The organism is Dietzia sp. NPDC055343, assembly GCF_053645265.1.
This window is the reverse complement of the sequence record NZ_JBSHMJ010000004.1, coordinates 100,169-181,591: the sequence shown is the minus strand read 5'-3', so window position 1 is coordinate 181,591 and position 81,423 is coordinate 100,169. Positions and strand designations below refer to the sequence as shown.

General features: G+C 69.4%; 66 protein-coding genes, 6 tRNA genes and 1 pseudogene (1 of these 73 running past the window's edge). 27 read left to right on the top strand and 46 right to left on the bottom strand.

The genetic code is table 11. The annotated features are described in order from the left end of the window. A partial coding sequence (locus ACWIE7_RS03630; protein ID WP_454068603.1) for a LuxR C-terminal-related transcriptional regulator occupies positions 1 to 2,819 on the top strand: 2,819 nt, incomplete at its 5' end. Continuing rightward, positions 2,816 to 4,083 (top strand): annotated as a pseudogene (locus tag ACWIE7_RS03625) (benzoate/H(+) symporter BenE family transporter). The gene ACWIE7_RS03630 and the pseudogene ACWIE7_RS03625, both read left to right, overlap by 4 nt. A 130-nt stretch (positions 4,084 to 4,213) precedes the next feature. Here ACWIE7_RS03625 and clpX read toward each other — a convergent pair. The 5 genes from clpX to ACWIE7_RS03600 form a co-directional block, all read right to left on the bottom strand. Continuing rightward, on the bottom strand, positions 4,214 to 5,482 hold the full coding sequence (clpX, locus tag ACWIE7_RS03620) for an ATP-dependent Clp protease ATP-binding subunit ClpX (protein ID WP_454068602.1): 1,269 nt from the start codon (positions 5,480 to 5,482) through the stop codon (positions 4,214 to 4,216). A gap of 146 nt (positions 5,483 to 5,628) precedes the next feature. After that, a complete protein-coding gene (locus ACWIE7_RS03615; RefSeq protein WP_452099351.1) occupies positions 5,629 to 6,252 on the bottom strand; it encodes an ATP-dependent Clp protease proteolytic subunit in 624 nt (207 codons plus the stop codon). A 68-nt stretch (positions 6,253 to 6,320) separates the two neighbouring features. Then, positions 6,321 to 6,968, bottom strand: coding sequence for an ATP-dependent Clp protease proteolytic subunit (locus tag ACWIE7_RS03610; RefSeq protein ID WP_454068601.1), 648 nt, complete (start codon positions 6,966 to 6,968; stop codon positions 6,321 to 6,323). A 261-nt stretch (positions 6,969 to 7,229) separates the two neighbouring features. Next, a complete protein-coding gene (tig, locus tag ACWIE7_RS03605) occupies positions 7,230 to 8,633 on the bottom strand; it encodes a trigger factor (protein WP_454068600.1) in 1,404 nt (467 codons plus the stop codon). A 49-nt stretch (positions 8,634 to 8,682) separates the two neighbouring features. After that, positions 8,683 to 8,759: transfer RNA gene (locus ACWIE7_RS03600), tRNA-Pro, on the bottom strand. A 200-nt stretch (positions 8,760 to 8,959) separates the two neighbouring features. On the opposite strand from ACWIE7_RS03600, the gene ACWIE7_RS03595 reads away from it, so the two are divergent. After that, positions 8,960 to 9,033: transfer RNA gene (locus ACWIE7_RS03595), tRNA-Gly, on the top strand. Positions 9,034 to 9,077: 44 nt separating this feature from the next. Here ACWIE7_RS03595 and ACWIE7_RS03590 read toward each other — a convergent pair. The 3 genes from ACWIE7_RS03590 to ACWIE7_RS03580 all read right to left on the bottom strand — a co-directional run bounded on the left by ACWIE7_RS03590 (position 9,078) and on the right by ACWIE7_RS03580 (position 11,205). Continuing rightward, complete coding sequence (locus tag ACWIE7_RS03590; protein WP_452099349.1) at positions 9,078 to 9,929, bottom strand: Fpg/Nei family DNA glycosylase; 852 nt, start codon at positions 9,927 to 9,929, stop codon at positions 9,078 to 9,080. Positions 9,930 to 9,963: 34 nt separating this feature from the next. Next, a complete protein-coding gene (locus ACWIE7_RS03585) occupies positions 9,964 to 10,446 on the bottom strand; it encodes a ribose-5-phosphate isomerase (protein WP_452099348.1) in 483 nt (160 codons plus the stop codon). A 132-nt stretch (positions 10,447 to 10,578) separates the two neighbouring features. Beyond that, positions 10,579 to 11,205 carry a mycothiol-dependent nitroreductase Rv2466c family protein gene (locus ACWIE7_RS03580; RefSeq protein WP_452099347.1) on the bottom strand — a complete coding sequence of 209 codons (627 nt, stop codon included), beginning with the start codon at positions 11,203 to 11,205 and terminating at the stop codon, positions 10,579 to 10,581. 110 nt (positions 11,206 to 11,315) lie between these two features. Between ACWIE7_RS03580 and pepN the strand changes: the two genes are divergently transcribed. Next, positions 11,316 to 13,913, top strand: coding sequence for an aminopeptidase N (gene pepN / locus ACWIE7_RS03575; protein WP_454068599.1), 2,598 nt, complete (start codon positions 11,316 to 11,318; stop codon positions 13,911 to 13,913). Positions 13,914 to 13,945: 32 nt separating this feature from the next. Here the strand turns inward: pepN and ACWIE7_RS03570 are convergent, their stop codons facing one another. After that, a complete protein-coding gene (locus ACWIE7_RS03570; RefSeq protein WP_452099345.1) occupies positions 13,946 to 14,584 on the bottom strand; it encodes an HNH endonuclease in 639 nt (212 codons plus the stop codon). A gap of 205 nt (positions 14,585 to 14,789) precedes the next feature. Here ACWIE7_RS03570 and ACWIE7_RS03565 point away from each other — a divergent pair, with 205 nt between their 5' ends. From ACWIE7_RS03565 to ACWIE7_RS03555, 3 genes are read left to right on the top strand one after another with little or no spacing between them, the layout of a single operon-like run. Further along, complete coding sequence (locus tag ACWIE7_RS03565) at positions 14,790 to 15,185, top strand: globin (RefSeq protein ID WP_344989529.1); 396 nt, start codon at positions 14,790 to 14,792, stop codon at positions 15,183 to 15,185. A gap of 35 nt (positions 15,186 to 15,220) precedes the next feature. After that, the gene (locus ACWIE7_RS03560) at positions 15,221 to 16,771 is read left to right on the top strand and encodes a glycoside hydrolase family 13 protein (RefSeq protein ID WP_454068598.1); all 1,551 of its coding nucleotides are present in this window, start codon (positions 15,221 to 15,223) and stop codon (positions 16,769 to 16,771) included. A 20-nt stretch (positions 16,772 to 16,791) separates the two neighbouring features. After that, positions 16,792 to 17,535 carry an SDR family NAD(P)-dependent oxidoreductase gene (locus ACWIE7_RS03555; RefSeq protein WP_452099343.1) on the top strand — a complete coding sequence of 248 codons (744 nt, stop codon included), beginning with the start codon at positions 16,792 to 16,794 and terminating at the stop codon, positions 17,533 to 17,535. A 6-nt stretch (positions 17,536 to 17,541) separates the two neighbouring features. Here the strand turns inward: ACWIE7_RS03555 and ACWIE7_RS03550 are convergent, their stop codons facing one another. The 8 genes from ACWIE7_RS03550 to ACWIE7_RS03515 all read right to left on the bottom strand — a co-directional run bounded on the left by ACWIE7_RS03550 (position 17,542) and on the right by ACWIE7_RS03515 (position 25,415). Beyond that, on the bottom strand, positions 17,542 to 18,606 hold the full coding sequence (locus ACWIE7_RS03550; protein WP_454058206.1) for a site-specific DNA-methyltransferase: 1,065 nt from the start codon (positions 18,604 to 18,606) through the stop codon (positions 17,542 to 17,544). A 158-nt stretch (positions 18,607 to 18,764) separates the two neighbouring features. Beyond that, positions 18,765 to 19,448: a hypothetical protein gene (locus ACWIE7_RS03545; RefSeq protein ID WP_454058207.1), complete on the bottom strand. Its 684-nt coding sequence runs from the start codon at positions 19,446 to 19,448 to the stop codon at positions 18,765 to 18,767. Then, on the bottom strand, positions 19,445 to 19,930 hold the full coding sequence (locus ACWIE7_RS03540; protein ID WP_452099340.1) for an acyl-CoA thioesterase: 486 nt from the start codon (positions 19,928 to 19,930) through the stop codon (positions 19,445 to 19,447). The genes ACWIE7_RS03545 and ACWIE7_RS03540 overlap by 4 nt, the downstream gene beginning before the upstream one ends. Next, positions 19,927 to 20,388 carry an acyl-CoA thioesterase gene (locus ACWIE7_RS03535; protein ID WP_452099339.1) on the bottom strand — a complete coding sequence of 154 codons (462 nt, stop codon included), beginning with the start codon at positions 20,386 to 20,388 and terminating at the stop codon, positions 19,927 to 19,929. The genes ACWIE7_RS03540 and ACWIE7_RS03535 overlap by 4 nt, the downstream gene beginning before the upstream one ends. A gap of 9 nt (positions 20,389 to 20,397) precedes the next feature. Continuing rightward, positions 20,398 to 20,865, bottom strand: coding sequence for an acyl-CoA thioesterase (locus ACWIE7_RS03530; RefSeq protein ID WP_454058208.1), 468 nt, complete (start codon positions 20,863 to 20,865; stop codon positions 20,398 to 20,400). 5 nt (positions 20,866 to 20,870) lie between these two features. Next, the gene (gene ettA, locus ACWIE7_RS03525; protein ID WP_452099337.1) at positions 20,871 to 22,544 is read right to left on the bottom strand and encodes an energy-dependent translational throttle protein EttA; all 1,674 of its coding nucleotides are present in this window, start codon (positions 22,542 to 22,544) and stop codon (positions 20,871 to 20,873) included. 102 nt (positions 22,545 to 22,646) lie between these two features. Continuing rightward, complete coding sequence (locus tag ACWIE7_RS03520; protein ID WP_452099335.1) at positions 22,647 to 23,216, bottom strand: single-stranded DNA-binding protein; 570 nt, start codon at positions 23,214 to 23,216, stop codon at positions 22,647 to 22,649. Positions 23,217 to 23,384: 168 nt separating this feature from the next. Beyond that, positions 23,385 to 25,415 carry a cytochrome c oxidase assembly protein gene (locus tag ACWIE7_RS03515; RefSeq protein ID WP_454068597.1) on the bottom strand — a complete coding sequence of 677 codons (2,031 nt, stop codon included), beginning with the start codon at positions 25,413 to 25,415 and terminating at the stop codon, positions 23,385 to 23,387. Between the two features lie 108 nt (positions 25,416 to 25,523). Between ACWIE7_RS03515 and ACWIE7_RS03510 the strand changes: the two genes are divergently transcribed. Further along, positions 25,524 to 25,596, top strand: a tRNA-Arg gene (locus ACWIE7_RS03510). Positions 25,597 to 25,695: 99 nt separating this feature from the next. Here the strand turns inward: ACWIE7_RS03510 and ACWIE7_RS03505 are convergent. Beyond that, entirely contained in the window at positions 25,696 to 26,685 is a 990-nt protein-coding gene (locus ACWIE7_RS03505) for a TIGR03557 family F420-dependent LLM class oxidoreductase (RefSeq protein WP_454058211.1), read from the bottom strand. A 138-nt stretch (positions 26,686 to 26,823) separates the two neighbouring features. Here ACWIE7_RS03505 and ACWIE7_RS03500 point away from each other — a divergent pair, with 138 nt between their 5' ends. Beyond that, positions 26,824 to 27,528: an HAD family hydrolase gene (locus ACWIE7_RS03500; RefSeq protein WP_454068596.1), complete on the top strand. Its 705-nt coding sequence runs from the start codon at positions 26,824 to 26,826 to the stop codon at positions 27,526 to 27,528. A gap of 46 nt (positions 27,529 to 27,574) precedes the next feature. On the opposite strand, the gene ACWIE7_RS03495 is transcribed toward ACWIE7_RS03500, so the two are convergent. Then, positions 27,575 to 28,885 carry an MFS transporter gene (locus tag ACWIE7_RS03495; protein WP_454068607.1) on the bottom strand — a complete coding sequence of 437 codons (1,311 nt, stop codon included), beginning with the start codon at positions 28,883 to 28,885 and terminating at the stop codon, positions 27,575 to 27,577. A 198-nt stretch (positions 28,886 to 29,083) separates the two neighbouring features. Here ACWIE7_RS03495 and cmrA point away from each other — a divergent pair, with 198 nt between their 5' ends. The 3 genes from cmrA (at position 29,084) to ACWIE7_RS03480 (ending at position 30,894) form a co-directional block, all read left to right on the top strand. Then, positions 29,084 to 29,902 (top strand): mycolate reductase, encoded by an 819-nt coding sequence (gene cmrA / locus ACWIE7_RS03490; protein WP_452099315.1) that lies wholly within the window; start codon positions 29,084 to 29,086, stop codon positions 29,900 to 29,902. Positions 29,903 to 30,074: 172 nt separating this feature from the next. Next, on the top strand, positions 30,075 to 30,743 hold the full coding sequence (gene orn / locus ACWIE7_RS03485; protein ID WP_452099314.1) for an oligoribonuclease: 669 nt from the start codon (positions 30,075 to 30,077) through the stop codon (positions 30,741 to 30,743). A gap of 75 nt (positions 30,744 to 30,818) precedes the next feature. After that, positions 30,819 to 30,894, top strand: a tRNA-His gene (locus ACWIE7_RS03480). Between the two features lie 170 nt (positions 30,895 to 31,064). Here the strand turns inward: ACWIE7_RS03480 and ACWIE7_RS03475 are convergent. The 4 genes from ACWIE7_RS03475 to ACWIE7_RS03460 all read right to left on the bottom strand — a co-directional run bounded on the left by ACWIE7_RS03475 (position 31,065) and on the right by ACWIE7_RS03460 (position 38,396). Further along, complete coding sequence (locus ACWIE7_RS03475) at positions 31,065 to 33,257, bottom strand: YhgE/Pip domain-containing protein (RefSeq protein ID WP_454068595.1); 2,193 nt, start codon at positions 33,255 to 33,257, stop codon at positions 31,065 to 31,067. Beyond that, positions 33,254 to 35,830: a YhgE/Pip family protein gene (locus tag ACWIE7_RS03470; protein ID WP_454068594.1), complete on the bottom strand. Its 2,577-nt coding sequence runs from the start codon at positions 35,828 to 35,830 to the stop codon at positions 33,254 to 33,256. The genes ACWIE7_RS03475 and ACWIE7_RS03470 overlap by 4 nt, the downstream gene beginning before the upstream one ends. Before the next feature lie 280 nt (positions 35,831 to 36,110). Then, on the bottom strand, positions 36,111 to 37,112 hold the full coding sequence (locus ACWIE7_RS03465; protein ID WP_454068593.1) for a DUF2804 domain-containing protein: 1,002 nt from the start codon (positions 37,110 to 37,112) through the stop codon (positions 36,111 to 36,113). A gap of 45 nt (positions 37,113 to 37,157) precedes the next feature. After that, entirely contained in the window at positions 37,158 to 38,396 is a 1,239-nt protein-coding gene (locus ACWIE7_RS03460; protein ID WP_452099310.1) for a L,D-transpeptidase, read from the bottom strand. Between the two features lie 213 nt (positions 38,397 to 38,609). Here ACWIE7_RS03460 and ACWIE7_RS03455 point away from each other — a divergent pair. The 3 genes from ACWIE7_RS03455 to ACWIE7_RS03445 all read left to right on the top strand — a co-directional run bounded on the left by ACWIE7_RS03455 (position 38,610) and on the right by ACWIE7_RS03445 (position 40,784). After that, positions 38,610 to 38,682, top strand: a tRNA-Lys gene (locus ACWIE7_RS03455). Between the two features lie 177 nt (positions 38,683 to 38,859). Further along, positions 38,860 to 39,837 (top strand): FUSC family membrane protein, encoded by a 978-nt coding sequence (locus tag ACWIE7_RS03450; protein ID WP_454068592.1) that lies wholly within the window; start codon positions 38,860 to 38,862, stop codon positions 39,835 to 39,837. A gap of 2 nt (positions 39,838 to 39,839) precedes the next feature. After that, positions 39,840 to 40,784, top strand: coding sequence for an FUSC family protein (locus ACWIE7_RS03445; RefSeq protein WP_454068591.1), 945 nt, complete (start codon positions 39,840 to 39,842; stop codon positions 40,782 to 40,784). A 7-nt stretch (positions 40,785 to 40,791) separates the two neighbouring features. Here the strand turns inward: ACWIE7_RS03445 and ACWIE7_RS03440 are convergent, their stop codons facing one another. Next, positions 40,792 to 41,064 (bottom strand): DUF3618 domain-containing protein, encoded by a 273-nt coding sequence (locus ACWIE7_RS03440; RefSeq protein WP_452099308.1) that lies wholly within the window; start codon positions 41,062 to 41,064, stop codon positions 40,792 to 40,794. A 150-nt stretch (positions 41,065 to 41,214) separates the two neighbouring features. Here ACWIE7_RS03440 and ACWIE7_RS03435 point away from each other — a divergent pair, with 150 nt between their 5' ends. Together ACWIE7_RS03435 and ACWIE7_RS03430 are read left to right on the top strand one after the other, a co-directional pair. Then, positions 41,215 to 41,721, top strand: coding sequence for a peroxiredoxin (locus ACWIE7_RS03435; RefSeq protein WP_452099307.1), 507 nt, complete (start codon positions 41,215 to 41,217; stop codon positions 41,719 to 41,721). Between the two features lie 8 nt (positions 41,722 to 41,729). Next, positions 41,730 to 42,458 carry a TetR/AcrR family transcriptional regulator gene (locus ACWIE7_RS03430; protein ID WP_452099306.1) on the top strand — a complete coding sequence of 243 codons (729 nt, stop codon included), beginning with the start codon at positions 41,730 to 41,732 and terminating at the stop codon, positions 42,456 to 42,458. Between the two features lie 99 nt (positions 42,459 to 42,557). Here ACWIE7_RS03430 and ACWIE7_RS03425 read toward each other — a convergent pair whose 3' ends face one another. The 4 genes from ACWIE7_RS03425 to ACWIE7_RS03410 form a co-directional block, all read right to left on the bottom strand. Next, positions 42,558 to 42,788 carry a hypothetical protein gene (locus tag ACWIE7_RS03425; RefSeq protein WP_454068590.1) on the bottom strand — a complete coding sequence of 77 codons (231 nt, stop codon included), beginning with the start codon at positions 42,786 to 42,788 and terminating at the stop codon, positions 42,558 to 42,560. A 283-nt stretch (positions 42,789 to 43,071) separates the two neighbouring features. Next, complete coding sequence (gene acpS / locus ACWIE7_RS03420) at positions 43,072 to 43,536, bottom strand: holo-ACP synthase AcpS (RefSeq protein ID WP_454068589.1); 465 nt, start codon at positions 43,534 to 43,536, stop codon at positions 43,072 to 43,074. A 56-nt stretch (positions 43,537 to 43,592) separates the two neighbouring features. Then, positions 43,593 to 53,051 carry a fatty acid synthase subunit beta domain-containing protein gene (locus ACWIE7_RS03415; RefSeq protein WP_454068588.1) on the bottom strand — a complete coding sequence of 3,153 codons (9,459 nt, stop codon included), beginning with the start codon at positions 53,049 to 53,051 and terminating at the stop codon, positions 43,593 to 43,595. Positions 53,052 to 53,367: 316 nt separating this feature from the next. Next, a complete protein-coding gene (locus ACWIE7_RS03410) occupies positions 53,368 to 53,901 on the bottom strand; it encodes a hypothetical protein (RefSeq protein ID WP_452099302.1) in 534 nt (177 codons plus the stop codon). Positions 53,902 to 54,038: 137 nt separating this feature from the next. On the opposite strand from ACWIE7_RS03410, the gene ACWIE7_RS03405 reads away from it, so the two are divergent. The 3 genes from ACWIE7_RS03405 to ACWIE7_RS03395 all read left to right on the top strand — a co-directional run bounded on the left by ACWIE7_RS03405 (position 54,039) and on the right by ACWIE7_RS03395 (position 57,105). After that, a complete protein-coding gene (locus ACWIE7_RS03405) occupies positions 54,039 to 55,706 on the top strand; it encodes a sodium-dependent transporter (protein ID WP_454068587.1) in 1,668 nt (555 codons plus the stop codon). A 3-nt stretch (positions 55,707 to 55,709) separates the two neighbouring features. Continuing rightward, the gene (locus tag ACWIE7_RS03400) at positions 55,710 to 55,847 is read left to right on the top strand and encodes a methionine/alanine import family NSS transporter small subunit (protein ID WP_452099300.1); all 138 of its coding nucleotides are present in this window, start codon (positions 55,710 to 55,712) and stop codon (positions 55,845 to 55,847) included. 226 nt (positions 55,848 to 56,073) lie between these two features. Further along, positions 56,074 to 57,105 (top strand): esterase/lipase family protein, encoded by a 1,032-nt coding sequence (locus ACWIE7_RS03395; RefSeq protein WP_454068586.1) that lies wholly within the window; start codon positions 56,074 to 56,076, stop codon positions 57,103 to 57,105. Positions 57,106 to 57,121: 16 nt separating this feature from the next. Here ACWIE7_RS03395 and ACWIE7_RS03390 read toward each other — a convergent pair. Beyond that, positions 57,122 to 57,206: transfer RNA gene (locus ACWIE7_RS03390), tRNA-Leu, on the bottom strand. A 59-nt stretch (positions 57,207 to 57,265) separates the two neighbouring features. On the opposite strand from ACWIE7_RS03390, the gene ACWIE7_RS03385 reads away from it, so the two are divergent. The 3 genes from ACWIE7_RS03385 to ACWIE7_RS03375 all read left to right on the top strand — a co-directional run bounded on the left by ACWIE7_RS03385 (position 57,266) and on the right by ACWIE7_RS03375 (position 59,484). After that, positions 57,266 to 57,847 (top strand): hypothetical protein, encoded by a 582-nt coding sequence (locus tag ACWIE7_RS03385; RefSeq protein ID WP_454068585.1) that lies wholly within the window; start codon positions 57,266 to 57,268, stop codon positions 57,845 to 57,847. Next, a complete protein-coding gene (locus tag ACWIE7_RS03380) occupies positions 57,844 to 58,218 on the top strand; it encodes a DUF3817 domain-containing protein (protein ID WP_454068584.1) in 375 nt (124 codons plus the stop codon). Before ACWIE7_RS03385 ends, ACWIE7_RS03380 begins: the two co-directional genes overlap by 4 nt. A gap of 414 nt (positions 58,219 to 58,632) precedes the next feature. Next, positions 58,633 to 59,484, top strand: a complete 852-nt coding sequence (locus ACWIE7_RS03375; RefSeq protein WP_454068583.1) for an endonuclease domain-containing protein — start codon at positions 58,633 to 58,635, stop codon at positions 59,482 to 59,484. A gap of 201 nt (positions 59,485 to 59,685) precedes the next feature. Here the strand turns inward: ACWIE7_RS03375 and ACWIE7_RS03370 are convergent, their stop codons facing one another. The 7 genes from ACWIE7_RS03370 to clpS form a co-directional block, all read right to left on the bottom strand. Further along, entirely contained in the window at positions 59,686 to 60,336 is a 651-nt protein-coding gene (locus ACWIE7_RS03370) for a non-canonical purine NTP pyrophosphatase (RefSeq protein WP_454058223.1), read from the bottom strand. Positions 60,337 to 60,339: 3 nt separating this feature from the next. Next, positions 60,340 to 61,125, bottom strand: coding sequence for a ribonuclease PH (rph, locus tag ACWIE7_RS03365; RefSeq protein WP_452099295.1), 786 nt, complete (start codon positions 61,123 to 61,125; stop codon positions 60,340 to 60,342). A gap of 60 nt (positions 61,126 to 61,185) precedes the next feature. Continuing rightward, positions 61,186 to 61,965: an MBL fold metallo-hydrolase gene (locus tag ACWIE7_RS03360; RefSeq protein WP_454068582.1), complete on the bottom strand. Its 780-nt coding sequence runs from the start codon at positions 61,963 to 61,965 to the stop codon at positions 61,186 to 61,188. Between the two features lie 74 nt (positions 61,966 to 62,039). After that, entirely contained in the window at positions 62,040 to 62,882 is an 843-nt protein-coding gene (murI, locus tag ACWIE7_RS03355; RefSeq protein ID WP_454058225.1) for a glutamate racemase, read from the bottom strand. Between the two features lie 23 nt (positions 62,883 to 62,905). Continuing rightward, positions 62,906 to 63,571, bottom strand: coding sequence for a rhomboid family intramembrane serine protease (locus tag ACWIE7_RS03350; RefSeq protein WP_454058226.1), 666 nt, complete (start codon positions 63,569 to 63,571; stop codon positions 62,906 to 62,908). Between the two features lie 10 nt (positions 63,572 to 63,581). Then, complete coding sequence (locus ACWIE7_RS03345; RefSeq protein WP_452099291.1) at positions 63,582 to 64,211, bottom strand: DUF2017 domain-containing protein; 630 nt, start codon at positions 64,209 to 64,211, stop codon at positions 63,582 to 63,584. A gap of 4 nt (positions 64,212 to 64,215) precedes the next feature. Further along, positions 64,216 to 64,560: an ATP-dependent Clp protease adapter ClpS gene (clpS, locus tag ACWIE7_RS03340; RefSeq protein WP_452099290.1), complete on the bottom strand. Its 345-nt coding sequence runs from the start codon at positions 64,558 to 64,560 to the stop codon at positions 64,216 to 64,218. A gap of 53 nt (positions 64,561 to 64,613) precedes the next feature. Here clpS and ACWIE7_RS03335 point away from each other — a divergent pair, with 53 nt between their 5' ends. Both ACWIE7_RS03335 and ACWIE7_RS03330 read left to right on the top strand, forming a co-directional pair. Continuing rightward, on the top strand, positions 64,614 to 65,969 hold the full coding sequence (locus ACWIE7_RS03335; RefSeq protein ID WP_452099288.1) for a nicotinate phosphoribosyltransferase: 1,356 nt from the start codon (positions 64,614 to 64,616) through the stop codon (positions 65,967 to 65,969). A 100-nt stretch (positions 65,970 to 66,069) separates the two neighbouring features. After that, positions 66,070 to 68,178, top strand: a complete 2,109-nt coding sequence (locus ACWIE7_RS03330) for an ATP-dependent DNA helicase (protein ID WP_452099287.1) — start codon at positions 66,070 to 66,072, stop codon at positions 68,176 to 68,178. Between the two features lie 50 nt (positions 68,179 to 68,228). Here the strand turns inward: ACWIE7_RS03330 and ACWIE7_RS03325 are convergent, their stop codons facing one another. From ACWIE7_RS03325 to ACWIE7_RS03305, 5 genes are read right to left on the bottom strand one after another with little or no spacing between them, the layout of a single operon-like run. Then, a complete protein-coding gene (locus ACWIE7_RS03325) occupies positions 68,229 to 69,005 on the bottom strand; it encodes an ABC transporter ATP-binding protein (RefSeq protein ID WP_454068581.1) in 777 nt (258 codons plus the stop codon). A 2-nt stretch (positions 69,006 to 69,007) separates the two neighbouring features. Next, the gene (locus tag ACWIE7_RS03320) at positions 69,008 to 70,039 is read right to left on the bottom strand and encodes a FecCD family ABC transporter permease (protein WP_454068580.1); all 1,032 of its coding nucleotides are present in this window, start codon (positions 70,037 to 70,039) and stop codon (positions 69,008 to 69,010) included. Then, positions 70,036 to 71,175: a FecCD family ABC transporter permease gene (locus tag ACWIE7_RS03315; protein ID WP_454068579.1), complete on the bottom strand. Its 1,140-nt coding sequence runs from the start codon at positions 71,173 to 71,175 to the stop codon at positions 70,036 to 70,038. Before ACWIE7_RS03315 ends, ACWIE7_RS03320 begins: the two co-directional genes overlap by 4 nt. Beyond that, positions 71,172 to 72,869 carry a siderophore-interacting protein gene (locus ACWIE7_RS03310; protein WP_454068578.1) on the bottom strand — a complete coding sequence of 566 codons (1,698 nt, stop codon included), beginning with the start codon at positions 72,867 to 72,869 and terminating at the stop codon, positions 71,172 to 71,174. The genes ACWIE7_RS03315 and ACWIE7_RS03310 overlap by 4 nt, the downstream gene beginning before the upstream one ends. Next, entirely contained in the window at positions 72,866 to 73,879 is a 1,014-nt protein-coding gene (locus tag ACWIE7_RS03305; protein ID WP_454068577.1) for an ABC transporter substrate-binding protein, read from the bottom strand. The genes ACWIE7_RS03310 and ACWIE7_RS03305 overlap by 4 nt, the downstream gene beginning before the upstream one ends. Before the next feature lie 156 nt (positions 73,880 to 74,035). Between ACWIE7_RS03305 and ACWIE7_RS03300 the strand changes: the two genes are divergently transcribed. Then, complete coding sequence (locus ACWIE7_RS03300; protein WP_452099281.1) at positions 74,036 to 74,869, top strand: helix-turn-helix domain-containing protein; 834 nt, start codon at positions 74,036 to 74,038, stop codon at positions 74,867 to 74,869. On the opposite strand, the gene ACWIE7_RS03295 is transcribed toward ACWIE7_RS03300, so the two are convergent. From ACWIE7_RS03295 to ctaD, 3 genes are all read right to left on the bottom strand, one after another. After that, on the bottom strand, positions 74,812 to 75,633 hold the full coding sequence (locus tag ACWIE7_RS03295) for an aminoacyl-tRNA hydrolase (protein WP_454068576.1): 822 nt from the start codon (positions 75,631 to 75,633) through the stop codon (positions 74,812 to 74,814). The two genes, ACWIE7_RS03300 and ACWIE7_RS03295, sit on opposite strands and share 58 nt — an antisense overlap. Beyond that, positions 75,630 to 76,859 carry a phosphoserine phosphatase SerB gene (serB, locus tag ACWIE7_RS03290; RefSeq protein ID WP_452099279.1) on the bottom strand — a complete coding sequence of 410 codons (1,230 nt, stop codon included), beginning with the start codon at positions 76,857 to 76,859 and terminating at the stop codon, positions 75,630 to 75,632. Before serB ends, ACWIE7_RS03295 begins: the two co-directional genes overlap by 4 nt. Positions 76,860 to 77,024: 165 nt before the next feature. Continuing rightward, positions 77,025 to 78,785, bottom strand: a complete 1,761-nt coding sequence (ctaD, locus tag ACWIE7_RS03285; protein ID WP_454068575.1) for an aa3-type cytochrome oxidase subunit I — start codon at positions 78,783 to 78,785, stop codon at positions 77,025 to 77,027. Between the two features lie 253 nt (positions 78,786 to 79,038). On the opposite strand from ctaD, the gene ACWIE7_RS03280 reads away from it, so the two are divergent. Next, entirely contained in the window at positions 79,039 to 80,166 is a 1,128-nt protein-coding gene (locus ACWIE7_RS03280) for an ABC transporter substrate-binding protein (RefSeq protein WP_454068574.1), read from the top strand. Between the two features lie 20 nt (positions 80,167 to 80,186). On the opposite strand, the gene ACWIE7_RS03275 is transcribed toward ACWIE7_RS03280, so the two are convergent. Beyond that, positions 80,187 to 80,723, bottom strand: a complete 537-nt coding sequence (locus tag ACWIE7_RS03275) for a hypothetical protein (protein ID WP_454068573.1) — start codon at positions 80,721 to 80,723, stop codon at positions 80,187 to 80,189. 228 nt (positions 80,724 to 80,951) lie between these two features. Next, a protein-coding gene (gene nrdF / locus ACWIE7_RS03270; protein ID WP_230930312.1) for a class 1b ribonucleoside-diphosphate reductase subunit beta crosses the window boundary here: on the bottom strand, positions 80,952 to 81,423 show its 3' portion. The gene runs 545 nt beyond the window's last position; the window shows 472 of its 1,017 coding nt (coding positions 546-1,017); its start codon lies off the right edge, out of view; the stop codon is at positions 80,952 to 80,954.

The window sequence follows — 81,423 nt, the reverse complement described above, 5'->3', positions numbered from 1 at the left end:
GCGCCGTGGACCGTCTCCGGGCGATCCACGGCGCGGTGGCGCGCTCGACCTCCTCGATCGTCGTGGTGTCCGCCACCGACGGCGGCGGCAAGAGTCATCTCGTCGACTCCGTGCTCGTCCAGCTGACCGGCATCACCGCGGTGCTGGTCCGGGCTCTGCCGTGGGAGAAAGACGCGCGATGGGTGGTGGCGGCCCGCGTCCTGGACCGGCTGCCACGGCCGGAGGCCGATCTGCCGCGTCGGCCCGAGCCCGGCTTCGATCCCCCTGCCACCGAGCAGCCGGAGTCCGACTCGCCCGGTGACGCACCCGGGGGCGCGCCTGGCGGATTCGCCGTCCTTGTCGACGCCCTGGCGCGCGCTCTCACCGCCGCCGGTCCCGGCACGGTCATCGTGATCGACGATGCCGAGTACTGCGATCCCGACTCCCTGCGGGTGCTCGCCTCGGCACTGGAGGCGGCCGGCCCGACCCCGGTGCTGCTCGTCGTCACCCTCGGAAGCCCCGCCCGCGGCCCGTCCGCGACGCTGTGCGCACAGCTCGCCCGGGAGACGGTGCGCCTGGGCCCACTCGATCAGTCCGAGATCCGCGAACTGGTGGCCACCCGGACAGGCCGGGAACCCTCCGCCGCCGCGGCCCGTCAACTGCTCGAGTTCACCGGTGGCGAGGCGGGAGCGGTGGCGACGGTGGTCGACGAGGCCCCCGACTCGTGGTGGGGGTCCCCGTTCTCCGTGCCTCCCCTACCCGCCTCCGTCGAGCGGGAGACCGTCGCGCTGCTCGCCGATATGGACCCCGACCAGCGCGCTGTACTGGAGGCCGCCGCGGTGCTCGCGCCGCCGGTCACGCTCACCTCCCTGGCCGCCCTCATCACCGCGCGGACGGGGAGCACCCCGAACGAGGCCGTGGTCTCGTCCGCGCTCGACGCCGCCCACGAGGCCGGCCTGATGCGGATGGACCTGTCCCCAGGTGCCGCCGGGATCCTCTTCCGCTCGCCCCTCCTGCGCACGTCGGTGCTGCGCAGCCTCGCGCCGAGCCTCCTGCTGGAACTACACACACTGGCAGCCGGCGTGGCCGAACAGCTCCACGACACAGACGCGGCGCTGGACCACCGCGCGTCGGCGTCGACCGGGCCGGACCCGGACCTGTCCGAGAACCTGCGCATCCGCGCGCTCGAGCACGCCCGCGCCGGCCACTGGAGCGACGCGGGCCGGGCTTTCCTCACCGCTGCGGCGCTCAATCCAGATGCCGATGCCGCACGCGAGCTGCACGTCGACGGAATCGACGCGCTCATCAACTCCGGGCGGATCAGCGAGGCCCGCGCCCTGTCCCACGCACTCGAGCGGGTACGCAAGAACGCTCGGCGCGACGCCGTCCTGGGGTCGCTCGCTCTGCATCTCGGCCACGCCCGTGAGGCAGAGGCCCAGCTGGGCCGCGCCCTCACCGCCGGTGCGGACAAGGACCCGCACGCACCGGCAGAGCCGTCCGTCGCGCTCGCACTCGCGCAGAAGTACGTCGTCCACTCACTGTGCGAATGGCGTCCCGACCGGATCCGGCACTGGGCGGCGGTGGTCATCTCCAGCCCCGCCCGGGACCGCCCCGAGATCGAGGAGGCCCGCGCCGTCGAACTGCTGGGCAGTGCGATCGACGGCGGGACCTATACCGGCCCCGCGATCGATGACCGGCTGGCCGGGCTCGCCCCGGCCGTGGCCCAGCGCTTCGAGATGGCGACAGGCTGGATCGCCCTGGCCCGCGACGATCTCGAGACCGCCCGCCGGCACCTCGGCTCGGCCGTCCCGACCGCCGATGTCTCCGGCTCGGCCCGCATTTCGCTTTTCGCCCAAGCATGGCTCGCCCGGACGCTCACGATCCGCGGGGAGTGGGACGACGCCCTGCGGGTGGTCGATACCGCCGCCCGACGAGTCGATGATCTGGAACTGGATCTGCTCGCCCCTGTCATCCACTGGTCCGGCGCCGTCATCCGCTCGATGCGCGGCGACCACCTCGGGGCCGCCGCCCACCTGCGCAGCCTAACCACCAGCAGCGACGCCTACCCCATGCAGATCATCCCGTCTGCGATGGCCCGCATGCAGGTGGCCGCCGCGAGCGGCGACTACACGTCCGTCCGGCTGGCCGCCGAGCCGATCGTCTCGCTGTCCCATGCGATGGACATCGATCAGCCCGGGTTCTGGCCCTGGCACGACCTGTACGCCCACGCCCTCGTGCTGGGCGGCAGGCTGGACGAGGCCGAGGGGCTCATCGGCCCCTCGGAATCCCGGGCCGAGGCCCAGGGGCACCGCTCCACCCTCGCCCGTCTCGGCGCCGTCCGCGCCCGCATCGCCGCGGTACGTGGGGACGTCGACGAGTGCAATCGGATCTTCCGGCGCAGCCTCGAGCACCTCGACGGCCTGGCGATGCCCTACTACTCGGCGCGCATGCACTTCGGCTATGGGCAGACCCTGCGCCGGGCGGGACGACGTCGTGAGGCGCACCTGGCGCTGGGTACCGCCCGCGACATCTACGAGCAGCTCGGCGCCCGCGCATACGTGGAGCGGTGCGACCGCGAACGCCGCGCCGGTGGCGTGGACGTCACCCGCACCGGCGGGAACAGCACGCTGACCCCTCAGGAGCGGGCCGTGGCAACGCTAGTGGCGGACGGCCGCACCAACGCCCAGGCCGCCGAGGAACTGTTCCTGTCCGTCAAGACCGTGCAGTACCACCTGACCCGCATCTACTCGAAGCTCGGCATCAGCGGCCGGACCGAACTCGCGGTCTACGTCTCGCGCAACGCCGAGCCCTTCAGACCCGACCCCCCGGGAGACCAATGAGTAACCGCCCCGACGTCCGCACGCCCGGAACCCCCACCGGTGTGTCCACCGGGGAGAACGACCCGGACGCCCCGCCCGGCCGGCCCTCGCCCCGTCAGGTCCTCACCGATCTCGGCCCCCGCGAGTTCGCCAACGCCCTCATCGCGCTCATCTTCTCCGCGACCGGCCCCGTGGCGGTCATCCTCACCGCAGGCGCCCAGGGCGGACTCTCCCCCGCGCAGCTGTCGTCGTGGATCTTCGGCGTGTTCTTCGCCAACGGACTGCTCACGATCCTCATGAGCTGGGTCTACCGCACCCCGCTCGCGTTCTTCTGGACCATCCCCGGCACCGTGATCGTCGGAAACTCCCTCGGACACCTGGGCTGGTCCGAGGTCCTCGGCGCATACGTGGTGACGGGTCTGCTGATCGTGGCGGTCGGCCTGTCAGGGCTCGCCCGACGGCTCATGGACTGGATCCCCATGCCGATCATCATGGCGATGGTCGCCGGTGTCTTCCTCCAGTTCGGGCTCGGACTGGTCGACGCCGTGTGGACCTCCCTGACCGTGGCCCTGCCGATGGCGATGGCCTTCGTCGTCGTCGGCGCAGTACCTCGGCTCGCCCGGGTCTTCCCCCCGATCCTCGCGGCGATGGTCGCCGGGATCATCGCCGTGGTCCTGACCGGCGGCCTGTCCCGCGGGGTACTCGACGGAGGCCTCGTGGCAGCCCCCGTGTTCCAGGCACCCGAGTTCACCCTCCGCGCGATCACCGAACTGGTGGTCCCGCTCGCCATCACCGTGCTGGTGGTGCAGAACGGCCAGGGCATCGCCGTCCTGCGCGGCCGCGGCCATCACCCGCCGGTGTCCGCGTGTGCCACCGCCTCCGGCGTGTGGTCGCTTCTGGTCGCCTCCATCGGCGCCGTCTCCACATGCCTGACCGGCCCGACCAACGCGTTGCTCGTGTCCTCCGGCGAGCGCGAGCGCCACTACGCGGCCGCGATCGCGAACGGCGCGCTGGCGCTGGTCGTGGGCATCCTCTCGCCGGCGTTCGTCGGGCTCATCCTGGGCACCCCCGCCGCGTTCATCGCGGCCCTCGGCGGGCTGGCGGTGCTCGCCCCACTCCAGGGGGCGTTCATCACCGCGTTCCGGACCAAGCGCGCGCTCGGCCCCTCGTCTGCTTCCAGGTGACCGTCGCCGACGTCTCTCTGATGGGCATCTCGGCGCCGTTCTGGGGCATCGTCCTGGGCATTCTCGTGACCGCACTGCTCGAACGCCGTTCGATGTCCTGACGGCCTGCCGCGGGACGGGCTGTTCGGGGATGCCGGCCGTCTACGCTCCCCGGGGGACAATCCGGAAATGACCCAGGCCGCCCCGCGATGCGGGACGGCCTGGGGTCGCTGGTGTGTGACGCGCGGCTGACTACGCGGACCTCTCGCGCGGCTCCTCGTCGGAGACCGGCACGATGGTGGGCAGGACGTTGTCTCGGACCGTCTCGCCACTGACCACGACGCGGGCCACATCGTCGCGACCGGGGATGTCGTACATCACCGGGAGGAGGACCTCCTCCATGATCGCGCGCAGGCCGCGGGCACCGGTGCCGCGCAGGATCGCCTGATCGGCCACGGCCTCGAGTGCGTCCTGGGTGAACTCGAGCTCGACGCCGTCCATCTCGAACAGCCGGGCGTACTGCTTGACCAGCGCGTTCTTGGGCTCGGCGAGGATGTTGACGAGCGCCTCGCGGTCCAGGCTCGTGACGGTGGCGACCACCGGCAACCGGCCGATGAACTCCGGGATGAGCCCGAACTTGACCAGGTCCTCCGGCATGACCTCGGAGAAGTTGGCCGTGGTGTCGAGTTCGTTCTTGCTCGCGACCTCGGCTCCGAAACCCAGGCCCTTGCGGCCCACACGGTCGCCGACGATCTTCTCCAGCCCCTGGAACGCTCCGGCCACGATGAACAACACGTTGGACGTGTCGATCTGGATGAACTCCTGGTGCGGGTGCTTGCGACCGCCCTGCGGCGGCACAGAGGCCTGCGTGCCCTCGAGGATCTTCAGCAGCGCCTGCTGGACGCCTTCACCGGACACATCACGGGTGATCGACGGGTTCTCGGCCTTGCGGGCGATCTTGTCGACCTCGTCGATGTAGATGATGCCCATCTCGGCGCGCTTGGTGTCGTAGTCCGCGGCCTGGATGAGCTTGAGGAGGATGTTCTCGACATCCTCGCCCACGTAGCCGGCCTCCGTCAGCGCGGTGGCGTCGGCGATCGCGAACGGAACGTTGAGCATCTTGGCCAGCGTCTGCGCGAGGTACGTCTTGCCACAGCCCGTGGGGCCAAGCATCAGGATGTTGGACTTGGCCAACTCGACGCTGTCCCCACGGCCGATGGTCGCCCCCACGCGGATGCGCTTGTAATGGTTGTAGACGGCCACGGCCAGGTTCCGCTTGGCGGCATCCTGCCCCACCACGTACTCGTCGAGGAACGAATGGATCTCCGCCGGCTTGGGCAGCTCCTCCAGGCCGGACTCCTGCGCGTCCTCGACCTCGGATTCGATGATCTCGTTGCACAGCTCGATGCACTCGTCGCAGATGTAGACCCCGGGACCGGCGATCAGCTTCTTGACCTGCTTCTGACTCTTCCCACAGAAGGAGCACTTCAACAGGTCGCCGCTCTCACCCACACGTGCCATGAGTTCTACGTCCTCGCAATCCAGGGGCGCCGATGCACGCCCCCAAGTCGACGGTACGCGCAGCGGATCGAAAAGCCGACCCCTGCGCGGTCAGTTCATTGCACCCGACGGCGCGCCGCTACCCGTAGCGGCGCGCCGTCACCGCCTCAGTTGGTCGCCGACAGCTTGCGGTAGTCGAAGACGGTGTCGATGATCCCGTACTCCTTGGCCTCCTCGGCGGTGAGGATCTTGTCGCGATCGGTGTCCTTGCGGACCTGATCGGCATCACGTCCGGTGTGGCGGGCCAGCGTGGTCTCCATGAGACGACGCATGCGCTCGATCTCGGCGGCCTGGATCTCGAGGTCCGAGACCTGGCCCTGCATGCCGCCGGTGGCGGGCTGGTGGATCAGGATGCGCGCGTTCGGCAGGGCGGCGCGCTTGCCCGGCGTACCGGCGGCGAGCAGGACAGCGGCGGCGGAGGCCGCCTGGCCCAGGCAGACCGTCACGACGTCCGGCCGGACGTACTGCATCGTGTCGTAGATCGCCATCAGCGAGGTGAACGAGCCACCCGGCGAGTTGATGTACATCGTGATGTCACGGTCCGGGTCCTGGCCCTCCAGGACCAGCAGCTGGGCCATGATGTCGTTCGCCGAGGCGTCGTCGACCTGGGTGCCCAGGAAGATGATGCGCTCCTCGAAGAGCTTGTTGTACGGGTTGGACTCCTTGACGCCGTAGCTGGAGTGCTCGACGAAGGACGGAAGGATGTACCGGGAGGACGGCATTGAGGTCATCTGGGACTCCGTGGTCGTGGTCTGGAATGGGCGGACGGCGGGAACGGACCCGCGGGGAGCGGGATCGATCACGACGGGGAGGTTCCGCCGGACTGCGACGCACGCGCGATGACGTGGTCGACGAAGCCGTACTCCTTGGCCTCCCGCGCGGTGAACCACCGGTCGCGATCGGAGTCCTCGGTGACCTGCTCGAAGGTCTGGCCCGTGTGCTGCGCGATGAGCTCGGCCATCTCCCGCTTGGTGGCGGCGAACTGCTCGGCCTGGATCGCGATGTCGGCCGCGGAGCCACCGACACCGGCGGAGGGCTGGTGCATCATGATCTTGGCGTGCGGCAGGGCGTAGCGCTTGCCCTTGGCCCCGGCGGCCAGCAGGAACTGGCCCATCGAGGCGGCGAGGCCCATGCCGTACGTGGCGACGTCACACTCGACGAACTGCATCGTGTCGTAGATCGCCATGCCGGCCGTGACCGAGCCTCCCGGCGAGTTGATGTACATCGCGATGTCACGGGTGGGATCCTCGGCGGCCAGCAGGAGGATCTGCGCGCACAGCCGGTTGGCGATGTCGTCATCCACCTGGGAGCCGAGGAAGATGATCCGCTCCTGCAGGAGGCGCTCGTACACCGAGTCGCCGAGGGTGAGCCCGTGCGAACCCGGGGAGTTGAGGGCGGGCTGTGTCGGAGTCGAACCGGGCGTAACCGCTGAACCGTTCTGTGCCACGGGGAACCTACCTTCGCTCATCGTCTTCGCCGCTACCGCGGCGCCCGGCCGGCCGGTGGCCGGGAAACCGTTACGTCAAACACTAACCAACTACACCGACGGAACCGTCCCGCCGGGGCGGGTGTTCGCTCTCAGCGTCGACCCGACCCGGCTGCCCTCCCCCGGGGACCCGACCAAATAGCCGACGGCCGACCACCGTCTCGCGGTGGCCGGCCGTCGGCACGGGACGGGCCCCGATCACTCGGGCCCGTCCGGCGGATGTCAGTCCTCGGAGGCCTGCTCGTCAGAGGCCTGCTCGTCGGTGGACTCGGCGGCAGCCTCGGTCGACTCGGCCTCGGCGTCCTCGCCGGTGCCGAAGAACTCGCTGGTGTCGACGGCGTTGCCCTCGGTGTCCTTGACCGTGACCTTCTCGATCACATCGGCCAGGGCCTTGGAACGACGCACGTCGGCGAACAGCGAGCCGAGCTGGCCGGCCTGCTGGATCTGCTGGACGAACTGGTTCGGGTCCATGCCGTAGCGCTGCGCCTGGAACAGGATGTGCTGGGTGAGCTCCTCCTGCGAGACCTCGGTCGAGGCCTCCTCGGCCACCGCGTCCAGCAGGAGCTGGCTGCGGATCGCGCGGGCGGCACCCTCACGGGTCTCGGACTCGAAGGTCTCGCGGTCGGTGCCCTCGGCGGCCAGGGCCTGGTCGAGGATCGCGGTGTCGCCACCGAACTGGTCGACCAGCTGGTGCATCTGGGCGTGGGCCTCGGCGTCGACGACGGCCTCGGGGGTCGGGACCTCGGTGGCCTCGATCAGGGCGTCGAGCACCTTGTCGCGGATCTCCCCGGCCAGGCCGGCCTTTGCCTGCTGGGCGACCTTCTCCACCAGGTCGGCGCGCAGCTCCTCGAGGGTGTCGAACTCGCTCGCCATCTGGGCGAACTCGTCGTCGGCCTCGGGCAGCTCGCGCTCCTTGACGGACTGCACGGTGACGGTGATGAGCGCCTCCTTGCCGGCGAACTCACCGGCGACGAGCGAGGAGGGGAACTCCTTGGACTCGCCGGCCTTGAGGCCCTTCGCGGCGTCGTCGAGTCCCTCGACGAGCGTGCCGGAACCGAGCTCGTAGGACAGCCCCTCGGTGGAGGCCTCCTCGACGGCCTCGCCGTCGACGGTTGCGGCCAGGTCGACCGACAGGAAGTCACCCTCCTCGGCGCCACGCTCGACACCCTTGAGGGTGCCGAACCGGGCGCGCAGGTTGTCCAGCTCGGTGTCGACCGCGCTGTCGTCGGCCACGGGCGCCTCGACGGTGACCTCGAGCTCCTCGTACTTCGGCAGGGTGATCTCCGGGCGGACGTCGACCTCGGCCGTGAACTCCACGACGTCGTTGTCCTCCAGCTTGGTGACCTCGATCTCCGGCTGCGCCAGGACCTTGAGGTCGTGCTCCTCGATGGCCGCCGAGTAGCGGGCGGGGATCATGTCGTTGATGACCTGCTCGAGGACGGCCGGGCGGCCGATCCGCGACTCCAGGAGCTTGGCCGGGGCCTTGCCCTTACGGAAACCGGGGATGTTGACCTGACCTGCGAGCGCCTTGTACGCCTTGTCGAAGTCCGGCTCGAGCTCCGCGAACGGCACCTCGACGGTGACCTTGACCCGGGTCGGGTTCAGCTGCTCGACAGTGCTCTTCACGGTGATGTTCTCCTAGAAAGTCTTCGGGGATTCGTACGTCGTTCTCCGCTGGTCGGGATGACAGGATTCGAACCTGCGACCCTCCGCTCCCAAAGCGGATGCGCTACCAAGCTGCGCCACATCCCGGTGAGTCGCGCGGCCGGCCACCCCACGTCGCGCGCGGGAAACCTGCCGGGCCGTTAAACCAACTCTCCCAGTGTACGACAGGCCCGACGTGGCGCCGATTCCGAGTTCGCGGCCCGGGAGTTGGGGGCTTCGCGACCGTCCGGTAGTGTTGGCGGAGCACGCGCGGGACCGGGGATGAAACACCAGGTCACGCCGCCGATGCGGGTGTAGCTTAATGGTAAAGCCTCTGCCTTCCAAGCAGAATACGCGGGTTCGATTCCCGTCACCCGCTCCACACGATGCCCCGCCCGGTCGATCGCCGACCGCGCGGGGCATCCGTCATCTGGACGCGCTCCCCCGCCCCGCCTGACAGGTGGGACACCAGAACAGCGTGCGGGCCTCCATCGTCTGCAGCGCGATCTCTGTCCCGCAGACCCGGCACTCCCAGCCGTCGCGCTGATAGACGTAGTTCCGCGGCCGGTCGGTTCCGCGCCGCGGCAGGTCCCCGTGGTCGTGTTCGTCACGGATCGTGTGGATCGCGCCGGTGTCGACGCCCACCGCCATGAGGGCCACGAGGTCGTCCCACATCGCACGGAACTCGGCCTCGCGCATCGCGGTGCCCGGCCGGAACGGGTCGATGCCCGCACGGAACAGCACTTCAGCGCGGTAGACGTTGCCGACACCGGCCAGGACTTTCTGGTCCATCAGCAGCGCGCCGATCGGGCGGGAGCTGCGGCGGATCCGCGCCCACGCCCGCTCCGGGTCGGCGTCGGGGTCGAGCGGGTCGGGGCCCAGCCGGTCGCGGACGTCGGCGACGCCGTCGTCGTCGACCACCTCACACCTCGTGGGGCCCCGCAGGTCCACGACGTGGGCCGGGCCGCCCCTAGCTGCCTCCCCCGACCCACCGACGCGCATCCGCACCTGCCCGACAGGCGCGGGCGGCTCGGCCCCGTCCTCGACGAGGTGGGTGTCGAAGAAGCCGTAGAGGCCCAGGTGGATGTGTACCGCCAGGCCACCCTCGTAGTGGTGGAAGAGGTGCTTGCCCGTCGCCGTGGCGTGGTCGAAGTACCGTCCGTCGACGACGACATGGTCGACGAACCGCCCTTGTGGGCTGGACACACGGACGGGCCCGCCTGCGAAGTACCGGGTGTGCAGGCGGGCCAGTCGGTGGAGGGTATGCCCCTCGGGCACGGTGTATCGGGTTCCGGTTCTCTGTCTCCGTGCCTCAGGCTCCGGGCGCGGACGGGACCTCGGGAGCGACCCCGGTGCGCTCGTACTCGGCGAGGATATCGATGCGGCGCTGGTGGCGCTCGACCCCGGACCACTCCTGGTCGAGGAACGCATCGACGATCGCGAGCGCCTCCTCGCGGGAGTGCATGCGGCCACCGAGGCCGATCAGCTGCGCGTTGTTGTGCTCGCGGGCCAGTCGAGCGGTCTCGACGCTCCAGGCCAGAGCGCAGCGGGCGCCGGGCACCTTGTTCGCGGCGATCTGCTCACCGTTGCCGGAGCCGCCCAGCACGATGCCGAGACTGCCGGGGTCGGCGACGACCTTGGCGGCGGCGTCGATGCAGAAGGCCGGGTAATCATCCTCGGCGTCGTAGATGTGGGCGCCACAGTCGATCACCTCGTGCCCGGAGGCGTTCAGATGCTCGGCGATGGCGTTCTTGGTCTCGAAGCCGGCGTGGTCCGCTCCCAGGTAGATGCGCATGCGGAAGATTCTGCCACGTGCTGCCGTGCCGGGAACGCGCGGTGGAGGCGACGCCCGGTGCACTCAGGGTCGGAGGCCGATAGCCAGTGTCCCCGGCGAGCAGGTCCTCCCCCGAGATCACGCCGGACCCGCTCAGTCGAACCGCGGGTCCTCGGTGCGGCTGCGCTTGAGCTCGAAGAAGTACGGGAAGTCGGCGAGCAGCGCGGCGCCATCGAAGACCCGGCCGGCCTCCTCGCCACGCGGGATGCGCGTGAGCACCGGGCCGAAGAAGGCCGTTCCGTCGACGTGCAGGACCGGGGTACCGACCTCGTCGCCGACCGGGTCCATTCCCCTGTGGTGCGAGGCGCGCAGCTCGTCGTCGTACTCGTCGGTCCCCGCCGCGACGGCGAGGTCGGCGTCCAGGCCGGCCGCCTCGAGCGCCTCGGCGATCACGGCCGGGTCCCCGATCCCCCGGCCCTGGTCGTGGATGCGGGTGCCGAGCTCGGTGTAGAGCGTTCCGAGAACCCCCTGGCCGTGGCGCTTCGCGGCGGCGATCGCCACCCGCACCGGGCCCCAGCCGAGCTTCATCTTCTCCAGGTAGTCCTCGGGCAGGTCGCGTCCATCGTTGAGGACGGACAGGCTCATCACGTTCCAGGTCAGCGTGATGTCGCGGACCTTCTCCACCTCGAGGATCCACCGACTGGTCACCCAGGCGAAGGGGCACAGCGGGTCGAACCAGAAGTCGACGGAGACGGGCGCGGACTGCGTGCTGGTGGTCATGACCCCATCTTCCCCGTCCACCCCGGTCGCCGCCACCACCGGTTTCGTTCGGGGGCGAGTGGTAGACCTGATGCCGTAGCCGTCTTCCGAAGGAACCGAGGATCCCCACCATGCGCTCGCTCAACCTCACCCGCGCCGACGCCGCCGCCCGCTCGGAGCTGCTCTCCGTCGAGTCGTACGAGGTGGAGGTCGACCTGACCGACGGGCACGGCGGCCCGGGATCGGACCGGTTCCGTTCGCGCACCGTGGTGCGGTTCTCCTGCAACCGACCGGGTGCCGAGACGTTCATCGACCTGCGCTCCGCGGTGATCCGGTCGGCGGTACTGAACGGCCGGGAACTGTTCCCGGCCGGGGAGGGGAACAACTACGACGACGAGGTGGGCCTCACGCTCCCGGACCTGCAGGCCTCGAACGAACTCGTCGTCGATGCGGATCTGAAGTACACGACCACCGGTGAGGGTCTGCACCGGATGGTCGACCCGGCCGACGGCGAGGTCTACCTCTACTCGCAGTTCGAGACGGCGGATGCCAAGCGGGTCTTCTCCTGCTTCGACCAGCCGGACCTCAAGGCCCGCTACACGCTGACGGTCACCGCGCCCGAGAACTGGGTCGTCGTGACCAACACCGCGGCCGAGCAGTCGCCGGCCGACGGCGGCGGCGTCGTGCACCACTTCGCGCCCACCGACGTCATGTCGACCTATCTGGTGGCGCTCATCGCGGGCCCGTACCACGTGGTGGAGGACTCCTACCGCGACGAGCACGGAACCATCCCTCTACGGCTGCTGTGCCGGGCGTCGCTGGCCGAACACCTCGACTCCGAGCGACTGTTCGCGGAGACCAAGGAGGGCTTCGGCTTCTATCACCGCGAGTTCGGACTGCCGTACGCGTTCGGCAAGTACGACCAGATCTTCGTGCCCGAGTTCAACGCCGGCGCCATGGAGAACTCCGGCGCGGTGACGTTCCTCGAGGACTACGTGTTCCGGTCCCGGGTCACCGGCTACCGCTACGAACGCCGCAACGAGACACTGCTGCACGAGATGGCCCACATGTGGTTCGGCAATCTCGTGACCATGCGCTGGTGGGACGACCTGTGGCTCAACGAGTCGTTCGCCACCTTCGCCTCGGTGCTCGCCCAGGTCGACGCCACGCAGTACACGGACGCCTGGACCACCTTCGCCAACGTCGAGAAGTCGTGGGCGTACCGCCAGGACCAGCTGCCGTCCACCCACCCGGTGGCCGCCGACATGACGGACCTGGAGACGGTCGAGGCCAACTTCGACGGCATCACCTACGCCAAGGGCGCCTCGGTACTCAAGCAACTGGTGGCGTACGTGGGTCGCGAGCCGTTCCTCACCGGCCTCCGCACGTACTTCACCGAACACGCCTTCGGTAACGCCCAGTTCGACGACCTCCTGTCGGCGCTCGAGAAGTCCTCCGGTCGCGACCTCTCCGGCTGGGCCGACCAGTGGCTGCGCACGACCGGCATCAACCCGATCTCGGTGGAGGTCGCCCACTCCGGCAGCGCCATCACCGAGCTCGCCGTGCTCCAGAGCCCGGCCGCCCCCGGCGCCGGGGAGCTGCGCACACACCGGCTGGGCGTCGGCCTCTACAGCCGTAATGACTCCGGCGAGTTGGTTCGTACCGCCCGCGCCGAGCTGGATATCCACGACGAGCGCACGGTCGTGGGCGACCTCGCCGGCCAGCCCGTCCCCGACCTGATCCTGCCCAACGACGACGACCTCACGTACTGCTCCGTCCGCCTCGACGATCGCTCGGTGGCCACCGTCCTCGACTCGCTGGAGGACATCTCCGATTCCCTGGCCCGCACGCTGTGCTGGTCGGCGCTGTGGGAGATGACCCGGGAGGCACGACTGCCGGCGCGCAGGTTCGTCGAGGTGGTCTCTCGTGCCGCGCCGCGCGAACCTCACATCGGCGTGGTGCAGCGGGTGCTCACGCAGGCGCAGACCGCACTGGCCCGCTACGCCGACCCCGACTGGGCCGCGGCCACCGGCTGGAAGACCTTCTCCCGCGCGATGCTCGAGGCCGCCCGGGCCGCCGAGCCGGGGTCAGACCATCAGCTCGCGTTCCTCACCGCACTGTGCGCCTGTCCCATCGGGGCCGACCAGTGCCGGGCTCTGGAGACACTCCTCGACGCCGGTGCCGACGAGGCGGGACTGCCCGGTCTCGTCGTGGACACGGACCTGCGGTGGACCGCGCTCACCGCGCTGGTGGCCGCGGGAGCAGAGGACTCCGAGCGGATCGATGCCGAACTCGCGGCCGATGACACCGCAGGTGGCGCCCGACGGGCCGCCACGGCGCGCGCCGCCCGGCCCACCGTCGGGGCCAAGGAGGAGGCCGAGCAGCTGCTGCTGGCGACCGGCGCCGACGCCCCGAGTAATGCGATCGTGCGCGCGACGCTGCTCGGCATCGACCTGCCCGGGCACGAACACCTGCTGTCCGGGCTGTGCGAGCGCTATCTCGAGGACGTGACCACACTGTGGGCCGCACGCCCGGGCGATCTCGCGCAGACCGTCGCCGAGGGGATCTTCCCGTCGTGGGCCGTGGACACCCAGACCGTCGCACGGTTCGAGTCGGTGATCGCCGATGCGACGAAGCCGGCCGCGTTACGCCGCATCATCGCCGAGCAGTCCGCCGACATGACCCGGGCCCTGGCAGCGCGCACGGTCGACACCGCCGAGTCCGACTGACCCGGCCCCGGGGCCGTCGGACGCCGCGGGGATCAGGCGGCGTCGAGGTAGAGGTAGTCCTCCCAGTGGGGGCCGATCTCCCGCAACTGGGACACCAGCCGCCAGGTACGACCGCGAGGTGCGACCAGCGGCGCCCGCAGTTCCCAGCCGAGTTCCGAGAGCAGTTTGTCGGCCTTGCGGTGGTTGCACGGCGCACACGAGGCCACGCAGTTCTCCCAGCCGTGTGCCCCGCCCCGACTACGCGGGATCACATGGTCGATCGTGGTGGCGCGGGCGTTGCAGTACCCGCAGCGGTGTGAGTCCCGGTGCATGAGCGCCGCGCGCGTCATGGGGATCTGCGCGTGGTACGGGATCCGGACGTACTCGCGAAGCCGGATCACCGAGGGCACCTTCACCGACGTCTCCACGGATCGGACCACGACCTCGGTCGGGTGGTCATGGACCACATCGGCCTTGCCGCCGATCAGCATCACGACCGCGCGACGGGCCGGCAGCGCGGTGAGCGCCTCGTAGCTCGCGTTCAGCAGGAGGACACGAGGGGCCGCCGCGAGCGTGACCGGCCGGGCGCGCGCGGAGGGTTCGGAGCGGGCATCGGGCACGGGTTCGAGCCGGCCGGGGCGTCGTGACACCCGTTGTCGGTACTCCGAGTTCTCGCGCACTGCAGTGCCCATGTGTGGTCTCCGCTCGTCTCTTCGAGCCCAGTGCACCATGGTCGACCGGGCCCGCGATGAACCTCGCCTGCAACGATGATGCACCTTCGGTGAACTCTTCGTACGACTAATGCGTCGGAGATCCGGAGGAGCCCGCCCCCGGACGCCCCACACCCGTGACGGACGTCCGGCCCCCGTTCCGCTCCCGATCTGGACAATGGAGCCCATGAGCAGCAGCACGTTCTATGACGAGGTCGGCGGCGCGGAGACCTTCCGCAAGTTGGTCCACGAGTTCTACCGGGGCGTGGGAGAAGATCCGGAGTTCCGGGCGATGTACCCGGAGGAGGATCTCGGACCCGCCGAGGACCGACTTCGAATGTTCCTCGAGCAGTACTGGGGCGGGCCCACCACCTACTCCGAGCAGCGCGGGCACCCGCGGCTACGGATGCGGCACCACCCCTACGTGATCGACCGGACCGCGCACGACACCTGGCTGAAGCACATGATGGCCGCGGTCGACACCATCGACAGCGAGACACTGGATGACGAGCACCGCGCGGCGCTGGTCGACTACCTCACGCGGGCCGCCGCAATGCTGGTCAACAGCCCCGACATCGCATGAATCCCGGGCCCCACGCGCCGCGTCCGTGGGAGGAGATGGTTCTCTACCAGATCTACCCACGGTCATTCGCCGACTCGGATGGCGACGGTGTCGGTGACCTGCAGGGCGTCATCGACCGCATCGGCCACCTCGAGTCCCTGGGCGTGGACGGCGTGTGGTTCTCGCCGATCATGCGCTCCCCCGGCGTCGACCACGGCTACGACGTCTCCGATCCCCGTGACGTCGACCCGTTGTTCGGCGACGTCGACACGCTGGGCCGCCTCGTCGATGCCCTGCACTCCAGGCGGATGGTCCTCATCATGGACCTGGTGCCGAACCACACCAGCTCCGAGCACCCCTGGTTCATCGAGGCGCTCGCCGCCGGACCGGGTAGCCCCGAGCGATCCCGCTACATCTTCCGCGACGGCCGAGGAGAGGACGGCACGCAACCGCCCAACAACTGGCCGTCAGTCTTCGGGGGGCCGGCCTGGACCCGCGTGACCGATCAGGATGGCACGCCCGGGCAGTGGTACCTTCACCTGTTCGCCCCGCAGCAGCCGGATCTGGACTGGTCGAACCCGGAGGTCGCCGACGACCTCGAGCGCACTCTGCGGTTCTGGCTGGATCTGGGGGTGGACGGGTTCCGGATCGATGTGGCCCACGGACTCGCCAAACCGGCGGAACTCGCGGACCTGCCCGACGATCTGGAGATCGCCCAGCTCGTCGTCGACGCCCGTGACGCCCGCTGGGACCGCCCCGGCGTCCACGACGTGCACCGCCACATCCGTCGCGTCCTCGACGAGTACCCCGGCACCGCCGCGTTCGGCGAGGTGTGGGTCGGCCCAGTCGAGAGGTTCGCCCGCTACCTCCGGTCCGACGAACTGCACTTCGCCTTCCACTTCGCCCTCACCGACGCGCCGTTCGAGGCCGATGCCATCCGCACGGCTATCGACTCCGGCCTCGAGGCCGCGCGTGCTTCCGGGGCGGCCCCGACGTGGGCACTGTCCAACCACGATGTCGTGCGCGAGGTGACCCGCTACGGCAACGGCGACGTGGGGCTCTCCCGGGCCCGCGCGATGCTGTTGGTCACGCTGGCACTGCCCGGCATCGCGTTCGTCTACAACGGTGCCGAACTCGGGTTGCCCAGCGACTTCTCGATCCCGCACGACCGCCTCACCGACCCGACCTGGGAACGCACCGGCCACGCCGAGCTGGGACGCGATCACTGCCGCGTGCCGCTGCCCTGGGCCGGGCTGCGTCCGCCCTACGGTTTCTCCGCCGCCGACGAGACGTGGCTGCCGATGCCCGAGACCTGGGCGGGTCTCACCGTCGCGGCCCAGGACTCCGACCCCGACTCGACGCTGGCGCTGTACCGGAAGGCCATCCGGATCCGCCACTCCTGGCCCGCCCCGACCACACCCGATGTGCACTGGACCAGGAAACTTGACGGGTGTCTGGAATTCCGGCGCGAAGACGGCCCGGTCGTGTGCATGATCAACACATCCCGTCGATCGGTGCCACTTCCGACCGGCGATGTGGTCCTGTCCTCGGGACCGCTCGACGGGGACCACCTGCCACCGGACACCGCCGTGTGGCTCCGGAACTGAGACGAAGAAGGAATCGAGAGATGCGACTTTCGGGCAAGACCGCCATCGTGACCGGCGGGGCCGGCGGGATCGGCCGCGGCATCACCCGCGCGTTCGTCAAGGAGGGCGCCTCCGTCCTCGCCGTGGACATCAACGACGAAGCCGGCGCGGCGCTCGTCGACGAGCTCGGCGAGAAGGTCCGCTTCCTGAGTGTCGACATCTCGGTCGAGGCGAACGCCGAGAAGATCGTCGCCGCCGCGGTCGAGGAGTTCGGCGGGGTCGACATCCTGGTCAACAACGCGCACGCCTCTCAGCAGGCCCCGCTGTTGGAGACGACCCAGGACATGCTCGACCTGTCGTTCAACACCGGTTTCTACCCCACGTTCTGGTTGATGAAGGCCGCGCACGCCCAGCTGGCGGAGCGCGGTGGGTCGGTGATCAACTTCGCTTCCGGCGCCGGGATCAACGGCCATCCCACCCAGGGCTCGTACGCGGCGGCCAAGGAGGCGATCCGTGCCATCAGCCGCGTGGCGGCGAACGAGTGGGCCCGGGACGGGATCAACGTCAACGTGATCTCGCCGCTGGCGCTCACCGAAGGCGTGGAGAGCTACATCGAGGCCAACCCGGGAATCGAGAAGAAGCTCCTCGCCGGCACCCCCATGCGCCGGTTCGGTGACCCGGAGGGCGACATCGGCCGGGTGGCCGTTTTCCTCGCATCCGAGGATGCCTCCTACATGACGGGGCAGACCCTGATGGTGGACGGTGGCAGCGTCATGCTCCGCTGAGCCCGGTCATGATCCTTGGAGGCCGAGCCTCGGCAGGACGACGTCGCGGACCGTGTCCGGATTACGTTCGACCACGATCCAGCGCCTGCCGAGGTCCCGGGCGGCGACCGCGGTCGTGCCCGACCCGGCGAACAGGTCCACCACCAGATCATCGGGCCTGGTCGACAGTTCGATGATGCGTCGCATCAGCGCCTCGGGCTTGGGGGTGCGGAAGCCGTCGACGCCGGCCGCGCGCAACTCGGCGCGGGCGGTGTCCGTCGAACCCACCTCCTGGGACAGCCAGATGGTCTTGAGCTTCTTGATCCGACCCACCTCGTGCCGGTCCCGCTGATAGATGTCGATGCGTGTGCCCGAGCGGCCTCGCACCGTCCGGCACACCAGCTCGTCCACGCGCTCGACGGCGCGATCCCGGGACCAACGCCACACCGCCGGCGTGAGGTCGCCGAACACCGGCAGGATCTCGACCTTTCCGGGCCCGGGATCCACCGCGACGGCACCGGTCTCCGGATCCCCGTAGAGCGGGTACGTCATGGTGGGGGTCGTCAGCGGGTTGAAGCGCTTGTTGGTGTTTCGTAGCGGCAGAAGCCGGAAGTTCACCCCGTCGGAGTCCACGTGCGGAAAGTCCGCCGGGTTGACCGCGGCGGCGATCCCCCCGTCCAGTACCACCTTCTCCGGGTTCCGCGCGTACACCATCAGGCGGTCGTGGGAACCGGCGAAGAATCGATCGAGTTGGCGGCCCTTCGGGTTGCTCTCCACCGTGAGGTCGGCGATGAACGCCTCGACGCCGAACACCTCATCGAGCAGGCATCTCACCCGATGCGCCTCCGCGTCGTCGAGGTGCACCCAGATGGTCCCGGTCTCGGCGAGGAGTTCTCGCGCCACGACGAGGCGTTCTTCGATGTAGGCGAGCCACTCGTGCCGGGGCATGTTGTCGTCATAACCGTTGAAGCTGCCGCCGCGGTTATAGGGCGGGTCGAGATACGCCAGCTGGGTGGTGCCCACCGGCCCCAGCCCGAGCTCCTGTAGGTCACCGGCGGCCTCGGCGAGCCGAGCACCGTCGCCTACGAGCACGGCCCCCCGAGCCGGTGCAGCGGATCGTTCGGCAGAACGGCCCGTCGGGCCGCCTACCTGCGCCGGGAGGGCAGCACAGAGGCGCGGGGCGGGCCCGTGTGCGCCCGGTGGCGACGGCTCGCCCCGGCCCGGCCAGGCGACCGAGAACCCCTGCGGAGTCATCTCAGTGGTTCGAGAGTGAGTGAGTCGGTGCGGCGGTACACCGTGCCGTAGCGCGCGTCGATGCGCAGCCACGCCCCACGCTCGCTGACCCTGACCGGCTCGCCCTCCGGGGCGCGGCCACCCCGCTCGGGGACGAAGCCACACATGACCAGGGAGAACACGGTTCGCATATCGATGCCCAGAGGACTACTGCCGTCCGAGCGAACCGTGAGCGCCTCCTGGTCGAGCAGTGACGGCGGCAGCCCGGCGGGTCCGGCGTTCTCCTGCGCCACGGTGCGGCCGGATTCGGTGAGGTCCAGCAGCACCTGGGCGGGGACGTCCTCGACCAACTGGAACCCGTCCGTCGGAGGCAGCAGCCCCTGCCACGCGGACAGCAGCGGCAAACCGGGGTCGACCCGGCCTTCGCTGTCCCCACGGGGCAGGAGATCCAGCTCGGTGAGAAGGTGGTCCGCGCCGCACACCACGTCACCACCGGGGCAGTCCCCGGCGAGTACACGCACGACCAGCGGCCCGAACGGGGTGCGCGCCCACACCCGCATCCGTCCGTCACCGGCCGTGGTGAGCCGGACGACCGCCGCCTCGTCCAGCCTGAGCACCCGGCGCAGCAGGGTACGCAGGTCGTCGCGGTCGGCGGGCGCGGGAACACGGATCATGCCGTCTCGCGGACCGGCCTCCGTCACGAGGGGTCCTTGTGATGGAACCGCAGTAGGTGTTCGCGCTCGGCCGGGGTGAACCGCCGGGGCCGCTGGGTCTGCAGGTCGAACGCGGCGATCCTCGCCGTGCAGTCCACCGACGGGGGCTCGGAGTCGGGTGTGTGACGTCCGCGCACCTCATGGCGTGCCACGAACAGCGCTCCCCCGACCTTCTCGCACCACATGCGCACGCGGATCGGGCCATCGGCGTGCTTGATCTGCCCGCGGTACTTCACCGCGAGATCGGTCATCACCGCTCCCGCGGCGAGAGTCGACGTGGGGGTGCCCTCCTCGAAGAGCCACGGAATGCGCGCTTCTTCGATGAGCGTGATCATCCGTGCGTGGTTGACATGGTGATAAAGATCCTGGTCCGACCACCGGACGGGCATCGCTGCGGTGTAGACCATGCGGCCGGGCTCGCCCGAGACGCCCAGCGGTCCGCCGGTGTCGAAGACGAGCTGTTCGCTCATCCGGCCGACTCCTTCTCGGTGATCGCGGCCCGCTGCCGGGCCGCTTCGAGCACGTTGCGCACCGTGGCCGGGATCTCGACGGACGACGACGAGGCGACGTCGTAGGCGACCATCACCACGTGCAACGTGCAGCACACGTCGCCCGCGGCATCCAGGATCGTCTGCCGGATCTGGTACGAGGAGGTCCCGACGTGCACGACCTCGATCTCCACGTCAACCGTGGCGGAGTCCCGGAGCACCGGGCGAAGATGGTCGATCTCGGTCCGGCGCACCACCTGGGCGAGGTTGCCCAGGCCGAACGGGCTGAAGCGGCTGCGCGAGAACAGGATCCGCGCCTCCTGCGCGTACTCGATGTACTTGACGTTGTTGACGTGACCGAACTGGTCGAAGTCAGCCCACCGCACCTGCAGGGTGCAGCGGAAGACTCCGTTGTCGGTCGCCTCGTCGCCGGTACTCATACCCGCCCCCTAGCCTGCCCCGAGGAGCGCACGACGCTCCTCGGGGGTGATCTCCATTGTCGTGACCTCGTCAGCGGCCGCGACCACGAGAACCGTGTCGACGATCGCGCACGGCTCGGGCCCCGTGTCCTCCGAGCCGATAGCGGTCCGCATGGTGAACGAGGTCCGTCCCACCCGCAGGACCTGGACGTCCACCCACACCTCCGGGACGCCCATCCCGATGACGCGCCGGAAGTCGATCTCCATCCACCGGGCCAACGCGATCGGCACGCGCGAGCCGGGGACGTCGAATTTCTCGCGGAACCACATGAGCCTGGCGTCCTGCGAGAACTCCTGGAAACGCACGTTGTTCACGTGCATCCCCACAAAATCCGAGATACGCAACGGGATCCGGACCCGGTGCACAGGACCCGACGTCCCGTCCGGGGCGTCGGCCGTGTTCGTTCCGTCCGCGTCGGCCGCGATGGGGGCACTCATCGCGCTCAGTCCCGTGTGAGCTTGCGGTGGGTGACGCGGCTCGGGCGTGCGGCGTCCGCGCCGAGACGCTCGACCTTGTTCTTCTCGTAACCCTCGAAGTTGCCCTCGAACCAGTACCACTGGCCCTCTTCGACGTTGCCCTCCCACGCGAGGATGTGGGTACAGGTGCGGTCCAGGAACCATCGGTCGTGCGAGATCACGACGGCGCAGCCGGGGAAGTCCTCGAGCGCGTTCTCGAGGCTGCCGAGCGTCTCGGTGTCCAGGTCGTTAGTCGGCTCGTCCAGGAGGATCAGGTTGCCGCCGACCTTGAGGGTCAGCGCCAGGTTGAGGCGGTTCCGCTCACCACCGGACAGGACGCCGGACTTCTTCTGCTGGTCCGGGCCCTTGAATCCGAAGGCGCTCACGTACGCGCGCGACGGCATCTCGTTCTGGCCGACCTCGATGAAGTCGTTGCCCTCGGAGACGACCTCCCACACCGACTTCTCCGGGTCGATGTTGGCGCGGTTCTGGTCGACGTAGCTGAGCTTGACCGTGTCGCCGATGCGCACGGTGCCGGCGTCCGGCTCCTCGAGGCCCACGATGGTCTTGAACAGCGTGGTCTTACCGACGCCGTTCGGGCCGATGACGCCGACGATGCCGTTGCGCGGCAACGTGAAGGTCAGGTCCTTGATCAGGACGCGGTCGTCGAAGCCCTTCTTCAGGTCGTTGACCTCGACCACGACGTTGCCCAGGCGCGGCGGCGTGGGGATCTGGATCTCCTCGAAGTCCAGCTTCCTGTGCTTCTCCGCCTCCGCGGCCATCTCCTCGTACTTGGCCAGACGGGCCTTGGACTTGGTCTGCCGGGCCTTGGCGCCGGAGCGAACCCACTCGAGCTCGGCCTTGAGGCGCTTCTGCAGCTTTTGGTCCTTCTTGCCCTGGACCTCCAGACGCTCGGCCTTCTTCTCCAGGTAGGTGGAGTAGTTGCCCTCGTAGGGGTGCAGCTTGCCGCGGTCGACCTCACAGATCCACTGCGCGACGTGGTCGAGGAAGTAGCGGTCGTGTGTGACGGCCATGACGGCGCCCGGGTAGGCGGCCAGGTGCTGCTCCAGCCAGAGCACGGACTCGGCGTCCAGGTGGTTGGTGGGCTCGTCGAGCAGCAGCAGGTCGGGCTTGCTCAGCAGCAACTTGCACAGCGCCACGCGGCGCATCTCGCCACCGGAGAGGTTGGTGACCGGCGAGTCCCCGGGCGGGCAGCGAAGGGCGTCCATGGCCTGCTCGATCTGCGAGTCGACCTCCCAGGCGTCGACGGCGTCCAGGTACTCCTGGAGCTGGCCCATCTCCTCCATGAGCTCGTCGGTGTAGTTGGTCGCCATCTCCTCGGCGACCTCGTTGTACCGGCGCAGCTTGACCATCGTCTCGCCGAGCCCGTCCTCGACGTTCTCCTTGACGGTCTTGGACTCGTCGAGAACCGGCTCCTGCATGAGGATGCCGACGGTGGCCTCCGGGTCGAGGAACGCCTCGCCGTTGGACGGCTGGTCGAGCCCCGCCATGATCTTGAGGATGGAGGACTTACCGGCGCCGTTCGGCCCCACGACGCCGATCTTCGCACCGGGATAGAAGGCCATCGTGACGTCGTCGAGGATCACCTTGTCCCCGTGCGCCTTGCGGACCTTCTTCATGGTGTAAATAAACTCGGCCATTCTACCCTCTCACCTGCGAAAACAGTTCTCATCGCCGCGGGTGGGCCGCGGGCACGACCCCCATATTACGTGGCTGCCCGCGGCCCGGCTCGCACAGCGGAGTCAGGCGGGTGTGGCCGCTGCCAGCTCGTCCATCTCGGACCGCTCCTCCGAGAGGTCCGGGGCGGCAGCGTCCAGCCCGCGCAGACCCAGCGCGTCCGTGTCTCCGGACGACTCTCCGTCCGCGTCGTCGCCCGACACCGATCCTAGCGACATCGCATCCGCCCCGGTTTCGCCATCCTCCTGAGGACCGCCGGGCCCGGGCTCGACCGGACCGAACCGGAATCGTCGGGCCGAGACGTCCATGCGCGACATGTCCGGCCCGATCGCGCTGACCCGCATCTCCAGGTCCCGCTGCACACGCCCCTCGCGCTCGTACTCGTTGGTCAGCAGCCGCCCGTGGACGAGCACCGCGTCCCCCTTGAACAGCCGCCCCGCGGTGCGTTGCGCGAGCTTGCCCCAGCAGTTCGCGGAGAAGTACAGCGTGCCGCCGGTCTTCCACTCCCCCGAGCTACGGTCCTGGTAGCGGGTGTTGCTGGCGACGCGGAATGTGAACACCTCGTCGTCGCCCACGCGCCGGGTGACGGGATCGGTGATGATGGTGCCGCGGACGGTCGTCTGGGTCTCGTTCATGGGGACTCTCCTGTGTCGTCGGGACCGACCGGGCGCCGGCCACCTGACCGCAACAGTGCACGACGTCGTCGTCGTCACCCCTTGCCCTCACCGCTCGTGGTGACGTCCCTGTGGACAGGGACGACGGGTGTGGAAGAACGGACCCCGACGACGACGAGGTGCGCGTCCTCAGTGCCGGCGGTCCGCCTTGGCCATCTGCGCGAGCATCTCGTTATAGGCCTTGAGCTCGGCGTCATCGTCGCGCTCGGCCTGTCGCTCCGAGCGCCGCGCCTCGCGCATATCGCTCTGGTACCACTGCCAGGCGAGCGCGATCATGACGATGAACAGGGGTATCTCCCCCATCGCCCAGGCCACGCCGCCGCCGACCCGTTGACTCTGCAGAAGGTCGGGAATCCAGGGCAGCCCGATGCCGGAGTACCAGCCCTCTCCCAGGACCGTCGGGTAGTTCATGAGCAGGATGCCGAAGAAGGCGTGGAACGGCAGCGAGGACAGCAGGACCATCATCATGTACATCGACGTGAACTGCCGCGGCGCCGCGTCGACCCCGATGATCACCCAGTAGAACAGGTAGCCACTGATCAGGAAGTGCACGTTCATGAACATGTGGCCCAGATGCTCGGAGGCCAGCGTCTCGTAGAACCCGCCGAAGTAGATGAGGTAGAAGCCGGCCACGAACTGGATCGACGCCACGATCGGGTGGGTGAGGAAGCGCGAGATGGGGTTGTTGATGAACTCGACGATCCACTCGCGCGGACCCGGCGGATTGCCGCGACCGGCTGCCGGGAGCGCACGAAGCGCCAGGGTCAGCGGACCACCGAGGGCGAGCAGGACCGGCACCAACATCGAGATGAGCATGTGGCCCACCATGTGGCTGGCGAAGTCGGCCATCATGAACATCCCCAGGCCGGAGCTGGTGGTGATGAACAACGTCACGCAGCCCGCCACCCAGAAGAACGTCCGGCCCGCGGGCCACGAGTCCCCGCGCCGACGCAGGTGGATCACGCCCCACAGGTACAGGCCGAGTAGCACCACGGACACCAGGCCAAGGACGAGGTCGAAGCGCCAGAGGCCGAAGACCGTCTCGAACGAGAACGGTCCCGGAAGCTCGAAGCCGAGCAGCGCCTCCTGGCGGGTGGGCACGTACAACGGCGCGGGCGGTGGGGTGCGACCCAACGACACCGACAGGCCGATGGTCCCCGCCATCACGGCGGATTCGACCAGGACGATCCGCAGCAGCGTGCCGCGGTCGACCGGCGCATTGGCGTTCGTCGACTCGATCTTGGCGATGATGCGGCGCCGGATCGCGAGCCCGAACAGGGCCAACAGGCACAACAACAGCGCCTTGGCCACCACCAACAGGCCGTAGGTGGAGGAGAACAGGTCGGCCGGGTGCAGGCGGACCATCGCGTTGATCACACCGGTGAACGCCAGGGCGGCGATCGCCACGGTCGCGACCACCGAGTACCGGCGCAGGGCCAACGCCACCCGGGTGCCGCCGCGCATGGTGTGGATGATCACCGCGACGAGACCGCCGACGTAGAACGTGGCGCTGAACAGGTGGATGATCAGCGAGTTGGTGGCGATGTCGTGGGCCGTGCTGCCGGAGGCGTGGCCCGTGGCCGCCACGGGCAGCAGAGACAGCACCGTGACGGCCAGCCAGATCGTCGACCAGCGCCAACTCAACGTGAGTCGCTGGCCGATGGCGGCGACCACGGCGATCACCGCGGCCCAGCGCCACGAGGACGCGACGTCGATCTGATTGATCGCCACCAGCCACTGGTCCGGCGGCAGGGACTGGACGAAGGTCCGACCAGAGACATCGGACAGGGTCAGCGGGATGAGAAGCGCCGCCGCGACCGCCCAGGCGATGTTCGCCCACGACGAGATGTGCTGCATGCGGTAGCCGTCGACGTCGAGCGTCTTGTCCTTCTGCGGCGGAGTGAAGAACGCCGCGAACAACGCGGTGCCCACCGCGACGGACGCGAGCAGCTCACCGATCGCGCGGATCGCCGGCAGCCCGGCGGTGGTCAGCACCCCCGGGTCGGGCACGCCGATCATCTCCAGCGCCACATCGGTGGACATGGCCGACAGCGGAATGACCACCGCCGCGGCGACGGCCGCGAGGAGCAGCACCAGCAGAACCGCACCGCGGGCTCCCAGCCGTCCGAGAATGGCGGGAGCGGACTTCGACGACGTCATGACCTCCATCGTAAGAAGCCCGATGCCTCGACGGCGATTCGCTCCTTCTCGGCGGTCCCCCTGCATCGGCTACCATTCTTCCGGCGACGCCTCCTGCAGGCGCCGCATGCCTCCGTAGCTCAGTGGATAGAGCATCCGGTTTCTACCCGGCTGGTCAGGGGTTCGAATCCTCTCGGGGGCGCGACTGCCGTCGCCATCGCTGTCGCCATCGCGAAGAGCGTTCAGCGCACATCGGTCGAGTGAGGAGTGCGCGGAACCCTCTTGTCGACGGAGCCTGCGGTCAGACCGACGCCTCCCGCAACCGCGCGAGCAGCGGGTCCGCCGCCTCGGCCAGGAACCGGTCCAGCGTCGAGTCACCGATCTGGATCAGCGCGATATCGGTGTACCCCGCCTCCCAGTACGGCCGCACCTTCTCCACGATCGCATCGAGATCCGGCCCGCAGGCCAGCTGGTCCGCAACGTCCTCGGGCCGCACGAACTTCGTCGCCGCGGCGAACCCGGCAGTCGTGGGCAGATCGGCGTTGGCCGCCCACCCGCCAGCGAACCACCGGAATTGGTCGTGCGCTCGCTCGACCGCCGCCTTCTCGGAGTCCGGATCCCAACTGATCGGGATCTGGGCAATCGCCCGTGCGCCGTCCCCGATCTTCGGCCGCTCCTCCATCGCGTTCCATCCCTCGATGTACGCGGCCTCGGGTTCGGTGGCGATGAGGTGATCGGCCAGCGGCGCCAACCGTTCGAGCGCCTTCTCCCCGCCCGCGGCTACCCCGATCGGCACACGCTTCTCGGGCAGGTCCCACAGGCGGGCCGAATCGACGCGGTAGTGCTCGCCCGAGTAGGTGACGAGACCGCCGTCGAACAGTTCGCGGATGATCTCCAACGCCTCGACGGTCATCTCGTGCCGCTCATCCAGCGCAGGCCACCCCTGACCCACCACATGTTCGTTGAGGTTCTCGCCGGAGCCGATCCCGAGCATGAACCGTCCGTCGGCGAGGATCTGCACGGTCGCGGCCTTCTGCGCCACCACGGCCGGGTGGTACCGCAGAATCGGGCACGTCACGTAGGTGCACAGGTCCACGCGCTCGGTCACGTGCGCGACTGCCCCGAGCACGCTCCAGACGTACGGAGCGTGTCCTTGCGAGGACAGCCACGGGAAGTAGTGGTCGGACGCCACCTCGAAATCGAATCCCGCCTGTTCGGCGGCCGCGGCATAGCGCACGAGCTCCTTTGGGCCGGACTGTTCGGTCATGAGGGTGTAGCCGAAACGTGTCATGTCCCGAGCGTGCGCGCGCCGCCGGTCCCCTGCCACCGGTCGGCACTGATCCAGCTCGGATGCCGCTCGCGGCAACGTCGCCGCCGAACCAGTCCTCCACCGGTTGCCAGCGGCCCCGCACGGAGGCACGGTCGTGACATGTCAGAGTCAGCGCCCACCGGGTCCCGGGGCGCGGGTCGCCGCGCTCTCCTCCTTGATGTCGACGGCACCCTGGTCGACTCCACGTACGTGCACGTGTCTACGTGGCACCGTGCCCTCGACGAGGCGGGCGCAACGGTCCCCCACGTCGAGGTTCATCGTCGGATCGGCAAGGACGGTGGAACCCTGGTCGCGGAGCTGCTCAAGGCGGCGGGGGTCGACGACGACGAGGAACGCGACCGCATAGCGAGCCGGGCCAAGGATCTGCACAGCCGGTATTACGCCGAGGCCGCTGAATCGTTGCGCCTGCTTCCGGGGGCCCGCGATCTCGTGCGCGCGGCCAGTGAGCGCGGATGGATCACTGTGCTCGCCACATCCGCTCCGCCGTCGGAGTTCCGCGAGGCACGCGCACTGCTGGACGTGGACGAGTTCGTGGACGCCGTGACCACGGGCGAGGACGTGGACCAGGCCAAACCGGATCCGACCATCGTGGCGATCGCATTGGAGCGCTCGGGTGTCGACGCCTCAGATGCTGTCATGGTCGGCGACGCCACCTGGGACGCGATCGCCGCCACCAAGCTCGGCATCCGCTCGATCGCGGTGCGCACCGGCGGGATCGGCGACGACGAACTCCGCGCCGCTGGCTTCTCCGACATCGTCGACGACGCCGCCGCTGTCTTCGCCCGCCTCGACGACCTCGACTGACATTCGCTGGCCCTGGCAGCGGCAGGCCAGACGAGGCGGCGCACTGTCAGGCCGACGGCGTCGAGGGGTCCTCGGCCCAGTGCTCCGAGGTCTCGACACTGGTCGGGGTACGTACCGGTAGCAGCAGGAGCAACCCCACCAGCAGCACGAGCGCGATCCCGGCGATACCCGCCCGGTCGGCGCTGAACGCCCAGGTGAACAGCCCGAACAGGGCCGGCGCGAGGAACGAGACCGCGCGCCCGGTGGTGGCGTAGAGCCCGAACATCTGACCGTCACTTTCGGGCGGGACCAGGCGCGCGAGGAACGAGCGCGACGCCGACTGCGCCGGCCCCACGAACAGACACATGAGCAGACCGAAGATCCAGAACATGGCGGTGCCGTCGACGAACGACAGCACGGTCATGGTCACCAGCATCGCCACCAGCGAGCCGACGATCACGGCCTTGGGCCCGACCCGGTCGTCGAGGTAACCGGCCGCCACCGCCCCGAGCGCCGCCACCACGTTCGCCGCCACTCCGAAGATCAGCACGTCTCCAGGCGCCAGCCCGTACACGGTCACCGCGAGGATCGCACCGAAGGTGAACACCCCCGCGAGCCCGTCCCGGAAGATCGCGCTGGCGATGAGGAACTTCACCGTCCGCGGATCGCGCGCCCACAGCGCCTTCAGATCGGCCCAGAGGATGCGATACGACTCGAGGAAGCCGGAGTTGGCGTCGTTGTCGTCGTCGTTCCTCTCCTTCGGCCGGTTCTCGGGCACAGTCAACAGCACCGGCAGCGCGAACACCGCGAACCACACGGCGGCGACCAGGCACACCATCCGCACGTTGAGGCCGCCGTCGACCGGGATACCGAGCAGGCCACGCTCGTCGCCCTCGCCGGAGATGAAACCGAGGAACGCGGCGAGCAGGAGGAAGATGCCGCCGAAGTAGCCCATCGCCCAGCCGAAGCCGGACACCCGACCGACAGTTGTCGGCGTGGACACCTGCCGCAGCATGGCGAAGTATGAGACCTCGGCGAACTCGAAGGTGATGGATCCGACCGCCAGGAGCACCAGTCCCAACCAGAACCACGGATGGGGCGAGCCCGAGTCGACGAGGAACATCAGCGCGGTAAGCGCGATCGTCAGGTACGTCCACAGGGCCAACGACCGGCGCCGACGCCCGCCGCGGTCGGCACGCTGCCCCATCACCGGCGCGGTGAGCGCGATGACCAGGCCCGCCATTGCGATCGCGATCGACAGCCACGTCGCGGCCGAGAACGGCTCCGCCAGGTCCTTTCCGACCGAATCGGTGAGGTAGACCGAGAACACGAAGGTGACGATCACCGCGTTGAACGCGGCCGAACCCCAGTCCCACATCGCCCAGGCGAAGACCTGACCGCGGGTCGCTGCGTGGGGGCGAGTCGACGACGACGAGGCAGCGGCGGAGTGCGCGTTCACCGGCGACGAACCTGCGGGCTTCGATTGATTCACAGGGGCCACGCTATCCGGCGGGACGGGGCTTTGGCGGTACGCTCGGGCACTGCCCCGCACATTCCTGAGAACCGAGGACGCACCATGTCGCTGCCCCTGCCCACCGCGTCGAACCGTGCCGTCGTGACCGGCGCCTCCTCCGGCATCGGCATGGCACTGGCCACCGAACTCGCCCGCCGCGGGCATTCGCTCATCGTGGTGGCGCGGCGCGGCGAGGTGCTCGAGGAGCTCAAGACCCGGCTCGAGACCGAGTTCACCGTGTCCGTCGAGGTGCGCTCCTGCGATCTCGCGGACCCCGCCGCGCGGCAGCCGCTGCTCGACGAGCTGGCCGGGCGCGAGATCTCGATCCTGTGCAACAACGCCGGCATCGCCACCTTCGGGCCCATCGCCTCACTCGACCCGCAGTACGAGAAGCACCAGGTTCAGGTCAACGCCGTGGCCTGCCACGACCTCGTGCTGGCGGTGCTGCCGGGGATGGTCGCGCGGCATTCCGGCGCCATCCTCAACGTCGGCTCGGCCGCGGGTAACATGCCCGTCCCCAACAACGCCACCTACGCGGCCAGCAAGGCGTTCCTCAACACCTTCTCCGAATCGCTGCGCGGCGAACTCAAGGGCTCCGGCGTCAACGTCACGCTGCTGGCGCCCGGCCCGGTGCGCACCGAGGAGATCGCCGAGGAGGACAAGACCTTCGTCGACCGCCTGGTTCCCGACCGTCTCTGGGTGGACACCGCCTACACGGCCCGGGTGTCGCTCGACGCCCTCGCGCGCAACAAGATGCGTGTCGTGCCGGGGCCGCTCGGGCAGGTCATGTCCGTGGCCGGCAACTACACCCCGCGCGGGATCATGGCGCCCGTCGTGGGTCGCTTCTACGCCAAGCTCGGCGAGGGCCAGGCCGAGGCCTGATCGGCCCTGGGGGCCCGATTCACCTGCCGGCCGACGATCGGCCTGTCCGATTGCGATTGACCTGCGGGGGCGCGCGGGCCGGTCGTCCTCGGACAGGCGAGCTGAGCGGAGACGCGGTCGTCGAGCTGTTGCACGACGAGGGACGTCCGTGGTCGGCGGATATAGTCGAATAATGCCAGAATCGACCTCTTCCCAGCCGTCAAGTCCGTCGTCCGCGTCCACGCCCCACCAGGAGTCCAAGAACGACCGGATCGTCTGGATCGACTGTGAGATGACCGGCCTGGACACCGGCTCCGACGCGCTGGTGGAGATCGCTGCGCTGGTCACCGATTCCGAGCTCAACATCCTGGGCGAGGGCGTGGACATCGTCATCCACGCCCCTGATACCAAGCTCGACGCGATGCTGCCCGTGGTCCGCGATATGCACGCCTCCTCCGGCCTGACCGAGGAGATCCGCGAATCCACCGTGACGCTGGCCGAGGCCGAGAAGGCGGTGCTGGACTACGTGCGCCAGTGGGTGCCCGTGGGCGGCTCCGCTCCCCTGGCCGGCAACTCGATCGCTACCGACCGCGGGTTCATCGCCCGGGACATGCCGGAGCTCAACAGCTACCTCCACTACCGGATGATCGACGTCAGCTCCATCAAGGAACTGTGCAAGCGCTGGTACCCGCGCATCTACTTCGGCCAGCCCGAGAAGGGCATGTCGCACCGCGCGCTGGCGGACATCAAGGAATCGATCCGTGAGTTGCAGTACTACCGCTCGACTGCGTTCGTGTCCCAGCCCGGCCCCACCACCGACGAGGTCAAGCAGGCGGCGGCCGGGCTGTCCCCGGTCGGCTGACGGCCCACCAGCCGATTTCCCGACTCGACCCCCCTCAGGGTAAGGTCGATGACGCTGTCCGCGAGGACGGCGATGGTGGCTGTAGTTCAGCTGGTAGAGCACCAGATTGTGATTCTGGATGTCGCGGGTTCGAGCCCCGTCAGCCACCCCACCCGGGTCAGGTGGGAACTTCAGGCCAAGGGTCCGCCCTTGGAGGAAGTTCCCACCTGACCCTTCTTTTTTTCCGCCGACACCCGAGTGCGGGCGCCGGCCTGAAATACGAGATCAGCCGCCCCGAATGAGGCGGCTGATCTCGTCAGTTGATACCAGTGCGGAATTCGATCACACGCTCATGAGCTTGGTGCCCTCCAGTGAGGAGTTCAGGTCGTCGTTGAACTTCCTCACCGCCAGGCGCAACACGAGTCCGATGAACAGGAACGGCACAGTGAACAGGAGCAACCAGCCGAGAGCCTTCCAATAATCGGCCTCGTAGATCCCGCCGATGGCCGCGCGAACCGCGTTCGTCGCATGCGACACCGGGACGAACGGACTGATGCCCTGGAACCACTGCGGCAGGACCGACAACGGATACGCTCCACCGCCAGCGGAGATCTGCACGACCAGAAGAAGGACGCCGATCGCCTTGCCCGCCTCACCGAACGTCAACACGAGCGTGTAGGTGATCAGCGAGAAGACGAACGACATCACCCAACCGGCCAGTATCAGCAGGAACGGATGGGCCGGTCGCACCCCGACGAAGCCGATGAGGCCCACGAACAGGATGGTGCTCTGCAGGAACGCGAGCCCACCGAAGATCGCGTAATGCCCGAAGTACTCCTGCCACGGCTTCAGCGGCCTCGCGAGCGACGGTAGCGCGTCACGATCGATCTCAGTGCGGATGAGCACCGCGAGCAGCAGCGCCCCCACCCAGAGTCCGAGCACCGTGTACAACGGCGCCATCTGCGAGCCGAAGTTATCGACCTTGAACACCGGGATCGTCTCGAGGCTCACCGGGGAGGCCAGCTCCGCGGCGAAGGCAGCCGGATTCGAACCGATGATCTTCTGAACCTCGCTCAGATCGCCGGTACTAGCGGCATCGCCGAGGGCGGTCTCGAGCTCGGCGAAGGTCTCCGCGGAGCCGCGGAGGTCGCTCGCTAGCAGACGCACCGCGGTCTCACCGTCCGCCAGTCCGGCACTCAACGAACCCGAGCCGTCGGCCAACGACTGTTCTGCCGCGCGCAGGTCCTGACCGATCCCGGCGAAATTATCCTGCACCGACGCCAGGTCTGCCGCCAGGCTCTCGAGCTTCGGGCGCAGGCTATTCGTGTACTGGTCACGTGCACCGAGGATCGCTGCCTGGGCCGCGTCCACGTCCTGCAGGATCGCATCTCGCGTCGCCCCGCGGTCGACCGTGCCCTGGACAGCGGGCGACGCAGCCGCGTCGAGTCGCTGCTTGAGGGCTTCCTGGCGCGCGATCACTCCATCGACCTGGTCCGCCAATAGGTTCACCGCGTCCCTGGTCACCGGGTCGAGGCCCGACGTCGCTGCCTGGTCGCGCAACTGACCGCGGAGCTGCGTGTACGCCGCGACCTGTTGATCCACCATTCCTGAGGCCTGCGAGAGACCGGCCCCGGACGGCGCAGTAGCGGCGTTGCCGAAGATCCGATTGATCTCGGCGCGGAGGGTCTCGTAGCTCTCGGCATTCATCGCGAACACCGTGGACAGTCGCTCCGACGCCTGCCTGAGCACGTCTTCTGCCGAACCCACGGCTCCCGCACCCTGGCCGATCGCACCGGCGGTGTCGCGCAGGGCGTCGGATGAGGACGAGGCGAGCGAGCCCGCACTCGACAGGAGTGCCTCACCGGACGAGAGCAATCCCGCGAAGACCTCTGCGGTGTCCGCTCCCGAGTTCATTTGCACCGAGATCCGACCGACCGCCGACTCGAGACTTGTGATGGTCTCCTGCGCATCGGAGTCCTCGAGATGAGTGGCCAGGGACGACACCAGCGCAAGTCCGACCTCGTCGAGGGTCTGCGTGAAGCTGGTGTTGATCTGGGTCGAGACGTCCGAGGCTGCCTCACCTGTGATCAGCGAGTTGAGTGCGTTCTTCTTCTCGTTCACGTAGAGGTCGATCTCCACCGGCGTGGCTCTCGGCGAGAGGAAGGTCATCATCTTCTGGCTGAAGTCCTTCGGCAGCACGATCGCTGCGTAGTACTCCTCTGACTTGGTGCCCTCGATGGCGTCGTCCTCGGAGACGAACTGCCAGTCGATGTCGCTGTTGGCCCGGAGCTGCGACACCACCTGCTCGCCGACGTTCATCCGCATCGGGAACAGACTGCTCTCGAACCCCTCATCCGCACTGGCCACCGCGACCTTGAGGTTGTCCACATTGTCGAACGGCTTCCAGCTGGAGAGCACGTTGAACCACGCGAAAAAGGAGGGGATCAGGATGACGCCGACCAGCACCACCGCGGAGACGACGTTACGAGTGGCCTGCCTGTAGTCATGACGGATCAGAGTAACGATGTTGCTCACGCGTTCTGCCCCTGCTTCTCGATCTGATCGAGCCGGGCACCCGGCCGGATCGCCAGTTCCTCCTGCGCCAACGCCCGCTTCAGCGCGTCGTCGGGAAGGTTGCTGACCTCTGTGCCGTAGAGGACGCTCTGATTGATGTACTCGACCGCCACGATCGTGGCCATCACCAGCAGGCAGAGCAGGCCCCACAGACCGAGGACGGTGGCCTTCGCGTCCGGGAAGCTGGCCCCGATCACGAAGAGCGCCACGGTTCCGATCACTCCGACGACCAGTGCGCCGCGCTGCACGACCTTGTGATTCATATCCAACCAGCGTCGGCGTCGGGCGTTTTCCGCCCGGAACCGCTCCCGGTCGGTCAGGGCACGCACCAGCTGTGTGAGGCGGCGCCGCGAACCCAGAATCTGCACATCCTCGCTGAGGAACAGGCCGGTGTCGGCCAACTTGCTGTTGAAGAGGCGGGCGAAGTTACCGAGACGTCGACGTAGGAAGATGCCGAGTGCGAATGCCAGCGCGGCGAAGAGAGCGAGAACCGCCATATACCGGAGATAGTTCAGGCCGTAGAAACCGCCGATGGTCTCGCGCATCGCGTCGATGCCGTAGGTGAAGGGAAAGAACGGGAACAACGACCGGAAGAAGTCCGGCATCATCTGGATCGGGTAGATACCGGAGGCTCCGGGAATCTGCATGATCACCAGCAACACGGCGATGCCCTTGCCGATATAGCCGAACGACACCGACAGGGCGTAGATGATCGACATGTAGGCGAGGCCGATGAAGACACACGTCGCCACGTAGACCACCGGGTTGACCGTCTGGACACCGATCACCACGTTGCCGATGCTTACCAGCAGCGCCTGGATGACGTTCATCACCGCGAACAGCAACCATCGGCCGACGTACGCCTGTCTCACCGTCAACCCGTCGACGTCCTCGGTGTCGACCTCCAACCTGAACAACACCATCAGCACGAACCCGGCGATCCACAACGACAGGTTGGTGAACAGCGGCGCCATGGACGAGCCGTACGCCGGGACCGGGAACAGATCGTTCTCGTGAACCGTCACCGGCCCCGTCATGAACGCCGCGATCGAATCGGGATCGAGTGAGGTCAGCGTGCTCAACTGATCCCAGATCTCCGCAGCGGTGATCGCGCTCAGGTCGGTCTGCAGGGTGACCAGGTCCGACTGCACGTCCTCGAGATTGCCGTCCAGCGAGGACAGGGCCGTCCCGGTCTCACCGAGTAGCGATTCGAGTTCGGTCAGCATGCCCACGGCCTCGCCCACGAGCACCCGCTGCGAATCGAGGGCCGTGGAGAAGGCGCCGACACTGGCGGACAGCGACGCCATGGACTGGTTGAGGCCCGGGAAAGTGCCGGCCATCATGCTCTGCAAGGCGGCGGACGACCTCTCGACCGCATTCATCGCCTCCGACGCCGCAGCCGTCTGGTCGGACACCGTCGACGCGGTGGACTGCGCGGCTCCGAGCGTGCCCAGGAGCTCCCGGTCGCGGACCGTCTGTGCCTCGAGCTCGCCGATCGCCTGCTCCATCTGGGCCTTGAGGGGCACCCCGGCGGGGACTGCCGCCGCGAGCGGCCGCAGCGCACCGAGCAGCGCCTGGTTGGCGTCGATCACGGCCTGCACATCACGCTGCGCCGTGGCGAGCGCCGACCGGGCGGCCTCCGCACCACCGGAGACCTGCCCGACGCTCTCACGCAGACGAGAGGTGGCACCGGTGATATTCGTCGCGCCGGAGACATAGGCGTCTGTCAACGTCCCGGAGAAGTCGACCAGGTCCTGCTGCACCTCGTGGACGAGGTCCTGCGCCTCGGTGGCCGCATCTGTCACATCACCGATCGTGGCGTCGACCCGCTCGAGGGCCCTCCTGGCATCGGCGACGGCCTCAGTACCTGGTCCGATCGCACCGTCCAGCTCGGTCATACTCATACGAGCCGCCTGGACCGTGGCGAGAGCCTGGTCCAGCGCCGTCAGCGTCTCGCTGCGGGAATCGATCAGCCAATCCCCCGCATCGACCCCCGCCTGCTCGGCCTTCTGCGCGAGGGTCTTCGCGACCGTGCCGATGAAGTTCGAGTTGATCTGGGTATCCAGTGTCGACGCGCCGACCTCGGTCAGCTTGGGGGCGATCGCGTTCGCCTTCTCGTTGGTGTAGTACTCGAGCTCCGGTCGCACGAAGCCCCCGGTCGTGATGGTCAGCAGGTCACGGCTGAACTCCGGCGGCATGACGATAGCGGCATAACTCGACCCGGACCGGACCGCCTCCATCGCCTCGTCGTGATCCATGAACTGCCACCCGAGCTGGTCGTTCGTCTTGAGTTGATCGACCACCTGCTCGCCGACGTTCACCTCACCGGTGAGGTCCGTACTCGCCCCCTCGTCCTGATTGACGATGGCGACCTTGATGTGATCAGCATTTCCATAGGGATCCCAGAACGCCACGATGTTGACCCAGGCGTACAGGGAAGGCAACACGAGCAGCCCGATGATGATGGCCCACGACTTCGGTGCCCGGCGGATCCTCCTGAGGTCACGACCCAGCACCGTGAAGGCGTTGCGCATACACATTCTCCCGCTTTGCTCGAGGGGGCATCCACGCGGATCGCACCGTGGATAGACGGCCAGGCGACATGCCGATCCCCGGGGACCGGAAGGCGATCCGCACGGTCCTCGCCTCACCCACAGGGATGAAACCTTGCTTAGCCTACTCGGTCGTTACGAAACCGTTTCCGCAACGGTGCGTCAACCCCCTGAAATCTCCGCGGCGGGACGTGGCGGGGCACGGTGCGACGGCAACGGGATGCCGTGGGCGACACGTCGACTACACGTGCAGGACAAGCGGTTACCACCTGTTGCTAGACTCCTCCGCCCAGCCCACGAGCCCGTTCAGCGAAACGGTAGCTCCATCGTCCAGCACCGCGCTGCCGTTCCAGGTGCCGAAGGCCTGCCGCGTCTTCACCGCCAGGACGCCCAGCTCGGTGATGTCGCGGCGGAGATGGAACGGCGTCAGCGAAGCGTCCAGGCGCTCGCCCCGCACCCGCCAACGCGACGTAGGCGAATCCGCCTCGTACGTCCATTCGAGATCGTCACCGAGCTTGTGCATCCGGCCGTCCACGAGGATCCCGTTCTCGGTCGACCCGGTACCGTCTGTCCATTTCCCGCCGACCTGGATCGCGCGGACCGAGTCGCCCACCACGCCGCTGCCCGCACCCCAATTCCACACATTCGAGTACGGCCAGCGACCACGCCCCCGGTCGAGGACCGCCCAACCCTCCCCCAGATAGTGGTGTCGGCCGTCGATCGTCACGCTGCCGCCGACCGGGTTGGCCAGATCCTTGAGCGTGTACTGGAAGCGCTTCTCGCCCCAGGGCACCACCACACCGAGGCTGTCGTGGGGTGGTCGACGGACCGCCAGATCCACCTGCAGCCCCTTCGCCCGCACGCGGATCGTGGTGGCGGTGTCGGCGGCGTTGTCGTCGTCGACGATCGTGATCGCCACTCGCGTCGACCCGAGACCCGCCGCGAAGTGGATGGTGCCGTCGCCCGGCTGGTCGCCGAAGGCCGGGGCCCCGAACGGCTGGATTCCACTGCGGACCGTCTCCACGCCTGTGCTGCGGTCCAGGACGTACACGGCGCAGTTCGCGAGGTAGTCCAACCCGGCGACGGTAAGTCCCACGACGAAGCGGTCGGTGACGATGCCCCAGTACTCCCACCGTTTGGTGCGGCCCCACCCGGAGATAGCGGTGCGGAACACCGGAGAACGGGACCAGCCCACGGCCGCCGGGTTGAGACGGCGGCCGTGGGCCAGGTCTGTGATGCTGGTGATCTCGCGCTCGACGGTCATGCGAGCACTCTCGCACGCCGGCTGACATCCGTCAGCTGGAGCGCGTCAGGCGACACCCTGGTCTGCGTTGCCGGCCTTCCAGGTCTCCCACGGGACGTTCCAGTCGCCCAGGCCATCCCAACCGGGGAGCGTGCCACCGACGGTCCCGGACACCTCGAAGATGTCACCACGCTTGGCGTTGTCGTAGAACCACTTCGCATCGGCGGTGGTGACATTGAGGCAGCCGTGACTGGTGTTCTGGGATCCCTGCGCCCACACCGACCACGGCGCGGCATGGATGAAGATGCCGCTGTAGGACATCCGCGTCGCGTACTGCACCGGGGTGCGGTAACCATCCGCCGAATCGACGGACACGCCATAGGTCGAGGAGTCCATGATCATCGACGCGTGCTTCTCGCCGATCACGTACGTGCCGTTGGGGGTCGGCGTCCCGGCCTTACCCATCGAGGTGGGCATGGTCTTGATGACCTCGCCGTTACGCTCGATCACGATCTGCTTGGTCGAATCGTCGACCTTGGAGATCACGGCGTCCCCGATCTCGAAGGTCGCCTGGTTGTTCTGCTGGCCGTACATGCCGCCGCCGAGGTCCTCGCCGTAGATGTCGACATCCACCTCGACCTCGGTGCCGGGCGCCCAGTAGTTCTGCGGACGCCACCGCACTTCCTGATTGGACACCCAGTAGAACGCGCCCTCCACCTCGGGGGTGGTGGTGATGTGGATGTTGTCCTGCGCGGCCTGCCGGTCGCTGATCGGCTCGTCGAACATCACCGCGACCGGCTGACCGATCCCCACGACCGAGCCCTCGCCCACCGTGAGGTACGCCGCGGTCATGATGTTCGGCGTCAGCGTGCTGAACGTGACGTTGTTCCGGGTGACTAGACCTTCCTCGTCCAACGCGGTGGACTCGACCGTGTACTGCCGGCCGTACCCCAGGTCCTCCGTGGACCGCCATTCGGTCAGCTCGGCGTTGAACTCACCCTGGACCTGGACGCCCTCCGGATTGCGAACGACGACCGAATCCAGCCGACCGTTCTCCGCCGTCAGGACGAGTGGCTCGGCCGGATTGGCGTCGCGCGCGCCGTCCGCGACCGAGAGGTCGATCACCGCAGCCGGCCCCGCGGGGGCCTCGGCGGCCTGCTCTCCACCTGAACCCGACCCACCGTCCCCGATGGTGCAGCCGGTGAGCACGAGCGCCCCGGTGAACACAGCGGCCAGCGCGAGACGAGCCCGGGACCGGTTTCCGGTCGATCGTCGCCCCGTCCGATCCGATGTGCGCAGGTTCACTGATGGCCCCTTCCGAATATCGCCTCCCCCCAACCGCGGCCACGGTCGAGCGGATGTCCTCCGCCATTATGCCTGGGAGAATGCTTGTATTCCATATCGAAACGGTAAAGGGTGGCCTGTCAACTACCTGGGGGACCCTCGCACTGACCAGGCGATTTCGTGATTCGACGGACGCCCTGTTACTGTTTCTCTCGCACCAGGCAAGCAAGGCAAGCGCCATTAGCTCAATTGGCAGAGCAGCTGACTCTTAATCAGCGGGTTCGGGGTTCGAGTCCCTGATGGCGCACAATCAAGACCCCCGGTCTGCAGCAATGCGGGCCGGGGGTCTTCTCGTTCGGTCGGGACAGCACGTCCGGGCTGTCCCCTCCGCGACAGCTGGCAGAGGCAATCATCGGTGTCGGCGATCCGGCCCCCTCTCCGGCCTGCCCTCATAAGGTGGAGCAAACGTACAGAAGGGCCCGTCGTGACCGCTCCCACCATCCCCGCGAATCGCGCTCCTGCGGACTGGATCCGCGCCGTCCTCCGAGTCGCGCCAGCGCAGTTCCCGGTCGGCCACAGTCTCCGTGCCGGACTGGCCGTGGGGTTGCCGTTCGTGGTGGGTGCGTTACTCGGCCAGACGCTCAACGGCATGTGGGTGGGACTGGCCACGCTTCTCCTCGCGGCGGGCGAGCGCGAGGGCAGCTACCGTCTCAACTTCTCGATCATCGCTGTCTCCACACCCATTGCGGCCTGCGGTTATCTCTTGGGGTTCGCGCAGAACCTCCCCCTACCCGCACTCGTCCTGATCGCCGCTGTCGTCGCCTGCGCCGCCGGGGCGATCGCCGGCCTCGGGCCCGCGTTCTCGGTTGCCGGCATGCAGTTTCTCCTCGTCGCCGCCATCGCCCTCGGTGTCCCCCACGTGGACTGGTGGGCAGCGATGTGGCTGTACTTCGTCGGAGGTGTCTTCTACGCGCTACTGCTGGCGATCGAGATGCTCGTCAACCCGCGTCGTCCGCAGCGGATCGTCCTGGTCTCGCTACTCGGCGCGCTCTCCGACCTCGCGGCCGCTCGCGCGGCAGACCTGGTCGACGGCGGCGACCGCACCGTCGCGGCGCGCCGACAGGCGACGTCGGCGTATCAGAACGCGGTCGGCCGGGCCTCGGAGCTCGCCGCCCGGCCGTCGTGGTCTACGCGGGTGTGGGTGATGGACGGTGAGGTACTGTCCGCCGCCGACCGCGTCCAGGCCTTCCTGGTGGCAGCGTCCGATATGGCAGCGGTAGAGGCTGCCCGAGCCCGGCTCTCCGCCCTGGCCTCCGAAGTGGCGGCCACGGCGCGTTCACACCGACGACGCCTCCCGCCGACGGCGGTTCGACGGTGGACCTACTCGGCGGGCACATCGATGAGCTGGACAGACTGCTGCATTCCGGTGGGTCGGCGAAGATCCCCCACGAGCCACTGCTGACGATGACGCTCAGTCACGAGGTGATGATGGCCGCGTGCCGACTGTCGCTGTGTTACGCGATCGCGGTGGCCGCCAAGATGTACTTCCCGTTCAGCCACTGGTTCTGGGTTCCGCTGACCGTCTGCCTGGTGATGAAACCCGACTTCGGTTCGGTGTTCTCCCGAGCCGTGCTGCGCGTCCTGGGGACGGCCGTCGGAGCGGCCTTCGCGACCGTGGTGCTCCTCGTGGTGCCCAAGGGGTGGGCGATCGGACTCGTGATCGGGCTGCTGTCGGCGTGCGTTCCGTATCTCATGATGCGGTCCTACGCCCTACAGGCCGTCGCGATAGCCCCGGCGGTCATCCTGCTGGTCGACGTCATCCAGCCCGGGGACGCCTCGGCCAACTTCAGTATCCAGCGTATCGGCGCCACCATCGTGGGTGGCGCGATAGTCCTGGTCTTCGGCTACCTCATCTGGCCACACAGCCGACGGGTCTGGATCTCCGAGACCTTCGCCACGGCTATGAACCGGATCGCCGACCATCTCCAGCTGGCGGCGAGCCCGATCCCGGACAGCCCTGCCGATGCGGCACGACGACACGACGATCTGGTGGGGGCACGTCGGGCCGCCTACAGCGCCTTGTCCGACCTGCAGTTCCGGCTCCGGCGGGCACTTGCCGAGCCGGGAGTGGGTGGCCGTACCGCGGCGGCCTGGATTCCAGCGGTCTCAGCCGCCGATCGACTCGCCGACCTCGTGACCGCCTATGCCGGTCAACGCCGTGAGGGCGCGATCCCCGCCGATCCGATCTCGGGCACCGAGATGGCCTGGGAGATCTCCGAGGCCGGCGGTGCCCCCGACCGGCCCCCGGCGGAGATCAACTCCTCCGAGACCGATGGTCCCCTCACGGGAATCTCCGGGGAATTGGCCCACCTGACATCACTTGTGGAGCCGGTGGAAGCCGATCGTTGAGGCCAGGTCAGCCCCGGCGGGCCGCCAGATACGCCTCGATACGCTGACGCTCCTTGCGCTTGTTGGCCATGGAGAAGGCGATCCCGCCGACAACCAGCGCTGCGACGCCCCCGATGGCCGCGAGCACGCGCGGGTCCTTGAGGACTGCGGTGGCGCGATCCTTGCCTTCGGCTGCGAGATTCTTGGGGTTTACCCGGTCGGCGAGCTCGTCCAAGGTCGTGGCGAGATCGTCCCGGGCCTTGGCGATATCGCCCTCGATGCTGTCGTAACTCCTGGACACGAGACCTCCGTCGATCGCACGACCGCGGGCCACCCCGCGGGTTTCTGACCCCGCCCACGCTACTGCACCCGCGAAGGATCCGCGCCGATGCGCCGACGCATCGGATAGGTTGGTGGGGTCCGAAGTCCAGACTCGACACCAGGAGCACCGGTGAGTACACCACGGCTCGAGGTGGGCCAGACGGCCCCCGCTTTCACCCTCCCGGACGCCGACGGGACGCCCATCGCGCTCGCCGATCTGATCGCGGAGCACGGCAAGGTACTGGTGTACGTGTACCCGGCGGCGATGACGCCCGGATGCACCACGGAAACCGTGGACTTCGAGAACGCCCTCCAACAGCTCAAGGACGCCGGCATCGGCGTCGTGGGCATCTCTCCCGACATGCCGGAGAAGCTGGCGCGCTTCCGCGACAAGCACGGGATCACCTTCCCGCTGCTGTCGGACCCGGACAAGACGGTGCTCACCGAATGGGGCGCGTTCGGTGAGAAGAAGAACTACGGCAAGGTCGTGATGGGCGTGATCCGCTCGACATTCGTCGTCGATGCGGACGGCACACTGTCGATGGCCCGGTACAACGTCCGCGCCAAGGGCCATGTCGCCATGGTCGCCAAGCTGCTGGGCGTGGAGCTACCCGAGTCCGCGTCCGCCGGGGGCTGAGACCGCGGATGACATTCGAGCCGACCGAGGACTCTCTGAGCTCGACTATAGGTTCAGAGGACGAGTCCGCCCAGAGCGAACCCAACATCCTGGTTCCCCGCCGCCGCCCCATCCAGGAGCGGAGCAGGCGGAAGTTCCAGGCGCTGCTGGCCTCTGCCCGCGAGGTCCTCGTCGAAGTGGGTTTCGACTCGTTCACCTGTGAGGAGGTCGCCTCTCGCGCCGGTGTCCCGATCGGCACGCTCTACCAGTTCTTCGCCAACAAATACGTGCTGGTGTGCGAGCTGGACCGTCAGGATGCGCACGGGGTGATCGAGGAGATCGAGCGGTTCGCGCAGAAGATCCCCGCCCTGGACTGGCCCGAGCTGCTCAATGATTTCCTGGATCACCTGGCCGACATGTGGCTGCGTGACCCGTCCCGCCGCGCCGTGTGGCTGGCGACTCAGGCCACCCCGGCGACCCGGGCCACCGCTGCGGTCAACGAGCGCGAGATCGCCCGCATGATCGCCAGCGTCCTGGCCCCGCTCATGCCGGCGACCGACCGGGAGCGCCGCGCATTCATGGCCGAGGTCCTGGTCCACGCCTCCTATTCGATGCTCAACTTCTCCGTCAGCGCCGGCCACGGCACCAGCGCGGGCGCGGAGGACGGCGAGACCCTCCATGACGCCACGGTCAGGGAGCTCAAGCGGATGCTCACTGCCTACCTGTGGCTGGCGGAGAAAGAGGCACAGTCCGGCTGAGCAAGCCCGGTCGGATCGCCACACTCACGCAGCGGCCGCGGTCAGCACATCCCGAATCCGCTGGATCAACGTCCACGGCCGCTCGAGATCAGTCCACCGTCAATGGACGAGCCGGTATCCGAGAGCCATCAGACGGGCGTCACGATCCTTCTCGACATCGAGCCTGCAACGCGCCTCCGCGGCATCGGCGCCGTCGAGATACTTGACGAGCCCATCGCATTCACCGATGACGTCGAACTCCCGCCACAGGAAGTCGACCCGGCCGATGAAGCGGCCCTCCCCGTCGACGATGTCGACCTGGGTCTCGGGTTCCGGAAGTCCGTGGATCATGGCGGCGGACCGATGGCTGATGGACGAACTACGCGCGGCCCGGCCGCACCAGAAACCGATCTGCCCTTCAGTCAGACGACCTTCAGCTAGATCGGCCCCGCTCCTCGTTACGCCCTCCAATTCGAGGTGCCGATTCCGATCCGCCCTCCAAACCGAGGGGCACGAGGCGATCCACCCCTCCGATTGGCTCGCACCACCGATCAGCACGTCACTTTGCGTCGCACTCCCGGGGGGCCGGGGCCCAGGGCCATCGGAAGCGCCGATCGATCGCACGCGTGCACTGTTACCGCGCGGCGGGAGCCTCGAGCACGACGAACGCCACGGCCGTATCGCCGTCGTGGCTGAGCGAGACGTTCCAGCGCGCGTCCTCCCCCACCGTCGCGGCGACCTGACGGGCCACCTCCCCGCTGAGCCGGACGGCGGGCCGGCCCCACGCGTCACAGACCGTCTCGATCTCCGACCATCGCAGCAGATCCGGTGCGATGGGCGGAGGCGAACCGTACAACGCCGCCGACCATGCCTTGACGACCGCCTCTTTGACGGCCCACCGGCCCGCGAGATGACGGGCCAGCGGGTTCTCCCCCGCCGTGCCCGTGTCGGCCCCGCGGGCAGCGGCCCGGTCGCTGCACTGCCGGCGTTCGGTGGCCGAGAAGGCCTCGGCGAACCGCGTGCCTGGCTCTGCCAGAGACGCGGCGAAGGCGCCGAGGTCGACAGTGTCGACCCCGACGCCCCGAACGCCCCCGCTCACGCCTCAGCGCTCCCGAGTACGTTCAACCGCTCGAACTTCTCGACCACACGGCCCGCTCACGCGTCAGCTGCGGTGTCGCCCGCTGACGCGGACAGCACACCGTCGTCGTCGATCCGGGCGGCCGGGTCGAGGAGCACCGCTGCCTCGCGTTCCTTGACCTCGTCGGCCGAGCCCTCGCCGAGCCGACGCGCCTCCGGGCGGGCGTAGAGCGGGTCACCGCCGTAGAGGGCGTCCACGAGGCGGCGGGCGCCGGAGCGCTCGCGCTCGATACCGGCCACGCGGATCCGCTCGGCCTCCTCGGTGCCGTAAGCGGCGGCCACGGCCCGGTGGAAGGCCTCCGGGTGCGTCACCGCGATGAGGCCGGAGACGTGCCCGAAGCCCAGCGACGTGAGCAGACCGGCCTTCAGTGCCATGTCGCCGCCCAGCTGCAGGGTCTCGCGCAGCCACACCAGGTGCGGGTGCTTGTCCAGCACGTCGTCGACGCAGTCCAGCGCGCGGTTGGGCGGGATGGTGCCCGACCGCAGCATCTGGGTGAGCCCGATGAGCTGGAACGCGGCGGCGCCGCCCTTGGCGTGCCCGGTGAGGGTCTTCTGCGAGACCACGAACAGCGGGTTCCCGGCCGACCGGCCGATCGACGCCGCGAGCCGCTCGTGCAGGTCCGACTCATTGGGGTCATTCGCCTTGGTCGAGGTGTCGTGCTTGCTCACCACGGCCAGGTCGTCGGCGGTCAGACCCAGCTGTGCCAGGCCGCGGGCCAGCGGCGAGCGCTTACCGCCACGGCCGGCGCCCAGGGCGCCGAGGCCGGGCGCCGGGATGGAGGTGTGCGCGCCGTCGGCGTACGAGCCGGCCCACGCGACCACGCCCAGCACCGGCAGGCCCATGCGGGCCGCGACGTCGCCGCGGGCCAGCAGGATGGTGCCGCCGCCGGCCGACTCGACGAACCCGCCGCGCCGCCGGTCGTTGGCCCGGCTGTAGTGGCGCTCGTCGATCCCCTTGGCCGCCATGGCCGCGGAATCGGCGGTGGCGGACATGTCGGCGAAGCCCTGGATGCCCTCGATGGACAGGTCGTCGAATCCGCCGGCCACCACGAAGTCGGACTTGCCCGCGCGGATCTTGTCGAAGCCCTCCTCGACGGACACCGCGGTGGTGGCACAGGCCGCGACCGGGTGGACCATCGGGCCGTAGCCGCCGACGTAGGACTGCATGACGTGCGCGGCCACCACATTGGGCAGCGCCTCCTGCAGCGTGTCGTTGGCGCGGCTGCGGCCGAGGATGCCGTCGATGTACAGCGAGCGCATGCTGGTCATGCCGCCCATGCCGGTGCCCTGCGTGTTGGCGACGTCGGCCGGGTGGACGTGCGCCAGCAGCTCGGCCGGGGTGAAGCCCGACGAGATGAAGGCGTCCACGGTGGCCACCAGGTTCCAGGCCGCCACCCGGTCGATGCCGGAGACCATGTCGGCCGGGATGCCCCAGGTCGTGGGGTCGAAGCCGGTCGGGATCTGGCCGCCGACAACGCGGGTCAGCATGGTCCGGCGTGGCACGCGGATCTCGGTCCCGGCCTTGCGGGTGACCGTCCATTCGCCGCCCTCACCACGGGTGACGACCGTGTTCTCCGGGTCGTCCTCCTGGTAGGCACGGGCCTGGGCCTCGTCGTCCACCACGAAGGACAGGTCCTCCGGGAGGAACACCGAGGTCAGCTGCGGGGCCGCATTGTCGAACATCTCGGCGCGGGCGTCGTCGGCGTAGCGGCGCACGCCGACACGGCCCAGTACCTCGTCTCCGAAGCGCTCGGCGATCTCGGCCTCGGCGATCGGGTCACCGGACTCGGTGACGGTCCAGCCGGCGCGCGGCGAGTCCTCCCAGGTGATGAGCCCGGTCGACCAGGCCAGCTCGACGATGCCCGCGGCGGTGAGCTCGCCGGTGGTCTCCACCTCGAAGCGGGTGCGGGCGCTGCCGTAGGGGCCGACCTCGCCGGCGCCCACGATCACGACCATGTCCTCGAGTTGCTGGGTGACCTCGCCCCACTCGGGGCGCTCGTCGGCGGCCACCGTGGGCAGCGACGGCAGCGCGGCGATCGTGCCCGTGGCCTCGTCGGCCACGGCCTCGGTCGACGTCCCCGGCCGGTCCGCGGCGAGCGCGGACATGTCGAGGTCTGCGGTGCCGAGTCCGCCGGTGAGGTCGACGGTGACGGGGGCGTTGTCGGCGGCCTCGCGGAACTCGGGGGTGCACCAGCGCAGCAGCTCACCGGCGATCCCGGTGGTGGACCAGGTGGACACGCCGGCGGCCTCGACGGCCTCGACGAGCGGGTCGTTGTGGCCCATGAGGCCGGTGCCGCGGACCCAGCCGATGATCGCGTGGACGAAGGTCACGCGCTCGGACCAGGACTTCTCGGAGGACCACTTGGCGATCATGGCATCCAGCGCTGCCTTGGCCTCGCCGTAGGCACCGTCACCGCCGAAGATGCCGCGGTTGGGCGATCCTGGCAGGACCACGTGCAGGCGGGAGTCGACGTCCGTGTCGGCGCCGATCGCGCCGAGGCCGGCGACGAGCTTCTCCACGCCCCACAGCAGGACACGCATCTCGGTCTCGGCGCGCGGGCCCGCATCGGCCATCGAGCCCTGGACGCGAGGTGCCGCGAACGGGAACAGCATGGTCGGGGTGAGCGGCGCCTTGAGCACGGTGGTCTGGCCACCGGCCGACTCGGAGTGCTCGGAGCCGACCCACTCGACCAGCGCATCCACGTCCGAGTAGGACGTGAGGTTGGCGGGCAGGACCCACAGTGCTGCCGCGCCGCGGGCGTGGGTGCGGTAGAGGTCCTTGAAGAAGGCCAGCTTGGTCTGGTCCAGGTTGGAGGTGGTGGCCACCACGGTGGCCCCGCCCGCGAGGAGGCGTCCGGTGACCGCCGCGGCGATGGAACCCTTGCCGGCGCCGGTGACGACGGCGACGTCGCCGGCGTACTCCCCGACGAATTCCTCGACCGCGGTCTCGGAGATCTCCCGGTAGGCGGACGCGAGAGCGTCGCGTCGGGCGTCGACCGCCCGGGCCGCCCACCAGCGGGCCTGCTCGGCGACGATCTCGCCGGCGCCGAGGAAGGCCTCCGCGGCATCGGCCGGTACGTCGGTGCGGGTCCAGAGGCGGGCCAGGTCCTCGCGGGCCGATGCCCAGCGGTCGTCGAGCAGCAGCGCGCGGCCCGAGTCGAAGACCGGGGCGACCACGCGGCGCCAGTCGGTGCCGAGTTCGGCGGCGACCAGGTCGGCCAGTTCGGAGTCCGGGTCGGCCTCGGCGAGCAGGTCGACGGCCTCGGGCTCGAGGTGCCCGAGCCTGGTGAGCAGGCCGCGGGCGGCCTGCGCCAAGACGCCGTCGGCGCCGGTGATCTCGTCGGCGAACTCGGTCAGCGCCGCGGAGTCCACGACGCCACCGCCACCGGAGGCGGACGCCGGCATGGCCACGGCGATGCCGTTCGCGGCACCGACGGCCTGGACAGCCGCGTCGATGAGGGCGTCCAGCCCTGCCACGTCCTTGACGCCGGAGGCGTCGAGGCTGGCGAGGTCGCCGCCACGGATCGAGGCACCGTCACGGGTGCCCAGGGCGATCTGGGCGGTGACGTGCTGCGCCCAGCCGGCGCCGAGCTCCCACGGGCCGGTCACTCGCTCGGCGATGTACGCCGGGCGCTTGCCGGTGCGACCGAGCACGGCACGGAGTCCCTCGCCGACCGCGTCCGACAGGACGGGGCCGAAGGGGGCGTAGCCGCGGGCCAGGCGCGAGACCTGGTCGGACAGCGTCGGGAAATCGGCCTCGGCGGCGCCGTCGATGGCGCCCAGACTCAGCTCGGTGCCCAGATCCAGCAGCAGCTGGTTGCGGCGCGAGGAGACGCCGTCGCACAGGGTCTCGATGGAGTCGCCGGGGGCGATCTGCTCGGGACGGACCTTCGTACGCAGCGCCACCAGCATGCGGGTGGCCGCGGGGGCGCCGAATTCGAGGTCGTCCGGGCGGGGCGCACCGGGGGCGGCTGCGGCCGGGGCCGCGCTGCTGTCACCGGGTGCGGCGGATCGGTCCGCACCGGCCGTGCCGGGGGTGTTGACGGCCGGTGCGGGGTCTGTGGGGGCCGCCTGGTCGGCGGCCGGGATGGACGACTCAGTGGCGGCGGACGCGTCTGCGGCGCTCACCGTGTCGAAGTCGTCGTCGCTGTCCTCCACGCTGGGCGGCAGGGTGCCGTACAGCGTCGCCGAGTCGCGCTCGACGTTGAGCACCCGGGCGCGGGGGCCGCGGTGGGTGGGGAGATCGAGGGTCTTGGAGGCCAGGTTCGCCACGGTCGGGGCATTGGACACGCCCACCTCGACGAACTGCTCGATGCCGAGCCCGCCACGCTCCACGGGGGTGAAGAGCAGCTCCTGGGTCTCGATCCAGCGGACCGGGCTTGCGAACTGCCAGGCCAGCAACTCGACCAGCAGCAGGCGGCCGAGGCGGGTCGGGGTGGCCGACCAGGCATCCCAGTTCGCGAGCACCTCGGACAGGGATTCCGCCGGCACGAGGTCGGCGATCTCCTGGACGAAGGAGCGGTCGAGGCTGAACAGGCGCGGGACCAGGTTCGGGATGTAGCGGCCCACGAGCACCGAGATGTCGATGTCGTGCGGGATCAGCGCGTCGAGGGTGGCCCGGAAGTCCGGGACGCCGCCGCGCAGGACGGTGGAGTGGAACGGCACGTCGATGCCGGGGACCAGGATGAAGGCGTTCTTGCCGCCTGAGGTCTCCAGCTCGCGGTTGACGGCGTTCTCCAGCGCCTCGCAGCCCGCGACGGTGCCGGCCAAGGCGTACTGCGAGCCCGCGAGGTTGTAGTTGACGATCTCGATGAACTCACCGGCCTGCGCGGCGACGTCAGCGACCCACTGCTGGATCTCGTCGTCGGAGATCCCCATCTGGGACGGACGGATCGCGGCCATGCGGTAGTCCGAACGGCCCTGCTCGTCGCGCGGGACCAGCTGATGCATGGTCGAGCCACGCTGGAACACGATCTCCAGCAGCGGCTCGAGCTCGAGCACGCCGGAGATGGCGGCCAGGGCGTCGTACTCGCCGATCGAGTGGCCGGCGAAGTAGGCATCGTCGATGAACAGCCCGTCGGCCTCGAGCTCGGCACGCTGTGCCACCGCGAGGCACGCCATGGCGACCTGGGTGAACTGCGTCAGGTAGAGGACGCCGTCCGGATGACGGTGCACCTCGCCGCGGACGGTGACCTCGGTCGGGTTCTCGCGCACGATCGCCAGGATCGAGAAGCCGAGCGCGGCACGGGTGTGCTTGTCGGCGCGGTCCCAGATCTCGCGGGCACGCGGGCAGCGGTTGCGGCCCTCCATGCCCATGCCCTTGGCCTGGATGCCCTGGCCGGGGAAGGCGTACACGGTGCGCGGCGCCTCGGTCAGCGCGGTCGCGGCCATGACGGTCGCGCCGTCGACGGTGCAGGTGACCTCGAGGACCTGGCCGCCGGCATGGCGCCCGGTCTGCACGGCGCGCACGCGGATGCGGTCACCCGGGCGGACCGGGGCGAGCATGCGGGCGGTCCAGCCGGCGATGCGCAGGGCGGGATCACGGCCGTCGGAGGACTGCACCGCGTGCTGCGCGGCGGCGGACAGCCACATGCCGTGGACGATCACGCCGCCCAGCCCGGCCAGCTCGGCCGCGGTGTCGGAGACGTGGATCGGGTTGTGGTCGCCCGAGACCAGCGCGAACGCGGTCATGTCGTGCGGGGCGGTGAGGGAGGTCGACACGCGCAGCTGGCGGCTGGTCTCCGCCGGCTCCACGACTCCCCCGGACGTGCTGACCAGAGCACCACCGGCCGGGCGGGGGTCGCCCACCTCGGCGCGGCCGGTGCGGCCGCGGATGGCGAACCGCTCGGACAGGGTGCACAGCGGGACGCGGGTCCCGTCGGGGGACTCGGTGGCGACCTCGACGGTCACCTCGACGACGCGGCCCAGGTCGGTGTCACGAACCCCGCCGGAGCGGGCGACGACGACGAGCTCGGCCCCGGTCTGCGGAAGCGGGGCGTGCATGCGGACACCGTGGTCGAGGTGCACGAGGTCGAGCAGTCCCTCGACGACGGTGCCCTGACCGCTCGGGCGACGGGTCTCGCCGAGCACGGCGAACACGGTGGGCCAGGCGGCGCCGACGAGTGCGTCTGGGACGCCGGCGGACGCCACCAGCGTCGTGGGCAGGCTGCCGGCGGTGACTCCGGTGTGGTCGGAGGCCAGGGTCGGCTCGAAGAGGAAGCGGGCCGTGGCGACGCCGTCCTTCACCTCGGGCAGCTCGGCGATCTCGACGCCACCCGCTCCCCCGCGGCCGACGCCGGCGGCGGTGGCGAGCAGGGTGCGCATGGCGGCCTCGGCGGCCTCGTCGGTGACGACCGGAGCGGCGCCGGTGGCGACGGAGGCGTCGACGGTGATCTCGATGGTCATCTCGGCTGCGCCGATGGGCAGCGTGAGGTCCACGGTGCGGCCGTCGGCGGCCGGGGTGAGCGCGGCACCGGAGACGGGGTGGCGGCCGACGCCCTCGGCGTCGATCTCCCATGCGTGCAGCACGCCCAGGCGGTGGACGGGGTTGACGACGAGGCGTCCGGCCCAGGTCACGTCCGGGCTGTTGAGCACGTCGGCGACGGGTCCGCTGGCGGCGGTGACCGTGCCGCGGCGACGGCTGGAGACGGCCTCGGCGGTCGGCAGGTAACCGCGGACGCGCTCAGCGGTGACGGCCTCGAAGCGGTCGAGCAGGTCGCCCACCGGCTCGTCGACGCGGGTGATGCCCGCGACCGAGGTGGTGCCGGGGATGACGCACACGGCGTCGGCGTCGTAGCGGGCGTCGTGGGCCTGCCACAGCGAGTCCGAGCGCCACCAGCGGCGCACGTCGGCGTCGATCACGGGGACGAACGGGACGGGCTTGCCGGGCATGCGACAGATGTCGAGGAACTCGGCGGCGTCGGCCGGGTGCAGCACCGCGTCACCGAGTTCGGTGTAGCGGGCCGCGAGTGCGTCGATCACGTCGGCGGGACGCTCCATGGACTCCACGCGCGGGAAGGCGGAGACGATCGCGCCGCTGTCGACCTCGTCGAGCCGGGCCTCGGTGCGCTGCACCATGCGGTGGAAGCGGTCGCGGATGGTGGGGTCGAGCCACACCGAGCGGGTGCCGTCGGCCACGTCTCCGGCGAAATCGCCGCCCAGGTCGAACCCGTTGCCGTCGCGCGAGACACAGCCATCGGCGGAGGCACCGGGGGCGAGCGAGAGCTCGACGAAGCGGCGCAGCCACTGCTCGTAGGTCATGGAGTCGAGGTCGCCGAAGTACGGCTTGGCGGTGCCATCGACCGCGGCGATGATCTCGGCGCTACGCGCCGCCACGGCCTCGGCGTCGCCGGCGACCTCATCGAGCAGGCGGCCGGTGCGGGCCGCGGTGTTGTCGATCTCGTGGATGTCCGCGCCGAGCTGGCTGCGGCCGGAGGCCATGCCGCCCTCGGCCTGACCGGCTCCGACCCAGGCGTCCACGCCGACGGTGTCCACCAGGAGCTGCTTGACCTGGGGGCTGGTGGTGGCCTCGAGGGTCGCCATGGCGGCGGTCCCGACGAGGATGCCGTCGACCGGCATGGCCGGGTAGCCGTGGGCGTTGGCCCACGAGCCGGTGAGGTAGTCGGCGGCCCGCTCGGGGGTGCCGATGCCGCCGCCCACGCACAGGACGACGTTGGGGCGCTCACGCAGCATCGCGTAGGAGTCCAGCAGGAGGTCGTCGAGGTCCTCCCACGAGTGGTGGCCGCCGGCGCGGCCGCCCTCGACCTGCACGATCACCGGCATGTGCGGCACCTCGGCGGCGATCCGCACGACCTGGCGGATCTGGGCGACCGTGCCCGGCTTGAAGCTGACGTGACGCAGTCCGGCCTCGGTCAACTCCTCGATGAGGGCGACCGACTCGTCGAGCTCGGGGATGCCGGCGGTGACGATCACGCCGTCGAAGGGGATGCCCGCCGCGCGGGCCTTCTGGACGAGGCGCTTTCCGCCGACCTGCATCTTCCACAGGTACGGGTCGAGGAACAGCGAGTTGAACTGGGCGCTGCGGCCGGGCTCGAGCAGCTCCGCCATGCGCTGAGTGTTCTCGGCGAAGATCGACTCGGAGACCTGTCCGCCGCCGGCGAGCTCGGCCCAGTGGCCGGCGTTGGCGGCGGCCGCGACGATCTCCGGGTCGACGGTGGTCGGGGTCATGCCGGCCAGCAGGATCGGCGAGCAGCCGGTGAGGCGGGTGAACGAGGTCTCGACGTGGATGCTGCCGTCGGGAAGCGTGATCAGCTGCGGCTGGAACGCGGTCCACGGGCGCTCGATCTCCGGGGTGGCGCCCGGGGTGAACAGGTTTCGCAGACCGCCTCGGGTGGCGGCGGCGACCACGCCGACGCCCTGGCCGCGGACGATCGAGCGGTTGAGGCGGGTCAGCGCCTCGCCGGGGCCCATGTCGAGGACCCATTCGGCGCCGGCGTGCAGCGTCTCGGCCAGATCCTCGACCCAGTCGACGGGCTCGGTGAAGATCTGACGTGCCAGCTCGGTGGCGCGGTCCACGTCGAGTCCGCAGCGGGCGGCCCAGCGGGAGACGACGTCGACGGCCGGGGCCATCGCGGGGTGGTGGAATCCCACCTCGACGTCGAGCGGATCGAAGACCGGGGCGAACACCTCGCCGCCGGTGAGCTTGGCCTCGCGACGACGACGGGACCCGGCCTCGAGGTCGGCGCAGTGACGGCGCAGGTCCTCGAGGTCGTCCGGGCGGCCGACCACGACGTGGCGGCGCTGGGCGTTACGGATGGAGACGCGGGGACGGATCGAGGCGTCGACCTCGGAGAACAGCTCGTCGACGAGAGTGCGCAGCTTGTCGCCGTCGATGCCGGACACGCCCGTCATCGGGCTGGCCTCGCCCTTGCGGAACAGGCCGACGCGGCGACCCACCAGGGTCGCGGCGGCACCGATGAGTTCGGCGACGGCCAACAGCCGGTCGTCGACGGACCCGAAGGTCTCCACCGACTCGACCGCGAGGATGCCCTGCGAGTGACCCACCGCGGCCGCGGGCGGGGTGTCGTTGGTGTCGAAGCCCTCGGCGGCGAGCGCGCGCAGGGCACCGATCTGGGTGAGCAGGACCGCCGGCAGCGAGACCGCCGCGGAGGAGAGAGAGGCGTCGTCGGGCAGGCTGCCGTGGTCCTCGTCCTCGCCGGTGGTGGTGTTGGCCCACTCGATGGGCCGGAAGCCGTGGGTGCGCACGACGGCGATCTCGTCGTGGACGGGTTCGGTCAGCGCGACGGAGGCGTCGACGAGCTCCTGCAGGTCCGGGCCGATGCCGGTGCCGTCGATGAGGTCGCTGAGTGCGTCACGCCACGCGATCCCCTGCCCGCCGAAGGCGAGAGCATAGGCCGTGCCGTCACGCAGCTCGTCCGCAAGAGCGCGGGAGGCACCGCGGGCCGCGAGTCCGGTCTCGATCGGTCGGGGGGTGAGGTCGCGGTCATCGATCGTCACGTGGGGAACTCCTTGGCACTCTCGTCAGTGGCAACGCCGTGTCACGGTGTCCCGGAACGGCGCAGCGCACAGATTGCCACAGAAAGTTGAGGCGCCCCTCAGATTGACAGCCTCCACCCGACCATTTGACGGGTCCGAACCCCCCTCGGAGCGGTGACGCTCACCACAGTGGGACGTGACGCTTGCCTCATATTCACAGGTGAGGGCTCCCTCAGGTTTCCGCTCACCGCCGTTACCGAATCGTTACGTCTCGCTCAGGCGTGCACCCCACCCTCACGGCGTGTTGCCAAGGGCGACGCGTCACGTTGAATCGACGTCAGGCGCCGCAGCGCAGTGCTTCCATCGTCGCCGCGTCGAGCCCCTCCGCGGGGCAGAGATCGGCCGAATGACGCTCGGGGCCGGACGACCATTCGACGTGCGCGGTTCGGACGCCCTCTCCGAACGAGATCGTGACGAGCCCGCCGATCCCCGGACGGACACCGGGCGCGAGCGCGCCCTCCCCGACGGTCTCGATCCCGACGATCTCCGCGACGGTCGCCTCTCCCGGCGCCGGGATGAGACGCAGGGAGATCCGGTCACCGTCGAACGCGCCGACCCACCTCGCGAACATGCCCGAGCCGTCAGGCAGAAGCTCGAGAGTCGAGCCGTGCGCGAACCACGAACCGGTCTCCCGGACCACTTCCGCCGGCGGCGGGACAACGTCGATCCCCGACTGCGCGGAGACCTCGATCGGCACTCCGGGAAGAGCCGGGCCCGGTGCGGCGACAGCCGCAGCGCCGGCCGTGGTCACGACGAACGCCGCGGCGAGAACCGCGCGTCTTGCCGTCTGTCCACCACGAGGAGGCCTCATGGGCCTACTCTAATCCCACCAGTCACGTGGCCTCGATACCCGACTTGCGTCGAAATGGTCACCAATCAGCAACTACCGGACTAGAAGTAGGGGATCTACGGCACCGAAATGCCGCCACCCCCGCCGAGGAGGAACTCATGTCCACACCCGCCACCACAGGCGGTACGAGAAAACGGGAGGCGTTCTCCGGGCGCTCCGTGTTCGTGTTCGCCGCGATCGGCTCGGCCGTCGGCCTGGGCAACATCTGGCGATTTCCCTTTGTCGCGTACGACAACGGGGGCGGCGCCTTTCTCATCCCGTATCTGGTCGCCCTGCTGTCCGCGGGCATCCCGCTACTGTTCTTCGACTACGCGATCGGACACCGCTTCCGCGGCTCCGCGCCGTTGAGTTTCCGTCGAATGAACAGGTTCGCCGAGCCAGTCGGCTGGATCCAGGTCCTCGTCGCTCTCGTGATCGCCATCTACTACGGCGTGATCCTCGCGTGGGCGGCCTGCTACGCCTGGTTCTCCGTCGACATGCGCTGGGGTGAAACCTACGAAGAGACATCCTCGTTCTTCGCCGAGGAGTTCCTGCAGGCGGGATCCGGATTCGGCCTGGACTTCGTCCCGCTGATCACGATCGTGCTGGTCGTGGTCTGGGTCGTCACACTGGGAATCCTCATCGCCGGCGTCCAGAAGGGCATCGGCCGGACCGCGTTGTTCTTCATCCCGCTTCTGGTGGTCCTGTTCGTCGCCCTGGTGATCCGCTCGCTGTTCCTCGAGGGCGCCCTGGACGGCCTCAACACCTTCTTCACGCCCAACTGGGGAGTGCTGTCCGACCCGGGGGTGTGGATCGCCGCGTACGGCCAGATCTTCTTCTCGCTCTCGGTCGGCTTCGGCATCATGATCACCTACTCCTCGTACGTCAAGCGCAAGTCCAACCTCACCAGCTCCGGCCTCGTGGTGGGCTTCTCCAACTCGGCGTTCGAGGTCCTGGCCGGCATCGGCGTGTTCGCCACCCTCGGCTTCCTGGTCTCGTCTGCCGCTGGGGCCGGCTGGGACGACGTCAGCGGCGGGCCGGGGCTGGCATTCATCGCCTTCCCCGCACTCGTCTCCCAGATGCCGGGCGGCCCGATCTGGGGCGTCGTCTTCTTCATCTGCCTCATTCTGGCCGGACTGACCTCGATGATCTCGATCGTCGAAGTGGTGATCTCGTCGTTCCAGGACAAGGTGGGCGTCTCACGCACCACCGCCGTCCTCGCCGTGGGCGTCCCCATGGCCGTCATCTCGGTCCTGCTCATGCCCACCGAGACCGGCCTGCAGAACCTCGACATCATGGACAAGTTCGCCAACAGCATCGGGATCGTCGGCATCGCGCTGATCGCCCTGATCGTGGTGATGTTCGCCCTGCGCCTGGGTCCGACGCTGCGCGACCACCTGAACTCGGTGTCCTCGTTCAAGGTCGGCCCGATCTGGATCATCTGCATGGCGGTCATCACCCCGATCGTCCTGGCCTACGCGCTCTTCGGCGAGATCCGGAGCCTCATCTCCGAGCCGTACGAGGGGTACGACGCCGCCGTTCTGGGGGTCTGGGGTTGGGGCATGATCGCCGCGATCCTCGTGCTGTCGGTCGTCCTGTCGCTGCTGCCCTGGCGCGGGGCACGTCATCTCGACGGCCCGCCGGCGACCGACGACGACCCCAGCGACTTCAGCTACCAGGACGAACTCGACCCGGGTGTCGCCGCTTCGGCCGACACCTCAGCGGGCACCGCCAACGGCGGCGCCACCCGCGTCACGCCCCCGACCGACCGCCCGAAGGAGGATTGAGCCATGGACACCACGGCGATCATCATGATGGTGCTGTTCCTGCTCGTGATCTGGGGAGGTCTCGCGCTCAGTATCTGGCACTTCGTCACGCACCCGGACGTGATCGACGAGCCCCGCGCGGTGACCTCGCGCGACGCCTGACGCGACCCACGACCACAGCGGACCCGGCCCCGACACCCCGCCGCCAGGGGTGCCGGGGTCGCGTCGTCTCGCGGAGCCGTCTCCGCCCGGGTCCGCTGACCGTGGCCGGACGGCAGTCGGGGCGATTCGTCCGTCACTCCCCGGCGCGAGAATATGATCCACCTCATACCACCGTTCGCTGAACGTGCCACGAGTAGCACCTCTGGTGCAGTGAGGAGGGCCGACGATGAGCTCGACGACCGCCCCCGACGACACGACCACAGAGCGCACCCCCGGGGAGGGCACGGGTCCGGCGAACGGACGACGTCGTCGTCGGATGGAGGCGGCGATCGCCACCGTCTCGGCCGTCCTCATGGGCGTCGCCATCGCATCTCCGGCCGCTGCCGACCCGACCGAGGGCCCGCTACCGGTGCCGTTCTCGATCCAGGCCGGCGTCCTCGCGGCGCTCGACCCGCTCACACCGCCGCCAGGCGCGAACAACTGGGACTGCACCCCCACCCCGGAGCGGCCGCGCCCCGTGATCCTGGTCAACCCCACCTTCACCACCCAGGCCCTGGCGTGGCAGGCCGGTGCTCCCCTGCTGAGCAACGCCGGGTACTGCGTGTTCACGTTCAACCACGGCAACGTCACCCCGGATCCGCGATTCCCCGCGCAGGCGGTCGGCGACATCCCGGAGGCCGCACACACACTCGCAGACATGGTCGACCGCGTGCTGGCCGCGACGGGCGCCCACGAGGTCGACCTCGTGGGCCATTCCCAGGGCGGCGGCCTCCTGCCCGACTACTACCTGACACAGCTCGGCGGGGCGGAGAAGGTCCACACCAAGGTCGGCATCTCGCCGTCGACGGGCACCACGCTCAGCACGCTCGTGTGGCTGCGCTCTCTGATCCCGGTGATCGGGCCGCACGTGTACGGCAGCATCGAGGACACCACGCCCGGTCTGACCCAGCAGGTGTACGACTCGGAGATCGCACGGCAGGTCTACCCGGAGGGGGCCGCCGGGGTGCCGGGCGTCGAGATGTACTCCGTGATCAGTGAATACGACGAGGTCGTGACCCCGTTCGTCCGGCAGTACTACGCCGGGCCGGGCGTCACCAACATCCTCCTCCAGGACGAATGCGAGGCCGACCACTCGGAGCACGTCTCGACACTCTACAGCGAGCGCGCGCTGCGGTACTCCCTCAACGCTCTGGAACCCGGTGAGACGGCGCCGGTCGAGTGCTTCCCGGTCGCGCCGTTCGCGCCCTGGGTGACCTAGACCCAGGGGCGCAGTGTGGTGCGCCCGGGGAGACTTGAACTCCCACATCCGTAGATACTGGAACCTAAATCCAGCGCGTCTGCCAATTCCGCCACGGGCGCGTGATACCCGGGGGTACCGCGAGGTGAGTTTAGCCTGCGGTCGGCGGTACCGTGGAGTCGTGTCCGTCAACCCGACTCCCCGCGCGGCCGGAGGCGATTCCGCTTCCGGAGATTCGGCCCCGCCGAAAATCCGGCACCGCCCGTCGTGGATCGCGTTCGTCGTCCTGGGTGCGATCTTCTGCCTGGGGATGGGGTTCTGGCAGCTGGCCCGTTACCAGGAGGCCACCGGGACCGTCCAGAACCTCGGCTACACGTTTATGTGGCCGTTTCTGGCCGGGTTCCTGGTCTACGCCTACTACAAGTACGTGCGTCTCGAGGCCGACGAGCAGGACCGGGCCGCTGGCGGGTACGACGCCGCGGGCGCCGGCATCGGCGCGTTCCCCTTCGATGAGGACGACGACGACAACCCCGCCGCCGGCCCCCGCACACCCGTAGCCGGTTCTCGTGCCGGATCGGGCGGGCGCGGTGGCCGTCGGGGCCCGGTCATGACGGAGATCCCGTCCGACCTGCTGCCGACGCGCCGACCCGTGGTGGACAGCGGTCCCCGCGACGAGGGCCTGGCCGCGTACAACTCGTATCTCGCCGAGCTGGCCCGTCAGGACGGCGTCGTCGATCGTTCACAGGAGAAGCCCGCTTCATGACCGCCACTACTGCCGCGACCACCGACAATCGCAAGCCGGACCCGAACGGCAAGATCTCCGGCGCACTCAAGCGCTACCGCATCCTGGCCTGGATCACCGGTGTGTGGCTGCTCGTGCTCACGGCCGAGATGATCTACAAGTACCTGATCCTGGCGAGCTCGAGCGACGCCCCGGACTGGTTCACCTACATCGGCCAGGCGCACGGCGTGTTCTACATCCTGTACCTGTTCATGACCCTCGACCTGGCGATCAAGGCCCGGTGGAAGGCCTCGCGGACCCTGGCCACGGCGCTGGCGGGCACGATCCCGTTCCTGTCGTTCTGGTTCGAGCACAAGCGCACCAAGGACGTCCGCGAGGAGTTCGCCGTCTGAGGCTCTCGCCCCGAGCGCTCACGCCGAGTAGCGCCACCCGCGCGCGCCTCCCCCGGCTCTGCTGTGATCTTCCCGCCGAGTGGTCGCAAATCCCGTCGTGTAGTCGCCTCGCCGGCTCTGCAGCCGCCTCCCCGACCAGTGGTCGTCTCCTCGGTTCTGCTGCCGCCTCCCCGTCGAGTGGTCGCAAATCCCGCCGAGTGGTCGGTAATCACGGCGACGCGGGGCCGCGTCTTGGGGATTTGTGAGGCGGTGGGACCACTCGGCGGAACCGTGTCGTCGACGTATGCCCGGGCCGGCCGGGTAGTCGACGGCGTCGCCGCCCGCATTCCACAGGCCCTCTCGGTGTCCACAGACCGAGAAGTTTCGCCAGGACAGATCTGCTGACCTCATCGGACGATGCGCGATGGTCGACGCGTGACCACATCTCCCGGCGGGCCGCGACGCTACGGCCATCTGCTCTCCGAATTCGGCGCCCATCGCGCCACCGACCGCTACCGACGTACCCATCACGGAGTATGGGAGCCACGAGAAACGCGCCAGACCCCGGTCTCCCGCCTCGCCGCGGCGACTGTCGCGGTCCCCTGCGCGGTGGCGACCGGGTGGCTGGCGGTCGCGATCCACGGCCACCCGTGGCTACCACGCGAGTACCCCGTCGAGTTGGCCGTCGGTCTCCGGCGCGTGCGACGACCGGGGATCACCGCTCGCCGCTACGACGTGCCGATCGACCGGGTCGAGACCGTTCTCGATGCAGATCGCAATCCTCTGCTGGTCGCCTCTCCCGAATGGGCGCTGTTCGATCTAGCCCGGAACCTTGACCGCGACGAGGCAGTAGTCGCGCTCGACGGTGCCTGGCGCATGGGTCCGGGGATCGATGCCCGGCTCGCGATGCCCTCGCTCCTCGACCAGTACCCGGGACTCAGGGGGCGGCGCATCGCACTCGACCGGTGCACGTTGGTCGACCCGAAGTCGCAGTCCGCCATGGAGACGCGACTGAGATTGTTCCTCGTTGATCTGGGAATCACCCACCTCATCTCGCAGTTCAAAGTTCGGGCGACTCCGTATCGCCTGGACTTCGCGGACCCGGAACGCATGATCGCGGTGGAATACGACGGCGACTACCACAACGAGCCTCGACAACATGCCAGGGACGTCGAACGCCGGAATCGTCTCGAAGCGCTGGGGTGGCGATTCATCCAGGTAACCAAGCGGCAGTTCTACTTCACCCGCCAGGAACTCGCCGGGCAACTGCTACGCGCCTTCAGTTAGGCGGACGCGCCTCGCGTGCCGCGGGGTCGCGGCGAGTGGTCGAGAATCCCGTCTGCGCCGGGCCTGGTCTTGGCGTTTTGTGAGGCGGTGCGACCACTCGGCGGACGGGCTGGCGGAGGCGGGACTGAGGACGTGTGAGTGAGTGCCGCGTGGAGGCTGGGGACGGGCGATCGCCGGGTTGAGGCCCGGGCAACGGCCGGGTCAGGCTTGTTCGGCGAGCACTCGCAGTGCCGGTGCCAGGGCACGCAGCGCGCGGCCGCGATGCGAGGCCGCATCCTTCTCGGCCGGCGTGAGTTCGGCGGCGGCGCGGTCCGATCCCTCGGGCTGGAACAGCGGGTCGTAGCCGAACCCGCCCTCCCCGCGCGGCGCGCGCAGGACCGAACCCTGCCAGCGCCCCTCCGTCACGATCTCGGCGCCGTCCGGCCCGGATGTGAAACCCGACCCGGGGACCCCGCCCGGCCAGACCAGCGCGCAGGCGGAGACGAACGCCGCTCCCCGTCGCTCATCGGGCACGTCGGTCAGCTGGCCCAGCAGCAGGGCGTTGTTCGCGGCATCGTCGCCGTGGCTGCCTGCCCAGCGCGCCGAGAGCACGCCCGGCATACCGTTGAGCGCGTCCACGGCCAGACCGGAGTCGTCGGCCAGACACGCCAGGCCCGTGGCCCGCGCGCCCGACCGCGCCTTGATGAGGGCGTTCTCGCCGAAGGTCGCGCCGTCCTCGGGTTCTTCCGCGAACTCGGGGACCTCGTCCAGGCCCACCGGCTCGATGCCGACGATCCCCTCCGCGTCCAGCACCCGCCGCAGCTCGGCGAGCTTCTTGGCGTTCCGGCTGGCGACCAGCAGGCGCACGGTCACCGTCTACTTCCGCCGCGCCGGCACGCCGGGAGGCGTGGGCAGCTCGCCCGGGTACGGCGCGGCCAGCGCCTGACGCTGCAACTCGAACAGCTTCTCGCAACCGGCCTGGGCCGAGTCGAGCATCTCGTTCAGCGTGTCGCGACCGAACGCTGCCCCCTCGGCCGTGCCCTGCACCTCGACGAGCGCGCCCGCGTCCGTACAGACCACGTTCATGTCCACCCCGGCCCGCGAGTCCTCCTCGTACGGGAGGTCGCACAGGACGCGACCGTCGACCACGCCGACGCTGACCGCGGCGATCGCCCCGGTGAGCGGATTGCCGGTGACCGCGCCCTTGGACTGCAGCCAGGTCACCGCATCCGCCAGGGCGACGTACGCGCCGGTGATGGCCGCGGTGCGGGTGCCGCCATCGGCCTGGAGCACGTCACAGTCCAGCGCGATGGTGTTCTCCCCCAGCGCCGACAGGTCGATGCAGGCACGCAACGACCGGCCCACCAGGCGGCTGATCTCGTGGGTGCGGCCGCCGACCTTGCCGCGCACCGACTCACGGCCCGAACGTTCGTGCGTGGCCGCGGGCAGCATCGCGTACTCGGCGGTGAGCCAGCCCAGTCCCGAGCCCTTGCGCCACCTCGGCACCCCCTCGGTGACGCTGGCCGTGCACATCACCCGGGTCTGCCCGAAGGTGACGAGAACCGAACCCGCCGGATGCGAGGTGAAGCCCCGCGTGATGGTCACGTCGCGCAGATCGCCGTCCGCGCGCCCGTCTGCTCTGCTGATGTTCGAAGAGGTCACGAGCGCCGATCCTAGCGGCGGACGCCCGACACCGCGTGGCGACGGCCCCTGCGCCGGTTCTCAGATCTCCAGACGAAGGTCCGGCTCGGCGAGCAGGATCTCGCCGGTGTACTCGGTCGCGGCCTCGGCACGCACGGCTTCGGGATCCGTCCACGGTGGGATGTGGGTCAGCAGGAGCCGACCGACCCCGGCGCGCGCCGCGACCCGTCCCGCCTCGATTCCCGACATATGGATGCCCGGCGGGTGCCCCTCCTCGTGCGTCCAGGACGCCTCGCAGAGCAGGACATCGGCGCCGGCCGCGAGCTCGACCACCGACTCGCCATAAGCCGTGTCACCGCTGTAGACCAGCACGCGACCGTCGGCCGAGGTCAGGCGTAGTCCGTACGACTCCGGCGGATGATCCACCCGACCGGCCCGCACGGAGAGGGCCACCTCGCCGTCGTCGTCCTTGAACTCCAGCTCGGGCGTGACATCCCACGTCGACACCTCGAACGTGTCCGACAGGTCGTCGACCGCACCGGGTTCCTCCGCCGATGCCACGCCGATCCGATAGGCCGTCCCCGACGGCCCGACCAGCGGCACCCTGCCGGCCGTGGCCGAGTGCGGCCCGTACCGGCGCAGCACCAACAGGCTCGGCACGTCCAGGCAGTGATCGGCGTGGAGATGCGACAGAAGGATCGCGGCGTCCTCGGGGACGGCGTGGCGCTGCAGCGCGCCCAACACCCCCGGCCCCATGTCGATCACCACGGGGGCCACGCCCTCGACCTCCACGAGGTACCCGGACGCCGGCGAGGTGGGTCCGCCGATACTTCCCGAGCACCCGAGGACTGTCAGAAACATGGGCACCATCGTGCCACGCCGGGCCGCGTGTCGTGCCGACTGCGCCCCTACCCGCGACGCGTGTCCCACACGGCTCAACCCACCGCCGTCCGCCCGACCGCCACCAGCCCGGGACCGATGAAGCGCGACGCCACTCTGCGGAAGGCATCCGGATCGCCGGTGACGAGGAACTCCCGCGTCGCCGGATGCTCCTGATCGTGCGGTCGTAACAGGTCCTCGGCGGTGAGCACCCGGAGCACGTCCTTGGCCGTCTCCTCCGCGCTCGAGACCAGAGTGACGTTGTCCCCCACCGCCAGCTGAACCACGCCCGACAGCAGCGGGTAATGGGTGCAGCCCAGCACCAGGGTGTCGACGTCCGAGTCGCGGATCGGGGCGAGGTAGGCCTCGGCCAGGCCGAGAACCTGGCGGCCGCTGGTGACGCCGCGCTCCACGAACTCCACGAACTTGGGGCACGCCACCGACGTGAGTTCGATGCCGGCCGCGGCGGCGACAGCGTCGTCGTAGGCCCGGGAGGCGACCGTGGCCCGCGTGGCGATCACGCCGATCTTCCCCGACCGCGTGGTGGCCACCGCGCGGCGGGCCGCCGGCTGGATGACCTCCACCACGGGCACCGGGTAGCGCTCGCGGGCATCACGCAGCATGGCCGCCGACGCCGTGTTGCAGGCGATCACCAACGCCTTGACGCCCCGCTCGACGAGTTGGTCGGCGATCGCCAGCGCGTGCGCGCGGACCTCCGCGATCGGCAACGGCCCGTACGGCCCGTGAGCGGTGTCGCCGACGTAGACCACCGACTCGTCGGGCAGCTGGTCCATGATCGCGCGCGCCACGGTCAATCCGCCCGCCCCCGAGTCGAAGACCCCGATCGGCGCATTCCGGTCCGGCGGCGTGCCCGGCGTGCCGCGGCCGCGGGAGGTCACCGAGGCGCCCAGTCTCCGGCCCGTCACCCGCGCTGCCCGGCGGGGAGGTGCTTCGACCCGCGGTCCCGCTTGAGCCCGTACGCCGACACCAGGCCGCCGATCGCGCCGCCGAGGTGGCCCTGCCACGACACGCCTTCGAGCATCGGTGACAGACCGGCGAGGGTCTCGACGCCGTAGAAGATCCCGATGACCACCCCGATCACCAGGTGCAGGAACCTGCGGGTGAAGAAGCCGCGGAGGATCACGTACGCCACGTAGCCGAACACGATTCCGGACGCGCCGATGTGGACGGTGCCGACGCCACCGAGCAGCCAGGACACCACGCCCGAGGCGACCCAGGAGATGAGCGTGACGCTGATGAGCGGACGGACGCCGGACATCGCGATGATCGAGCCGAGGATCAGGAGGGCTACCGAGTTGCCGATCAGGTGCGCCCAGTCACCGTGCAACAGGGGCTGGAAGAGGATCCCCAGGAGGCCGTCGGTCGACAGGGGTTCCACGCCGTGGGCGTCCAGGACCTGCCGGTTGCCGGTTACCGCGATGAGGACCTGGTCGGCCGCCTCGACCACCCACATCAGGGCGACGAAACAGAACAACAGGATGAGCGCCGGCCCGCGCCGGGGGCCCTGCCTGGCGGGCGCCGGGTCGCCGACGCCGGGCGTCATCGGGGCTCGGGGGTCGTGGTACACGGTGTTCTCCTCATTCCCCGGTCAGGGCGGTGCACAGGGAGTCCTGCATGAACGTCAGCCAGTGGTAGACGTCCAGCTGCGCCGAGCGCGGATCGTCCTCCGGCACGAACTCCGGGATATCGGTCGCGGGGGTGCCATCCGCGTCGCCGGCCTCGAGCAGCACCGCGCCCAACCCCAGGCGAACGTCGTTGAGACAGCCCATCCAGGCCTGCGCCTGGTCCATGGTCAGCGAGACGGTTCCGCCGCGGGCCGGCAGCGAGCGCAGAAGCACCGCCGCCGACGCGAGCTTGGCGTCGATGATCTCCGGCTCGTGGATCATCCGCATGCCCGAGTTGTGGGCGCGCGCCACGGCCCCGGCGTCCGACCCCGACCCGGACGGTCCCTGCGGCCCGTCCGCTTTCTCGGGTCGGTGGAAGTCCGGCAGCAGTCTCGCGAGCGGCGCCTGGTCCGGCAGTGCGGAATGCCCACTGCGCATACCCGTGAGCTCGGCCAGCTCGTCCCGCGGCGCCGAGTCGCGGCGCTGCTCGAGCATGTCCACGACGTTGGAGACCAGCGCGTGCAGGATCTGCACCTCGTGGCTCTCCATCACCGACTTGATACGGGGGCCGCCCAGGGAGGACTTTCGCTGCCAGGCCTTCACGGACTCACGCCTCCCGCTGCATGGTGGCCCACAGCCCGGCCTCTTGCAGTTTCCGCACGTCGTTCTCCACCTTGTCCCGACCCCCGGAGGACACGACCGCCCGGCCGTCGTTGTGCACCTTGAGCATCAGGTCGTGCGCGTGCTCGCGGGTGTAACCGAACACCCGCTGGAAGACGAACGTCACGTAGCTCATGAGGTTGACCGGATCGTCCCAGACCACGGTGAGCCAGGGATTGTCGATCCCGCCGTCGAGCTCCGTATCCGTGGACTCCACGGGCACCGCCGAAGGCATCGCCATGTGCGGGACGGTGCTCCGGACGGCCGCGAGCGGTGTCGTCACTGGGTGCATGCATCCCAGGATACGGATTCCCGCCCCCGCGGCCACGACGTAGAGTCGGCCGCGTGACCTCGACGACATCGCCCGCCTCCGAACCCCGGTCGGGGCGGCCCTCCACCGCGCTGCTGACGGACAAGTACGAGCTCACCATGATCAGCGCGGCACTGGCCGACGGCACAGCCGACCGGCCCTGCGTCTTCGAGGTGTTCGCCCGCCGCCTGCCCGCGGGCCGCCGGTACGGCGTCGTCGGCGGCACCGGCCGTCTGCTCGACCGGCTCGCCGACTTCCGGTTCACCGAGGAGGAGGTCGCGGTGGTCGCGGACTCCCTCGACGAGCGGACCATCCGATGGCTCCGGGACTTCCGGTTCAGCGGCGACATCGACGGCTACCGGGAAGGCGAGCTCTACTTTCCCGGCTCCCCCGTGCTCAGTGTCCGCGGCGGCTTCGCCGAGTGTGTGGTGCTCGAGACCCTGGTGTTGTCCGTGTTCAACCACGACAGCGCGATCACGGCCGCGGCCGCCCGGATGAGTTCCGCCGCACGCGGCCGCCGCATCATCGAGATGGGCTCACGCCGCACCCACGAGGAGGCGGCCGTGGCCGCGGCCCGCGCCTCCTACCTCGCCGGTTTCCACTCCACCTCCAATGTCGAAGCCACCCGGCGCCACGGTGTCCCCTCCGCCGGCACCTCGGCGCACGCGTTCACGCTGCTCCACACCGGGCCCGACGGCCCCGACGAGGCGGCCGCCTTCCGCTCGCAGGTCGCCACCCTCGGGGTGGGGACGACGCTGCTGGTCGACACCTACGACATCACTTCCGGCGTGGCCACCGCGGTCGAGGTGGCAGGCCCCGAACTCGGGGGCGTGCGGATCGACTCCGGCGACCTCGGCGTGCTCGCCAGGCAGGTGCGGGACCAGCTGGACGCCCTCGGGGCGCAGCGCACGAAGATCGTCGTCTCCGGGGACCTGGACGAGTACGCGATCGCCGCGCTCCGCGCCGAGCCCGTCGACGTCTACGGCGTCGGCACGCGCCTGGTGACCGGCTCCGGCGCCTCGACGGCGGGCATGGTCTACAAGCTGGTGGAGGTCGACGGCATCCCGGTGGCCAAACGCTCCACCCACAAGGAGACGCTGCCCGGTGCCAAGCGCGCGGTCCGGTACCACCGGGCCTCGGGTACCGCGGTCGAGGAAGTGCTTTTCCCGGCGTCCGGCAGTGCGCCCGACGAGCCCGGTCTCGAGCAGCGCGAGCTGATGATCCCCATGCTCCGCGACGGCGAGCCCGTGCCGGATCTGCCCTCACTCGAGCAGTCCCGCGACCACCACGCGGCCGTGATGGTGAGCCTGCCGTGGGAGGGACTCGCGCTCAGTGCCGGGGATCCGGCCATCCCCGTTCGTACCGTCGCGCCGCACGGCACCCCCTCGTAGAACGCTGGTCGCCCGTCCCCCGAGGGCAGGACCGACGACGACCGCGTCCGCGCCCACCGGCCGCTGACCTCGTGTCGGATCGGGCGGCTAGGGTTACCGCGTGACCGACTCGCTTCCCTCCGTCTCCGAGCTCCTCGACACCGCTGTCGAGGGTCTCGGCGGAAGTCGACGCGACGGCCAGCTGATGATGGCCGAGGCGGTGGGAAACGCGTTGTCGACCGGCGAGCATCTCGCCGTGCAGGCCGGCACCGGCACGGGTAAGTCGCTGGCGTATCTCGTACCCTCGCTGCGGCACTCCGTGGAGACGGGCGGCACCGTCGTCGTCTCCACCGCCACGATCGCCCTGCAGAACCAGCTCGTGGACCGGGACCTACCGCGCCTGGCCGCCGCACTACGTCCGTCGCTCGGCGTGGCGCCCTCCCACGCGATCCTCAAGGGCCGCGGCAACTACCTGTGCCTCCACCGCGTGAGCACCGGGCCGGTCGACGAGGCCGACCCGGAGGAGATCGAGACGGAGGAGCTGTTCGATCTCCCTCTCGGCGGCGAGTCCACGGCCGCACGCACCCCGCGGCAGGCCTCGCCCCGCGACACCGGCCCGTCCTCGTGGCTCGGGCGGGAGATCGCGCGGCTGCACGACTGGGCGCAGGAGACCGACACCGGCGACCGGGACGATCTGCCCCGCGGCGTATCGGACGCGGCGTGGCGCCAGGTCTCGGTGACGAGCCGCGAATGCCTGGGGCAGCTGTGCCCCGAGTTCTCCGAGTGCTTCGCCGAGCAGGCCCGGCAGGAGGCCGGACGCGCGGACGTGGTGGTGACCAACCACGCGCTGTTGGCGATCGACGCCATGACCGACGTGTCGGTGCTCCCGGAGCATGACGCCGTGGTGATCGACGAGGCCCACGAACTGTCGGATCGGGTCACCGGTGTCTCCACCGCGGAACTCACCGGCGCCGCCGTCATCCAGGCCGCACGCCGGGCCGCCAAGCTCGTCGACCAGCAGACCGCGGACCGTATGGTCGCCGCCGGCGAGGGCCTGGCCGGGCTACTCGAGATCTGCCCCGAGGGGCGCTGGGACATCCTTCCCGAGGGGGCGGACCTGGCGCTGGCCGCCGTCCGCCACACCGCGGAGAACTGCCGCAGCGCGGTGCCCGGCCCCAAGCCCGGGGAGGCGGCCGGCGACCCGCAGGGGGCCTCGGACCGACAGAAGACGTTGGCGGCACTCGACGAGATCGCCGAGGCCGCCGACCGCATGCTCGGGTCCTACGACAAGCCCGTGGCCGAACGCCTGGAGATCGTCTGGATGAGCCAGGAGGACCGACGCGGACGCATCCTGCGGGTCGCGCCGCTGACCGTGGCGGGACTCCTGCGTACCCGCCTGTTCGCCGAGTCCACGGTGATCCTCACCTCCGCCACCCTCACGACGGGTGGGAAGTTCGACGGGCTGGCCGCCAGCTGGGGTCTGCCGCCCGCCTCCGCCGCGCGCCCGGACCCGGCGACGGCCGTCTCCCTCGAGCCGCCGTCCGACGAGGACGCCGCCGCACTGCGCTGGTCGGGCATGGACGCCGGATCGCCGTTCGACTACCGCCGCAACGGCATCCTCTACGTGGCCGCGCACCTGCCCGCCCCCGGCCGCGACGGGACCTCGTCCGACGCGGAGGACGAACTCGTGGATCTCGTCGCCGCCGCCGGTGGGCGCACACTGGGACTGTTCTCGTCGATGCGGGCGGCCAAGGCCGCCGCCGAGCTCCTGCGCGAACGGTTGGACACCCCGGTCCTGTGCCAGGGCGAGGACTCGACGGCCAATCTCGTCGCTCAGTTCGCGGAGGACGAGGAGACCACGCTGGTCGGGACGCTCTCGCTCTGGCAGGGGGTCGACGTCCCCGGCAAGACACTGTCGCTCGTCGTCATCGACCGGATCCCGTTCCCCCGCCCGGACGACCCGCTGCTGTCGGCGCGGCAGCGCTCGGTGGCGGCCCGCGGTGGCAATGGCTTCCTCGCCGTCGCCGGTAACCACGCCGCCCTCCTGCTCGCGCAGGGCGTCGGGCGCCTCCTCCGTCGTACCGAGGACCGGGGCGTCGTGGCCGTACTCGACTCCAGGCTGGTCACCGCCCGCTACGGTGGCTACCTCCGCGCCTCACTGCCCCCGTTCTGGCAGACCACCAACCGCGACGTGGTGCTCGGCGCCCTGGAGCGACTTCGCGACTCCTGAGCCGTCGGAGGCGGCGCCGACCGGGCATCAGCGCCGCGCAGGGCCCGGTCTCACCGCGGCAGGATGACCGGCACCCTGGTGTCCGGATCGGGAATCACCCGGCACCGCAGGCCGAACACCTCTCCCACCAGTTCCTCGGTCAGGAGCTCGGCCGGAGGCCCGGTCGCCACCACCCGCCCGTCCTTCATCACGATCAGATGCGTCGCGAACCTGGCGGCGTTCCCCAGCTCGTGCAACACCGCCACGATCGTCCGGCCCCGCGCGCGAAGATCGTCGAGCAGGCGCAGCGTCTCCACCTGATGCGCGATGTCCAGGAAGGTCGTCGGCTCGTCCAACAACAGGCAGGGCGCATCCTGTGCCAGTGCCAGCGCGATCCACACGCGCTGGCGCTGCCCGCCCGACAGGGTGCCGACGAGTCGGTCCGCCAGTTCGTCCACGTGGGTCAGCTCCATGGCGGTGGTGACCGCTTCCTCGTCGCGGGCGCTCCACTGGGCGAACAGGGTCTGGTGCGGATAGCGACCTCGCCGCACCAGCTCGGCCACCCGGATCCCGTCCGGGATCGGCGAGTCCTGGGGGAGCAGGCTCAAACGGCGCGCGACGTCGGCCGTACGCACGCGGGCGAGGTCCTCACCGCCGAGGAAAACCTGACCTGACGACGGGGTGAGAAGTCTCGTGAACACCCTGACCAGGGTGGACTTTCCGCATCCGTTGGGTCCGATGATCGCGGTGAACTCGCCGGCCGGCACGCTCGCCGAGACCTCGGACAGCACGTTTTCGCCCCGCCGGTACGCCACGGATACCCCGCGCGCCTCCAGTGCCGATTCCACACTCAACTCCTGTCACTCTCCCGCACCAGCAGGTACACCAGATAGATCCCGCCCAGACAGACCGTCACCGCGCCGACCGGCACACTGGCGGCGGGGATCGCGTGCTGGGCGATCAGATCGGACCCGGCGAGCAGCACCGCTCCGACGAGGGCTGCGCCGACCGGGTCGAAGCCACCCGACCGCCGTCGGATCCGCCGCGCGATCTGCGGCGCGGCCAGCGAGATGAACGCGATCGGCCCGGTCACCGCGGTCACCAGCGCGGTCAGCGCTACTCCCACCACGACGGCGACGGCCTTCACCGGCTCTGTCCGGGCCCCGCGCGTCTTCGCGGCGTCATCGCCCAACTCGAGCTGGGCGATTCGTCGGGCCAGCCACGGGACCAGCGCCACGAGGGCCAGGGCCAGCGCGCCTGCTCCGAGCAGCTGTGGCCATCGGACGCCGTTCAGGGACCCCGCGCCCCAGACCGCGGCCCGCAGCGCCACGTCGAGTTCGGATGAGACGACCAGCCCTGAGTTGATCGACCCGAGGAACGCGCTGACGGCGATCCCCACGATGATCAGGCGGAATCCCTGGAGCCCGGAGGAGTAGGCGAACAGATACACCAATCCGGCCGCGGCCACTCCCCCGACCACGGCGCCCGCGGAGACCGCGGCGTAGCCCATCCCGCCCAGACTGATGACCACCAGGACCCCGGTGAATGCGCCGGTGTTGAGGCCGATGATGTCGGGACTCCCCAACGGATTGCGCGTCAGCGACTGGAAGACGGCGCCGCTGATCCCGAGGCAGGCGCCGAACACCGCGGCGGCGAACGCGCGGGGCGCCCGCCACTGCACCACGACCATAGAGTCCACTCTGGTGGCCTCGGGGCCGAACGCCCGCACGACACGATCGAGGGGGATCAACTGCTCCCCGACCATGAGCGAGGTCAGGACCAGCGCCACGAGGACGACGACGACAAGACCCGCGACCCGGATGTCACCGGGCGTCACGATACGGCTGAATCGGCCCAGCCGGACGGCCCGCTCGCCGGTCACATTCCTCCCCGTTCCGCCCGGCGGACGAGCAGTATGAGCACCGGGGCTCCCAGGAATGCGGTGACGATTCCCACGCGCAACTCTGCCGGCCAGGCCACGAGGCGTCCGATGATGTCCGCGACGACGAGCAGTATCGGGGCGGCCACCACCGAGTAGGCCATGATCCACCGATGGTCCGGGCCGGTGACCAGCCGAACCGCGTGCGGGATCATCAGTCCCACGAACGCGATCGGCCCGGCGGCCGCTGTGGCGGCGCCACACAGCACCGTGATCGCCAGGGCCGAGATGCCCCGTACGAGGCCGATCGGCACCCCCAGTGCACGGGCCCGGTCGTCGCCGAGCGCGATGGCGTTGACCGCGCGCCCGGTCAGCATGGCCACCACGAGCCCCACCACGATGAACGGGGCGACGAACGCGACGGTCCCCTCGGGCCGGTCGGCGATACTCCCGACACCCCAGAACCGCATCTGGTCGAAGACACGGGGAAGCACCAGTTCGAGTGACTGGGTGATGCCGGTGCACACGGCTGTCAGGGCCACCCCGATCAGGGTGAGGCGCACCGGCGTCGCTCCGTGTGGCCCGCGCAGAGCGATCGTATAGACGAGCACGAACGACAGCAGCGCACCGGCGAACGCGAACCACACGTAGCCACTGATCGAGGTGATCCCGAAGAACGCCACGGCCACCGCCACCGCGAGCCCCGCACCGGCGTTGACGCCGAGAATCCCCGGGTCCGCGAGGGGGTTCCGGGTCAGAGCCTGGGCGAGTGCGCCCGCCACGCCGAGCGCCGCGCCCACCAGGACCCCGAGGAGAGCCCTGGGCAGTCGCATCTCCACAACGGTCGAGTGGATGATCGGGTCGGCCTTACCCGTCAACGCCGACATCACCTCGCCGGGCCCGAGTGACGCCGACCCGACGAACAGGCTCAGGGCGCAGACGGCCACCAGGAGGACGACGCCGATCGCGAGGCCGATGATCCGCCGTCCGGTCCGGTGCCCGCTCCGTGGCGGATCTGTGTGGATGGCCTGCGGAGAAAACGACCGGGTGGCCCCCTCGGCCCACCGGCCGGTGCGCCCGTCCGACCGAGCGGGCCGGTTCGCCGGACGCTGGGAAGTCGTCGGCGGAGTCGGGGTCACTGCCGGGACGCACCGTCGTCGTCTCGGATGAACTCGTCCGCGACGACTCCCCACCCGAGGGTGTGCCGTTGCCGCGCGGTCCATCCGGCCGCCCGGGCCAGCTCTCCGACCCGGTCCTGCGTCCGAGGGTCGCACCCTGTGGTGACGAAGCGGAGCAGCCCCTGGTCAGCAGCGGTCTGCGACAGCCCGTCGGGGGTACTCGAGTCGATGACCATCGCGCGTCCGGCCATGTCGGACAGGTCCCGCAGATGCTGCAGGGCCGACTGGTCATCGAGGTGACTCAGGAGCATTGCCGAGACCACCACATCGCCGCGCTCTCCATCGACCTCCACGTGGACGCTGCCGTCCCCGGCGCCGTGGGCGAGCCGGGCCACCAGGCCCGCCCCCGGGCCCACCGCGACGACCCCCGGGCTCGCGAGCCCGGTCAGAACGCGCCGGAGGCCGTGCTGGAGGAAGACCAGCGACTCGGATTCGTGCTCGAGGTGATGCGCCACCTCGGGGTCGGTGAGCGCGGACTCCGCGAACGGCAGCCCGGTGTCCAATTGCCAGGCGGGGGTCCCACTGCGGAGCGAATCCGCCAGATGACGTAGTGCGAGGACCTGGTCGGCCTCGGTCCCCGTGAACTCGTCCCGTGAGTGCGCGTCGTCGACGAGGGATACGGCCAGATCCGTGAGGGCCCAGCGTCCGTCGGCATGACCGTCCAGGAGACCGGCGGCGGCGAGCGTGCCCACGAGCGAGTCGAGTCCGTGTTGGACGCCGAGCGCCGACGATGCGTCCGGGACCGACATCGGACGGTCCCGCAGTACGTCGAGCAGACCCGTGTGAAGGGCGGCCCGGACCGCGAACCACGCCACCGGCGACTCGGGCAGTTCGGGAACGCTCTCCCCCGCCTTCTCCGCGCGTTCGATGTGCCAGTAACCGGTGATACTGCGGTGAGACTTCTCGACGCGGCCCGCCAGACGACGCCGGAGTGGGAGCAGCGACCGTGCCTCACCCGCGGCCCAGACGAACGGACGGTCCCCGAGCGCCTCCGCCTCGTCCCCCGTGTCGAACAGCGCGGCGATCGCCTCCCCGCTCGGCTCCGGCATCAGCTCGACCCGGATCGAATCCGTCCCCCGGATCTTGAGATCCGTCGATGCCCCGTCGCATCCGGTGGTCACCACCACATGCGCCGGGACCGTCAGCGGCCGCTCGTCCAGGAACCGCCGGACGGCGGGAAGCGCGGTCTCGTCGCCGATCAGGACGATGGACGTGGCGTCGTCCGGTAGCACCTGGGACGATTTCGGTCCGACGAAACTCACCGTCGACCCCGGCGTCGCCTGACGCGCCCAGCTCACAGCCGGGCCGTCCCCGTGCAGGACGAAATCCACGGTGAAGCCCCCGGTCCGGCCATCCACGCTGTGTGGTGTGTAGTCCCGGGTCAACCGGTGCTCCGAGGGAGTCCACTCGATCCCGTCGACGTGTTGGCGGGGCAACGCCGCCTCGACGTCTCCGTCGGCGGCGAAGATCAGCTTGATGTGATCGTCGAAGCCGGGGGCGGCGAACGCCGGGTGGCTGGTTCCCGCCCTCTCGAATGCGCCGAGTTCGGCGCCTTCCAGGCGGACACGACGAGTGCGACCGTCAACGTCTTCCGTCGAGACCACGTGCGCAGTCCGCACCACCAGTGGATGGATGACGAGATCGGTCAGGCTCATCGAGGGAACTCCGCCTGCACGATGTCGAGGATCGCGAGCGCCTCGTTGTAGTCGTGGCGCACCGCCCAGTACGGGAGGTCGTACGCGTTGTCCCCGACGAACGCGGGGAGGTTGCGCCAGGCAGGGTTGTCGGCCAGTTCGGCCACCGACGTCGTCTCCCCGTTGAACCCCATGACGAACACCGTCTCGCTGTCGACGATCTGTCCGAGTTGCTCGGTGGACAGCTCCGCCATGTCGCCGCCCGGCTGGTAGGGCTCGAGGTTGTGCCGGGCGACGAGATCGTCGGTCCGGAATCCCAGCTCGCCGAACGTCACGGAAAGGCCGGTGTCCTCGAACAACAGGTACGGGGTCCCGTCCGCGGTCACGCTGATGAACGACGTCGGCTGCGGGGGAACCAGGATCCCGTCGGCCACCTCGGTGACCCGCTCGTCGTAGGTCGCGACCATGTCGTCGAATTCGTCCTGCCGGTCGAACACGTCCGTGGCCAGGAACTCGGCCTGTTCACGCCAGTCGACGAAGGACTTGTCCACCATGACCGTCGGGGCGATCGCCGACAGGTCCTCATAGGCCGCGTCCGCCTGGAAGTTGGGGAACCCCCATCCGCCGGCCACGATGAGGTCGGGATCGGTGGCGAGAATGGCTTCGAGGTCGAATCCGTCAGCGGACCACGGGAGGAACTCGGTGCCGTCCTCTTCCGGAGCGTCTCCCCAGAGTTCGGAGAACTCCCCGTTGGCCTGGCTCGCGTCCTCCGGGATCGTGGCGGCCACCGGGATGTCGAGTTCGTACAGGTACCCGGCGAGTGCGTAGTTGAGCACGACCACGCGCTCCGGGTCCGACGGCACCTCCACGTCCCCCTTCGGCGTGCTGACCGTGCGCGTTCCGCCCGGCTCGCTCGCTGCGCCGGCGGACGGATCCCCTTCTCCGGCCGAACACGCCGCGGTGGCGGCCAGCACGAGTGTCATCGCCGCGGCCATGATCGGGCGCGTGAGCGCACGGGTGTTGTGTGACATCTGTCCTCCGGTGCAAAATTAGGTGAGGCTTACCAAATAGCCCCCGGAGAAGGGTAGATCGTCGCGGGTGCTCCCGGAAGGCCTGATGCGACACAGTCACGGTCCGAAGGCGACAACGTGACACTTGTCACGGACCAGAAGAGAATGAGGTCACCTGTGGGATTCACACGAGCACTGGCGATGGCGGTTCCCGAGAGTCGGGTGCGATTCTTCGGTCATTCCGAGCACAGTCACGAGGTTCCGCACATCGTGCATATGGTCATGGGTCGCGGCCGCCTGACCGTGGACGGCTCGGTGGTCACTCTCGAACCGCGGGCATCGGTACTCCTCGCCCCGGGGGTCCCCCACGCGCTCGACCTGGACGAGCATTCGATCGCACTGGGGCCGTTCCTGTCCCCGCGCAACACTCCGGTCGAACGAGTCCGGAGACTGGGGGTCGTCCCCGCCCTCACCGACCTGATGCTGGCCAGGCTCGCGGCCCAGCCCTACACACACGAGCAGGTGACACTGTTCACCGACAGTCTCGACGACATCGTCTCGGCACTTCTCACCGAAGCATTCGCCGTTCCCACGCCCGCCCATCCCACGGCACGTCAGATCGCCGAGGTCGCGACCGACTCCTCCGCCACCCTGGCCGAGCTCTGCGGCTGGTTCTCGATCAGCCCGCGTCAGATCCAGCGCCTGTTCCTGGGTGAAACCGGGCTCACGTTCCAGCAGTGGCGCACACGGACTCGACTCAACGTGGCGATCCGGGCCCTACGCGGGGGCTCCAGCGGTGAGAGTGCGGCCCGGAGCGCAGGTTTCGCGAACCGAGCCGGGCTCCTCCGTGCACTCAGCCGGGAATGCGGCACGCCGATCGATGACCTCAGAATCGATCCCCTGGCCTGCCTCCGGCGGCCCGAGGAGGCGCCTGCCGACGCGGGCCGCGGCGATCATGCCCGGACGTCGGTGGCGATCACCGTCAGTGAGCCCGGGGCGACCTCGGTGTAGCCGGCGTCGACGACCGCGGCCACGCCGGGCTCTGATCGGACCACCGCGGCCGACAGCTCCTGCCAGCGCGCGGAACCGGCCTCACGAACCGCAACGGGGCAACCGCTGCCGACCCATTCCCCCAGCCGCTTGCGTGACATCCCCGCCATCAGCAGCATGACGCCGTGACCGACCTGCGCCGCCGCCTTACCGACGGACATGTCCAAGCCTTCATCGATCCAGATCAACGGCACGCCGGCCGGGGGCGGGTCAGGATGATCACGCTCGAGGTCGGTACCGCCGATCTGCAGACGCCCAAGGCGCGGATCTATGTCGTCGACCGGGCCCGGGACGAACGCCCGCGCCTCGCAGCCGTCGACCTCGACGGTCACGCCGTCCACGTCCTGCGCCGCCCGCCACTGCGCTCCCCTGGCCCGCCGGGCGATCTTGCGCATCCGGGCATCCAGCCAGCCGGAGTACGGCTCGTGCCACGGCCCGCCGGGCGCGACGCGCACGTCCACACACACCAGGGCGACCGCACATGCCGCGGCCTCGAGAAGCGGGGTCCGCGACGGCAGGTCGCCTCTGGGCAGGTGCAGGACTATCGGCATCGACCGCACCGTTTTCCGGTCCTCGGGATCCTCCGTCCCGGACGGTCCCGCCGCCAGCCGGTCGTGGCACCAGTCGAGGTCCCTGCCGGTGCCCGGGCCCCCGATCACGCCGGTGCCCTCCGAGATCGGGCCGTCCCCCACGCCCGCGGGGCCTGCCGCAGCCCCATCTGTCACGCCAGCGGGACCCGACGGTAAGTTCCGGCGGCCGTGTCCGCAGCCTCGATCTCGTCCCGGGTGATCCCCAGGATGAACAGGACGGTGTCGAGGAACGGCTTCGACAGCGACGCATCCGCCACCTCGCGCAGGGCCGGCTTCGCGCAGAAGGCGATGCCCAGGCCGGCGGCGGTGAGCATGTCGATGTCGTTGGCGCCGTCGCCGACCGCCACGGTCTGACTCAGCGAGATCCCGAGCTCGTCGGCGAACTGACGAAGGTACTCGGCCTTCGCCTCGCGGTCGACCACCTCACCGATGACCCGGCCGGTGAGCTCGCCGTCGACGATCTCGAGCGTGTTGGCGCGCGCGAAGTCCAGACCGAGCTCGTCAACCAGGCCGGAGATCACCTGGATGAAGCCGCCGGAGACCACGCCACACCGAATCCCGAGTCGCTTGAGCGTGCGGATGGTGGTGCGGGCGCCCGGGGTGAGGACGATGCTCGAGGCCACCTCGTCGAGAACCGACGCCGGCAGACCCGCCAGCGTCGCGACCCGCTCGTGAAGCGACTGCGCGAAGTCGAGCTCGCCCCGCATGGCGCGCTCGGTGACGGCCCGGACCTCCTCCTCCTTGCCCGCGTGCGCGGCGAGCATCTCGATGACCTCGCCCTGCACGAGGGTGGAGTCGACGTCGAAGACCACCAGCCGCTTGGAGCGGCGACCGAGACCGGCCTTGTCGACGGAGATGTCCACGCTGTGGGCGTCCGACAGCGGGGCGAGGGTCTCGCGCAGGTGCGAGTCGTCGGCCGCGTCGCGGCCCGCGGTGGAGACGTGGAGCTCGAGCCCGGTCACCGGGTAGTCGGCGATCCCCCGGATGGAGTCGATGTTGGCGCCGATAGTGGCCAGGGCCCCGGCGACCGCGGAGAACGCGGACGCCGTGACGGGGCTGCCGAGGATCACGACGGCATGGGTGGACGGCGGGGTCGCCGGCGCGATGTCGTCGAACTGCACGTCGAGGTGCATCCCCATCTCGCTCACCTGCTCGGTGAGTTCCCGCACGACGGCGACCGCGTCGGCGTCCTGGTCGACCCGCGTCATGAGACCGAGGGACAGGTGGCCGTTGACGACAACCTGCTCGACATCGACGAGATCGGCGCCGTGCGAGGCGAGAACGGCGCTGACACGGGCGGTGACGCCCGGGCGGTCGGGACCGGTGACGGTGAGGAGTGCCGGGGTTCCGGTGGTGCTCACGGATGCTCCTGACGGGAGGTCGTGGGCGGCCTGGGCCACCCGGTGGTCGCCTGAGGAGTGCGCAACAGACGAAGGTGCAGCGGACACGCGAGAACCCCGCCGGTGGACAAGCCTACCGACGGGGTTCCGGTTAACCGAGCCCGTGGGTGAGTACGGGTGGGGTGGTCAGCCCTTCTGCGGCGAGGGTCCGCGCTCGGCGACGTCCTTGGACGAGTGCGGGTCGTGGGACTTGGCGCGTCCACCGACGTGGGCCTCGGCGCGCATGCGCTCGCTCATGTGCGGGTAGTGCAGCTCGAACGCGGGGCGCTCCGAGCGGATGCGGGGCAGCGTCACGAAGTTGTGGCGCGGCGGCGGGCAGGACGTGGCCCACTCGAGCGAGTTGCCCGCGCCCCACGGATCGTCGACGGTGACGATCTCGCCGTAGCGCCAGCTCTTGATGACGTTCCAGATGAACGGCAGCATCGCGATGCCGAGGATGAACGAGCCGATGGTCGAGATCTGGTTGAGGACCGTGAAGTTGTCCGTGGCCAGGTAGTCGGCGTAGCGGCGGGCCATGCCCTGGTTACCCAGCCAGTGCTGGACCAGGAACGTGGTGTGGAAGCCGATGAACATCAGCCAGAAGTGCCACATGCCGAGCTTCTCGTCGAGCATCCGGCCCGTCATCTTGGGGAACCAGAAGTACACGCCGGCGAAGGTGGCGAACACGATCGTGCCGAACAGCGTGTAGTGGAAGTGCGCCACGATGAAGTACGTGTCCGAGATGTGGAAGTCGATCGGCGCCGCGGCCATCATGATGCCGGTCAGACCACCGAACAGGAAGGTGACGATGAAGCCGAGGGAGAAGACCATCGGCGTCTCGAAGGTCATCTTGCCCTTCCACATGGTGCCGATCCAGTTGAAGAACTTCACGCCGGTCGGAACCGCGATGAGGAACGTCATGAAGGAGAAGAACGGCAGCAGGACCGCACCGGTGACGAACATGTGGTGCGCCCACACGGCCATCGACAGGGCGGCGATGGCCAGCGTCGCGAAGACCAGGCCGGCGTAACCGAACAGCGGCTTACGCGAGAAGACCGGGAAGACCTCGGAGACGATGCCGAAGAACGGCAGCGCGAGGACGTACACCTCGGGGTGACCGAAGAACCAGAACAGGTGCTGCCACAGGATGGCGCCACCGTTGCCCGGGTCGTAGATACGGCCGCCGAAGGTGCGGTCGTAGAACACGCCCAGCGCCGCGGCGGTCAGCAGCGGGAAGATGAGCAGGATGAGGATCGAGGCGACGAGGATGTTCCACGTGAAGATGGGCATCCGGAACATCGTCATGCCCGGCGCGCGCAGGCAGATGATGGTGGTGACGAAGTTGACGGCGCCGAGGATGGTGCCGATACCGCCGATGCCGACGCCGAGGATCCAGAGATCCGCGCCGACGTTGGGCGAGTGGATCTTGTCCGCCAGTGGCATGTACATGGTCCAGCCGAAGGACGCAGCGCCCCCCGGGGTGAGGAAGCCCGAGAGCATCAGGGCACCGCCGGCGCTGAACAGCCAGAAACCGAACGCGTTCAGTCGCGGGAACGCCACGTCCGGCGCGCCGATCTGCAGCGGCATGATGTAGTTGGCGAACCCGACGACGATCGGGGTGCCGTACAGCAGCAACATGACTGTGCCGTGCATGGTGAACAGCTGGTTGAACTGCTCGTTCGACAGGAACTGCATGCCCGGGAAGAACAGCTCCGCCCGGATGAGCAGGGCCATGAGCCCACCGATGAAGAAGAAGATGAAGCACGTGACGATATACATGATGCCGAGCATCTTGTGATCGGTCGTCGTCAACATCTTCCACACGAACGAACCCGGCCGGGCGTCACCCGTGGGTTCGCCCGGTGGGTGGTCGAGGTCGTGGACCGGCTTGGGGGCCACTGCGGTCATAAGGGTCCTCCTGAACGCCTCACCCGACGTCGTGGGTCGAACCACCGACCCCACGTCGAACGCATAGGAATAGTGCGTGACCGCAATCCTAACCCCCGGCTGAGAACTCGAACCACTCACCCCGCCGAAGTCGTCGCCGGTGGTCATCCGGCACATCGAAGGTGATCCAGGCCGCACTCACGCACGGTCTCCGAGACGCCTCCGACCTCCACGGAGGCAGCGGCCGTCGGGCGATCTCCTAGGCTGTGTTCCCATGACCGACTCCGCGCCATCACTCCGCCGCCACCCCGGGCGGGGGTACGGGCGACTGACCGCCGGCCTCGCTGCCCCGCTGGCGCTCGGGCTGACGCTCTCCGCGTGCGGCCCCTCCCCTGTCGACATGATCGAGCAGCCGGTGACGACGACGCCCTCGCGCATGGCCGGCGAGGAGCTGCAGCGCTCCGCCGAGCCGGAGGAGTCCTGCGCCGAGGAGCCCGCCCCCGCCGAGTTCCCGGGCACGGGCGCTCGTGAGGTTCCGTCCGAGGGGCCGGGCGGCGATTCGGTCGAGGTGCCGCGGTCGCCGGAACGAATCCTCGCGCTCGGTGTGGGAGCGGTCGACGTCGCCTGTGCCCTCGGGCTGCAGCAGCTCGTCGTCGGCACCTCCGGGCTGCCCTGGGACGCGGACGTCTACCTCCCCACGTCTCTGACCGACCTCCCCGAGGTCGATCTGTCGGTGCCGAGCCCGTCGGAGGCCGCCTCGGCCGCGCGGAACCTCGATCCGGACCTGATCGTGCTGGCGGGCACGGACGGACTCGATGACGCGGTCGTGGAGGCCCTGGGCACCGTCGCGCCCACGGTCGTCTACGACGCCGACCCCCTGTCCTGGACGGACGCGACCGAGCTGATCTCCGACGCCTACGGCAGGCCCCGTGCGGGCGGCGATGTACTGCTGGACGTGATCGAGCGGACGCGGATGACGATCGGCGCGGCGACCCCGTCCGACTCGCGGGTCTCGCTGGTCTCGGTGTCCGACACGGGCGGGGCGGAGGTCCAGGACCCGACCACGCTCGGTTCGTTGCTGCTCGAGTCGGTGGAAGCCGGCCGGCCTCCGGCCCAGCGCACGCGAGACGGCGAGCGGGTCCCTCCCCTGCCCGAGTCCCCCGCGCTCGGCGACGAACTGGACGGCGACGTGATCTTCGCGATCGTCGGCGGAGGCCCTGCGGAGGCGGACGCGGCGCGCGAGGTTTTCGCCTCCGACCGCTGGGCCGACCTGGACGCGGTCGGCGCCAACAGGATCTTCGTGATGGATCGGGCCGTGTGGGAGGGCTCCGGACCGGTCGCGGCGCGCGCGGTGCTGGAGGACATCCGCACGTCGATCAACGGGATCGCTCCCGACGGATAGTCGCCACCGCGCCGGCTGGCTCAGTGGTGCAGCAGTGCTTTGGCCACGATGATGACGAACCCGAGCACCGCCGTGGACACCGCGGCGAGAAGACACATGCGCAGCGGCGCGTCGCGACGCCGATAGGTGAGGTAGCCGAGCAGGGCGAGGACGGCGACGATCGTCCACATCGCTATCCAGTCGGCGACGAGGTCATCGATCAACCCCACTGCGCCCAGAACCAGCGGGACGGCGGGCGGGACGACGGCCGCGAGCAGTCCCCTGGAACGCTTACGCGCCATCCGTAGCGACGCTCTCAGCGACAGTCCTGCGTGACTGCTGTGCGCGGCCACGGTCCCCGAGTACACGTGCGCCACCCAGAACACGCCGACGGTGACGAGGACGAACGCCAGCGCCCGAATGGAGGACAGACCGGTGTTGCCGGCGACCGCGATGAGCCCCGCCACGAGGATCAGGCCGTAGATCCCCTCCTCGGTGGACAGATGCACCTCGGCCAGCAGGTCACGCTCTCGCCGGACCGAGACCTCGGCCTCGGCACCTCCCGCATGCGACGACATGGCACTTCCCTTTCACGCGGGGACATCACCCGGGGATGCGCGCTCGACCGTAGGAGACGTGGACACCGGCGGGATCGCTTCGATGATAAACGGACGCCCACCTCCGCACGCGGTTTCGCCTGCGCGCCGATATCCCGCGCACAGGAACGCCACCGGCCCCGAGCCTGTGGTGTCACAGGTGCTCAGGGCCCGGCTGGTGTCAGGTGGCTGACCGCGCGCGACGAGAGGTCAGAAGTCCCAGTCCTCGTCCTCGGTGGCGACGGCCTTGCCCATGACGTACGAACTCCCGGAGCCCGAGAAGAAGTCGTGGTTCTCGTCGGCGTTGGGGCTCAGCGCCGCGAGGATGGCCGGATCGACGTCGGTCTCGTCCTTGGGGAACATGCCCTCGTAGCCCATGTTCATCAGGGCCTTGTTGGCGTTGTACCGGAGGAACTTCTTGACGTCCTCGGTCCAGCCCACCGGGTCGTAGAGGTCCTCGGTGTAGTCGGCCTCGTTGTCGTACAGCTCGAACAACAACTCGAAGGTGTAGTCCTTGAGCTCGTCACGGGTCTTCTGATCGACCTGCTCGAGTGCGCGCTGGTACTTGTAGCCGATGTAGTAGCCGTGCACCGCCTCGTCGCGGATGATCAGCCGGATGACGTCGGCGGTGTTGGTGAGCTTGGCGCGCGACGACCACCGCATGGGCAGGTAGAAACCTGAG

Coding starts and splice junctions, on each gene's coding strand:
- clpX (WP_454068602.1), bottom strand. CDS start 5,482: ATGGCACGTGTGGGTGAGAGCGGCGACCTGTTGAAGTGCTCCTTCTGT.
- ACWIE7_RS03615 (WP_452099351.1), bottom strand. CDS start 6,252: ATGACCTCAATGCCGTCCTCCCGGTACATCCTTCCGTCCTTCGTCGAG.
- ACWIE7_RS03585 (WP_452099348.1), bottom strand. CDS start 10,446: ATGCGCATCTACCTGGGAGCGGACCACGCCGGCTTCGAGACCAAGAAC.
- ACWIE7_RS03580 (WP_452099347.1), bottom strand. CDS start 11,205: ATGACCACCAGCACGCAGTCCGCGCCCGTCTCCGTCGACTTCTGGTTC.
- pepN (WP_454068599.1), top strand. CDS start 11,316: ATGCGCTCGCTCAACCTCACCCGCGCCGACGCCGCCGCCCGCTCGGAG.
- ACWIE7_RS03570 (WP_452099345.1), bottom strand. CDS start 14,584: ATGGGCACTGCAGTGCGCGAGAACTCGGAGTACCGACAACGGGTGTCA.
- ACWIE7_RS03565 (WP_344989529.1), top strand. CDS start 14,790: ATGAGCAGCAGCACGTTCTATGACGAGGTCGGCGGCGCGGAGACCTTC.
- ACWIE7_RS03560 (WP_454068598.1), top strand. CDS start 15,221: ATGGTTCTCTACCAGATCTACCCACGGTCATTCGCCGACTCGGATGGC.
- ACWIE7_RS03555 (WP_452099343.1), top strand. CDS start 16,792: ATGCGACTTTCGGGCAAGACCGCCATCGTGACCGGCGGGGCCGGCGGG.
- ACWIE7_RS03540 (WP_452099340.1), bottom strand. CDS start 19,930: ATGAGCGAACAGCTCGTCTTCGACACCGGCGGACCGCTGGGCGTCTCG.
- ACWIE7_RS03535 (WP_452099339.1), bottom strand. CDS start 20,388: ATGAGTACCGGCGACGAGGCGACCGACAACGGAGTCTTCCGCTGCACC.
- ACWIE7_RS03530 (WP_454058208.1), bottom strand. CDS start 20,865: ATGAGTGCCCCCATCGCGGCCGACGCGGACGGAACGAACACGGCCGAC.
- ettA (WP_452099337.1), bottom strand. CDS start 22,544: ATGGCCGAGTTTATTTACACCATGAAGAAGGTCCGCAAGGCGCACGGG.
- ACWIE7_RS03520 (WP_452099335.1), bottom strand. CDS start 23,216: ATGAACGAGACCCAGACGACCGTCCGCGGCACCATCATCACCGATCCC.
- ACWIE7_RS03515 (WP_454068597.1), bottom strand. CDS start 25,415: ATGACGTCGTCGAAGTCCGCTCCCGCCATTCTCGGACGGCTGGGAGCC.
- ACWIE7_RS03505 (WP_454058211.1), bottom strand. CDS start 26,685: ATGACACGTTTCGGCTACACCCTCATGACCGAACAGTCCGGCCCAAAG.
- ACWIE7_RS03500 (WP_454068596.1), top strand. CDS start 26,824: ATGTCAGAGTCAGCGCCCACCGGGTCCCGGGGCGCGGGTCGCCGCGCT.
- ACWIE7_RS03495 (WP_454068607.1), bottom strand. CDS start 28,885: ATGTGGGACTGGGGTTCGGCCGCGTTCAACGCGGTGATCGTCACCTTC.
- cmrA (WP_452099315.1), top strand. CDS start 29,084: ATGTCGCTGCCCCTGCCCACCGCGTCGAACCGTGCCGTCGTGACCGGC.
- orn (WP_452099314.1), top strand. CDS start 30,075: ATGCCAGAATCGACCTCTTCCCAGCCGTCAAGTCCGTCGTCCGCGTCC.
- ACWIE7_RS03470 (WP_454068594.1), bottom strand. CDS start 35,830: ATGCGCAACGCCTTCACGGTGCTGGGTCGTGACCTCAGGAGGATCCGC.
- ACWIE7_RS03465 (WP_454068593.1), bottom strand. CDS start 37,112: ATGACCGTCGAGCGCGAGATCACCAGCATCACAGACCTGGCCCACGGC.
- ACWIE7_RS03445 (WP_454068591.1), top strand. CDS start 39,840: ATGACGCTCAGTCACGAGGTGATGATGGCCGCGTGCCGACTGTCGCTG.
- ACWIE7_RS03430 (WP_452099306.1), top strand. CDS start 41,730: ATGACATTCGAGCCGACCGAGGACTCTCTGAGCTCGACTATAGGTTCA.
- ACWIE7_RS03425 (WP_454068590.1), bottom strand. CDS start 42,788: ATGATCCACGGACTTCCGGAACCCGAGACCCAGGTCGACATCGTCGAC.
- ACWIE7_RS03410 (WP_452099302.1), bottom strand. CDS start 53,901: ATGAGGCCTCCTCGTGGTGGACAGACGGCAAGACGCGCGGTTCTCGCC.
- ACWIE7_RS03405 (WP_454068587.1), top strand. CDS start 54,039: ATGTCCACACCCGCCACCACAGGCGGTACGAGAAAACGGGAGGCGTTC.
- ACWIE7_RS03400 (WP_452099300.1), top strand. CDS start 55,710: ATGGACACCACGGCGATCATCATGATGGTGCTGTTCCTGCTCGTGATC.
- ACWIE7_RS03395 (WP_454068586.1), top strand. CDS start 56,074: ATGAGCTCGACGACCGCCCCCGACGACACGACCACAGAGCGCACCCCC.
- ACWIE7_RS03380 (WP_454068584.1), top strand. CDS start 57,844: ATGACCGCCACTACTGCCGCGACCACCGACAATCGCAAGCCGGACCCG.
- ACWIE7_RS03360 (WP_454068582.1), bottom strand. CDS start 61,965: ATGTTTCTGACAGTCCTCGGGTGCTCGGGAAGTATCGGCGGACCCACC.
- clpS (WP_452099290.1), bottom strand. CDS start 64,560: ATGCACCCAGTGACGACACCGCTCGCGGCCGTCCGGAGCACCGTCCCG.
- ACWIE7_RS03310 (WP_454068578.1), bottom strand. CDS start 72,869: ATGAGCCTGACCGATCTCGTCATCCATCCACTGGTGGTGCGGACTGCG.
- ACWIE7_RS03305 (WP_454068577.1), bottom strand. CDS start 73,879: ATGTCACACAACACCCGTGCGCTCACGCGCCCGATCATGGCCGCGGCG.
- ctaD (WP_454068575.1), bottom strand. CDS start 78,785: ATGACCGCAGTGGCCCCCAAGCCGGTCCACGACCTCGACCACCCACCG.
- ACWIE7_RS03280 (WP_454068574.1), top strand. CDS start 79,039: ATGACCGACTCCGCGCCATCACTCCGCCGCCACCCCGGGCGGGGGTAC.
- ACWIE7_RS03275 (WP_454068573.1), bottom strand. CDS start 80,723: ATGTCGTCGCATGCGGGAGGTGCCGAGGCCGAGGTCTCGGTCCGGCGA.